Annotated in this window: 108 protein-coding genes, 2 tRNA genes, 1 pseudogene and 1 riboswitch; of the genes and pseudogenes, 36 read left to right on the top strand and 75 right to left on the bottom strand. The window is 70.5% G+C overall.

What is annotated here, in order from left to right; all coding sequences use genetic code 11:
* Positions 1–142: 142 nt before the first annotated feature.
* From IE178_RS00765 to IE178_RS00750, 5 genes and pseudogenes are all read right to left on the bottom strand, one after another.
* The gene (locus IE178_RS00765; protein ID WP_184760423.1) at positions 143–1,000 is read right to left on the bottom strand and encodes a fumarylacetoacetate hydrolase family protein; all 858 of its coding nucleotides are present in this window, start codon (positions 998–1,000) and stop codon (positions 143–145) included.
* A gap of 146 nt (positions 1,001–1,146) precedes the next feature.
* On the bottom strand, positions 1,147–1,860 hold the full coding sequence (locus IE178_RS00760) for a YidC/Oxa1 family membrane protein insertase (RefSeq protein ID WP_193510909.1): 714 nt from the start codon (positions 1,858–1,860) through the stop codon (positions 1,147–1,149).
* Between the two features lie 117 nt (positions 1,861–1,977).
* Positions 1,978–2,310 (bottom strand): DUF6412 domain-containing protein, encoded by a 333-nt coding sequence (locus tag IE178_RS00755; RefSeq protein ID WP_193510908.1) that lies wholly within the window; start codon positions 2,308–2,310, stop codon positions 1,978–1,980.
* 82 nt (positions 2,311–2,392) lie between these two features.
* Positions 2,393–2,593: pseudogene (locus tag IE178_RS35620) on the bottom strand (winged helix-turn-helix transcriptional regulator); the annotation flags it as partial.
* 16 nt (positions 2,594–2,609) lie between these two features.
* Entirely contained in the window at positions 2,610–3,380 is a 771-nt protein-coding gene (locus IE178_RS00750; RefSeq protein ID WP_193510907.1) for a hypothetical protein, read from the bottom strand.
* 190 nt (positions 3,381–3,570) lie between these two features.
* On the opposite strand from IE178_RS00750, the gene IE178_RS00745 reads away from it, so the two are divergent.
* Positions 3,571–4,587 carry an SEC-C domain-containing protein gene (locus IE178_RS00745; RefSeq protein ID WP_193510906.1) on the top strand — a complete coding sequence of 339 codons (1,017 nt, stop codon included), beginning with the start codon at positions 3,571–3,573 and terminating at the stop codon, positions 4,585–4,587.
* A 49-nt stretch (positions 4,588–4,636) separates the two neighbouring features.
* Positions 4,637–5,095 carry a DUF3592 domain-containing protein gene (locus IE178_RS00740; protein WP_193510905.1) on the top strand — a complete coding sequence of 153 codons (459 nt, stop codon included), beginning with the start codon at positions 4,637–4,639 and terminating at the stop codon, positions 5,093–5,095.
* Between the two features lie 65 nt (positions 5,096–5,160).
* On the opposite strand, the gene IE178_RS00735 is transcribed toward IE178_RS00740, so the two are convergent.
* A complete protein-coding gene (locus IE178_RS00735; RefSeq protein ID WP_193510904.1) occupies positions 5,161–5,997 on the bottom strand; it encodes an MBL fold metallo-hydrolase in 837 nt (278 codons plus the stop codon).
* A 576-nt stretch (positions 5,998–6,573) separates the two neighbouring features.
* Here IE178_RS00735 and IE178_RS00730 point away from each other — a divergent pair.
* Positions 6,574–7,923, top strand: coding sequence for a DNA cytosine methyltransferase (locus tag IE178_RS00730; RefSeq protein WP_193510903.1), 1,350 nt, complete (start codon positions 6,574–6,576; stop codon positions 7,921–7,923).
* Here the strand turns inward: IE178_RS00730 and IE178_RS00725 are convergent.
* Genes IE178_RS00725 through IE178_RS00710 form a run of 4 tightly spaced genes read right to left on the bottom strand, consistent with a single transcriptional unit; the run spans position 7,849 to position 12,255 of the window.
* Entirely contained in the window at positions 7,849–8,316 is a 468-nt protein-coding gene (locus IE178_RS00725; RefSeq protein WP_184760413.1) for a very short patch repair endonuclease, read from the bottom strand. The genes IE178_RS00730 and IE178_RS00725 overlap by 75 nt on opposite strands.
* A 35-nt stretch (positions 8,317–8,351) precedes the next feature.
* Positions 8,352–10,169 carry a DEAD/DEAH box helicase gene (locus tag IE178_RS00720; protein WP_193510902.1) on the bottom strand — a complete coding sequence of 606 codons (1,818 nt, stop codon included), beginning with the start codon at positions 10,167–10,169 and terminating at the stop codon, positions 8,352–8,354.
* Positions 10,166–11,587, bottom strand: a complete 1,422-nt coding sequence (locus tag IE178_RS00715) for a ParB N-terminal domain-containing protein (RefSeq protein ID WP_193510901.1) — start codon at positions 11,585–11,587, stop codon at positions 10,166–10,168. Before IE178_RS00715 ends, IE178_RS00720 begins: the two co-directional genes overlap by 4 nt.
* 17 nt (positions 11,588–11,604) lie before the next feature.
* Positions 11,605–12,255 carry a KpnI family restriction enzyme N-terminal domain-containing protein gene (locus tag IE178_RS00710; protein WP_229875854.1) on the bottom strand — a complete coding sequence of 217 codons (651 nt, stop codon included), beginning with the start codon at positions 12,253–12,255 and terminating at the stop codon, positions 11,605–11,607.
* Between the two features lie 362 nt (positions 12,256–12,617).
* On the opposite strand from IE178_RS00710, the gene IE178_RS00705 reads away from it, so the two are divergent.
* The gene (locus tag IE178_RS00705; protein ID WP_193510900.1) at positions 12,618–13,598 is read left to right on the top strand and encodes a hypothetical protein; all 981 of its coding nucleotides are present in this window, start codon (positions 12,618–12,620) and stop codon (positions 13,596–13,598) included.
* Positions 13,599–13,683: 85 nt separating this feature from the next.
* Here the strand turns inward: IE178_RS00705 and IE178_RS00700 are convergent, their stop codons facing one another.
* Positions 13,684–14,313: an ATP-binding protein gene (locus tag IE178_RS00700; RefSeq protein ID WP_193510899.1), complete on the bottom strand. Its 630-nt coding sequence runs from the start codon at positions 14,311–14,313 to the stop codon at positions 13,684–13,686.
* Positions 14,314–14,529: 216 nt separating this feature from the next.
* On the opposite strand from IE178_RS00700, the gene IE178_RS00695 reads away from it, so the two are divergent.
* From IE178_RS00695 to IE178_RS00685, 3 genes are read left to right on the top strand one after another with little or no spacing between them, the layout of a single operon-like run.
* Positions 14,530–15,375, top strand: coding sequence for a helix-turn-helix domain-containing protein (locus IE178_RS00695; protein WP_193510898.1), 846 nt, complete (start codon positions 14,530–14,532; stop codon positions 15,373–15,375).
* On the top strand, positions 15,376–15,594 hold the full coding sequence (locus IE178_RS00690; RefSeq protein ID WP_193510897.1) for a DUF397 domain-containing protein: 219 nt from the start codon (positions 15,376–15,378) through the stop codon (positions 15,592–15,594).
* Between the two features lie 33 nt (positions 15,595–15,627).
* Entirely contained in the window at positions 15,628–16,149 is a 522-nt protein-coding gene (locus tag IE178_RS00685; protein ID WP_193510896.1) for a hypothetical protein, read from the top strand.
* A gap of 10 nt (positions 16,150–16,159) precedes the next feature.
* Here IE178_RS00685 and IE178_RS00680 read toward each other — a convergent pair whose 3' ends face one another.
* The 6 genes from IE178_RS00680 to IE178_RS00655 all read right to left on the bottom strand — a co-directional run bounded on the left by IE178_RS00680 (position 16,160) and on the right by IE178_RS00655 (position 20,553).
* Complete coding sequence (locus IE178_RS00680; RefSeq protein WP_193510895.1) at positions 16,160–17,035, bottom strand: IS5 family transposase; 876 nt, start codon at positions 17,033–17,035, stop codon at positions 16,160–16,162.
* A 13-nt stretch (positions 17,036–17,048) separates the two neighbouring features.
* Positions 17,049–17,504 (bottom strand): hypothetical protein, encoded by a 456-nt coding sequence (locus tag IE178_RS00675; protein ID WP_193510894.1) that lies wholly within the window; start codon positions 17,502–17,504, stop codon positions 17,049–17,051.
* 146 nt (positions 17,505–17,650) lie between these two features.
* Complete coding sequence (gene tgmC / locus IE178_RS00670; protein WP_193511168.1) at positions 17,651–18,817, bottom strand: ATP-grasp peptide maturase system methyltransferase; 1,167 nt, start codon at positions 18,815–18,817, stop codon at positions 17,651–17,653.
* Positions 18,810–19,778: an ATP-grasp ribosomal peptide maturase gene (tgmB, locus tag IE178_RS00665; protein WP_193510893.1), complete on the bottom strand. Its 969-nt coding sequence runs from the start codon at positions 19,776–19,778 to the stop codon at positions 18,810–18,812. Before tgmB ends, tgmC begins: the two co-directional genes overlap by 8 nt.
* A 5-nt stretch (positions 19,779–19,783) precedes the next feature.
* Complete coding sequence (gene tgmA / locus IE178_RS00660) at positions 19,784–20,050, bottom strand: putative ATP-grasp-modified RiPP (RefSeq protein WP_193510892.1); 267 nt, start codon at positions 20,048–20,050, stop codon at positions 19,784–19,786.
* A gap of 170 nt (positions 20,051–20,220) precedes the next feature.
* A complete protein-coding gene (locus tag IE178_RS00655) occupies positions 20,221–20,553 on the bottom strand; it encodes a hypothetical protein (RefSeq protein WP_193510891.1) in 333 nt (110 codons plus the stop codon).
* Between the two features lie 170 nt (positions 20,554–20,723).
* On the opposite strand from IE178_RS00655, the gene IE178_RS00650 reads away from it, so the two are divergent.
* The 6 genes from IE178_RS00650 (at position 20,724) to IE178_RS00625 (ending at position 26,542) form a co-directional block, all read left to right on the top strand.
* Positions 20,724–22,001 (top strand): helix-turn-helix domain-containing protein, encoded by a 1,278-nt coding sequence (locus tag IE178_RS00650; protein ID WP_193510890.1) that lies wholly within the window; start codon positions 20,724–20,726, stop codon positions 21,999–22,001.
* The gene (locus IE178_RS00645; protein ID WP_308433354.1) at positions 21,998–22,549 is read left to right on the top strand and encodes a GNAT family N-acetyltransferase; all 552 of its coding nucleotides are present in this window, start codon (positions 21,998–22,000) and stop codon (positions 22,547–22,549) included. Before IE178_RS00650 ends, IE178_RS00645 begins: the two co-directional genes overlap by 4 nt.
* A 367-nt stretch (positions 22,550–22,916) precedes the next feature.
* Positions 22,917–23,351 (top strand): ester cyclase, encoded by a 435-nt coding sequence (locus IE178_RS00640; RefSeq protein WP_193510889.1) that lies wholly within the window; start codon positions 22,917–22,919, stop codon positions 23,349–23,351.
* Positions 23,352–23,950: 599 nt separating this feature from the next.
* Positions 23,951–24,340: a hypothetical protein gene (locus IE178_RS00635; RefSeq protein WP_184760398.1), complete on the top strand. Its 390-nt coding sequence runs from the start codon at positions 23,951–23,953 to the stop codon at positions 24,338–24,340.
* 11 nt (positions 24,341–24,351) lie between these two features.
* The gene (locus IE178_RS00630; protein ID WP_498370628.1) at positions 24,352–25,590 is read left to right on the top strand and encodes an NsdA family TPR-like regulatory protein; all 1,239 of its coding nucleotides are present in this window, start codon (positions 24,352–24,354) and stop codon (positions 25,588–25,590) included.
* Positions 25,565–26,542 carry a 2-hydroxyacid dehydrogenase gene (locus IE178_RS00625; RefSeq protein ID WP_318279761.1) on the top strand — a complete coding sequence of 326 codons (978 nt, stop codon included), beginning with the start codon at positions 25,565–25,567 and terminating at the stop codon, positions 26,540–26,542. Before IE178_RS00630 ends, IE178_RS00625 begins: the two co-directional genes overlap by 26 nt.
* On the opposite strand, the gene IE178_RS00620 is transcribed toward IE178_RS00625, so the two are convergent.
* A complete protein-coding gene (locus IE178_RS00620) occupies positions 26,543–27,739 on the bottom strand; it encodes an MFS transporter (protein WP_193510886.1) in 1,197 nt (398 codons plus the stop codon).
* 54 nt (positions 27,740–27,793) lie between these two features.
* Between IE178_RS00620 and IE178_RS00615 the strand changes: the two genes are divergently transcribed.
* On the top strand, positions 27,794–28,534 hold the full coding sequence (locus tag IE178_RS00615) for an AraC family transcriptional regulator (RefSeq protein WP_193510885.1): 741 nt from the start codon (positions 27,794–27,796) through the stop codon (positions 28,532–28,534).
* 164 nt (positions 28,535–28,698) lie between these two features.
* Here the strand turns inward: IE178_RS00615 and IE178_RS00610 are convergent, their stop codons facing one another.
* The 7 genes from IE178_RS00610 to IE178_RS00580 all read right to left on the bottom strand — a co-directional run bounded on the left by IE178_RS00610 (position 28,699) and on the right by IE178_RS00580 (position 33,465).
* A complete protein-coding gene (locus IE178_RS00610) occupies positions 28,699–29,127 on the bottom strand; it encodes a VOC family protein (protein ID WP_193510884.1) in 429 nt (142 codons plus the stop codon).
* 45 nt (positions 29,128–29,172) lie between these two features.
* Positions 29,173–29,736 carry a TetR/AcrR family transcriptional regulator gene (locus IE178_RS00605; RefSeq protein WP_193510883.1) on the bottom strand — a complete coding sequence of 188 codons (564 nt, stop codon included), beginning with the start codon at positions 29,734–29,736 and terminating at the stop codon, positions 29,173–29,175.
* Positions 29,737–29,751: 15 nt separating this feature from the next.
* Complete coding sequence (locus tag IE178_RS00600; RefSeq protein WP_193510882.1) at positions 29,752–30,336, bottom strand: sugar O-acetyltransferase; 585 nt, start codon at positions 30,334–30,336, stop codon at positions 29,752–29,754.
* 58 nt (positions 30,337–30,394) lie between these two features.
* Positions 30,395–30,769 carry a VOC family protein gene (locus tag IE178_RS00595; protein ID WP_193510881.1) on the bottom strand — a complete coding sequence of 125 codons (375 nt, stop codon included), beginning with the start codon at positions 30,767–30,769 and terminating at the stop codon, positions 30,395–30,397.
* 183 nt (positions 30,770–30,952) lie between these two features.
* Positions 30,953–31,429 (bottom strand): DUF2267 domain-containing protein, encoded by a 477-nt coding sequence (locus IE178_RS00590; RefSeq protein ID WP_193510880.1) that lies wholly within the window; start codon positions 31,427–31,429, stop codon positions 30,953–30,955.
* A 134-nt stretch (positions 31,430–31,563) separates the two neighbouring features.
* Positions 31,564–31,992 (bottom strand): Hsp20/alpha crystallin family protein, encoded by a 429-nt coding sequence (locus IE178_RS00585; RefSeq protein WP_193511167.1) that lies wholly within the window; start codon positions 31,990–31,992, stop codon positions 31,564–31,566.
* 297 nt (positions 31,993–32,289) lie between these two features.
* Complete coding sequence (locus IE178_RS00580; protein WP_193510879.1) at positions 32,290–33,465, bottom strand: MFS transporter; 1,176 nt, start codon at positions 33,463–33,465, stop codon at positions 32,290–32,292.
* Positions 33,466–33,548: 83 nt separating this feature from the next.
* On the opposite strand from IE178_RS00580, the gene IE178_RS00575 reads away from it, so the two are divergent.
* Both IE178_RS00575 and IE178_RS00570 read left to right on the top strand, forming a co-directional pair.
* The gene (locus IE178_RS00575; RefSeq protein WP_184760387.1) at positions 33,549–34,007 is read left to right on the top strand and encodes a winged helix-turn-helix transcriptional regulator; all 459 of its coding nucleotides are present in this window, start codon (positions 33,549–33,551) and stop codon (positions 34,005–34,007) included.
* 235 nt (positions 34,008–34,242) lie between these two features.
* Complete coding sequence (locus IE178_RS00570; RefSeq protein ID WP_184760386.1) at positions 34,243–34,545, top strand: hypothetical protein; 303 nt, start codon at positions 34,243–34,245, stop codon at positions 34,543–34,545.
* A gap of 64 nt (positions 34,546–34,609) precedes the next feature.
* Here the strand turns inward: IE178_RS00570 and IE178_RS00565 are convergent, their stop codons facing one another.
* Together IE178_RS00565 and IE178_RS00560 are read right to left on the bottom strand one after the other, a co-directional pair.
* A complete protein-coding gene (locus tag IE178_RS00565; RefSeq protein WP_193510878.1) occupies positions 34,610–36,124 on the bottom strand; it encodes an MFS transporter in 1,515 nt (504 codons plus the stop codon).
* A 295-nt stretch (positions 36,125–36,419) separates the two neighbouring features.
* Positions 36,420–37,766, bottom strand: a complete 1,347-nt coding sequence (locus tag IE178_RS00560) for a DUF445 domain-containing protein (RefSeq protein WP_193510877.1) — start codon at positions 37,764–37,766, stop codon at positions 36,420–36,422.
* A 219-nt stretch (positions 37,767–37,985) separates the two neighbouring features.
* Between IE178_RS00560 and IE178_RS00555 the strand changes: the two genes are divergently transcribed.
* Positions 37,986–39,353 (top strand): SGNH/GDSL hydrolase family protein, encoded by a 1,368-nt coding sequence (locus IE178_RS00555; RefSeq protein WP_193510876.1) that lies wholly within the window; start codon positions 37,986–37,988, stop codon positions 39,351–39,353.
* Between the two features lie 140 nt (positions 39,354–39,493).
* Here the strand turns inward: IE178_RS00555 and IE178_RS00550 are convergent, their stop codons facing one another.
* From IE178_RS00550 to IE178_RS00535, 4 genes are all read right to left on the bottom strand, one after another.
* The gene (locus IE178_RS00550; RefSeq protein WP_193510875.1) at positions 39,494–40,309 is read right to left on the bottom strand and encodes a DUF1707 SHOCT-like domain-containing protein; all 816 of its coding nucleotides are present in this window, start codon (positions 40,307–40,309) and stop codon (positions 39,494–39,496) included.
* Positions 40,310–40,553: 244 nt separating this feature from the next.
* Entirely contained in the window at positions 40,554–41,528 is a 975-nt protein-coding gene (locus tag IE178_RS00545) for an ABC transporter ATP-binding protein (RefSeq protein WP_193510874.1), read from the bottom strand.
* Between the two features lie 24 nt (positions 41,529–41,552).
* Positions 41,553–42,374, bottom strand: coding sequence for an ABC transporter permease (locus IE178_RS00540; RefSeq protein ID WP_193510873.1), 822 nt, complete (start codon positions 42,372–42,374; stop codon positions 41,553–41,555).
* Positions 42,367–43,167, bottom strand: coding sequence for an ABC transporter permease (locus IE178_RS00535; RefSeq protein WP_184760379.1), 801 nt, complete (start codon positions 43,165–43,167; stop codon positions 42,367–42,369). Before IE178_RS00535 ends, IE178_RS00540 begins: the two co-directional genes overlap by 8 nt.
* 269 nt (positions 43,168–43,436) lie before the next feature.
* Between IE178_RS00535 and IE178_RS00530 the strand changes: the two genes are divergently transcribed.
* The gene (locus IE178_RS00530) at positions 43,437–45,794 is read left to right on the top strand and encodes a transglycosylase domain-containing protein (RefSeq protein WP_193510872.1); all 2,358 of its coding nucleotides are present in this window, start codon (positions 43,437–43,439) and stop codon (positions 45,792–45,794) included.
* Positions 45,795–45,800: 6 nt separating this feature from the next.
* On the opposite strand, the gene IE178_RS00525 is transcribed toward IE178_RS00530, so the two are convergent.
* The 3 genes from IE178_RS00525 to IE178_RS00515 form a co-directional block, all read right to left on the bottom strand.
* Positions 45,801–46,121 carry a DMT family transporter gene (locus tag IE178_RS00525; protein WP_193510871.1) on the bottom strand — a complete coding sequence of 107 codons (321 nt, stop codon included), beginning with the start codon at positions 46,119–46,121 and terminating at the stop codon, positions 45,801–45,803.
* A gap of 33 nt (positions 46,122–46,154) precedes the next feature.
* A riboswitch (guanidine-III (ykkC-III) riboswitch) is annotated at positions 46,155–46,216 on the bottom strand.
* An 87-nt stretch (positions 46,217–46,303) separates the two neighbouring features.
* A complete protein-coding gene (locus tag IE178_RS00520) occupies positions 46,304–46,660 on the bottom strand; it encodes a GroES family chaperonin (protein WP_184760376.1) in 357 nt (118 codons plus the stop codon).
* 44 nt (positions 46,661–46,704) lie between these two features.
* A complete protein-coding gene (locus IE178_RS00515) occupies positions 46,705–47,034 on the bottom strand; it encodes a DUF3618 domain-containing protein (protein WP_184760375.1) in 330 nt (109 codons plus the stop codon).
* Between the two features lie 140 nt (positions 47,035–47,174).
* On the opposite strand from IE178_RS00515, the gene bcp reads away from it, so the two are divergent.
* From bcp to IE178_RS00500, 3 genes are all read left to right on the top strand, one after another.
* On the top strand, positions 47,175–47,642 hold the full coding sequence (bcp, locus tag IE178_RS00510) for a thioredoxin-dependent thiol peroxidase (RefSeq protein WP_184760374.1): 468 nt from the start codon (positions 47,175–47,177) through the stop codon (positions 47,640–47,642).
* Positions 47,643–47,779: 137 nt separating this feature from the next.
* Positions 47,780–48,793 carry an HNH endonuclease signature motif containing protein gene (locus tag IE178_RS00505; protein WP_193510870.1) on the top strand — a complete coding sequence of 338 codons (1,014 nt, stop codon included), beginning with the start codon at positions 47,780–47,782 and terminating at the stop codon, positions 48,791–48,793.
* A 52-nt stretch (positions 48,794–48,845) separates the two neighbouring features.
* Positions 48,846–48,930, top strand: a tRNA-Leu gene (locus tag IE178_RS00500).
* Positions 48,931–48,992: 62 nt separating this feature from the next.
* Here the strand turns inward: IE178_RS00500 and rdgB are convergent.
* From rdgB to IE178_RS00480, 4 genes are all read right to left on the bottom strand, one after another.
* Positions 48,993–49,595: an RdgB/HAM1 family non-canonical purine NTP pyrophosphatase gene (gene rdgB, locus IE178_RS00495; protein ID WP_193510869.1), complete on the bottom strand. Its 603-nt coding sequence runs from the start codon at positions 49,593–49,595 to the stop codon at positions 48,993–48,995.
* 36 nt (positions 49,596–49,631) lie between these two features.
* Positions 49,632–50,030 (bottom strand): hypothetical protein, encoded by a 399-nt coding sequence (locus IE178_RS00490; protein ID WP_193510868.1) that lies wholly within the window; start codon positions 50,028–50,030, stop codon positions 49,632–49,634.
* 141 nt (positions 50,031–50,171) lie between these two features.
* Entirely contained in the window at positions 50,172–50,909 is a 738-nt protein-coding gene (gene rph / locus IE178_RS00485; RefSeq protein ID WP_184760369.1) for a ribonuclease PH, read from the bottom strand.
* 91 nt (positions 50,910–51,000) lie between these two features.
* Positions 51,001–51,234 carry a PTS sugar transporter subunit IIB gene (locus IE178_RS00480; protein WP_030224752.1) on the bottom strand — a complete coding sequence of 78 codons (234 nt, stop codon included), beginning with the start codon at positions 51,232–51,234 and terminating at the stop codon, positions 51,001–51,003.
* Between the two features lie 223 nt (positions 51,235–51,457).
* Between IE178_RS00480 and IE178_RS00475 the strand changes: the two genes are divergently transcribed.
* Together IE178_RS00475 and IE178_RS00470 are read left to right on the top strand one after the other, a co-directional pair.
* Positions 51,458–52,765 carry a PTS transporter subunit EIIC gene (locus tag IE178_RS00475; RefSeq protein ID WP_184760368.1) on the top strand — a complete coding sequence of 436 codons (1,308 nt, stop codon included), beginning with the start codon at positions 51,458–51,460 and terminating at the stop codon, positions 52,763–52,765.
* Positions 52,766–52,974: 209 nt separating this feature from the next.
* Positions 52,975–54,222, top strand: a complete 1,248-nt coding sequence (locus tag IE178_RS00470; protein ID WP_184760367.1) for a PTS transporter subunit EIIC — start codon at positions 52,975–52,977, stop codon at positions 54,220–54,222.
* 73 nt (positions 54,223–54,295) lie between these two features.
* Here the strand turns inward: IE178_RS00470 and IE178_RS00465 are convergent, their stop codons facing one another.
* Positions 54,296–55,048, bottom strand: a complete 753-nt coding sequence (locus IE178_RS00465) for an MBL fold metallo-hydrolase (RefSeq protein WP_184760366.1) — start codon at positions 55,046–55,048, stop codon at positions 54,296–54,298.
* Between the two features lie 203 nt (positions 55,049–55,251).
* On the opposite strand from IE178_RS00465, the gene IE178_RS36850 reads away from it, so the two are divergent.
* Positions 55,252–55,386, top strand: coding sequence for a hypothetical protein (locus tag IE178_RS36850; protein ID WP_373301119.1), 135 nt, complete (start codon positions 55,252–55,254; stop codon positions 55,384–55,386).
* 76 nt (positions 55,387–55,462) lie between these two features.
* On the opposite strand, the gene IE178_RS00460 is transcribed toward IE178_RS36850, so the two are convergent.
* The 7 genes from IE178_RS00460 to clpS form a co-directional block, all read right to left on the bottom strand.
* On the bottom strand, positions 55,463–56,413 hold the full coding sequence (locus IE178_RS00460) for a PLP-dependent cysteine synthase family protein (RefSeq protein ID WP_193510867.1): 951 nt from the start codon (positions 56,411–56,413) through the stop codon (positions 55,463–55,465).
* A gap of 6 nt (positions 56,414–56,419) precedes the next feature.
* The gene (locus IE178_RS00455) at positions 56,420–56,698 is read right to left on the bottom strand and encodes a MoaD/ThiS family protein (RefSeq protein ID WP_184760364.1); all 279 of its coding nucleotides are present in this window, start codon (positions 56,696–56,698) and stop codon (positions 56,420–56,422) included.
* Positions 56,699–56,800: 102 nt separating this feature from the next.
* Complete coding sequence (locus tag IE178_RS35610; protein ID WP_313662420.1) at positions 56,801–56,896, bottom strand: putative leader peptide; 96 nt, start codon at positions 56,894–56,896, stop codon at positions 56,801–56,803.
* 99 nt (positions 56,897–56,995) lie between these two features.
* The gene (locus tag IE178_RS00450) at positions 56,996–57,418 is read right to left on the bottom strand and encodes a M67 family metallopeptidase (RefSeq protein WP_184760363.1); all 423 of its coding nucleotides are present in this window, start codon (positions 57,416–57,418) and stop codon (positions 56,996–56,998) included.
* A 140-nt stretch (positions 57,419–57,558) separates the two neighbouring features.
* The gene (locus tag IE178_RS00445) at positions 57,559–58,986 is read right to left on the bottom strand and encodes an amino acid permease (RefSeq protein ID WP_184760362.1); all 1,428 of its coding nucleotides are present in this window, start codon (positions 58,984–58,986) and stop codon (positions 57,559–57,561) included.
* Positions 58,987–59,347: 361 nt separating this feature from the next.
* Positions 59,348–59,950 carry a DUF2017 domain-containing protein gene (locus tag IE178_RS00440; protein WP_184760361.1) on the bottom strand — a complete coding sequence of 201 codons (603 nt, stop codon included), beginning with the start codon at positions 59,948–59,950 and terminating at the stop codon, positions 59,348–59,350.
* A gap of 56 nt (positions 59,951–60,006) precedes the next feature.
* A complete protein-coding gene (clpS, locus tag IE178_RS00435; protein ID WP_193510866.1) occupies positions 60,007–60,324 on the bottom strand; it encodes an ATP-dependent Clp protease adapter ClpS in 318 nt (105 codons plus the stop codon).
* Between the two features lie 110 nt (positions 60,325–60,434).
* Here clpS and IE178_RS00430 point away from each other — a divergent pair, with 110 nt between their 5' ends.
* Both IE178_RS00430 and IE178_RS00425 read left to right on the top strand, forming a co-directional pair.
* Entirely contained in the window at positions 60,435–61,781 is a 1,347-nt protein-coding gene (locus IE178_RS00430; protein ID WP_184760360.1) for a nicotinate phosphoribosyltransferase, read from the top strand.
* Between the two features lie 208 nt (positions 61,782–61,989).
* On the top strand, positions 61,990–62,577 hold the full coding sequence (locus IE178_RS00425; protein WP_184760359.1) for a nicotinamidase: 588 nt from the start codon (positions 61,990–61,992) through the stop codon (positions 62,575–62,577).
* A 94-nt stretch (positions 62,578–62,671) separates the two neighbouring features.
* Here the strand turns inward: IE178_RS00425 and IE178_RS00420 are convergent, their stop codons facing one another.
* Both IE178_RS00420 and IE178_RS00415 read right to left on the bottom strand, forming a co-directional pair.
* On the bottom strand, positions 62,672–63,013 hold the full coding sequence (locus IE178_RS00420) for a hypothetical protein (protein WP_184760358.1): 342 nt from the start codon (positions 63,011–63,013) through the stop codon (positions 62,672–62,674).
* A 133-nt stretch (positions 63,014–63,146) separates the two neighbouring features.
* A complete protein-coding gene (locus tag IE178_RS00415; protein ID WP_193510865.1) occupies positions 63,147–65,507 on the bottom strand; it encodes an immune inhibitor A domain-containing protein in 2,361 nt (786 codons plus the stop codon).
* Between the two features lie 390 nt (positions 65,508–65,897).
* Between IE178_RS00415 and IE178_RS00410 the strand changes: the two genes are divergently transcribed.
* Positions 65,898–66,179, top strand: coding sequence for a hypothetical protein (locus IE178_RS00410; protein WP_184760356.1), 282 nt, complete (start codon positions 65,898–65,900; stop codon positions 66,177–66,179).
* 27 nt (positions 66,180–66,206) lie between these two features.
* Here the strand turns inward: IE178_RS00410 and IE178_RS00405 are convergent, their stop codons facing one another.
* The 3 genes from IE178_RS00405 to IE178_RS00395 form a co-directional block, all read right to left on the bottom strand.
* The gene (locus tag IE178_RS00405) at positions 66,207–66,845 is read right to left on the bottom strand and encodes an RDD family protein (protein ID WP_193510864.1); all 639 of its coding nucleotides are present in this window, start codon (positions 66,843–66,845) and stop codon (positions 66,207–66,209) included.
* Positions 66,846–66,942: 97 nt separating this feature from the next.
* On the bottom strand, positions 66,943–68,382 hold the full coding sequence (locus IE178_RS00400; RefSeq protein ID WP_193510863.1) for an RDD family protein: 1,440 nt from the start codon (positions 68,380–68,382) through the stop codon (positions 66,943–66,945).
* 114 nt (positions 68,383–68,496) lie between these two features.
* Entirely contained in the window at positions 68,497–69,912 is a 1,416-nt protein-coding gene (locus IE178_RS00395; protein ID WP_193510862.1) for an FAD-binding oxidoreductase, read from the bottom strand.
* 103 nt (positions 69,913–70,015) lie between these two features.
* Between IE178_RS00395 and IE178_RS00390 the strand changes: the two genes are divergently transcribed.
* Entirely contained in the window at positions 70,016–71,413 is a 1,398-nt protein-coding gene (locus tag IE178_RS00390) for a tetratricopeptide repeat protein (RefSeq protein ID WP_193510861.1), read from the top strand.
* Between the two features lie 198 nt (positions 71,414–71,611).
* Here the strand turns inward: IE178_RS00390 and hppD are convergent, their stop codons facing one another.
* A complete protein-coding gene (hppD, locus tag IE178_RS00385) occupies positions 71,612–72,760 on the bottom strand; it encodes a 4-hydroxyphenylpyruvate dioxygenase (RefSeq protein ID WP_193510860.1) in 1,149 nt (382 codons plus the stop codon).
* Between the two features lie 122 nt (positions 72,761–72,882).
* Here hppD and IE178_RS00380 point away from each other — a divergent pair, with 122 nt between their 5' ends.
* Genes IE178_RS00380 through IE178_RS00360 form a run of 5 tightly spaced genes read left to right on the top strand, consistent with a single transcriptional unit; the run spans position 72,883 to position 77,171 of the window.
* Positions 72,883–73,353, top strand: coding sequence for an Lrp/AsnC family transcriptional regulator (locus tag IE178_RS00380; RefSeq protein WP_184760350.1), 471 nt, complete (start codon positions 72,883–72,885; stop codon positions 73,351–73,353).
* 30 nt (positions 73,354–73,383) lie between these two features.
* On the top strand, positions 73,384–74,031 hold the full coding sequence (locus IE178_RS00375) for an ABC transporter permease (RefSeq protein ID WP_184760349.1): 648 nt from the start codon (positions 73,384–73,386) through the stop codon (positions 74,029–74,031).
* A 34-nt stretch (positions 74,032–74,065) separates the two neighbouring features.
* Positions 74,066–75,340 (top strand): ABC transporter ATP-binding protein, encoded by a 1,275-nt coding sequence (locus IE178_RS00370; protein WP_184760790.1) that lies wholly within the window; start codon positions 74,066–74,068, stop codon positions 75,338–75,340.
* On the top strand, positions 75,337–76,197 hold the full coding sequence (locus IE178_RS00365) for an ABC transporter permease (protein ID WP_193510859.1): 861 nt from the start codon (positions 75,337–75,339) through the stop codon (positions 76,195–76,197). Before IE178_RS00370 ends, IE178_RS00365 begins: the two co-directional genes overlap by 4 nt.
* Entirely contained in the window at positions 76,194–77,171 is a 978-nt protein-coding gene (locus tag IE178_RS00360) for a glycine betaine ABC transporter substrate-binding protein (protein ID WP_193510858.1), read from the top strand. Before IE178_RS00365 ends, IE178_RS00360 begins: the two co-directional genes overlap by 4 nt.
* A 59-nt stretch (positions 77,172–77,230) precedes the next feature.
* Here the strand turns inward: IE178_RS00360 and IE178_RS00355 are convergent, their stop codons facing one another.
* The 5 genes from IE178_RS00355 to IE178_RS00335 all read right to left on the bottom strand — a co-directional run bounded on the left by IE178_RS00355 (position 77,231) and on the right by IE178_RS00335 (position 82,718).
* The gene (locus IE178_RS00355) at positions 77,231–78,022 is read right to left on the bottom strand and encodes a S16 family serine protease (protein ID WP_184760346.1); all 792 of its coding nucleotides are present in this window, start codon (positions 78,020–78,022) and stop codon (positions 77,231–77,233) included.
* A 218-nt stretch (positions 78,023–78,240) separates the two neighbouring features.
* Entirely contained in the window at positions 78,241–78,882 is a 642-nt protein-coding gene (locus tag IE178_RS00350; protein ID WP_184760345.1) for an IclR family transcriptional regulator, read from the bottom strand.
* A gap of 301 nt (positions 78,883–79,183) precedes the next feature.
* Positions 79,184–80,977 carry a DEAD/DEAH box helicase gene (locus tag IE178_RS00345; protein ID WP_193510857.1) on the bottom strand — a complete coding sequence of 598 codons (1,794 nt, stop codon included), beginning with the start codon at positions 80,975–80,977 and terminating at the stop codon, positions 79,184–79,186.
* 116 nt (positions 80,978–81,093) lie between these two features.
* Positions 81,094–81,267, bottom strand: a complete 174-nt coding sequence (locus IE178_RS00340) for a hypothetical protein (protein ID WP_193510856.1) — start codon at positions 81,265–81,267, stop codon at positions 81,094–81,096.
* Positions 81,264–82,718: an MFS transporter gene (locus tag IE178_RS00335; RefSeq protein WP_184760342.1), complete on the bottom strand. Its 1,455-nt coding sequence runs from the start codon at positions 82,716–82,718 to the stop codon at positions 81,264–81,266. The genes IE178_RS00340 and IE178_RS00335 overlap by 4 nt, the downstream gene beginning before the upstream one ends.
* A 229-nt stretch (positions 82,719–82,947) precedes the next feature.
* Between IE178_RS00335 and IE178_RS00330 the strand changes: the two genes are divergently transcribed.
* Together IE178_RS00330 and IE178_RS00325 are read left to right on the top strand one after the other, a co-directional pair.
* A tRNA-Cys gene (locus IE178_RS00330) sits at positions 82,948–83,022 on the top strand.
* Positions 83,023–83,154: 132 nt separating this feature from the next.
* Positions 83,155–83,409, top strand: a complete 255-nt coding sequence (locus tag IE178_RS00325) for a hypothetical protein (protein ID WP_193510855.1) — start codon at positions 83,155–83,157, stop codon at positions 83,407–83,409.
* Here IE178_RS00325 and IE178_RS00320 read toward each other — a convergent pair.
* The 10 genes from IE178_RS00320 to IE178_RS00275 form a co-directional block, all read right to left on the bottom strand.
* A complete protein-coding gene (locus IE178_RS00320) occupies positions 83,364–84,545 on the bottom strand; it encodes an SUKH-4 family immunity protein (RefSeq protein ID WP_193510854.1) in 1,182 nt (393 codons plus the stop codon). The genes IE178_RS00325 and IE178_RS00320 overlap by 46 nt on opposite strands.
* A 354-nt stretch (positions 84,546–84,899) precedes the next feature.
* Positions 84,900–87,215: a xanthine dehydrogenase family protein molybdopterin-binding subunit gene (locus tag IE178_RS00315; protein WP_184760339.1), complete on the bottom strand. Its 2,316-nt coding sequence runs from the start codon at positions 87,213–87,215 to the stop codon at positions 84,900–84,902.
* The gene (locus IE178_RS00310) at positions 87,212–89,581 is read right to left on the bottom strand and encodes a 2Fe-2S iron-sulfur cluster-binding protein (RefSeq protein ID WP_193510853.1); all 2,370 of its coding nucleotides are present in this window, start codon (positions 89,579–89,581) and stop codon (positions 87,212–87,214) included. The genes IE178_RS00315 and IE178_RS00310 overlap by 4 nt, the downstream gene beginning before the upstream one ends.
* Positions 89,578–90,471 (bottom strand): FAD binding domain-containing protein, encoded by an 894-nt coding sequence (locus tag IE178_RS00305; protein WP_184760337.1) that lies wholly within the window; start codon positions 90,469–90,471, stop codon positions 89,578–89,580. Before IE178_RS00305 ends, IE178_RS00310 begins: the two co-directional genes overlap by 4 nt.
* Positions 90,472–90,813: 342 nt before the next feature.
* The gene (locus IE178_RS00300; protein WP_193510852.1) at positions 90,814–92,457 is read right to left on the bottom strand and encodes a beta-N-acetylhexosaminidase; all 1,644 of its coding nucleotides are present in this window, start codon (positions 92,455–92,457) and stop codon (positions 90,814–90,816) included.
* A gap of 1 nt (position 92,458) precedes the next feature.
* The gene (locus IE178_RS00295; protein WP_184760789.1) at positions 92,459–93,304 is read right to left on the bottom strand and encodes a carbohydrate ABC transporter permease; all 846 of its coding nucleotides are present in this window, start codon (positions 93,302–93,304) and stop codon (positions 92,459–92,461) included.
* Positions 93,305–93,333: 29 nt separating this feature from the next.
* Complete coding sequence (locus IE178_RS00290; protein ID WP_193510851.1) at positions 93,334–94,293, bottom strand: carbohydrate ABC transporter permease; 960 nt, start codon at positions 94,291–94,293, stop codon at positions 93,334–93,336.
* Entirely contained in the window at positions 94,290–95,582 is a 1,293-nt protein-coding gene (locus IE178_RS00285) for an extracellular solute-binding protein (RefSeq protein ID WP_193510850.1), read from the bottom strand. The genes IE178_RS00290 and IE178_RS00285 overlap by 4 nt, the downstream gene beginning before the upstream one ends.
* 233 nt (positions 95,583–95,815) lie before the next feature.
* A complete protein-coding gene (locus tag IE178_RS00280) occupies positions 95,816–96,106 on the bottom strand; it encodes a DUF3039 domain-containing protein (RefSeq protein ID WP_184760333.1) in 291 nt (96 codons plus the stop codon).
* Positions 96,107–96,136: 30 nt separating this feature from the next.
* A complete protein-coding gene (locus IE178_RS00275) occupies positions 96,137–96,709 on the bottom strand; it encodes a YqgE/AlgH family protein (protein ID WP_167531811.1) in 573 nt (190 codons plus the stop codon).
* 254 nt (positions 96,710–96,963) lie between these two features.
* On the opposite strand from IE178_RS00275, the gene murA reads away from it, so the two are divergent.
* Entirely contained in the window at positions 96,964–98,310 is a 1,347-nt protein-coding gene (murA, locus tag IE178_RS00270; protein WP_184760331.1) for a UDP-N-acetylglucosamine 1-carboxyvinyltransferase, read from the top strand.
* A gap of 173 nt (positions 98,311–98,483) precedes the next feature.
* On the opposite strand, the gene IE178_RS00265 is transcribed toward murA, so the two are convergent.
* From IE178_RS00265 to IE178_RS00230, 8 genes are all read right to left on the bottom strand, one after another.
* Positions 98,484–98,765, bottom strand: coding sequence for an HU family DNA-binding protein (locus IE178_RS00265; RefSeq protein ID WP_004987462.1), 282 nt, complete (start codon positions 98,763–98,765; stop codon positions 98,484–98,486).
* A gap of 430 nt (positions 98,766–99,195) precedes the next feature.
* Positions 99,196–100,614: an NAD-dependent malic enzyme gene (locus tag IE178_RS00260; RefSeq protein ID WP_184760330.1), complete on the bottom strand. Its 1,419-nt coding sequence runs from the start codon at positions 100,612–100,614 to the stop codon at positions 99,196–99,198.
* A gap of 449 nt (positions 100,615–101,063) precedes the next feature.
* The gene (locus IE178_RS00255; protein WP_184760329.1) at positions 101,064–103,361 is read right to left on the bottom strand and encodes a HelD family protein; all 2,298 of its coding nucleotides are present in this window, start codon (positions 103,359–103,361) and stop codon (positions 101,064–101,066) included.
* A 60-nt stretch (positions 103,362–103,421) separates the two neighbouring features.
* A complete protein-coding gene (locus tag IE178_RS00250; RefSeq protein ID WP_318279758.1) occupies positions 103,422–104,183 on the bottom strand; it encodes an anti-sigma factor family protein in 762 nt (253 codons plus the stop codon).
* 74 nt (positions 104,184–104,257) lie between these two features.
* Positions 104,258–104,842 (bottom strand): sigma-70 family RNA polymerase sigma factor, encoded by a 585-nt coding sequence (locus tag IE178_RS00245; protein ID WP_193510848.1) that lies wholly within the window; start codon positions 104,840–104,842, stop codon positions 104,258–104,260.
* Positions 104,843–105,131: 289 nt separating this feature from the next.
* Complete coding sequence (locus IE178_RS00240) at positions 105,132–105,725, bottom strand: CGNR zinc finger domain-containing protein (protein WP_184760326.1); 594 nt, start codon at positions 105,723–105,725, stop codon at positions 105,132–105,134.
* Positions 105,726–105,839: 114 nt separating this feature from the next.
* Positions 105,840–106,991: a uroporphyrinogen-III synthase gene (locus tag IE178_RS00235; RefSeq protein WP_193510847.1), complete on the bottom strand. Its 1,152-nt coding sequence runs from the start codon at positions 106,989–106,991 to the stop codon at positions 105,840–105,842.
* Between the two features lie 120 nt (positions 106,992–107,111).
* Entirely contained in the window at positions 107,112–108,497 is a 1,386-nt protein-coding gene (locus IE178_RS00230) for a nitrate/nitrite transporter (RefSeq protein ID WP_193510846.1), read from the bottom strand.
* Positions 108,498–108,584: the final 87 nt, after the last annotated feature.

Genomic DNA, 108,584 nt, shown 5'->3' with positions numbered 1-108,584 from the left:
CCCGGGGCCGGGGCGCGCCGCCGACGTCGCCCGCGCGGCCCGTGCACGGCGCGGATCCCGTGGGCGGCGGGGACGCCCGCGCTCTCGCCGGTGCGGCCCGCGGCGGGCCGGGCACCGGGTCTTCCCCCGGTGCCCGGCCCGCTCAGGCGTCCTTCAGCTCCTGCCGCTGCCGGCCGAGCCCTTCGATCTCCAGCTCGACGACATCCCCGGCCCGCAGGTACGGCTTCGGCTCGGGCCGCCCCATCGCCACCCCCGCCGGTGTCCCCGTGTTGATGACGTCACCGGGATACAGCGTCATGAACCGGCTGACGTACCGCACGACCTCACCCACCGGGAAGATCTGCTCGGCGGTCGTCCCGTCCTGCTTCAGCTCCCCGTTCACCCACAGCCGCAGCGACAGCCGCTGCGGGTCGGGGACCTCGTCGGCGGTCACCAGCCACGGCCCCAGCGGGTTGAACGTCTCGCAGTTCTTGCCCTTGTCCCAGGTCCCGCCGCGCTCGATCTGGAACTCCCGCTCGGACACGTCGTGCGCGACGGCGTACCCGGCGACATGCGCGAGCCCCTCCTCCGCCGACTCCAGATACCGCGCCGTGCGCCCGATCACGACCGCCAGCTCGACCTCCCAGTCGGTCTTCACCGACCCGCGCGGCACCAGCACCGTGTCGTGCGGCCCGACGACGGTGTCCGCCGCCTTGAAGAAGATCACCGGCTCGGCGGGCGGCTCGGCCCCCGTCTCACGGGCGTGGTCGTGGTAGTTGAGCCCGATGCAGACGATCTTGCCGATCCGCGCCACCGGCGGCCCGATCCGCAGCCCCGCCTCGTCCAGCGCGAGCAGCTCACCGCTGTCGGCGGCGGCCCGGATCCGGCCGAGCGCCGCCTCGTCGGCGAGCAGCGCGCCGTCGATGTCCGCGACGAGACCCGACAGGTCCCGCAGGGTGCCTTCGGCGTCGAGCAGCGCGGGCCGCTCCTGTCCCGCCGTACCGACTCGCAGCAGCTTCATGGTCACGTCTCCCTCGATCGCGGGCCCGACCGACGCGTGCGACCCGGATGCGGCGGGCGCAGCCATCGGAGGACTGGTCGATCCTCCAAGGCGACGGTCCACTCCGCAATACCCCGTTCACGTACTGGACCGCACCGGCCGGCCCCTCACCGGTACAGCACGGCCCGCTCCACCACGCTCCACGTCGTACTGGTCACGATGTACAGCGCGGCGGCCAGCGGCATCACGGCGACGGTGACGAGCGTGAAGAAGGACATGAACGGCATCACCTTGGTCACCGCGCCCAGTCCCGGAACCTGTTCGCCCTCGGCGGCGGGCAGCGCGGGGTTGGCGGCCATCATCCGCCGGGACAGCCGGTACCCGAACCAGGCGACCACGGCGACGACCGCGAACAGCCCGACGTAGACGAGCCCGGGCCCGCCGAACACTCCGCCGTGCCCGAGCGCGTCCGTCCACCGTCCGCCGAGCGGCGCGGCGAACAGCCGGTGCCCGAGCAGCTCGTTGGCCCGTCCGCCGATCGTCTCGCTGGAGAACAGGTGGTACAGCAGGAAGAACGCGGGCAGTTGGAGCAGGCTCGGCAGGCATCCGGACAGCGGCGACACCTTCTCCCGGGCGTGCAGTTCCAGCACGGCCCGCTGCAGCTTCTCGGGATCACGGCCGTGCCTGCGACGCAGCTCGGCGATGCGGGGCTGGAGCGCGGCGCGGGCCTTCTGGCCGCGCGCGGCGGCCCGGGACAGGGGGTGGACGAGCAGCCGTACGAGCGCGGTGAACAGGACGATCGCGGCCGCTGCCGCCGAGACGCCGAACAGCGGCTGGAGCAGGTCGGCCAGGCGCTCGACCAGGCTGGCGAAGACGGACATGGGTGAGCCCTCCGGGGGTCTCGTCGTGCCGGACGTCCCGGGCGCGCCGGGACGGGGGGAAGGAATGACGGCATGACGACCCACGCGGGGCGTGGTGGACGGACGGGAACGGTCGCCCTACGCGGTGGTCGCCGGGAGGGCGTGCCCCGGTGCCCGGGGCCGGGTGCGCCCCTTGGCGTCGGGGTCGCGCTGGGGCAGGAAGGCCGTACGCCGGTCACGGTCGCGGATGGCCGTACGCACCCGGGTGGGCGGCACGGCGGGCGCGCAGCGCGCGGCGGCGAGGGCGCAGACGGCGAGCGCGGCACCGGCGGCGGCGGTCGCGGCGAGCGCGACGTTGACCACGTGGACCAGGGAGAGGCCGCCGGCGGCCGGCAGCAGAAGCAGGACGATCTGGAGCAGCGGGAAGAGCACGGCGAGGACAGGACGCGCGTACGCCCGGCTGCGGATCACCCGCCACCCCTCCCCCGTCTGGCTCGTCGCCCCGATGGACGGCGTCCCTGCGTCGAACGCGTCCCTCTGAGCCTCGTCCCCGTTATACCGGATCGATCGCGACGGGCTCCAGGAGCCGCTTGGGCTCGAGCAGCGCCCGACTGACCGGATCCGCGGGGTCCGGATCGAGTCCGGGCCCCGGCGACACCTCAACGTCCGGCACGGGCACGACGGTTCCGCGGGCCGGGCATTCGCCGTACGGGCCGAGCTCGGTACCGCAGTGGGCGGGCCGGAAGAAGCGGAGCCGCACAAACGACCGTTCAGCAAGCCGCCGCCGCCACCGGAGCGGCCGTGACCGGCCGTACCACGCCACCGTCGAGACCGACGATCCGGGTGAGGCGGTAGCACTGTCCGACCACCACCGGCTCGTCGTCGCCCCGCGTCCCGTACCGGTCCACGTCCCGGGCGAGAACGAGGGCGACCACCGTGCGCCCCGCCCGCTCGACGCTCCGTACGTCGAACCGGCTCTCGTCGCGCGGCAGGCCGCCGGGATCGAGGACGCGCTGCAGACCGGCCCGCGTCAGCGAGTCCACATCCATGTCCCCCATCCGCACCCGCGCGAACCGCACCGCGTCACCGATCGACCCGCTCGCCCGGCAGGCTTCGAGGCCCCGCTCGGTGATCTTCGAGGTCCACTCCGCGCCGGAACGGCGTACGTAGGTGTAGGTGAAGCAGCGCTTGACCATCACCGGACCGCCGACAAGCAGTATGGACTCCCGCTCGACCACCACCGACCGGTCGGCGACGGCGGTGAACGCGCGCCGCTCCTCGTCGTAGGAGACGACGGGACTCCCGGTGTGCTCCCAGATCACGCCCATCAACGCGTCGGTCCCGGTGTCACGGCTACGGGTCAGCGCGTCGGCGGTCCGGTCCGCCGCCTCATGGGCCCGGCGGAGGAGCGAGTCGAACGCGGCCTGCTCGCGCCGCTCGTTCTCGCGCCCCACGTCCCAGACCGTGAACCAGAAGTAGGCCATCAGCACGACGGGAATCATCAGCAGCACCAGACACCCGATGGACACCCCCCTGCGCACGCCCCCACCCTCCGGTCACCCGCACGGTCACGTGGCTCCCCACATCCGCTCCCGGAAGCGTAGGCCCGCCCAGGCCGATCCGATCCCCTCGTGCAGGCCCCATACCCGCGGACACCCCTCCCTCCCGCGAGGCGGCCCGCGCCCTGCCGCCGTCTCACCTTTGTCACCCGCCGGCAGTACGGTGTCACCCATGCGCCCCGACACGCCTGCCGAAAACGTCGACCACGCCGCCGAAGCCGCCCGCCTGGAGCGGATCGTCGGCCTGTACCCCGAGGACGCCGAGGCCCTGCTGCTGCGGGCCGCCGCCCACCGGGAGCTCTCCGGCGACCGCCCCGCCGCGACCGCCCTCTACGACCGCCTGCTGGCCTCGGGCACGGACCTGGACAGCCCGTTCCTGATCCGCGCCCTGAAGGCCTCGAACCTCTGGGAGTACGGCCATGAGGCGGAGGCCCGCGCGATCATCGACGGCATCCGCACGGCGGCCCCGCGCGACCCCGCCGCGTGGGTGATCGTCGCGGAGTCCCTGGAGTCGCACGACGAGCTGGAGCAGGCGCACGAGACGTTCACGCAGGCGGTACGCCTCCTCCTGACCGACGTCCAGGAGCCCCCGTACGCCACGCACCCCCTCCTCTTCGGCCGCCACCGCGTCCGCAGGATGCTCGGCGCGACCCACGACGAGTGGGACGCCCTCGCGGACACCGTCCACACCCTGCCGATCACCCTGGACGAACTCCACGACCCGAAGCGGGTGTGGTCCCTGGGCTCGGAGAACCCGGCGGAACTGGAGGCGGAGATCTCGCGCCTGCGCGCGGAAGTGGGCGCGTACCGGGAGGCGTTGTCCCGCCCCTTCCCGGTGGCCGTCCTCCACTGGCCGGCGAACGAACTGACGGAACTGACGGAGGCGTATCCGACCCTGGCGGGCGAATACCCGTCCTACGACACCCACCTCGCGACGATAGAGACGGCCCTGCGCGAACTGGCCGCCTCGGGCACGCCGAACCTGGGCATCGTCACGGGCACGGTCCCGTCGTACGAGGCCTTCGCGGCCTCGGAGGGATCCTCCCCGGCCGACGCGACGCTGCTCCCGCAGTACGCGACGACGCTGGCGGCGCGGGGGCGGGCGACGGCGTGGCCGCCGGAGCGGTCGGCGGCGTGCTGGTGCGGATCGGGCCGGACGTACGGGGAGTGCCACGGAACCGACGCGTGACGGCTCCCGTCTCCCCGGGTAGTTGACGCCGGCTCCGGGGGGAGGCCACGTGGACCAGCCGTGGCTCACGATCACGCTCGTCATGGCCGCCGGTGCGACGGCCCTGGGCATCTGGATCCTGCGCGGCGCCCTGGGCCAGCGCCGTGCCCTCGGCCGCCTCGGCGTCCGGGGCGTCCGCACCCGGGGCGAGGTGGCCCGGGGCGCCCGCCGCGAGGGCTCCACGATCCACCCGCCCCAGGTCCGCTACAAGGCCCCGCCCGTCGACCGCCCCCACGCCCCACCCACCCAGACCTACCGCCGCACCCCCCTCAACCACGAGTCCCACCCCCTGCACGCCGGCATCCCCGTCGTCCTGCGCTACGACCCGGGGGACCCGCGCCGGGTGGTGGTCGTCCACACGAAGGACGGGCGACCGGGGAAGGTGTCGTACTCGGCGACGGCCACCATGACCTGGGGGATCTTCTTCGTGCTGTTCGGGGTGGCCATGGGAGTGGGGGCGTTCCTGTAGTGGCCGCGACCCCCTTGCCGACAGCTACGGCCTCCCGCCGCAGGACCGCGCCGAGTCGCCCGGCGTCAGGCTGTCGCCTGGGCTCCGACGGTCACCCGCCGGCCCGGGTCGCACCGCACCAGGCGCGCGTCGTGGCCGCGGCGCCCCGCCTCCGCGAGGAAGTCCTCCAGCGGGGAACGGAAGACCGTGTAGTCGCTGTGGTGCACGGGCAGCGCGCGGCGCGGGCGCAGCAGGTCGAGCAGGTCGGCCCCCTGCCCGGCGTCCATGGTGACCATCAGGCCCCCGGGCAGGGTCGTACCGCCGAGGTGCAGGACCGCCAGGTGGATGTCCGGGTGGCGCACGGCGATCTCGCGCAGTCCGTCGTACATCAGGGTGTCGCCGGAGAGGTAGAGGACCAGCCGGGTCTCCCCCGCGCGGTCGCCGAACTCCAGCAGGCTGCCCATCACGGGCGGCAGCAGCGCCCGCAGCGGGCCGGGCGCGTGGCGGCCGGGCAGCGAGGTGACGCGCACGGAGGAGTCCCCGTGCCGCAGGGTGCGGCTCTGCCAGGTGCGCAGGCCGGTGGCGCGCCGGAAGCCGTGCAGGCCCTTCAGCAGGCGGGCGGCGTGCGGGTTGGTGACGAACGGCAGGCCCCGGTCCAGCCCGCGCCGGGCCACCCGGTCGAAGTGGTCGCCGTGCAGATGCGAGAGCACGACGGCGTCCAGGTCCTCGTGGGGCAGGTCCGCCACGTCCAGGGCGGGCTCGGTCAGCCGGCGCGAGACCAGCCCGTAGCCGAGGTGGGCGAACTGCCCGCGGTGCAGGAAGTTCGGATCGGTCAGCAGCGTCAGCTCCCCGTAGCGGATCAGCAGGGTGGCGTTGCCGATGAAGAGGATCTCCGCAGTGCCCTCGGGCGGATTCTGCCGCACGGCCGACTCCCTCCGACGTTCGCGATCCCCGTGGGGGCCGGGTGAGCGGCGGCGGCGGATCTACACCCTCGTCGTGAGGGAAACCTCCGAGTCCGGTGCGGCGGGTCCTCGGCTGGCCGCCCCACCGGAGTCGGACGCCGGCCCCCTCGCGTTCGGGGCGCGCGCCAGCATGCCTCGTCGGCGCTCGGGAGGCCACGGAACCAGCCCTGGCTCACGATCGCGCTCGTCATGGCGCCGGTGCGACGCCCTGTGCACCTCGGCCCTGCAGCGCCTGCCGCGAGTGCCCGACCGTCCACCCCACCCAGACCTACCGCCGCGCCCCCTTAACCAGGAGTCCCGCCCCTACACACCGGCATCCCGGTCGTCCTCCGCTGCCTTCAGCAAGCAGCTTGACAGCCGCACAAAGCATCTGTCCGTGCGCGTAGCGAAACGCTGGCACCCAGTCAGCCCCCGGGGGGCAGTCTGGGTGCCATAGGGATGCAAGCGGCCAGGCGCAGAGTGCGAGACTCTTGGTACCGAGGAACAGGTCTTGATCACTGTTCCTCCCTTGACGATGATCACCTCAGGAGGAGCGGCATGCCCCGCAGCGGCCAGAAGCGACCGCGGTTCGCCTCGCCATTGACCTCGATCGAGATTTGCGCGGGCGCCGGGGGGCAAGCAGTCGGACTGCACAACGCCGGTTTTGATCACCGCGCTCTGGTTGAGTGGGACCCGCACGCCGTGGCCACACTGCGGGCCAACGTCGGCGGCTGGCCCGGCTGGGATCAAGAGAAGGCTGATGGCATCCGGCCGATGGATGTCAAGGACTTCCTGGATTCTGATGTAAGGAAAAGCCTCAACCTAGAACCAGGAGAGCTTGATCTGCTCGCCGGTGGAGTTCCGTGCCCGCCATTCTCCCTGGCCGGACACAGGCTTGGTCCTGACGACGAGCGAGATCTCTTTCCCGCCGCACTCGATATCATCGAAGCCCTCAGGCCGAAAGCGGTGATGATCGAAAATGTCCGGGGGATCCTCGAACCTCCAGAAGTCTTCATCGATTACAGGAACTCAATCCTTGACACCTTGCGAGACCTCGGGTACCTAGTTCCCGAGGTCGATCGAACCCTGTCTGCCAGCACCCAAGACGTGACCATGCGGAAAGTCTGGCGGCGACTTGACGCACGAGACTTCGGAGTTCCACAGCTTCGCCCCCGCGCCATCCTGGTTGCCATTCACGAGAATGCAGTCAGCCCGGGCAGCCCAGGATTCCAATGGCCCACGGGAATCCTGGGAGGTGAGGTCACAGTATTCGAAAAACTCGAAAGCAGTATGCTCGCACGCTGCAAAGAATTCTGGGACAAGAACCGGCATGGCGAACCGGCCGGTCCCGGAGAAGCAACCGGCAAGACGGTTTTCGAGGAGTGGAAGAAGCAGATCACCAAGGCCTCAGCAGCGGGCAGGACCGTGGCTCCCACCCTTGTGGGCGGCTCAAGGAAGCACGGTGGTGCCGACCTGGGACCCACTAGAGCCAAGCGCGCTTGGGGGGAGCTGGGCGTTGACGGCATGGGCATCGCCAACGACCCGGAAAGCTGCGACCCCGAACGCGACCTGTTCCGGCCGGCCGGTCCCATGCTCACTGTCGCTCAGGCAGCAGCCATCCAGGGATTCCCAGAAGACTGGAAATTCCAAGGACGGAAGACAGCTCGTTACCGTCAGGTCGGAAACGCGTTCCCGCCTCCGGTAGCAGAGGCCGTCGGACGGGCCATTGCCGCAGTCCTACTTCCGCAATACCGCGAGATACTCACAGACGGTTACGAAATGGAGCCAGTGGGGGCGGTTTCCTTGGAGGACATTCCGCAGCAGCTGGAAATTTCAGTCCCCCCGAGCCAGGCGGGCTTCACGCCTAGCCAGCACCGCCAAGGCGATTTTGTCAGCACAGGCGTCTGACGGCTCGTGCTCCCAAAAGCGGAGCACCAGCCAGCCAGCTTCCCTCAGCTTCTCGTCGGTTTCACGGTCTCGCCTGACATTGCCGATGACTTTCTCCGACCAGTACCCGGAGTTCGTTTTCGGCGGCACATAGTGTTCCGGGCATCCGTGCCAATAACAACCGTCTATGAACACCGCAACCTTCGCCGGGCGGAAGACCATGTCAGCCGTCCGGCGAAGGTCTGGCAGAGGGCGGGCCGCCACCCGATACCGCAGCCCTGCGGCATGCACGAGACGCCGGATCGTAATCTCCGGCTTCGTGTCACGGCTGCGGATCGCCTGCATGTTGCGGCGGCGGGCTGCGGACGAAGCCCAGGAACCTTCCGGGGCTTCCCATTCGGCATCATGGGACACACCGCAGAGGGTAGTCCCGCGGCACGCAGCCGGTCCTAATGGCCTCTCATGTGAGTCAGCAGTGCCTCGATGTCGCTTGGTGCCAGGCCGGCGGCGACGGACGGCTCCTCCTCAAGGTCGGCGAGCTGCTGCACGGTGGGATCATCGAGGATGCGCCCCATGAACTCCAGCTTCTGTTCCAGGCGTGCGGCCACCACCTCGTCGATGGAGTTCCGCACCGCCAAGACCGTCACCCTGGTCTGCGTGTCGGGAGCGAGCCCGAGCCGGTGAATCCGGTCCAGGCTCTGCAGGAACCGGCCCGCCATGAAATCACGATCCACGTAGACCGCGTCGTGGCAGATGTGGTGCAGGCTGATTCCCTCACCCAGAGTGGCCGGGTTCGAGAGGAGCACCATGCACCCCGGGTCCTCGCGGAACCGGCGCAGTTGTTCATCCCGGTCAGGAGTACCGCCGTAGACAACCGCAGGGCTGTACTTCTCTAGCATGCGCTCCAGCGTGGTCAGGCTCCTGACGAACGTCGTCCAGACCAGCGTCTTACGGCCCTGGGCGGCGTTCTCCGCGATGATGGCTACGGCTTCCTTGTACTTGGGCGACAGCTCGTAGTCAGGGAGGTTCTGCATGAGGGAGTACAGCGAACTTCCCTCAGGGGGGTCGATCGGCGGAAGCTGGTACGCGAGCGGCTCGTACCGGCTAGCCCCTTCTAGAAGCAGGGCCGGGCTCGTAGCAGCCATGAGAAGCCGGAGGGCCGTCTTCCCGAGGGAACTTAGATCTCCACGAGCTGCCCCGCTGTTCTCGCCGCCCACGAGGGATGCGTAGATCTCATCGTGCAGCGGCGGCATGTCAACGAAGCGCAACCCCAGCTGCACGGGAGGCAAACCGAGTTCCTGTTTCGTAGTCCGGGTGAATAGCGGCCGCAGGACAGAGCTGGCGTGCGCGAGATTCCCCCCGGCCACCGCCTGGACCACCGTCCGCTGGCCGTGGCCCGGCCAGACGAAACCCAGCAGGTTCTCCAGGTCTCTTGATCCGTTGGGGGCCGGCGTACCGGTCAGGATCAGCCGACGCGCGGCCAGCGGACCCAGCGCCATGCAGGCCGCCCCGTACGTACCCCGCGCGCCCAGCTTCATCCGGTGCGCCTCATCCAGGATGATCATGGAGGGGCCTGCCTTGAGCCAACTGGCCAGCATGGACAGCGACCGGTCGAGGCGCTCGTAGTTCACCACGAGCACCTCCGCCCACTTATCCAGCGACCCATCCAGGACGTTGATGCGCAGTGGATGGATGAGGCACTCGGCTGTCTCGTAACGCCACGACTCATAAGCCGACTTAGGGCACACGACCAGTAGCCGGCTAACTCGGCCTGCCGCCTTCTGGGCCGCGTACACAGCGAGCGCGACCCGGGTCTTGCCGGCACCGGGCACGCTGAAGTTGGCGCCGTGCTGAAGCGACAGAAGCTTTGCGATGTCCCGGCGCTGGAACTCGCTGAGTTCGCCCTTCCAGGTACCGCCGAGAAGCGCGGGCACGTCGTCCGGCGCGACCTCGCCGGCCGTCCCCCGTCCCGCAAGCCGCTGCTGCACGGTGTGAGCGTCCTGAACCACGCCGGACACCAGATCCCGCAGGTCGCCCGCCCACTCCACGCCGGCGGGATCAGACCACGTGCCGAGAAGGCCGAGATCCGCTAGCAGCTCGTCCAGGGATACCGAGGCGCTCAGGGGGCCGAGCTGGCCGCCGGTACGGAACCGGGCGGCCAGCTGTACCAGTTCCTGCTGGAACGATTCCGTGGTCCGCAGGACGACACGGGTCCGGGTTTCGTCGAACCCGAGGCGCAGCGACTTCTCACTGACGGTGCTGCTCACCGGAAGCCCTCCGCCGAGACCGCTTCCAGCAGCCAGGCCACGCCGTCTCCGGGCTGAGGCAGCCCACGGCCGGCCTGCTGCGCGAGCTTCAGCAGGCTGCCCCGCAGCTTGACCACCGCGTCGTCGAACGCCTCCTCGTCCAGGCTGCGGGAGGTGCGCGCCTGGACCAGGTCGCTCACGCACTGGTCGATGCTCGCGCAGGCCTCAGCCAGCCGGGCCGGGGCAAGCTGCTTGCGCTTGCGCAGCCGGGTGTTGCGGCCGGCCGCTTCGATGGCTCCGTCAAACGCCGCCTTGGCGCTGTCGAGAACATCCTGCGCGGCGGCCTTGCCCTCGTCTCCGATTGCCGGTGTCTCACTGCTCACCACGGCGGCGGCCCGCAGGATTTCGTCGTTCATCGCACGCGCTTCGGCGACAGCCGAGGAGGCCGCGGGCACCTCCAGACCAAGTCCGGGAATGGAGACCGACTGCGGCTGGGCCGCACTGGCACCACCCGTGATCAACCGCTGCTCGAGCCCGTCCTTCAGAAAATCCTCGTTGATGTGACGGACGTCCGTCTTGGAGAAGTTGAGCAGGATCGCGGCCAGACGCAGTTCTTTAAGGACCTCCGCCTGGTCACGGTCGACTGTCTCCAGCTTGACGTACAGCCGCTGGAGTTCCTTGAGCCGCTCCTGCGCGCCCTCCCAGTCGACCAGGCGCAGCCCGTTGCCGCCGCCGGTGCGGCTGCGCTCGATCAGCTCGCGGATCGTGCTGAGGATCCACCGCTCCTGATGGTAGGTACGGACTTGGATCCGGAAGTCCTTGGCGATCTGCTCTGGTGTACGCCCCAGCGCCGCCTGTTCCTCCATGGCGATGAGACGGTTGATGTAGGAGTAGTCCCGCCGGTGGTCCTTGCGCAGCTGCAGGGACAGTTCGACAGCGTTGATGTCGGCCCAGGTAAACGACGCCGGCAGCACCCCGACCCGCATCGACTGCTCTCCGAGTTCGCGCAGCGCGGCGGCCCTGGTGTTGCCGTTGACCAGCACTCCATGCCGGGTCACCAGCCCGGGGTCGTTCTGCCCAAACTGCTGGAGGCTCTCCTTGAGGGTGTCGAACTCCTTGTCCCGAAGGTTCGGGTCCGCAGGGGACGCCTTGAGCAGGAACTGCAGGTAGTCCTGGCTCTCGGCGCTCCACGGGTCCTTCTCCAGCGCCGCGTCCCGCTCAGGGTCGTGGCTGCGCTGAGCCCGGATCCGGTGGGTGCTGGGGTTATAGAAGAGGCTGCTGAGCTGCAGATCGATCACTTCGACATGGGCTTGCTGCCCGTTCCAGTCGACGGTCACGGTCTCCCGGGTGCCGCCGGCCACCTTGACCTCATCGACCTTCTTGCTGACCAGCTCACTGAACTCGGCCGCCCGCGGCGGGGCCGGAAACTCTCGCATCATCGTCGTCCCGTCCTGTCTCAGTCGTCCGTACCGTCAAGAGCGTCGGCCACAGCCTCACGGGAGTCCTCCGGCAGGGTCCGGTACAGGCCCCACAGCACCTCAAGCGAGCTGTAGGTGCGCTGGTCGTTCTTCACCCAGCCGCTCAGCACGCTGCGCTCAAGGGGCGCCAGCGAATCGATCCGGGAGAGCAGCTCCGGCAACTGCACGGACCGGTCCACGGTGCCCCGTCCGCACCGCTGGCACTCGGTGACCAGCTGGTGCGTGACACTGCCGTCCTCCAGGGTTACCTGCCGTCGGGCGACGTTGAGCACCGCCTGCGCAACGCCGTCCTCATACGCCTCGCCGGCTGCGATGCCACATGTGCGGCACAGGTAGCCGTCGGCCTGGAACACCTTCGCCCGCTGGGCGTTGGTAATGCTGGACTTGTGACTCGGGCTCTTTGCCTGGCCCGGCACCCACACGTCCTTGCCGCGCGTCACGAACCGGCGTTCCTGCGGCAGCAGCTCCGGGTCCTCGCGCGCCGTCGAGATTTCCCACCCGTAGTCCCGGAGACCACGCATGCGCCGGTCGATCTGCGCGACGTCCGGGAAAGCCTCGCGCAGTTTGGCCACAGTGAAGATCTTCCCCTCCCCGACCACCTGGATCAGCCAGAGCGCGGCACGGGCCATGCTCCCCAGCTTGTGGTTTCCGACACTGGTCTCCTGCCAAGACGGCATCGTCATGATGGGTTCCCCTCCCATAAAGCCCGCAGTTAATCAGACGGTCTGTCGCGTATCGGGCGAAATGGCATGACTGCACCATTCACGCAGACGCAACTCGCGCTACCCCCCGCACCACTGGCGGCTGACACCTAAAGCGTGGCACATCGGAACCACCTTGAACCGTCTCGATGTAACTTGCGCACCAACTAGCAAGAGGAGAAGCAAAAATCGCCAGGTGATGACCCGTCACCCTCCGGCACAATGACGAACAACGTCGCCGACTGACGGCACTTATGGCCGGTTCGGCTCGGAATACGGAGGTATGCCCCATGGCAGCGCGCAGCAGCAGTCGCCGCCCGTTCGCGTGGACGGAAAAAAACCTCCACGAGGATGTGCTGCCAGACAAGCGGCGGCTGGCCATGACACTGCAAGAGATCTGTCGTCACCTGGTCATCAAGTCTGCGGACGGCGTGACGCTTACCCATCCGACGCAGGCCCAAGCCGCGGAGCACCTGAAGATCAGCGAGACCTCACTGACGAGGTACCTCAAGGGTCAGTACGTCCCGGCCGCACAGGTGACCGCCTCGCTCTTCGACACCGCCCGCCGGGACGCCGGAGACGGGCGCAGCCTTGGCATCACCAGGGAAAAGCTGCTGGAACTGCGTGCGCAAGCCGAGCAGGAACGATGCGGCAACTGTGCGCGGCACAGAGAGGCAGTGCGCGTTGCCGGGCAGAAACTCAAGGCCGCACGGGAAACCCAGGAGAGACTTGAGCAGACGGCGGAAGAAAGGGACGCGCAACTGCGCGCACTGCGGCAACACGCCTCCGTGCTGAAGAAGGAGGCGCAGCGGGCTAGATCCATTCAGCCGGGTGCCGAAGCCGGCCTTCAAAAGGGTCGACGGGCGGCACAGTCCGCAACTCTGTTGCCGGTCCCCCGCCGACGGGGGGACCGGCAACAGAGCGGAAACGAGGTGGCGGCTGCACAGAGGATCACCCGCCGGGCGGAGGAGTTGCTCCGCGGCGGCCGGCCGGACAGCATCCTTGCCCTGCTCCGGCACACGGTGGAGGCCTACACCTCCGTCGAAATAGCCCTGCTGGTATCCCTGTTGCGGACAAGCGGACAACACCAGCTAGTTGGCAACTTGGTGCACATCTACGGGCGGGACCGGAGCGACCGGGATGTCGTGCGCGCGGCACTGATACTGCACGAACAGGATGCCGTCGCGGACGCGGAGGCGCTTCTGCGTTCGGCAGCAGCGCGTCCAGGATCGACACCTCCCCACTCGGACCAGCCAAGACCGCTGAAATGACTTCAGTCGGTCTTCCCTGCGAGCGAGACGAGAATGCCGTGCCACCATGCTGGCCACCGGAAGACGATGTCTCTCAGGGAAGTACTCAGGCGGCGATGTCCGCCTCGGCCTCATAGTGCATCTGCGCCCGGTCCAGCACATCATCCGGGTCCAGGCCGCGTGCGGACGTCCAGTGCAGCAGGTCGGCAATCAGCTCGACCGCTGACTCTTCCAGAACTGCTTCGCACCGCCCGTGCAGGACAGCCCCGCCGCGCTCCCGGTAATTCTCCAGCGCGTCAACGGCCCGCTCCATGCGCAGGCACACGGCGTCCGAGCCCAGCTCGATCTCACACCACACCGCTTTGCCCAGCGCCGTGACGACGGTCCCCCAGTCCGCGGCCATGGCGGCGAGCATGTGCAGGCCGCGGCCGCACTCCGCCTCGCAGCCGGCGGTGCCCAGTGCGGGCAGCGAGCTGCTCTTGTCGTGCATCTCGACGCGCAGACGCTCGCGCTTCCACTCCAGGATCAGGGTCGCCGGCGAGCCTTCACCTACGTGCTTGATGACGTTCGTCGCCAGCTCCGTCACCACGAGCTGCGTCGCGTCGCCGGCGGTCGGCACGCCCCACTGACCGAGCTGTGTGGCGGCGGCTCGCCGCAGCAGACGCACCTCCGTCGGCAGCGCCTCGAAAGGCAGGACACAACGGCGCTGACGGTCCTCGATGTCGATCCTGGGCATAAGCGGTTCTCCCTCCCGTGCCACGCGCATGCTGCGCCTGCCGTGTCCGAACGGCTGCATTGCGTAGCTCTCCGTCACCGAGAATGACACAGAGAAGTCTCTTCATGTAACTTCTCACGAGCCTCGATCGAGTGAATCGCTTAGTGGGTCGACTGCCGCGCTGCCTAGCCTGTTCACACCCCGAGCGCCTGCCCGGGTGAGCGCTTGAGGAGTTCCATGTCCGTACGGACCACCACACGCCGTCGCCAACTCGGCGCGATGCTGCGCAAGTTGCGTGCCCGCAAAGGGATGACCCTGGAGGAGGCCGGCGGGCTGGTCGGCGTATCGAAGGCCACGGTCAGCCGGTATGAGACGCAGGCGGGACCGGTGAAGTGGATCGTCGTGGACGCGCTGTGCCGTGAGTACGGCGCCACGGACGCCGAGCGCGAGGCCGTGGTGCGCCTGGCGAAAGAAGCCAAGCAGCAGGGATGGTGGAGCTCCTTCGCCGACGCCATCCCGGAGAGCATGAACCTCTTGCTCACCCTTGAGGACGAGGCCGTACGCGAGGACCACTTCTCCTGCGTCTACGTCCCTGGCCTTCTCCAGACGCGCGCCTACAGCACCGCTCTGCAGAAGGCCAACGAGATCCCCCTGGAAGCAGCCGAGATCGAGCGGCTGGTGGACATTCGCATGAAGCGACAGGAGATCCTCACCCGGCCGCAGCCGTTCCGGCTGTGGGCCATCCTCGACGAGTCCGTGATCCGCCGGGTCGTGGGCTCGCCGGAGACCATGAAGGAGCAACTCGGGCGACTCCTCGAAGTCAACGAGTCACCACACATCACACTCCAAGTGCTGCCGTTCTCGAACGGAGCCCATGGTGCTGCTCTCGGCAGCTTTGTGATCATCGGTGGTACGGGGTCAGCCCTTGACGTGGTCTACGTGGATTTCCACACCGGCTCCCTCTTTCTGGAGAAGGACGAGGAGCTGGAGCGATACAGACTTGCGTTCGAGTACCTTCGCGCACAAGCGTTGGACATGGAGGCTTCCTCCGCCCTGATCCACCGCGCACGCAAGGAGCTGTAGATGCCTGCCTGTCCTCCCGCCCCTCATGAGCTCAGCTGGTTCAAGTCGTCTTACAGCGGCGCGAACACAACCGAGTGTGTGGAGTGCGCCCATGTCACACACGGCGTACTCATACGCGATTCCAAGGACGTGGACGGCTCAGTCGTTTCTGTCGAAGCCGGTGTATGGCGTTCCTTCGTGGAGGGGTTGAGACGGGAGCAACCGGCCGTGCCCGCCTAGGGCGTGTGTCGGAAGTGCTCTATGTTGGCTGACGTGAGTACGCGGGGGCGGAGTTACCGATACGTCGGACCGGGCGAGCTAAAGGCTGCGGTCCGGCCTGACAGCGGCGGGTGCCCGATCGGCTCGGCGGCTGACTTCGACAGCTGGATCGCTGAGCTATCGGCAGCAGAACTGACCGAACCGTTCACCTTCGTGGTCGGCGTGGACGGTGTGCTTCGGCTGGCGCCGCGACGGAGCGAGCACGTGGCCTGTGCCGGCGGAGCCATGGTCTTGAGTGCCGGCGAGATTGGTTTCGTGCGCGAGCGGGACCGGTGGGCTGTGAGCACGGTCAGCAACCAGTCCACCGGATACTGCCCCGACATCGGCTCCTGGTCGGCAGTCGCTCGTGCTCTGGACGACGTAGGGATCGAACGGCCCTCCAGCTTCACCCACAAGGTGGTGTTCCGCCGGTGTCCTGACTGCCAGGAGCACAACATCGTGCGCGAGGACGACTTCGTCTGCGTCTTCTGCGGCAGCGATCTGCCGGAGACGTGGAACGTGGATCCCATCGTGTGATGGCCGAGGGTCACAGCCACTCGTTGATGGCCGCTACGAGGACGGTCGCCTCGTAGCGGACCGCGAGTTTGTCGTATCGCGTGGTGACAGCTCGGTGCCTCTTGAGGCGGTTGATCCCGCACTCCACCGCGTGACGCTCGCGGTAGTCGACCGGATCGAAGTGCGGTGGCCGGCCGCCGCGGGAACCGAGCTTCCGGCGGTTGCGGGCCTGGTCAGCCTTGTCGGGGATGGTGCAGCGGATACCGCGGCGGCGCAGGTAGGCACGGTTCTTGCGGGAGGCGTACGCCTTGTCCGCGCGGACCCGGTTGGGGCGGACGCGTGGCTGGCCCGGCCCGAGGCGGGGCACGCGGACCCTTGCCAGGACGGGTTCGAACTGCGGCGAGTCCCCGCGCTGCCCGGCGGTCACCACGATCGCCATGGGCTTCTGGCCCTGCTCGACGGCCAGGTGCAGCTTGGTGGTGAACCCTCCGCGCGACCGTCCCAGTCCGTGATCTCCGGGCTCTTCATGGACACCGCCTGGTGGTTCCTTCTGCAGGTCACCCTGCCTTCGGGCCCCGGCCGCATGCTGGTGGGCACGGCAGACTGTGGAATCGACGTTCAGGTCCCACACGATCATTCCCTTCACGTCGGCCAGGGACTGGAGGCGGGTGATGATGCGGTGCCAGGTGCCGTTCCGCTGCCATCGGCGGAACAGGTCGTAGACCCGGCCCCACGGCCCGTACTCGACGGGCACGTCCCGCCACGGCACACCGGTCCGGACCCGGAACCGTATGCCATCGATCAACTGCCGCCGAGGCCAGACGGGCGGCCGTCCCGCCTTCGCCCCCCTCGGCAACAACGGCTCCAACACTGCCCACTGCTCGTCCGTGAGATCTCCCCGACCCATGAACCGTGATCATTCACAGCCCAAGATCCACTTTCGATACACGGCCTAACACTCCCGGACCGCTCGAATGCCGCGCCGCCTCGGTGTCGGAGTCGGCGCGGTCCACGACTTCGGCGAAGTAGGGCCAGCCGTCCACTTCGAGATCCCGGACCGATGGCGAGATCTCCAGAACAGGCGCCGCGGCGTCGAGCAGACGCCGGGCCGTTCCCGGCTCGTAGAGGTTGAGCCAGGCACGGTCGGGGAGGCGCACGACCGTGCCCGCCTCGAAGTACGAGTTCGAGATGACCCTGCCCGGGCCCGGGGCGAAGACCAAGGACAGCCGACGTCGCACGCCGTGCGCCGGCGCCTCCGGGGAAAAGGAAAGGGTCACCCGGCAGTCACGGTAGTCAGGTCTCGATCGCTGCCGGACCGTCCAGTGCCAGACAGTCCCGTCCACCACCAGGCGGCGGAAGCGTCGCTCGTTCCCCATTTGCCCACTGTAGAGGGCTGGCCTGATCGGGCGTCCAGGAATATCCGCGCGGGGAACCGCGGCGACCAGCTCGACTCGTCGGTTCGCGTACTACAAAGCCGCACAGGAATCAGAACCGCCGTAGCCGTTCGCGCAAGCCCGTACCCTCAGGTGAGGCGCTGGCCCCAGTGCAGCGCTGCCTCCCCGTCGACCGAGTACGCGTGGCTGCGATCGGTTACGCGCAGTCGCACCGAGCTGATGTCCGGATGTCCGGCGGCCTGCCACGCCGTAAGTGTCCGCTCAACGCTGTCCCACAGGGCCACCGGCCCGCCCTGCCGAACCGTCCAGCCCGAAGGGCCCTCGGTGAAGACCGCGAAGGACTCCCGTTCGTCGTCGAACAGGTACAGCCGACGCGCGCCCTCGCTGTCCCGGGCGCGGACGTACTGCGCGCGTGGCAGCGAGAGCTGGGTGAGGAAGGCCGGCATCCACTCGTCCAGGAGGGTCGGCGGCAGCTTGGTGGGGCGTTCGGTGTCGGCGTAGGCCGTGCGGGCCGACAGGTCGCCGTGCGGTGGGGTCAGGGCCTGTGAGCGGGCCTGCATGAACGAGGAGCGGCCGATGATCCTGCCTTCGGCGGTGCCGTCCTCGTTGACGGTGACCTTCGCCAGACCCGTGCCGTACGGCCAGGAACCGACCGTCGTGAGGATGATCCCTCCGGGCTTGGTCTGCCGGATCCAGGTGTAGGGAATGCGGCGTACCGCGCACGTGGCGATCACCCGGTCGTAGGGCGCGCGGGCCGGGTGGCCCACCAGGCCGTCGCCGACCAGTGTCCACGTGGAGAATCCTGCCGCCTCCAGGGCCGCGTCCGCCCGGGCGGCGACCTCGGGGTCCACCTCGATCGTGGTGACGTTGTCCTCGCCGAGACGGTGACACAGCAGGGCGGTGGAGTAGCCGGTGCCGGTGCCGATCTCCAGCACCGTGTGGCCGGCCGTCACCTCCGCGTCCTCGATCATGGCGACGACGGTGACGGGCGTGGTCGAGGAGGACGTGGGCACACCGGTCACCGGCTCGGCGATCCGGTCGGCCGTCAGATGGCCGTCCAGTTGCGTGGCGAGCGACTGGTCGGCGTAGACGATGTCCAACCAGTCCTTCGGTGTGGAGCCGAGGGCGGTCACCGGGCGCCAGAGTCCGCCTTCGGCGGGGAGGAACACGCCCGGGTCGAGGAACAGTTCACGTGGGACGGCTTCGACGGCCGCACGCAGTGCGGGGCTCGTCAGCACCCCGGCTTCCTTCAGCCGTTCGGCCAATGCGAGCCGGTGCGGGGCGCTTTCAGGCATCAGCATCGGGTTCTCCTCCGGCGAGCAGATCGGCGAAAGCGGCGGACATCTCCAGACCGGTCTTCTCCTCCAGCCATCCCCACTGGCCGTTGGGGTTCAGCTCCAGCCAGTGGGGTTCGCCGTCACGGTCCAGGGCGAGATCGAAGGATCCCGAGACCAGGCCGAGGTGGTCGAGGTAGGCGAGCAGAGCGTTCTCCAGGCGGTCCGGCAGGTCGACCACGCTGTACGTGAGTGCACCGTAGTCCTTGCGCCAGTCGAGGAGGTCGGAGTCGATACGTACGGCGAACACGCGTCGTCCGACCACCAGCACCCTGAGGTCGGCCGCCTTGTCCACCCGGGCCTGGAACAGGTGCGGCACCACGCGCACCGTGTCGTCCAGATCCTCGGCATCGACCGGTTCCGCCCATGAGGTCAGGGAGAGTCCGTCCCGCTCGTACGGGGTCCAGCGCAGCGTTTTGTGGATCACCTGCTTGTGTTCGCGGATGAACCGTCGTGCCTCTTCCGGGTCGTTCGTCACGAGCGTCGGTGGCACCGTCAGGCCCATGTGCCGGGCCAGCGCGAGTTGGGCCGGCTTGTAGTCCGCGGCGGCGTTCCTCAGCGGGTGGTTGACCCACACGCAGGTACGCAGGGAGTAGAGGATGCCGCCCAGGCCGTATCGCACCTGCGCGGCGGCGTATTGCGCGTCGACGCCGGGCAGGGAATCGAAGGCGGGCCAGACGGGGCGGCGCCAGTACACCGATCGGATGCGGTCCAGGCGTACGGTCCTGGACGAGGTGCGGAGCTGCCCGGCCTCCAGGGCCGGGCAGGTGCCGAAGCGGGCCGAGACGGTCAGGCTTGCGCCGATGTCCGCGGGATTGAAGCGAGCCACCCGTACGCCCAGCCGGTTGAGGTGGGTGATCACCATGTCGGCGGTGGTGTCGTTGGCCTCGGTGGCAACGAGCACGGTGTTCCTCTCGGCCACGGCGGTCAGTCCCCCTGGCTGTCCTGGTCGTGGCCCTGGTCGGGCTGCGAGTCGAGGTTCGTCGCGGTGGACGTCTCTGTGCCGCAGCTGGTGCCGTGCTTGCCCATCTCGACCACGTGGCCGAGATGGTCTCGGAAGACACCGGTCTGGGAAGCGGGGTCGAGGCCGACCGTGGTGAACGGCAGCTTCACGGTGGTGGGGTACGGGCGCAGGCGGCCGAGTCCCCAGGGGCGTGCGGGTGTGAGGCGGTCGTGGGTGCTGTTCGTGGTCATCGGTACTCCTTCTGCGTCAGGTCGGACGGGTTCCTGTGACCGGGGCATGCAGCGGGGGGTGGACTCGTGCAGTGCGACGCGGGTCAGAAGGTCGCCCAGGTCGCCCCGGCCGGTTCGGATCTGTGTCGCCCGCTCCTCGCGGTAGTCCTCGCAGTCCGGGCAGTCGGCTCTCACCTGGTACGCCGTTCGACGTCGAGGAAGGCCTCCGTGCACCGGGCGAGGTTCACGAGGTGCTGCCAGGCGGTGAAGGGGGTGACCTCACCGTGGGGCGGCTCGTCGAGAAGCCGGTTGCCGAGACGGCGCATCACGCGCACCGCCTCCCGCTCATCTCCTCGCGTCTCGTCGAGCAGGGCGCGGAGCATGCCGGACACGGTGTTCGTGTGCTGCACGGTGTCGGACAGCGTGGGGACTTCCAGACGGAGCTGCGTGATCGTGCGCACCTCGGTCAGGATCTGTGTGCGGTCGAGCGTCGGTGCGTCGGTCGGTTCGGTTGTGGTCTCCACGACGGACTCCGGGTTTCCGTGGTCGTTCGGTGACATTCAGTGAACGACGGAGGTCCGGGTGATCGTCAGGAAAAACAACCCGTGCATCGTCCGCACTCAACCGGAAAAACTGACTCGCTCTTTGCTCGCGGCGGGAACCCAGGAATGATCCGCCATTACGGTGATGTGGTGTGGCAGAGGTGAATGAGGAGCTCACGGCGCGAATGCGCGACCTTGGCCTTACACAGGAGGAGTTGGCGGAGGCCTTGAACACGGTGATCGAGCAGATCACCGGAAGGTTCGGGACCGTATCCGTACGCACCATCCACAACTTCACCAGCGGAAGAACCCGGTGGCCGCAGGCCAGACAACGCCTCGCGCTGGAGGCGATATTCGGGTGTGCCGCAACCGAGCTGGGGTTCGTCCCGCACGCCCGGTCCACGAGCGACCACCCGATACCCGCACACGCGCAGCACCACGAGGAGGAGCCTGTGCTCCGCCGTAAGTTCCTCGCCGCAACCTCCGCGGCGGTGCTCTCCCCCCTGGCCTCAGGAGCGCCCGCCACCGCTTCGGGGAGCGGTCGCCTCGGCCAGTCCGACGTGAACCGGCTCTCCGCCCAGTTCGCGTTGATCATCGCCAGTGACAACAGGACTGGCGGAACCCACCAGGTCGAGCAGGCTGCGCTGGGCTGGGCTCAGCACGCACTGCACCTTCAGCGGACGAGGCCCGCATCCCAACGGGTGCGGGGTCAGCTGTACGGCCTCGCCGCCGGCTTCATGGGCTCCGCCCTGTGGGCCGCCATCGACGGCGGACGTCTCGGCCCGGCCCGGCAACATCTGCACGAGGCCGTATCCCTGGCCGGCCTTTCGGGCGACTCCTCGATGCAGTTTCGTATCTGGGGGCATGCGGGGGCCCTGTATCGGAACCTCGGCCAATGCACCAGCGCCCTCGCAGCCGACGAGGCGGCGAAGCGGACCCGCGTCGCACGCGATCCCCTGTATGCCTCCCTCGTGCACGCACGAACCGCCGTGCACCACGCGGACCTGCACGATCGGCAAGCCGCGTTGCGCTGCCTGGGGCTGGCGGAATCAGCGCTGAGCCGGGCGGACGGAGACGCCCTTCGACCGTCGTGGCTGCTGTTCTACGACTCGGCCGAGTTCCACCTCCTGGCGCTCACGGCCACCACCTCGCTCGGCTTGTGGGACCAGGCCGAGGCACACGCCCATCACACGCTTGCGAAACTGCGCCCCGACCTCAAACGCAATAGGGCGCTCACGCAGGCGTATCTGGCTCATGCCCAGCTGGGTCAGCACGAGCCCGGACTCGCCGTGGCGACGGCACATCGAATTCCGGCCCAGGCGCGACACGGTCGTACGGCCCATCTGTTGAACAACTTCGGGCACCGACTGCATGCACTGGCCCCAAACGCCCCCGCCACCCGCGCATGGTTCGAGAAGGAGCTCCTGTGAGCCTTGAGTTGTGCCACTGCACCGACGTCGAGCCCGTGCGGCAGACGATCGTGGACATTCACGTCGAGGTCCGACAACGCGATCTCGGGCTCACCGGTCCCTTCTATTCCGCTGAACGCTTCAACGAACGGCTCACAGGGCACAGTTCTGTCCCCGGGTGGGAGGCTGTCGTGGCGTTCGACGGGTCCGAGCCGGCCGGGTTCGCCTACGCCACGCCACTCGTCCCGGGTACGCGCTGGTGGGCAGCGATGACGACGCCGCTCCCCGACGGGTACACGACGGAGACGGGCTCGCGCACGCTCGCGCTGAATGAAATCGTGGTCCGGCGTCCGTGGCGTGGCACTGGTCTCGCGCGGCGCATCCATGAGGAACTGCTGGCAAGCAGGGGCGAGGAACGGGTGACCCTCCTCGTGAATCCGAAAGCCGGCAACGGCAAGGTCCAGGCGATCTACCAGCGGTGGGGGTACGAGAAGATCGGCGAACAGCGGCCTTTCGCAGACTCACCGGTGTTCGCGGCCATGATGCGGGATCCGTTGCGGTGCGTGTGATTCCCCGTGACTCCTTCCGGCGCGCGTCCGGTCCCAGCATCAGGTCGGCGTGGACGCTGCGAGACATCGACCCCGGGTCCGCGGTGCCTGTGTGACCGAGCGGTCCACGACGACGTGGGAAGCCCCGGCCGTGACGGCGGCACCTGGCGTGTCGGGCCGGGCGTGCTCGCAGGGGTCTCACCCGCCAAGGTCACGCCCGGAGTGCTGTCACCGGAGCCGACGCCATGACCCCCCTTGCCTGAAGCGCGGTGACCACATCGGCTCGTGCACGACTGAACGTCGTCGTCCGCGCGTCGTGTCACATTCCCGGCGGCCGTGTCGTCGTACTGCTGAGACACCGTCCTGCACGGAGCAGAGGAGAGACCGCATGTCGGCAGCCGGGGCACCGGGCAACACAGCCACGCTCCACCGTTTCCACTCCGCCGTGAACAGCGGGGACCCGGAGATCATCTCTGAGGCCGTTGACGAGCTCGTCGCGCCGGATCTGGTCTTCCACGCGCCGGTGCCGATGGGCCTGACAGGTGCGGAGGCCTTGAAGCGGGTGTGGGAGGTGCTTCTGCGGGCGTTCCCCGACCTCCACGTCGCCGTCGAGGAGACGATCGCGGAGGGCGACAAGGTCGTCGCCAGGAACGCGGTGACCGGGACCCATCGGGGCGAGTACCAGGGCCTGCCGCCCACCGGGAAGACCGTCGCCTACAGCGAGATCTTCATCTTCCGCTTCGCCGACGGGCGGATCGCCGAGATCCGGGGTGTCGTCGACGTCCTCTCCCTGCTACGTCAGCTCGGCGCCCTGCCGTCCTGACGGCACGCGTGGGCCGCGGCCAACGCCGTCGGCGGTTCCGGGAGCGCCGGATCGAACGGCTGGACCGGCATCTCGGCGGGCTGCGCCGCCTTCATCCGCTCCGGTGGGGGCATCCACGTATGCGTGAAGCAACGGCCAGTACACCGGACGGGCGGCGTCGGGGCCCGTCACGCACGGAGGTTTCACGGGGAGCCGGAGCGGTGGGAGGAACTCCACACCCTGCTCAACGGGTTCGGGTGGAACGTGGGGATGTCGTGCTACGAACCCCGGGGCGGAGACGTCGTACGGGAATTCCCGCCTCCGAGCGGAACCGACGGCTGACACCGAGCGGGCCCCGCCGTACACCCCTTCAGTGAAGTGATGATCGGACGGACGCCGCCCGAGGCACGATGTCCACATACCCGGCCGTACGACATCCTGCGTAGATGCTGGTACGCAATTCCTCACACGGCTTTGCACGGATTACCCTTACGTCACAGAAAAGCCGGCCCCTCCGTAGGCGTACCTCTTCCGGAGGAACAGTCCGAAACAGGCCCTTCTCAGCAAAGGACCCCTCTGCCAAACTGGCTCGACCGGGCAACAGGACAAGAGGGGACGCCATGGAACCACTGGCTTGGACCATTGCCGTCCTGCTCGCCAAGGGCGCGGTCGAGCACACCGGTGCCCTCGCCGGTGGAGCGATCTACAACTTGGCCGGCAGGCTGATAGCGCTGGTGGGGAAGCGGTTCACCGGTGACCCCGATGCCTCCCAGGCACTGGATTCGGCACGCCGGCATCCCGAGGATTCACGCGAGGTGACCACGTTGGCCTCGCACCTGGAACGCTATCTGCGGTCGGACGGCGAATTCGCCAAGGCTTTGCAGGACGTAGTGGACGACGCCTCGAAAGACGATCCGGAGACCCAGCGAGTCGTGATGACGGTCCAGGACAACGCCTCCATCGGTAAAGTGGGCAACTTCCGCACAGTCAACGGCGATGTGAGTTTCTGAGACGAGCACAGATGAGGAAGGCCGAACCACCGGCTGAACCTCCCCAGGCGCAGAACGTGGCCGTGAGCGGGGAGGCGAGCATTGAGAAAATCACGGTCATTGGTTCGGTATACGGCTCCGTAACTCTTGAAGAAGGCCTCGGACGTACGCACGACCGACGCGATGCCCTGGCTTTCGGAGACGTCAAGGACACGATGGAGCGACGGTCATTTCTACGAGCCATCGGCGCGGGTGTGGGGATCCCGCTCACCGACAGCACGATCGAGGCAGTCGAATTCACCCGTGGCCGCACGGAACAGTACTTGCTGGCCGGCGGCCCGGCCCGGGGAGTCCTCGACGCGTGGGAGGAGACGCTTCAGGGTCACGCCCTGAGGTACGCCACCGCTCCACCGCTCGCCTACCTGCGAGAGCTGCTGTCGGACATCATCGACCTGCAGGATCTGCTGGAGGCCTGCCGTCTGCCCCACGCCCAGAAGAGGGCGCTCCGGCTCATGGGGAGACTGAGCGGAATGGTGGCGGTGGTCGTGGACGACCTCGGGCGTCCGGCCGAGTCCAGGAAGTGGATGCAACTCGCCCGGCGGCTGTCCCTGGAGATCCGGGACCGGGAACTGCGGGCATGGACCTTCGCGCGTGCGGGCTTCATCGCCCTGCACTATTCGGCCTCCCTCCGCGAGGCCACCCGCCTGGCCCAGGCAGCCGTCGACACCGCTCCCCGGAAGTCGCCGGCGGCGACCGTCATGGGTCACACGGTGATGTCCCGCGCACAAGCCGTCCTCGGCGACCAGCGAGGCGTGCTGCGGTCACTGGACCTGGCGGACCAGGCTCACGGCGCCTCTCCCCCGCACGAGCATCTCGGCCTGTTCGACTGGACCGTCCAGCAGGCCGCACTCAGCCGTGGCGTCGCTCTGAGCACCCTCGGACTGACCGGTCCGGCCCTGTCCGCGCACGCCGCGGCGCTCGAATTGTTCGACGCGTCCGAGTGGCTCGATCCCCAGCTGGTGCGCCTCAACCAGGCCGCCCTCCTCGTGCGCCGCGTCGATGTCGAGGAAGGCTGTCGCCTGGCCGGCTCCGTCCTGGCGGAGATCCCGGCTGAGCACCGCAGTCACCTGCTCGCATCGTGGGCGGACGACGTGATCCGTGACATCCCCCCGTCGATGATCGCGACCTCGGAAGCACAGTACCTACTGGAGGTCCGACGCCACTTCACCCCCACTGGAGACCCGAGTGACAAGGATCGTGCTGCTGGATGACTGCGATCTCAGTGACGCCCAGATCGCCAGGCTGCGGAAATGGGGCGAGGTCGAGGCACATGCGACTCCCCCTGCCGATGCGGAGGACATCAAGCGCCGCCTGAAAAGCGCCGATGTCGCCGTTCTCGGCTGGACCGTCCTGGACGACACGCTCCTGCGGCAGCTTCCGGACCTGCGCATGATCTCGGTCTGGGCAACGGGTTACGACTACGTGGACGTGCGCGCCGCCGACCGGCTCGGCATCACCGTGACGAATGTCCCCGCCTATGCCGGGTCAGCGGTGTCCGAGCTCGCCCTCGGCCTGATGCTCGCGCTCTGCCGGAACATCGCCCGCGGCAATCGGCGCGTGCGCGCAGGCACTCTCTCCTGGCAGGGCCTGCACGGTACAGAGCTTTCCGGCCGCACGTTGGGGATCATCGGTATCGGCGACATCGGTAGCCGTCTCGCCGCGATCGGTGCCGCTCTGGGGATGCGCGTGCTCGCCTATTCCAGGAACATGTCGGCGGAACGGGCGAAAAACATGGGAGTCGAGTTCCGCCCGATGGCCGAAGTGCTGCGCGAGGGTGATTTCATTTCCCTTCATCTGCCCCTCACCCCGGACACAGAGGGAATCATGGGTGAGAAAGAGATCGCCCTGATGAAGCCGGGCGCATTCCTCGTCAACACCGCCCGCGCCGCCCTCGTGGATCAGGATGCTCTCTACGAGGCGTTGACGAACGGCCGGCTGGCGGGCGCGGGCCTCGATGACCTGGACCCGGATCGCCACGACATCATGGCTCTGGACAATGTCGTGGCCACTCCCCATATCGGTTTCTGCACGGACACCGCGCTGGCCCGAAAAGGAGACATCTGCGTCGGCAACGTCGAAGCGTTCCTGAACGGACGGGCGGAGAACGTGGTGGCAGGCCCTCGACACCCCGGTCCGGGTCCTTCCGTCGGATACGGGGACTGATCAGCGCCGCTGCTCGGGTTCGGCATCGGCGTCTTCTCCCTTCGGCGCCTTGCTGCCGGTGGGCGGCACGGCGGGTTCGGGCAGGGTGTGGAACAGGAGCCAGGCGAGGAGGGGCATCAGGACGAGCGGGGCCAGAGCGGTCTGCAGCGACGTCCGGTCGGCGAGGATTCCGATGACCGGGCTGATCAGACCGCCGATACTCACGGTGAGACCGAGGGTGATACCGCTGGCGGTGCCGACCCGGGAGGGCAGGTAATCCTGCCCGAGGGTGACCTGGAGCGAGAACGGGATGTACAGACCGGCGGAGGTCAGGATGACGAACAGGTAGAGAGCCGGGCCCGGGACGAGAACCAGACCGGCGATCGATCCGGCCGTCAGCAGGTACGACCAGCGCGAGACCCGAACCCGGTCCCAGCGGTCCGCCAGCGCACCGCCCAGCACGCTGCCCACCGCGCCGCCCAGGTACAAGAGGAACAGTGCGGCCGTGCCGGCGGCCTCGCTGCCGTCCATGCGCTCGGTGGCGTACAGGGAGACGAACGTGCTCAGGCCGATGAAGGCGATGGATCGGCACACCACGGCCAGCGAGAGCCGTACGAAGGACGCCCTGTCGTCCTTCGCCGTCACGGGCGCCGCGGCCGCGTCGGACAGCCGGGTCTCCAGCAGGCGCAGCACGGGAAGACACAGCGCGGCGCCGACCACGGCCGGCAGCACGAGCAGCGGAGTGAGGCCCAGCCCCCCGAGAGCCACTACGGCGGCGACCGCGACCGGGGCCAGCGCGAAGCCGAGGTTGCCGCCCAGCGAGAACCATCCCATCGCGCTGTGGCTGCCGTCGCCGGCGGACCTGGCCACCCGTGCGGACTCCGGGTGGTACGCGGCCACACCGATCCCGGAGACCGCGACGACCGCCAACGTCACCGCGTAGGAGTCGCTCACCCCGCTCAGCGCGATGCCCACCCCGGCGAGCAGGGTGCTGACCGGCAGCAGCCAGGGCATCGCCCGGCGGTCGGTCAGCACGCCGAAGACCGGCTGGGCCACCGATGACAGCAGCGAGGCCGCGAGCACGATGCCCGAGACGGCGGCATAGCTGTATGCGCGCTCGGCGACGAAGAAGGGCACGAGAGAGGCGACGGCACCCTGGTAGACGTCGACGCAGCCGTGCCCGACGGATAAGAGCGTGATCGAGAGTTTTCTTCGCACCTCGTCATCGTGGACGGATCGCGTCGTGTCGCGCTTCCGATAAGCTGCCAGACAATGACGAAAGTCCGCCACACGCCCGTCGCCCCCACCCGCACGCAGCGGCTGGCGTCCGGAGCGGAGATCGACGCGCACCGGCACGACGACCACCAGATCGTCTACGCGGGCCGGGGCGTGCTGTCCGTGACCACGAGCGCCGGTTCCTGGGTCGCTCCGGCAACCCGCGCCATCTGGGTTCCCGCCGACACCGTCCACGCCCACCAGGCACACGGCGATCTCGAACTGCACCTCGTGGGGCTCCCCGCGCGGGAGAATCCCCTGCGTCTGGATGCCCCCACCGTGCTCTCCGTAAGTCCGCTGCTGCGGGAGCTGATCATCGCCTACACGCGCACGGAGGACGATGACAGCCCGGAGCGGATGCGGCTGCGCGCGGTACTGCTCGACCAACTGCGGATCTCGGTGCAGCAACCCCTGCACCTGCCCACACCGGGCGCTCCCCTGCTGCGGACGGTATGCGACCTCCTGAGGGCCGACCCGTCGGACAGCCGCACACTCGCCGAGCTGGGGCGGGAGGTGGGAGCGAGCGACCGCACGCTCTCCCGGCTGTTCAACAAGGACCTCGGCATGACGTTCCCCCAGTGGCGCACCCAGCTGCGGCTCCACCGCGCACTGGTTCTGCTGGCCGAGCAGGCACCGGTGACCGCGGTCGCGAACCAGTGCGGGTGGTCGTCCACCAGCGCCTTCATCGATGTGTTCCGCCGGGCGTTCGGTCATACGCCGGGGACGCACTCCCGATGACCGGTCCGGCTCGGCCGGCAGTCCGCGGCACTCCAGCGCGGGGGCGCGCGCCGCGCGGCTCCGTATCCCTTGCCGCTCCATGACGCTCCAGGCGTCCGGGTGAGCCGGGTGAGCCGGGTGTGGCGGGTGGCACCGCCTCCCCGCCTCACCGGCTCGGAGGACGCTCAGTCAAGACAGAACTCGTTGCCCTCGATGTCCTGCATCGGGATGCACGCGTCATTGCCGTCGTACAGCGTGCGCACGTGGACCGCGCCGAGCGGGACCAGGCGTGAGCACTCGGCCTCGAGTGCGGCGAGGCGCTCCTCGCCCACGAGTCCGGTGGCGACCCGCACGTCGAGATGCAGCCGGTTCTTGGCGGCCTTCCCTTCGGGAACGCGCTGGAAGTACAGTCGCGGGCCCACGCCTGAGGGATCGACACAGGCAAACCACGCGTCCTGCTGCTCGGGCGGCAGCGAGCGCTTGTGATCGTCCCAAGTGGCGAACCCCTCCGGTGGCGGCGGTACGACGTACCCCAGCACCTCGCACCAGAAGCGCGCGAGACGCTCGGGTTCCGCGCAGTCGAAGGTGACCTGGAATTGCTTGATCGACGACATCGGCGCACCCTACCAAGGGGGCTCGGCCACCCCTCGTGCCGAAGATCAGTTACGGGACGTGCTCGGTGAGGCCCGGGTGATGCGCGCCACCGCCTCGCGGGTCAGTGCGCGGTCGGGCGGGTTGTCGTCCATGGCCCGGTGCAGGGTGAGGCCCTCGATCAGGGCGTCCAGTTGGCGGGCCGTGGGTGGCGGGAAGTGCTGCTCCAGGAGGTCGCGGCTGCGGCGCATCCACGTTCGGCACAGGACGCGGTACGGCTCGTGGCGGGCGGCCAGGGTGTAGAGCTCCTGGGTGAGGATCAGGTCCCGGCCGGGGCCCTCGGAGAGGGTGTGGATGAGGTCGGTGACCGCTTCCCGGGCCTGGTCGGGAGTGGTGGCCCTGCCGAGGTGGTGCTCGAAGACGGTCACGTAGTGGTCGGCGTGGCCGGTGAAGGCCTCACGCAGCAGGTCGTCCATGCCGGTGAAGTGGTACGTCATCGAGCCCAGGGGGACCTGGGCCCGCGCGGCGATCTTGCGGTGGGAGACGCCGGCCACACCCTCCTCGACGATCAGGTCGAGCGTGGCGGCGAGGATGCGTTCGCGGCGGTGCGGGTCCGTGTGTCCGGTGGCCATGGCGGGGTCCGGGGGTCAGAGCGTGCGGACGGGGCGGGCCGGGTTGCCGACGGCCACCACGTTGGCGGGAACGTCCTTGGTGACCACCGCGCCGGCGCCGATGACGGAGTTGTCGCCGATGGTCACTCCGGGACAGATGATCGCGCCGCCGCCGAGCCAGACGTTGTCGCCGATGGTGATGGGGAGCGCGGCCTCGAGCTTGTCGCGGCGGGGCTGCGGTTCCACGGGGTGGGTGGGAGTGAGGAGCTGGACGTTGGGTCCGATCTGGCAGTCCTCGCCGATGCTGATCCGGGCGACGTCCAGTGCGGTCAGGTTGTAGTTGACGAAGGTGCGGGCGCCGATGGTGATGTTGCTGCCGTAGTCGACGTGGAGCGGCGGGCGGACCTCGACGTCCTCGCCCACGGAGCCGAGGAGCTCGGCCAGGATCGTCCTCGCTTCGGCGGGGTTCTCGGGGTACGCCGCCAGGTAGCGGGCCGCGAGCCGCATCGCGCGCTGCTGCCGGCGGGCGATCTCCGGGTCGTCGGCGACGTACAGGTCGCCCGCGAGCATGCGCTCCAGGTTCGTGCGCGGATCGTTCACGAAGTAGTCGTCCGTCGGCATGCGTACGATCGTACACTTCAGGGCGCACGACGTGCCCTTCGATCACCGCGCGTTCGGATCAGTCCAGTTCGCCCCGCTCTATGCAGAATTCGTTGCCTTCGGGGTCGGCCATGGTGACCCAGCCTCCGCCGTCGGGGCGCGTGTGGTCGGCCACCTCGCGGGCGCCGAGTTCGATGGCGCGGGCGACCTCCTGCGCGCGGGTGCGGCCGGTCGGCTCGAGGTCGAAGTGGAGGCGGTTCTTGGCGGTCTTGCCTTCCGTCACGCGCACGAAGAGCAGGCCGGGCCCGCCGGCCGGGTCCGCGATCAGGGCCTCCGGGTCGCCGGGCTTGTCGTCGTCGGCGAGCGGGTTGCCCAGCATCGCGCTCCAGAAAGTTGCGAGGTCGTAGGGGTCACCGGTGCAGTCGAAGGTGATGTGGCGGATGGTGGGGTTCAACGGTCCTCCGGGGACGGTCGGTCGACGTGGCTTCCGGCTCGAAGGATGTCGCGCGGGGAGGGGCGTCGTCGAACCATGTGGCGGGCCGTGACGCGGCCCGGACGCGGCCTGGCCCCGGACACGGGTCCGGGGCCAGGTGGCGCGGGGGCGGGTTTCACGGGTGAGGGGGCCGCGGCCCGGTCGTCACGCCGGGGACAGCTCCGCCCGGCCGAAGAGCAGGGCGTAGCCCGGCGGCAGTTGGGCCAGGATGCGGGTCACCAGGGCGTCGCCGACCAGCTCGGGCAGGACGGCGAGGACCGAGCTGACGTCCCAGCGGGCCGTGGCCGGGGTCGCGCCCTCGATGCGGGCGGCCACCGAGTCGACGAACTCCGCGGCGGTCAGCCCGCGGGTCACCGGGATCTGCGAGGCGACCACTCTCGCCGCCTCCTCGGGCAGGGCGCGGGCCAGGTCGACGCGTTCGTCGCCGACGATGTGACCACCGAGGGCACAGAGGACGACACGGGTGACGCTCTCCGCCTCCGACCGCGTCGGGTACTGGCCCGACTCCCGTACGGCGTCTATCAGTTGCTGCCAGCTGCCGTTCCGGGGCGTGGCCGCCGGGGCCGGGATGTCTCCGGCCGGCTGCGGGGTCGCGGGCTTCTGCGGTGTCAGCGTGGTCATCCGGTACCTCTCTCCTTCTCCGGTTCTCCAGTGCCCCGGTTCTTCCCGGGCATGTGCGGCCCTCCGGCCGGACGGGCACGGGGGCGCGTCCCGCGGACCGCCCGGGTCCGCGGGACGCGTGGGGTGCGCGAGGGTCAGCCGCCGAGCTGCTTGCGGCTGTCACCGCCGCTGATCCGGATGCGGCGCGGCTTGGCCTGTTCGGCGACGGGGATGCGCAGGGTCAGGACGCCGGCCTCGTACGACGCGTCGATGCGTTCCGTGTCCAGGGTCTCGCCGAGGAACAACTGGCGGGTGAAGGTGCCGGTGGGGCGCTCGGCGAGCACGGTCTCCGCGCCCTCGGGTGCCGGGGAGCGGCGCTCGGCGCGCACGTTGAGGACGTTGCGTTCGACGTCGAGCTCGATCGTCTCGGGGTCGATGCCGGGGAGGTCGAAGTGGACGATGAAGTCGTCCCCTGCCCGGTAGGCGTCCATCGGCATCGCCGTGGGGCGGCCGGTGGGAGAGGTGCCGAAGACCTGCTGCGCGAGTCGGTCGAATTCGCGGAACGGGTCGGTACGCATGAGCATCACGGGTCACTCCTTCCGTGGATGTCATCGGTGCGATGCCCTTACGGTCTTGCCTTCTTATATAACTCGGAGGAGGAAAGTTGACAAGCCTGGACTCATGTTGTGTCGCGCGTCCGGCTCCGGGCCTGGGCGTCGGGGCTGTCCCGCGGAGCGCCGGCCGCAGGAGGTCAGGACGTTGCTGACGCTCCTGTCGTGGTCGTGACGCTGACGGTCGTCCGTCGGCGGCGCTGTGGGGCCGGTGGTAGCTGTAGTGAGTGGGGACATGGCGGGGGCAGGGCGCTCGTGCTTCCACGGCGATCAAGCAGGTCGGTGTGGAGCGGCCGCTTGTCGGCGGCTGGATGCCCAGACCAGGAGGGCACAGATGGCGAAGGCGGCGCCGACGATGCTGGAGCCGGTCCACCCCGCGGTGGCGAACGCCGTGGTCGTGGCAGTTGCTCCGAGGGCCGATCCGAGGGAGTAGAAGATCATGTAGCCGCCGATGACGCTGCTGGTGCGGTACGGGTATGCCGTGGTGAGGATGTGCTGGTTACTCACGTGCACGGCCTGCACAGCGAAGTCGAGCACGAGCACGCCGACGCCGACCAGCCACAGCGACCACGATGCCTGACTCACAGCCAGCCATGAGGCGGCGAGGAGCACGAGCGCCCCGCCCGTCACGACACCGACGAATCCGGCATCGGCCCAACGCCCAGCCCGGGCGGCGCCGAGGGCGCCGGCGAGGCCCGCGATGGCGAACAGGCCGATCTGCGCCGTACTCAGGTGCCATGGGGCTGATCCGAGCGGCAGCGCCAGACCGCTCCACAGCGTGCCGAAGGAGGCGAAGAGGAAGAACGCGATCAGCCCGCGCGAGACAAACAGGCGTTCGCGGAAGAGCCGCCCCAGCGACGTCAGCACCTGTCGGTACGCGGCACGGCCGGCGCGCGGGTCGGGTGGCAGGAGTCTCATGACGAGGTGCGCCAGCACGATCAGCAGCACAGCGAGCGCAGCGTAGACACTGCGCCAGCCCCACACCGCGGCAAGGGCGCCTGCCACCACGCGTCCGCCGAGGATGCCGACGACCACCCCGGAGGTCACCATGCCGAGGGTACGGCCGCGCTCGTCGGGGGTGGACAGGGCGGCGGCGTAGGCGACCGTCGTTTGGACGACGACCGAGAACAGACCGGCGATGGCCAGCCCGGCCAGCAGGAGCCACGTGCGGGCCGCCGCCGCGGCCAGCACCGTACCGACCGCGGCCAGCACGAGGTGCCCGGCGATGAGTCCGCGCCGGTCGACCATGTCGCCCAACGGGACGAGGAGGGCCAGCCCCACCAGGTAGCCGAGCTGCCCGGCGGTGACGATCCACCCCAGATCGGCGTCCGGCACGCCCAGGTCGTCACCGACCTGGGCGAGAACGGGCTGCGCCGCGTAGAGAGTCGCGACGGCGACCGCGCAGACGACGGCGAACAGCACTTCACGGCCACGGGTCGGACCCATCCGCACCCCTCAATCAGTAGCAGATTGCAACCGTTTCACGGTACGGCAAAATGGTTTCAATCAGCAACTCCCAGGGAGGCGTGATGACCCAGCCGGAGATCCGTGCCGACGGCGTGAGCTGGACCGACCCGGCCTGCCCGGTCGCTCGCACTCTGGACCTGGTCGGCGATCGATGGAGTCTGCTCATCGTTCGCGACGCCATGGACGGCGCACGAGCCTTCACCGACTTCCAGCAGCGCACCGGCATCGCACGCAACATCCTCACCGACCGGCTGCGCCGGCTGACCGAGCGCGGCATCCTCGACCGACGGACGGCACCCTCCGGAAAACGGCAGGTCTACTCACTCACCCCGGCCGGGCGCGACCTCTTCACCGTTGTCGTGGCCCTGCGCCAGTGGGGTGAGCGTCACGCGTTCACCGCCGGTGAGGCTCATTCGGTTCTCCTCGACCACCGCGGACACCAGCTGCCCGAGCTGCGGCCCACGAACTCATGCGGCGCTTTGATGGACCCGGACACGACATCCGTGCGGAGGGAACCCTGACCGCACAAAACCATCCGGGTCACCCCAGCCGGCTGCAGCGCCGCACTCCCGCTTCGGGCCGGATGATGCCGGCCGTCACCCCGAGAGCGGGCACGTCCCGGCCCACCCGTACCCGTGTCGATCAGCCGGCTACTCGAATGGCGGGCTGTCAACAACGTCACGACCCGCAACAGCTAGCCTCGGAGTCCTCAGACCCCGGCCCGGTGGGCCGGCGCAGTGGCAGGAGGCGACAGGCATGGCGAAGGTTCCCAGTTCGGTGGTGGCCGCGAGTGGACTCGTCGGGGGGTACGGCGTGGCCCGTTGGACGCGGAAGCGGCAACTGGGCGGGGTCGTGCTCGCCGCCGCCGGCGCCGCTGCCGCGCGGCAGTGGCGGGAGCGGGCCGGGGGCAAGGCCGCGGGGGCGCTGTCGGTGGCGTATGTCGCGGCGTTCGCCGGGTCGCATCCGCTGGCGAAGAAGGTGGGCGCCTGGCCCGCCGTGTTCGGGGTGGCGGGGGCCGTGGCGCTCGCTTCGTGGGCGGTGGCGGACCGGCGGGGCTGAGGTCGCGGACCGGCGGGGCCGAGGTGTCGCGCCCGGCGGCGGCCGAGGTGGCGCGACGCCCGGCTTACGGCGTCACCGGCTGCGCACCCGGGTCCGGGTCCGGGCTGGTGCCGGCCTTCGCCTTGGACGCCGCCGCCGTGAGCGGCGTGGCGATGTCCTCCAGGGAGCGGCGTTCCGCCTTCACCGCGAGGAACGCGGCCACCAGGCCCGCCGCGCACATCAGGCCGGCGCCGATCTGGAAGGCGAGGACCGTGTCGCCGACCTTGCCCGTGCCGGTGAGGTCGGCGAAGAGCAGAGGGCCGCTGATGCCGCCTGCGGCGGTGCCGAGGGCGTAGAAGAAGGCGATGGACATCGCGCGGGTCTCCATGGGGAAGACCTCGGAGACCGTCAGGTAGGCGCTGCTCGCCCCGGCCGAGGCGAAGAACAGGACGGCGCACCAGCAGGCGGTGAGGGTCGTCGCGCCGAGTGAACCCTGGTCGAAGAGCCAGGCCGTGCCGAACAGCAGGATGCCCGAGAGCAGGTACGTGCCGGAGATCATCACCCGGCGGCCGACCGTGTCGAAGAGCTTGCCGAGCAGCAGCGGGCCCAGGAAGTTGCCGACCGCGATCACGGCGAAGTAGTAGCCGGTGTTGCCTGACGGCACGTCGAAGAACGTGGTCAGGATGGCGCCGAAGCCGAAGGTGATGGCGTTGTAGAGGAACGCCTGGCCGATGAAGAGGGAGAAGCCGAGGACGGAGCGCCTGCGGTACTTGGCGAAGACGGTGCGGGCGATCTCGGTGAACGTGACGTTCTTGCGCTGGTGGATGGTCAGTTCGCCCTCCGGGCGGGGCAGCGGATCGTTCCGCTCGGCCTCGACCCGTCGTTCGATGTCGCCGACGATGCGTTCCGCTTCCTCGTCACGGCCGTGGATCAGCAGCCAGCGGGGGCTTTCCGGGACGTGACGGCGTACGAGGAGGATGACCAGGGCGAGTACGGCGCCGAGGGCGAAGGTCAGGCGCCAGCCGACGTTCGCCGGGAAGATCGACGTGTCCAGCGCGAGGATCGACAGCAGGGAGCCGCCGACCGCGCCCAGCCAGAAGCTGCCGTTGATCAGCAGGTCGACGCGGCCCCGGTACTGAGCCGGGATCAGCTCGTCGATCGCGGAGTTGATGGCCGCGTACTCGCCGCCGATGCCGAAGCCGGTGAGGAAGCGGAAGAGGAAGAACCACCAGGTGTCGAAGGCGATCGCGGTGAGGGCGGTGGCGCCGAGGTAGACCGCCAAGGTGATCATGAAGAGCTTCTTGCGGCCCCAGATGTCGGTCAGGCGGCCCCAGAACAGGGCGCCCGCGCAGGCGCCGGCCACATAGAGGGCGGCGGCGATGCCGGTGACCTCGCCGGAGGTGATGGGCAGTCCGCTGCCCGGTTCGGACAGGCGGCCGGCGATGTTGCCGACGACCGTGACCTCCAGGCCGTCGAGGATCCACACGGTGCCGAGACCGATGACGATGGTCCAGTGCCAGCGGGACCACGGGAGGCGGTCCAGGCGGGCGGGGATGCTGGTGGTGATGGTGCGTCCGGTCTCGGACTGCGCGGTGGTCATGGGCTCCCTCCCTGGCGAAGCGACCTTCGTCGGGTGCCCCCGGGCAGGCGTTTTCACGCCCGCCCGCCTTTTCACGCCGGGCGTGCGGTGGGCTCCGGCGGGTCTCCAGGTTTGCGGTGCGTGGTGCTCTGGCGGGTGTGTTGGGGCTGGGCGGGCAGTTCCCCGCGCCCCTGGGGAGTTGTGGTCGCCGCCGGCCGGCGATTGCCGGGGCCGCGGGAACCCACGGCCGGGCAGCGCCCTGGGGGCGCGGGGAACTGCCCGCCCAGCCGCGAGCTGTCCGCGGGAGTACGACGCCCTACGCCCCCAGGGCCCGTGACACCGTGTAGATCAGGAGACCGGCGAGCGAGCCGACCACCGTGCCGTTGATGCGGATGAACTGCAGGTCGCGGCCGATGTTCGCCTCGATCTTCTTCGTGGTGTGCTCGGCGTCCCAGCTCGCCACCGTGTCCGTGATCAGGGACGTGATCTCCTTGCGGTAGGTGGTGACGACGTACACCGCGGCGCCTTCCACCCAGCCGTCGACCTTGCCCTGCACCTTGGGGTCGGCCGCCATGCGGGCGCCCAGCGAGAGCAGCGAGGCCCGCACGCGCAGGCGCAGTTCGCTGCGCTCGTCCTCCGCCGCGGAGACGATCATGGAGCGTACGGCGGTCCAGGCGGAGGCGATCAGGTCCTGCACCTCGTCGCGGCCGAGGATGTCGCCCTTGAGGCGTTCGATCCGGGCGCGGGTGTCGGTGTCGGACTGGAGGTCGGAGGCGAAGTCGGAGAGGAAGCGGTCGAGGGCGCCGCGCGCGGGGTGGGCGGGCATGTCGCGCATCTCGGTGATGAAGCGCAGCAGTTCCCGGTAGACACGCTCGCCGACCTTGCGGTCCACGAATCTGGGGGTCCAGCCGGGCGCACCGCCCTGCACGGCGTCCATCACGGAGTCGCCGTGCAGTACCAGCCAGTCGTGCGCGCGGGTGACGACGAGGTCGACGGCGCGTCTGTGGCCACCGTCGGCGACGATCTTCTCCAGCATCTTGCCCATGCCGGGCGCGATCTCCTGGGCGTCGGCGCGGCGGGTGATGGCCTCGCCGACCACCGCCTGGACGTCGGAGTCCCGCAGCACGGTCAGCGCGCCGCGCAGGGCCGCCGACAGCTCGGCGGTGACCCGGTCGGCGTGTTCGGGCACGGCGAGCCAGGCCCCGAGCCGGCTGCCGATGCCGACGGCGCGCAGCCGCAGCCGCACGACGTCCTCGGAGAGGAAGTTCTCGCCGACGAACTCGCCGAGGGAGACGCCGAGCTGGTCCTTCTTGGTGGGGATGATCGCGGTGTGCGGGATGCGCAGGCCGAGGGGGTGCCGGAAGAGGGCGGTGACGGCGAACCAGTCGGCGAGCGCGCCGACCATGCCGGCCTCGGCCGCGGCGGCGACATAGCCCGCCCAGGCGCCCGCACCCGCGTGGGAGGCCCACTTGGCGAGGACGTACACCACGGCGACGAACAGCAGCAGTCCGGTGGCGGTGAGCTTCATCCGGCGCACTCCGCGCTGCTTCTCCTCGTCCGCGGGGCTGAAGGTCGCCATGGCGCGGTTCGAGAACGCGCCGGTGGGGGCATGCTGCCCTTCGGCGTCCCGGTCTCCGGTTTCTGCCGTTTTGGTCTGTTCCATCCGCTCCACCCGCTCGGTGATCCCTCACACATTGTCCCTTCCTGACCGACTCCCGGAACGGGACAGGAGTTCCCGGCGTCTGTCCGGAGGGGGATTGTCCAGGGGGATCACCTAGGGGATCACCAGGGGTCCCGTCGGTCTCCCCACCACCCATGACACATCATGGGGTCATCGGATCGGAGTCTTGAGGCTCCCATCTCCCGAGGAGAACAGAACAGCATGACCCGGGGTCGTGACGGGGGCGCGGGGGCGCCTCCGGCCAGGCAGCGCGCCCTGCTCACCGCGATCGTCGCCGCGATCGTGGCGGTGTCCGCCGCCATCTACGTCGGTGTGGCGGCCGACGACGGTACGACGCACCACAACACCCTCGCCGGTGGCCGCGGCGAGCGGAACAACCCGGCCGCACCCGCCTCCACCGGCACCTGGGTCGCCTCCTGGGCCACCTCCCCGGTCGGGGGCGAGCCCGGCACGGAGATGACGGGACTCGCGGGCCGCTCGGTGCGCAACGTCGTCCACACCAGCGCCGGCGGTACGAGTGCCCGCGTCACGCTGTCCAACCTCTACGGCCAGTCCCCGCTCACCATCACCCACGCCTCGATCGCCGTCTCCGCGGGCTCCGGCACGGCCGCGGCGCTCGCCGAGACCATGCGGCACCTCACCTTCACCGGCAGCCCGACGGTCGTCATCCCGGCCGGCGGACAGGTGATCAGCGACATCGTGCGCATCGCCGTCCCGCACGACGGGGACGTCCTGGTCACCACGTACTCCCCCACCCCGTCCGGCCCGGTCACCTACCACCCGCACGCGCGCCAGATCTCGTACGTCGCCGAGGGCGAGCACACCCGGGACGCGACCGGGGCGGCGTACACCGAGCAGAGCACCTTCTGGCGGTATGTGACCGCGCTGGACGTGCTGAGCAACGAGTCGGACGGCACCGTCGTCGTCCTCGGCGACTCGCTGACCGACGGGATCACCTCCACCACCGGTGCCAACAACCGCTGGCCGGACGTGCTGTCCGACCGGCTGCGCGACGCGCTCGCCTCCGGGCGGGACGTGCCGCGCTACAGCGTCGTCAACGAGGGCATCAGCGGCAACCGGGTCCTCACCGACGGCCTCGGCCGCCCCGCCGAGAACCCCAGCGGTGTGAACCGCTTCGGCCGCGACGTCCTGGGCCGCACGAACGTCAAGGTCGTCGTCATCGTCCTCGGCATCAACGACATCCTGCGCCACCCCGGCACCGCCGACCCGGACCGGATCGTGGCGGGCCTCGACACCCTGGTCGAGCGGGCGCACGCCCGAGGGCTGAAGGTCGTCGGCGCGACCCTGATGCCGTTCGGCGGCCACCGCGGCCACACCGACGCACGCGAGGCGGTACGGCAGCGGATCAACGAGGAGATCCGCGCGGGGCACGTGTTCGACGCGGTCGCCGACTTCGACAAGGCGCTCCGCGACCCGTACGACCCCCGCCGCTTCCGCTCGGACTACGACTCCGGCGACCACCTCCACCCGAGCGACAAGGGCTACACGAGGATGGCGGAGACCTTCGACCTGGACACGCTGAAGGGCGGGGCACCGGCGGAGCTGTAGGGGCTCGCGGGGCGGCCCACTGTTGGCGGGAGGACAGGACCGCCGGCGGCCGGCCGCGACCGGTACGCCCGTGTGCCGGGAGGTGCGGGCGCGTGCCGGGAGGTGCGGGCGCGTGCCGGGCTTGGTGGAGCGGGAGCCGCTCAGCGGTCCCCGTCCCGCCGGTGGTCCCCCCTTTCCTCCGGCTGCCGGTCGGGCCGGCCGTGGAGGTCCAGGCCCAGCGGGTCGTGAAGGCCGTGGGGGTCGCGGCGGGAGCCTTCCAGTTCCCGGCGGCCGTTCTCCTTGCGTTCCAGTTTCTGGCGGCGGCGTTCCTCGCGCAGCCGCTGCTTCTCCGAGCGGGGGAGCTTGCGCTGGACGCCGACGCCACCCCAGAAGGCCAGGCCCGTCACGATCACCCGGGGCGCGCCCGGCTCGCCCGGTACGCCTTCCTCGCGGTGGTCGAAGCCGCCCATGATGCCGATGCCGCGCACCACCACCTCGACCCCGGGCGGGACGACGACGTCCACCCCGCCCATGATCGCGACGGCGTTGATCACGATCTCGCGGTCCGCGAAGTACGCCTCCCGCAGATCGATCTCCCCGCCACCCCAGAAGGCGAAGCAGTTGAACCGCCGCGGCGCCGTCCAGTGGCCCTTGCGCTGGAAGCCCGACATCACGGCCACGGCCCACGTCGACGTGCCCTCGTCACCGCCGACGATCCGGTCCCCCCAGTCACCGCCCCGCTCCGGGTCCTTCATCAGGGAGACGGCGGGCACCGCCGCCGTGCCGTGGCCCGGCAGATCGCGCGTGATCGGCGCCAGTTCCCCGTACGTCCGCGCCTTGTACGTCGCGTCCAGCCGCTCCTCGAACTCCTCCATGTCGAGGCGGCCCTCCGTGAGGGCGTCCCGCAGGATCTCGGCGACCCGTTCACGGTCGGCGTCGGAGGCGCGAAGGTCCCGGGCGGCTGCGTCGTCGGTCATACCCAGCAGCCTACGAGTTGCCTCCACCACACGGCTACGACGACCACGACGCCTACGACGCCCGGCCACGACGGCCACGACAGCTACCAGCGGCTACAACGGCTGCAACGGCTGCAACGGCTGCAACGGCTACAGAGGGCCACGACGCCTACGACGCCCGGCCACGACGGCCACGACAGCTACCAGCGGCTACAGCGGCTACAACGGCTGCATCGGCTACAGAGGGCCACGACGACCTCGGCGGCTACGAGACCGCCCGGTCGGCCCGCTCCGCGTACATCTTCGCGATGACCGCCTCGATGTCGGGCTCCCGCACCGACAGGTCGACCAGTGGATACTCCGCCGCGATCCGCGCCACCAGCCCCGCCGCCGACGCCGACGCCGGGAACGCCAGCCACTGCCGCGGCCCCTCCACCCGGACCACCCGCGCCGGCGGCGGCGCCTCGATCGGCGGGAGTTCCCGCTCCAGGTCCACCACCAGGGTCCGCTCGCTCTCCCCCGCCTCGTGCAACCCGGCGAGCGCACCGTCGTACACCAGCCGGCCGTGGTCGATGACCATCACCCGCGAGCACAACTGCTCGATGTCCTGCAGATCGTGCGTGGTCAGCAGCACCGTCGTGGCGCGCTCGGCGTTCAACTGCCGCAGGAAGTCCCGCACCTTCGTCTTGGAGATGACGTCCAGACCGATGGTCGGCTCGTCGAGGTACAGCACCTCCGGGTCGTGCAGCAGCGCCGCCGCGATGTCCCCGCGCATCCGCTGCCCCAGCGACAGCTGACGCACCGGCACGGCCAACAGCTCGCCCAAATCCAGGAGTTCGACCATCCGGTCCAGGTTCTCGCGGTACCGCGCGTCCGGGATGCGGTACATGCGGTGCATCAGCTTGTACGAGTCGATCAGCGGCAGGTCCCACCACAGCGTCGTACGCTGCCCGAACACCACCCCCATCCGGTGCGCCAGCCGCTTCCGCTCACGGGAGGGATCGATCCCGGCGACCCGCAGCCGGCCGCCGCTCGGCGTGAGAATCCCGGTCAGCATCTTGATCGTCGTCGACTTCCCGGCGCCGTTCGGGCCGATGTAGCCGACCATCTCACCGCGCGCCACCGTGAAGGAGATCGAGTCGACGGCCCGCACCCGATGCCGCTCCCGCTTCAGGAAGCCGGTCTTCCGGCGCACGTCGAAAACCTTCTCGACACCGTCCAGTTCGATGAAAGGGTCCATCGTGAAAGGGTCCATGTCCGCTCGCTAACTCCCCGTACTCCGGTACGACCTGAGCCCCGTCCGCCACGCCAGACCCGCCAGCGCACAACACACCACCGCCACCAGCGGCGACACGAACGCCGCCCACGACGGCAGACCGATCGGGTACGGCCGCCCCAGGAGGTAGGCCGCGGGCACCCAGTTGACGAAGGCGAGCGGCAGCACGAACGTCGCCCCGCGCACCAGATCCTTCCCGAACACGCTCGGCGGATACTGCAGCAGCGTGGTCCCGCCGTACGTGAACGCGTTCTGCACCTCGGCGGCATCCTGCGCGAAGATCTGGAAGGCCGCCCCCGCCACGAACACCGCCGAGAAGATCGCCGCACCGCTGAGCACCATCACCGGCACCAGCAGCACCTTCGGCACACTCCAGTCGACGTCCACCGACGCCAGCGCCCACCCCAGCACCACCGTGCCCTGAACGACCCGGCCCAGACGGCGCACCGCGAAACGGTCCGCGCCGACCTGCGCGAGCACCGGCGCGGGACGCACCAGCAGCGTGTCGAACGAACCGTCCCGCATCCGGGCACCCAGCACGTCCATCGAGCCCAGCACCAGATCGGCGATCCCGAACGACGTCACCGACAGCCCGTACAGCAGGGCGACCTCGGGCAGCGACCAGCCGCCCAACGAGTCGACCTGCGAGAACATCAGCAAAATCCCCACGAAGTCCATGCCGGTCATCACCAGGTTGCCGACCATCGTGGCGACGAAGGAGGCGCGGTAGGTCATGCCCGCCCGCACCCACATCCCCGCGATCAGCCAGTAGGCCCGCAACCCCTCGGCGACAACGCTCCGCTCACCCACCCTGCACCACCACCCGACGCGTCGCCGCCGACTGCACCAGCCGCCCCAACGCCAACAGCGCCACCGCCCACGCCGCCTGGAACGCGAACGCCCCCAACGGCTCGGCCTCCCCCATCAGCACATCCGCCGGCATCTGGATCTGCGCCGCCCACGGCAGCACCCGCACGACATCGCCGTACACCCCCGGAAAGGCGTTCAGCGGCAGCACCATGCCCGAGAAGAACACCCCCGTGATCATCAGCACCTGGCCGACGCCCATACCGTCCATCAGCCAGAACACGCTCAGGGCCGCCAGATAGCGGATCGCGAAACTCACCACCGTCGCCAGCAGCAACGTGACCGCGAACGCCGCCCACACGGTCACCTCCGTCGGCAGCGCCATCGGGAAGAACAGCCAGCCGAACACGAACGGGACCACCCCCCGCCCCAGCATCTGGAACAGCGCCCGCCCCACATCACCCGCCAGCCACCACACCTGCAGATCGACCGGCCGGTACAGGTCGACCGCGATCTCACCGGTGCGGATGCGCTCCATCAGGTCCTTCTCCGCACCGCCCCCCTGAATGGCCAGCGTCGCGTACAGGCACTGCCCCAGCCACACATACGTCACCGCCTGCGCCTGGTCGTACCCCCCGAGCCCCGGCTTCTCCTCCCACAGCGCCAGATACGTGTACACGAGGATCAGCCCGAACACGGTGTTGGTGAACACCCCGGCAGCGGTGGCCGCCCGATACGACGCGTACCGCCGGAAACCCCCCACCGCCACGGCCAGATACAGCCGCCCCGAGCCCACGCCCACCACCCTCCTCCGCACCGGCACCGAAGCGCAGGAGCCTAGTGCGCGCGCCCGGCCCGCCGCCACGCATTTCCCGCCCCGCCCCCCACCCGCGAGCACCCCCACAGGGCCATGCGTGTGAGAAGCCGGACGGGTGCGCGACGCGCGCCGTCACCGGGGAACGCGTCACCGGATGGGACAGTCTTGAATAAGAGGAACGCATCACCCGTACAGCGACGAACGCCACGAACAACGCGAACGAGGCGAAACAGGAGTCCGTGCACGACATGAGCGACGAGCCGCAGCCGCAGCAGCCCGACCGGGGCTGGGCACCGAGACGGCCCCAGGCGTCCGCCCCCCGCCGGGGCAGGGCGGGAGGCACCCCCCAGCGCACCGGATGGCGCCGGCTGATCCCCACCTGGCGGACGACGCTCGGCAGCCTCCTCATCGCCGCCCTGCTCGTCGTCGGCGGCTTCTTCCTCGGCTACCACCTCGTGCAGATCCCCGCCGCCAACGCCCTCGCCACCCAACAGGCCAACGTCTACCTCTACGCCGACGGCTCCGTCATCGCCCGCGACGGCGAGGTCAACCGGGAGAACGTCACCCTCGCCCAGATCTCCAAGGACGCCCAGCACGCCGTCCTGGCCGCCGAGGACCGCGACTTCTACACCGAGTCCGCCGTCGACCCCCAGGCCATGATCCGCGCCGCCTGGAACACCGCCACCGGCAAGGGCAAACAGTCCGGCTCCACCATCACCCAGCAGTACGTGAAGAACTACTACCTCCGCCAGGAGCAGACCGTCACCCGCAAGGTGAAGGAGTTCTTCATCTCCATCAAACTCGACCGCGAACAGACCAAGGACCAGATCCTCGAGGGCTACCTCAACACCAGCTTCTTCGGCCGGGGCGCCTACGGCATCCAAGCCGCCGCCCACGCCTACTACGGCATCGACGCCTCCCGACTCGACGCCGGCCGCGCCGCCTACCTCGCCGCCCTCGTCAACGCCCCCAGCCAGTACGACGTCATCACCCACCCGCACAACCGCGAAGCCGTCGAAGACCGCTGGAACTACGTCCTGGACGGCATGGTCGACGAAGGCTGGCTCAGCCCCTCCGAACGCGACGGCATGCGGTTCCCCACACCCAAGGCGACCACCCTCCCCACCGGCCTGTCCGGCCAGCGCGGCTACATCGTCACCATCGCCAAGAACCACCTCATCGAGAACGACATCGTCGACGAAGCCTCCCTCGACGCCGGCGGCTACCGCATCACCACCACCCTCAGCAAAGACAAACAGGACGCCTTCGTCGACGCCGTCAACGACAACCTGATGGACCGGCTCGACCCGAAGAATCGCAAGGTCGACACCCACGTCCGCGCGGGCGGCGCCTCCGTCGACCCCAGAACCGGCAAGGTCGTCGCCCTGTACAACGGCGTCGACTACGTCAAGCAGTACACCCCCAACGCCACCCGCCGGGACTTCCAGGTCGGCTCCTCCTTCAAGCCGTTCGTCTTCACCTCCGCGGTCGAGAACGACTCCCGCACCCAGGACGGCCGCCCCATCACCCCCAACACCGTCTACGACGGCACCAGCGAACGCCCCGTCCAGGGCTGGAGCGGACGCTACGCACCCGAGAACGAGGACCACCGCGACTACGGCAGGATCACCGTCCGCGAGGCCACCGACAAATCCGTCAACGCCGTCTACGCACAGATGGCCGTCGACGTCGGCCCCGACAAGGTCCGGCAGACCGCGATCGACCTGGGCCTGTCCAAGAACACCCCCAGCCTCGACGACGCCGGCCCGTCCATCGCCCTCGGCGTCGCCACCGCCAGCGTCCTCGACATGGCCAAGGCCTACGCGACCCTCGCCAACCACGGCAGGCACAGCGCCTACACGATGATCGAAAAGGTCACCAGGGGCCCCGACACCGTCCCACTGCCCGAACGCCGCCCCCGCCAGGCCGTCAGCCGCCAAGCCGCCGACACCACCACCTCCGTCCTGCGCGGCGTCGTCGAGAAGGGCACCGCCACCGCCGCCCAGACAGCCGGCCGCCCCGCCGCCGGCAAGACCGGCACCGCCGAGGAGGACACCGCCGCCTGGTTCGCCGGCTACACCCCCGACCTCGCCACCGTCGTCGCCGTCATGGGCCAGGACCCCGTCACCGCCGGCCACACACCCCTCTACGGCGCCATGGGCCTGCCCCGCGTCAACGGCGGCGGCGCCCCCGCGGAAATCTGGGGCCAGTACACCCGCGACGCCCTCAAGGGCCAGCCCGTCAAGGCCTTCGACCTCCGCCTCCAGCCCGGCGCCTGGCGGACCCAGCCACCCGACGACGACACCAGCATGCGCCCGCGCTCCCCCGGCGACCCGACCGACAACTTCGACAGCGGGACACCGGACGCCACCGGCACCGGCAGCCGCACCCCGGACGACACCGCGGAACAGCCGGACGACTGGACGACCGGCGGCGCCACCACGGGCGCAGACGGCGGGAACACCGGCGGGACGACCGACGGCGGCACCACGGGAGACACCGGCGACGGCGACACCGACGACGGCGACGCCAACGGGGACGGCCTCACCGGCCAGGACGGCCTGACCGGCGCCCTCACCCAGAACAACCGCGGAGACTGGTGGTGAACCCGGTCAGTGCCCGGAGGTCGCCTTCAACCCCACTACCGCGACCAGCAACAGGCAGACGAAGAAGACCCGCGCGAGGGTCACCGGCTCACCCAGCACCACCATCCCCAGCACCGCCGCCCCGGCCGCACCGATCCCCACCCACACGCCGTACGCCGTACCGATGGGCAGCGTACGAGCGGCATACGACAGCAACAGCATGCTGCCCACGATGCCCGCACCGGTGAGAACACTGGGCACGAGCCGGGTGAAACCATCGGTGTACTTCATACCGACCGCCCAGCCCACCTCCAGCAGACCGGCGACGACAAGCAGAACCCAGGCCATGACAGGCACCTCCGGGACACGAACGGAAACGGGGGTGCGTCGTCTTTGCCTTCACCCCGGTACGGCGCGTCTCGTCGGGACCCCGAAGGGTCCTCCCACCCTAGGGCCTGTCCGACAGGCCCTGGCCCGAAAACCGAGAAGGGGCTGGTGACCACGGTCACCAGCCCCTTCTCCCCATCGATCTACAGGTACAAGCCGGTCGAATCCTCAGAACCCTCGAACCGGTCCGCGGCCACCGCGTGCAGATCACGCTCCCGCATCAGCACATACCCGGTGCCCCGCACCTCGACCTCCGCCCGGTCCTCCGGATCGAACAGCACCCGGTCACCCGGCTCCACGGTCCGTACGTTCTGCCCCACCGCGACCACCTCGGCCCAGGCCAGCCGACGACCCACCGCCGCCGTCGCCGGAATCAGAATGCCGCCACCCGAACGCCGCTCGCCCTCACTCGTGTCCTGCCGCACGAGGACCCGATCGTGCAGCATCCGGATGGGCAGCTTGTCGTCCTGGGAACCGTGCTCGTGTCTCTTCGCGCTCACGCCTGAAACCTACCTGCCTTCACCGCGAACCGAGGCGGGCGGGGTCAACGCCTGCGCCGACGGGACCCCAGGGCCACCAGCCCCACGACCCCCACCACCAGCACCGCCACCGGCACGACCCGCTCCAGCCGCGGCGCACCGCCCTCGTCCACGAACTGCGCCTTGACGTCACTCACCACACCGTTGACGCGGACGTACGCCCGCCCGAGCGTGTGATCGACATGCGACACCACCCGGGCCCTGGCATCCCCCACGATCGTCTTCGGGTGCACCCGCACACCGATCTCGTCCAGGGTCTCGGCCAGCACCGCACGACGGCGCCTGATGTCCGCCTCGATCTCCGCCGGGGTTCTGGTGTCCGCCGTGTCCGCCACCGTGCCGCCTCCGAAATCCGCTGATACCTGTGCCGGACAGTCTGTCAGCTTCACACCGCCGCGCACGGTCAGGACCCCCGGTTACCCTCGATCCCGGCACCCGATCCACCCAGCGCGTACGTACGAGGAGACCAGAGACGATGAGCGAACGCCTCAAGACCGGGGACGAGGCCCCCGCCTTCACCCTGCCCGACGCCGACGGCAACGAGGTGTCCCTGGCCGACCACAGGGGCCGCAAGGTCATCGTCTACTTCTACCCGGCCGCCCTCACCCCCGGCTGCACCAAGCAGGCCTGCGACTTCACGGACAACCTGGAGCTGCTGGCGGGCGCCGGCTACGACGTCATCGGCATCAGCCCCGACAAGCCCGAGAAACTCGCCAAGTTCCGCGAGGCCGAGTCCCTCGAGGTCACCCTCCTCGCCGACCCGGACAAGAAGGTCCTCGACGCCTACGGCGCCTTCGGCGAGAAGAAGAACTACGGCAAGACCTACATGGGCGTCATCCGCTCCACGATCGTCGTCGACGAGGAGGGCAAGGTCGAACGCGCCCTCTACAACGTCCGGGCGACGGGCCACGTGGCCAAGATCATCAAGGATCTGGGCATCTGACCCCACCACGCCGACGGAACGGCCCCTACCGGATTCCCGGCAGGGGCCGTTCCGCTTTTCGCACGTGACCGTCCGATATCCGTTTCGTTACTCCGTACGAGACCACGAACGGGTGGTCGAGGAAGCGGAGGGGACGCATGGCCACGCGGCGCGTAACGGATCCGTACGGCAAGGAGCAACTCGCCTCGGTCATCCCCCAGGCCCGTAATTGGGCCGACCTGATGCGGCGACTCGGTCTCAACCCCAGTGGGGGACAGCGGCGCACACTGCAGGAGAAGGTGGCCGCCCATGGACTGGACACAAGCCACTTCGCCCAACGCGGCCCCTGGCGCAAGTACCCGGACGCAGCCATCGCCGCGGCCGCCGCATCGTCGTCATCGCTTCGCGAAGTGGCCCTCCAGCTCGGTGCCACTCCTGCCACCGGGGCCCTTTCCCACATCCGGCGTCGCATTCTCGCGGCGGGCATCGACATCAGTCATTTTCCCGGTATCGATCGCGGCGAGCCGGATCTGCCGTTCACCACCGAGGAACTGAGAAAAGCGGCGGCGTCAGCGACCAGTATGCGCGGAATGGCCCGCGCCCTCGGCGTACCGGACGACAGCCGGTCACGCGCGATGCTGAGTCGCATGCTGCGCGCTCGAGGAATCGACGTAGGGCACTTCGCTTACCGGCGTATCGCGCTCCCCGAGGACAGGCTCCGCGAACTGGTGCGGACCTCAACGAGTTACGCCGACGTGATACGTGGTCTCGGGCTGGACGTGACCGACACCAATCATCGGCGCGTCCGACGTGCGGCAGCCCGCCTCTGCCTCGACACGAGCCATTTCACGAGACGAAGCTGGGGGCGGCCCGAGCGGCCCGCACCCACACCCGTCGCCCACCGAGTGCTGGTCGTCCTCCCCGACCACGCGGGGCGCACCAACAGGGCTCAGCTCCACCGGGCCCTGGCCGAACTCGGAGTGCCCTACGCCTGCGAGAGGTGCGGCAACACCGGAGAGTGGCTGGGGCGGCCCATCACCCTGCAGATCGACCACGTCAACGGAGACTGGCGCGACAACCGTCGGGAGAACCTGCGGTACCTGTGTCCCAACTGCCACGCCCTGACGGAGACGTGGTGTCGCCGGAAGGCAAGGGCGGGCCTCGCAGGGTGACCGGTTCCCCCGTACACTAAGGTCGCCGGTCAGGCGTCATGACCGATTTTGAGCGGCCGTGATGGAATTTGGCAGTCATGCTGGGTTTAGGTCCCAGTGGGTTAACACCCGTGTGGGTTCGAGTCCCACCGGCCGCACGGCATGAAGGGGCCGCCCGACCGACTCTGTCGATTCATGTCGGGCGGCCCCTCGCTGTTACTCAGCCCAACAGCTCCCGCACCACCGGCACCAACGCGCGGAACGCCTTCCCCCTGTGGCTGATCGCGTTCTTCTCGGCGGCCGTCAGTTCCGCGCACGTCCTCGTCTCGCCCTCCGGCTGGAGGATCGGGTCGTAGCCGAAGCCGCCCGTGCCTGCGGGGGTGTGGCGGAGGGTGCCCTTCAGGTGGCCCTCGACCACGCGCTCCGTGCCGTCGGGGAGCGCCAGCGCCGCCGCGCAGGCGAAGTGGGCTCCCCGGTGCTCGTCGGCGATGTCACCGAGCTGGGCCAGCAGCAGGTCCAGGTTGGCCTTGTCGTCGCCGTGGCGGCCCGCCCAGCGGGCGGAGAAGATGCCGGGGGCGCCGCCCAGGACGTCGACGCAGAGGCCGGAGTCGTCAGCGACGGCGGGGAGGCCGGTGGCCTGGGCGAGGGCGTGGGCCTTGAGCAGCGCGTTCTCGGCGAAGGTGACGCCGGTTTCCTTGACGTCGGGGATGTCGGGGTAGGCGTCGGCGCCGACGAGTTCGTGGGGGAGTCCCGCGTCGGCGAGGATCGACCGCAGTTCGGTGATCTTTCCGGCGTTGCGGGTGGCGAGGATCAGGCGGGTCATGGGCCCAGTATCCCTGGGCCCATGGTGACTCGTTCGCTACGGGGTGCAGACCTTGGTCAGTTCGCCGGCGGCGTCGGTGACGGGGCTGACGTCGGGGGTCTTGTCGCCGTTCTCGATGGAGGTGCGGACGTTCTCGACGGCCTTTCCGAGGTTGTCGACGGCCGCGCCGACGTCGGCGTTGTCGGTCTTGTCGCCGAGGTCGCCGAGGTTCTTGTCGATGTTGTCGAGGGATTCCTCGAGCTGGGTGACGTCGTTGGAGGCGTTCTCGACGGCCTGCTGCATGTCCGTGACGCTGTCGGCGATGGCGTCGGCGGTCTGGACGCAGTCCAGTGCCTTGTCGACGGCGGCGCAGCCGGTGGTGAGTCCGGCGGTCAGCGCGACGGCTGCCAGGGTGGCGGCGACGGCTGTGGTGCGGCGTCGGCGGCTCGCGGCCATGGAACGGTCCCTCCCTCGTCGGGCCGGTCGGCCCGGTTCGTTGGCCGGGCGCCCGGGGTTGAGCCGTGCGCCCGTACCTGTTCAGACGCGGGGGTGGCCGGCGCGGTTGCTCCGCGTCGGCCACCTGTCTTGGTGCGTCCTTTACCTTTCGAGGACGGTATCAAGTGCCGCGCGCTGTGCGGCGGCGAGTTCGGTGCAGCCGGTGACGGCGAGGTCGAGGAGGGCGTTGAGTTCGTCGCGGGCGAAGGGTTCGGCTTCCGCGGTGCCCTGGACCTCGACGAAGCGGCCGTCGCCGGTGCAGACGACGTTCATGTCGGTGTCGGCCTTGACGTCTTCCTCGTAGCAGAGGTCGAGGAGGGGGATTCCGCCGACGATGCCGACGGATACGGCGCTGACGGTGCCGGTGAGGGGCCGGCGGCCGGCGCGGATCAGCTTCTTCGACTGGGCCCAGGTGATGGCGTCGGCGAGGGCGACGTAGGAGCCGGTGATGGCGGCGGTGCGGGTGCCGCCGTCGGCCTGGAGGACGTCGCAGTCGAGGACCACGGTGTTCTCGCCGAGGGCCTTGTAGTCGATGACGGCGCGCAGGGAGCGGCCGATGAGTCGGCTGATCTCGTGGGTGCGGCCGCCGATGCGGCCGCGGACGGACTCGCGGTCGCCGCGGGTGTTGGTGGCGCGGGGGAGCATCGCGTATTCGGCGGTGACCCAGCCCTCGCCGCTGCCTTTGCGCCAGCGGGGGACGCCTTCGGTGACGGAGGCGGTGCAGAGGACTTTGGTGTCGCCGAAGGAGACGAGGACGGAGCCTTCGGCGTGCTTGCTCCAGCCGCGTTCGATGGTGACCGGGCGGAGTTGTTCGGGGGTGCGGCCGTCGATTCGAGACATGGCGTCGAGCCTAGCCGTAGCGGTGTTCGGGGCCCCTTCCGCGGTGGGAGGGGGCCCCGAAGGTGTGGCCGTGGCTCACTGGCTCACTGGCTCACATCATGTCTTCGATTTCGGCCGCGACGGGGTCGGCGTCGGTGCCGATGACGACCTGGATGGCGCTGCCCATCTTGACGACGCCGTGGGCGCCGGCGGCCTTGAGGGCGGCTTCGTCGACCTTGGCGGGGTCCACGACTTCGGTGCGGAGGCGGGTGATGCAGCCTTCGACCTCTTCGATGTTGTCGATGCCGCCGAGCCCGGCAACGATCTTCTCAGCCTTCGTGGCCATGTTCGCTCTCCCTGATCCGAACCGCTTTGTCGCAGTAACCCACAGTTGGCCCATCTTTGCGAGCGGTCATGTCGTGGGTGCCGAATGATGACGTCACGACAGCGGGACCGTCCTGCCTCACTGGTCTACACCACCGGGGTGGGCTGTCGCAAAACCGCTGACGCGTGCCCGCGTGTGCGCCCGTGCGCCCGCCGCCCGACCGCCTCTGAGGGAAGGGGACCGGATGAGTACCGAGAGTCCGGCCGGCGCCGGGAGCGCGGCGGGTCCCGCGCGGGAACGCTGGAACCGGTTGTTCCAGGGGTTGCAGAAGATGGGGCGCAGTCTGCAGCTGCCGATCGCGGTGCTGCCGGCGGCGGGCATCCTGAACCGGCTGGGGCAGCCGGATGTGTTCGGGGACGACGGTCTGGGCTGGACGGACGTCTCCAAGGTGATGGTGGGCGCGGGTGGGGCGCTGCTGGACGGTTCGCTGGGGTTGCCGCTGCTGTTCTGTGTGGGTGTGGCCATCGGGATGGCGAAGAAGGCGGACGGTTCGACGGCGCTGGCGGCGGTGGTGGGGTTCCTCGTCTACTACAACGTGCTGCGTCAGTTCCCGCAGGACTGTCCGGAGGGGTCGAAGGCGGTGCCGATGGTGGGCTGCCAGGTGACCGACGGGACGGTGACCGCGTTCACTTATCAGAATCCGGGGGTGTTCGGGGGCATCGTCATCGGGCTGATGGCGGCGTATTCCTGGCAGCGGTTCCACCGTACGAAGCTGGTGGACTGGCTCGGCTTCTTCAACGGCCGCCGTCTCGTCCCGATCATCATGGCGTTCGCGGCGATCGTGTTCGCGGCGTTGTGCCTGTGGGTGTGGCCGCCGGTCGGTGACGCGCTGGAGGGTTTCAGCGACTGGATGAGCGGTCTGGGCGCGTGGGGCGCGGGTGTGTTCGGGATCGCGAACCGGGCGTTGCTGGTGGTGGGGTTGCACCAGTTCCTGAACGTGCCCATCTGGTTCCAGTTCGGCAGCTACACCAAGCCGGACGGTTCGGTGGTGCACGGTGACATCAACATGTTCCTGGCGGGCGACCCGGGGGCGGGGCAGTTCCTGTCGGGTTTCTTCCCGATCATGATGTTCGCGCTGCCGGCGGCGGCGTTGGCGATCACGCACTGTGCGCGGCCGGCCCGGCGCAAGGAGGTCGGCGGGCTGATGCTGTCGGTGGCGCTGACGTCGTTCGTCACGGGGATCACGGAGCCGATCGAGTACTCGTTCCTGTTCGTCGCGCCGTTGTTGTACGTGGTGCACGCGGTGCTGACGGGTGTGTCGATGGCGGTGACGTGGGGGCTGGGGGTGCACGACGGGTTCAGCTTCTCGGCGGGGCTGATCGACTACGTCATCAACTGGAATCTGGCGACCCGGCCGTGGGCGGTCATTCCGATCGGGTTGTGCTTCGCGGTGGTGTACTACGTGATCTTCCGGTTCGCGATCACGCGGTTCGATCTGAGGACTCCGGGGCGGGAGCCGGAGGAGGAGGTCGAGGACACGACGAAGGCGTGATCTCTTAAGGTGGGGGTGGCTGTTCAAGCCCTCGGACCCTGTGGTCCGGGGGCTTTTCGATGTGCCCCGGGGCGGTTCCGGTCCGCGGTTTCGGGCAGGCACGGTGCGTAGCCCGGCGGTTGCGGATCCGCGGGTTCCTTACGTGGCCTTCATCGTGCTAGAACAGGTCTACACCAGTAGTGGTGTAGACCACCACCGATGGAGGAAGTATGAGCACCGCCACTGCCTCGGCGGCCCCCGCGAAGAAGCGGGGATCCGGCCTGTTCCAGGGCCTGCAGAAGGTCGGCCGCAGCCTTCAGCTCCCGATCGCCGTCCTGCCGGCGGCGGGCATCCTGCTCCGGCTCGGCCAGGCGGACGTCCAGGACAAGCTGAACCTGCCCGACAAGGTCACCGCGGTGTTCGCCACGGCGGGCGGCGCGATCTTCGACAACCTCCCGATGCTGTTCTGCATCGGCGTCGCGATCGGCTTCGCCAAGAAGGCCGACGGCTCCACGGCCCTCGCCGCCCTCGTCGGCTTCCTGGTCTACAGCAACGTCCTGAAGGCGTTCCCGGTCACCGAGGCGAAGGTGCAGGACGGCGCGGACATAGCCGCGACCTACAACAACCCCGGTGTCCTCGGCGGCATCCTGATGGGTCTGCTGGCCGCGGTCCTGTGGCAGCGCTACCACCGCAAGAAGCTGGTGGACTGGCTGGGCTTCTTCAACGGCCGCCGGCTCGTCCCGATCATCATGGCCTTCGTCGGCACCGCCATGGGCGTCTTCTTCGGTCTGGTGTGGGAGCCGATCGGCGAGGTCATCTCCGACGCCGGTGAGTGGATCACCGGTCTGGGCGCCGCGGGCGCCGGTCTGTTCGGTCTGATCAACCGCGCGCTGATCCCGATCGGCATGCACCAGTTCGTCAACACCGTCTCCTGGTTCCAGATCGGCGACTTCACCAACGCCGCGGGCGAGCTCGTGCACGGCGACCTGAACCGGTTCTTCGCCGGTGACCCCGACGCCGGTCAGTTCATGTCGGGCTTCTTCCCGATCATGATGTTCGGCCTCCCGGCCGCCGCCATCGCCATCGCGCACGCCGCCCGTCCGGAGCGCCGCAAGGCCGTGATGGGCATGATGGTCTCGCTCGCGCTGACGTCCTTCGTGACCGGTGTGACCGAGCCGATCGAGTTCTCGTTCATGTTCATCGCCCCGGTGCTGTACGCGATCCACGCGGTGCTCACCGCGCTGTCCATGGCGATCACCTGGGCGCTCGGGGTACACGCGGGCTTCACGTTCTCCGCGGGCGCCATCGACTACGGGCTCAACTGGAGCCTGGCGACCAAGCCCTGGCTGATCATCCCGATCGGTCTGGTCTTCGCGGCGGTCTACTACGGGCTCTTCCGCTTCGCGATCACCAAGTTCAACCTGCCGACCCCGGGCCGCGAGCCCGAGGAGGAGGTCGAGGACACCACGAAGGCGTGAGCCGTCCTCGTACGACATGACACCGGGGTCCCCGCGAGCCGTGACGGTTCGCGGGGACCCCGGTGGTTTCGCGTCAGATCTCGTACGTCGCCCGGGGCGCCGCCAGCCCCACCGGGCCGTGGTACACCGCGCGGGCGTCGGTGAGGTTGACCTGCGGGTCGGTCCACGGCGGGATGTGGGTGAGGATCAGGCGGCGGGCGTGGGCGCGGGCCGCGGTCTCACCCGCCTGGCGGCCGTTGAGGTGCAGGTCGGGGATGTTCTCCTTGCCGTGCGTGAAGGCGGCCTCGCACAGGAAGAGGTCGGCGTCGCGGGCGAGGTCGTCGAGCGCGGGGCTGACGCCCGTGTCGCCGGAGTACGTGAGCGTCCTCCCGCCGTGTTCGATGCGGATGCCGTAGGCCTCGACCGGGTGGGCGACGCGCTCGGTGTGCACGAGGAACGGGCCGATCTCGAAGGTGGACGGCTTGACCGTGTGGAAGTCGAAGACCTCGCTCATGGAGGAGGCCGAGGGGGTGTCGCCGTAGGCGGTGGTCAGCCGGTGCTCGGTGCCCTCGGGTCCGTAGACCGGCAGGGGGGCGCAGCGGCCGCCGTCGTGCCGGTAGTAGCGCGCCACGAAGTAGGCGCACATGTCGATGCAGTGGTCGGCGTGCAGGTGGCTGAGGAAGATCGCGTCGAGGTCGTAGAGACCGCAGTGGCGCTGCAGCTCGCCCAGGGCACCGTTGCCCATGTCGAGGAGCAGCCGGAAGCCGTCGGCCTCGACGAGGTAGCTCGAGCAGGCCGAATCCGCGGACGGGAACGACCCCGAGCAGCCGACGACGGTGAGCTTCATGAAGCAGAAACCTCCGCTGGCGGGTGTGGAGAGACGGGGGTCGTGCGGTTTGTCGAGCGTAAGGCGCAAAACCTGTGGTCGCTCCTCCACCCGTGGCCGTTGTGGGCGAACTCACCTGTGCTGTCACCGGTTCGGCTGGAAGGGGCGCGTGCCGGGGACGGAAGGGGGCGCGCGGGGGTGGCTCGCGCCGGTACCGTCGGGGCATGACCCCGTCCTGGTGGCTCGCCCTCGTCGCGGTGATACTGCTCGCGCTGGTTGCCACGCTCGTCGACGGGTGGGGCCGGAGGCACCGGGACCGGGGACGGCGGAGGTCCGGGCGGGACGACGGGCGGGAGTGATCCCGCGGCGGGCGGCGGCACCGGGGACACGAAAGGGGCCGGAGACGTGCTCCGGCCCCGTTTTCCGCGTGGGGTGCTACGCCCAGAGCTGGCCCTGGAGCGTCTCGATGGCCTCTTCCGTCGTCGCGGCGGTGTAGACGCCGGTCGACAGGTACTTCCAGCCGCCGTCGGCGACGACGAAGACGACGTCGGCGGACTCCCCGGCCTTCTGTGCCTTCTTCGCGACGCCGATCGCCGCGTGGAGGGCGGCGCCGGTGGAGACGCCGGCGAAGATGCCCTCCTGCTCCAGGAGTTCGCGGGTGCGGGTGACGGCGTCCGCGGAGCCGACGGAGAACCGGGTCGTCAGCACGGAGGCGTCGTACAGCTCGGGGACGAAGCCCTCGTCGAGGTTGCGCAGGCCGTAGACCAGGTCGTCGTAGCGTGGTTCGGCGGCGACGATCTTCACGTCGGGCTTGTGTTCGCGCAGGTAGCGGCCGACGCCCATCAGCGTGCCCGTGGTGCCGAGGCCGGCCACGAAGTGGGTGATGGAGGGGAGGTCGGTGAGGATCTCGGGGCCGGTGCCGGCGTAGTGCGCGCCGGCGTTGTCGGGGTTGCCGTACTGGTACAGCATCACCCAGTCCGGGTGTTCGGCGGAGAGTTCCTTGGCGACGCGGACGGCGGTGTTGGAGCCGCCCGCGGCCGGGGAGGAGATGATCTGCGCGCCCCACATGCCGAGCAGGTCGCGGCGTTCCTGGGAGGTGTTCTCGGGCATCACGCAGACCATGCGGTAGCCCTTGAGCTTGGCGGCCATGGCGAGGGAGATGCCGGTGTTGCCGGAGGTCGGCTCCAGGATCGTGCAGCCGGGGGTGAGGCGGCCGTCCTTCTCCGCCTGCTCGATCATGAACAGGGCCGGGCGGTCCTTGATCGAGCCCGTGGGGTTGCGGTCCTCCAGCTTGGCCCAGATGCGGACGTCGGCGGACGGCGAGAGCCGCGGCAGACGCACCAGGGGGGTGTTGCCCACCGCGGCCAGCGGGGAGTCGTAACGCATCGGTGATCAGGCCATACCGCCGGCCACGGCCGGCAGGATCGTGATGCTGTCGCCGTCGGACAGCTTGGTGTCGATGCCGTCGAGGAAGCGGACGTCCTCGTCGTTGAGGTAGACGTTGACGAAGCGGCGCAGCTGCTCGCCGTCCACGATGCGGGCGTGGATGCCCGAGTGCCGGGTCTCGAGGTCGGCGAAGAGCTCGGCGAGGGTGTTCCCGGTGCCCTCCACCGCCTTCTGACCGTCGGTGTACTGGCGGAGGATGGTGGGGATGCGGACCTCGATGGCCATGGCTGAGGGCTCCTGTCGGAAGAGTCTGTCGTGGGTTCGTCAGGGCGCGCGTCGGCACGCGGCAGTGCACCGCGGCTCACGGCCTGCGGCGGCAGCGGAAGATCAACAGATGGCGCTGTTCAGCCTGCACAGGTCGACGTGGAGCCGCGCCACGAGCAGCGTGCCCGGCGCCTGTTCGCTCACGTCGAGAAGAACCATGGGGTCATCGTATCGATTCCCGGACCGCCCTTCGGAATGTGATCTCACCTTGCGGACACCTTCCTTCCGCGATACGAGATGACCTGCCGAATCGCGGGGTCAGTACGCCTCGACGACCTCGACCTCCTCCTCGGTGACCTCGCCGTCCAGGATGCGGAACGAGCGGAACTGGAACTCGCCGGCGCCGTCGGTGTCGGCGGTGGAGACCAGGACGTAGTGGGCGCCGGGTTCGTTGGCGTAGGAGATGTCGGTGCGGGACGGGTAGGCCTCGGTCGCCGTGTGGGAGTGGTAGATGACCACCGGCTCCTCGTCGTTGTCGTCCATCTCCCGGTACAGCTTCAGCAGGTCCTGGGAGTCGAACTCGTAGAAGGTGGGCGAGCGGGCCGCGTTCAGCATGGGGATGAAGCGCTCGGGGCGGCCGGCTCCCACCGGCCCCGCCACCACGCCGCACGCCTCGTCGGGGTGGTCCTCGCGCGCGTGGGCGACGATCTGGTCGTACAGGGCCTGGGTGATGGTCAGCATGGGGCTCAGGATAAGCAGACGGGCTGTTCCGTACCGAGGAGTGGTACGGAACAGCCCGTATGCCGGACGCCTTGAGCGGTGGCCGCGGGGTGCGCCACGAGTGCTCCCCCGCGACGCGGCGTCCGCGGTGAGGTCGGGCCCTAGCCGCCGACCTTCTCGAACTCGGCGTCGCCGCGCCGGGTGACGTCCGGGTTGCGGTTCTTGAGGACCGCCCAGCCGATGCCGAGGGCGACGGCCCAGCCGGCCATCACGTAGAGGCAGATCCTGGAGTCCGCGTCGTAGGCGATCAGGCCGGTGACGAAGAGCAGGAACGCGATGGCGATGTAGGAGCAGACCGAGCCGCCCGGCGCCGGGAAGGACGAGGCGGGCAGCCGGCCCGCGACGACCTGGCGGCGGTAGAGGACGTGGCTGATCAGGATCATCAGCCAGGTCCAGATGCCGGCCGCGGTGGCGACGGAGGTGACGTAGCCGAAGGCCTTCTCCGGGACGGTGTAGTTCAGGACGACGCCGATGCCCATGAAGACCACGGAGGTGGCGATGCCGAGCGCCGGGGTCTTGGTGGACGACAGCCGCTTGAAGACCCGCGGGGCCTCGCCGTTGTCGGCGAGGTTGCGCAGCATGCGGCCGGTGGAGTACATGCCGGAGTTGCAGGACGACAGGGCCGCGGTCAGCACGACGAAGTTGACGATGCCGGCGCCGGCCGGGATGCCGATGACCGCGAACGCCTTCACGAAGGGGCTGACCCCTTCGGAGAACTCGGTCCACTTCACCACGCACAGGATGACGGTGAGCGCGCCGACGTAGAACAGGGCGATGCGCCAGGGCAGGGTGTTGATCGCCTTGGGGAGGGTCTTCTCCGGGTTCTCCGACTCACCGGCCGTGACACCGACCAGTTCGACGGCGAGGTAGGCGAACATGACGCCCTGCAGAGTCATCAGGGACGAGCCGATGCCCTTGGGGAAGAAGCCGTCGAAGGCCCAGAGGTTGGAGACGGCGGCGGTGTCACCGGCCTGGCTGAAGCCGAGGGTGAGGACGCCGAGGCCGATCACGATCATGCCGATGATGGCGGTGACCTTGACCATGGAGAACCAGAACTCGATCTCGCCGAACAGCTTCACCGAGATCAGGTTGGCGCCGAACAGGATGATCAGGAAGACCAGCGCCGACGTCCATTGCGGGATGGCCGGGAACCAGTAGTTGATGTAGATCGCGGCGGCGGTCAGCTCGGCCATGCCGGTGACCACCCACATCAGCCAGTACGTCCAGCCGGTGAAGTAGCCGAAGAAGGGGCCGAGGAACTCGCGCGAGTACTCGGCGAAGGAACCCGAGACGGGACGGTAGAGCAGGAGCTCACCGAGCGCTCGCATGATGAAGAAGATGATCACGCCGGCGAGGGCGTACATGACGATCAGGCTGGGGCCCGCCTTGGCGATGTTCGCCCCGGCTCCCAGGAAGAGTCCGACGCCGATGGCGCCGCCGATCGCGATCATCTGGACCTGACGGCTGTTGAGCCCGCGCTCGTACCCCTCCTCGGGTACGGACTCCGTGTCGACCTGCGCTGAGGCCATGTGTGGTGCGCCTTTCTCCATGCCGACCCGGGCCGCTGTCGGCTCCGGATCGGGTCTCGATCCCCCCGGACTGATGGAGCTGAGCGGACTCGCGGAGCCCGCTCGTGCCTGGCCGGCGGTCACCGGCTCGGTGGCGCACCCGGCGGAACATACGGGTGGTGTACGCCGGGCGGTCGTGAAGATTTATCACGGCCGCCATCCTGATCACCCGGACGGTTTGTGGCGCGCTTCACAGAAAGAAGCAGACAAAAGGCACCTGAAGAGCCCATAGGCGGCAGGCTCTTTGACGCGATCGTTATCCGGATTTGAGGGCCCTCTGAGCGAACACGTCAGTGGACTTTTCCGGACATCAGGCCCGGATTCACGGCATGAGGGTCGAGACGAGCGTCTCCTGGAGTCCGCCGAGCCACAGGTAGGCCATCACCATCGGCTTGCGCGGGTCCTCGTCGGGGAGGTGGAAGAGGAGGTCGCTGTCTTCCTCGTCGCTGATCTCCAGACGGGAGCCGATCGCCAGCCGCAGGTCGTTGAGGGCGCCGAGCCACCGGCGGGACTCGTCCGGGGACAGCTTGAGCACCGCCCCGCCCTCACCGGCCGAGGTGAGCGCGTCCAGGGAGCGGATCACGGCGAGGGCGTTGTCGCGCTTGCCGGCCCGCAGGTCGTTCTCGGTGTAGCGGCGGAACTCGGCGGAGTGGGCACGCTGCTCCTCGGCCTCCTTGGCCTGCGGGGCGGCCCCCGGGTCGCCGTAGGCGTCCGGGAAGAGGCGGCGCAGCACGGGGTCGGAGGGCGGTTCGCTCGGGCCCTCGGCGAAGAGTTCGGCGAGCGGGTCGCCGGAGGTGTCCTCGGCGGGGCCGGGGCCGATGAGCTCCAGCAACTGCACGGCCAGGGACCGGATGATGGAGATCTCGACGTCGTCGAGGGCGACGGCCGCGCCGCCGCCGGGGAGCGGTTCGAAGTGTCCTGGCATGGAGGCGATTCGCTACTTCCGGTCCTGCGGGCGGGGTCGGGTCATGTCCGGCTCGGTCACTTCCGGTCCTGCTGGAGGGTGGCCCACAGTCCGTAGCCGTGCATGGCCTGGACGTCGCGTTCCATCTCCTCGCGGCTGCCGCTGGAGACGACCGCCCGGCCCTTGTGGTGGACGTCGAGCATGAGCTTGGTGGCCTTGTCCTTGGAGTAGCCGAAGTACGTCTGGAAGACGTACGTCACATAGCTCATGAGGTTGACCGGGTCGTTGTGGACGATCGTGACCCACGGGACGTCCGGCTCGGGTACGGCGAAGACCTCCTCCACCGACTCGGTGCGTTCGATCTCCAGGGGTGCGGGTGACGTCACAGAGCCCATGCTGCCACCGCAGGGGGGTGTTGGCACAAACCGGCCCGCTGGGACGGCCCGCCGTCCGGCACGCGGATCCCATTTCGTCAGAGTGACGAAATGGGGGTACCATCCCTGCCATGAACACAGCGGACCTTGGGCTGCCGGTGGACGTTCCCTCGACGGCACTCTTCACGGACCAGTACGAGCTGACGATGCTGCGCGCCGCGCTGAAGGCCGGTACGGCCGGGCGGCGCAGCGTGTTCGAGGTCTTCACCCGGCGGCTGCCCGACGGCCGCCGCTACGGCGTGGTGGCCGGCACCGGGCGGGTGCTGGACGCGGTGGAGAACTTCCGCTTCGACCCGGGCGTCCTCGGGTTCCTGCGGGAGAAGAACATCGTGGACGGTCGGACGCTGGACTGGCTGGCCGGTTACCGCTTCTCCGGTGACATCTGGGGCTATCCCGAGGGCGAGGTGTACTTCCCGGGCTCGCCGATCATGCGGGTCGAGGGCACCTTCGCGGAGTGCGTGCTGCTGGAGACGGTGATCCTGTCGATCCTCAACCACGACTCGGCGATCGCCGCCGCGGCCTCCCGGATGTCGTCCGCCGCCGGTGACCGGCCGCTGATCGAGATGGGCGCCCGGCGCACCCACGAGCTGGCCGCGGTGGCCGCCTCGCGGGCCGCCTACGTCGGCGGCTTCGCCTCCACCTCCGACCTGGCGGCCGGCTTCCGCTACAACATCCCGACCGTGGGCACCTCCGCCCACGCCTTCACCCTGCTCCACGACAGCGAGCGGGACGCCTTCCGGGCCCAGGTGGACTCCCTCGGCGGCGGTACGACGTTGCTCGTGGACACCTATGACGTGGCCGAGGCGGTCCGTACGGCCGTCGAGGTCGCCGGGCCGGAACTGGGCGCCGTGCGGATCGACTCCGGCGACCTGCTGCTGGTGGCGCACCGGGTGCGGCAGCAGCTGGACGAGCTGGGCGCCACCGGCACGAAGATCATCGTGACCTCGGACCTGGACGAGTACGCGATCGCCTCGCTGGCCGCGGCGCCCGTGGACGCGTACGGGGTGGGGACCCAGCTGGTGACCGGCTCCGGGCACCCGACGGCCTCCATGGTCTACAAGCTGGTCGCCCGTGCCGCGTCCGCCGACCCGAAGGCCCCGCTGGTGCCGGTGGCGAAGAAGTCCACCGGCGGCAAGACCTCCGTCGGCGGCCGCAAGTGGGCGGCGCGGCGGCTGGACGAGTACGGCGTCGCCGAGGCCGAGGTGGTCGGCACCGGACAGGTGCCCGCCGAGCTGGCCGACCGGCAGCTGCTGGTGCCGCTGGTCAAGGGCGGCGAGGTGATCGCCCGCGAGCCGCTGGACACGGTCCGCGACCGGCACGCGGCGGCCCGCGCGGGCCTGCCGTTGTCGGCTACGCAGCTCTCCCGTGGGGAACCCGTCCTTCCGACGGAGTACGCGCACGGGCCGTCGGGTAGCTGAAGCAGCGTGCCGCCCGTCGGGCGTGCCCCCGTGTACGCCGGACGGGGCTCCCCGTACGCCCGGGCGGGCTCCCCCGTACGCGGGCCGGGGCTTCCGCCCGCCCTGCCGTGCCCCTGTCCGCGCTGTCCCCGATTCAATAGGCTCGGAGGTTCACCGGCCGGGCCCGCCCCCATCCCGACCCCGACCCCTTAGTCGAAGGACACCGACCATGCGCCGCGCACTGATCGTCGTTGACGTGCAGAACGACTTCTGCGAGGGGGGCAGCCTCGCCGTGGCCGGCGGTGCCGACGTGGCCGCCGCCATCACCGAGCTGATCGGCCAGGCCCCGGCCGGCTACCGCCATGTGGTGGCCACCCGGGACCACCACATCGCCCCCGGCGGGCACTTCGCCGACAACCCCGACTACGTCCGCTCGTGGCCCGCGCACTGCGTCGCCGGGACCGAGGGCGTCGGCTTCCACCCGAACTTCGCCCCCGCGGTCACCTCCGGCGCGATCGACGCCGTCTTCGACAAGGGGGCGTACGCGGCGGCGTACAGCGGGTTCGAGGGGAGCGACGAGAACGGCACGCCCCTGGCCGAGTGGCTGCGGGCCCGGGAGATCGACGAGGTGGACGTGGTGGGCATCGCCACCGACCACTGTGTGCGGGCCACCGCGCTGGACGCCGCCCGTGAGGGCTTCCGCACCCAGGTGCTGCTCGACCTCACCGCCGGGGTGGCCCGGGAGACCACCGAGAGGGCGCTCGAGGAGCTGCGGGAAGCGGGGGTGGAGCTGTCGGGCAAGCCGCTCGTGCAGTGACCCGTGCCGCGGGGCGGCGGGGCCCGGTGCCGGCTCGCGGCGCCGTGCCGGTGCCGTCCCGAGGGGGCACGACTGCCCGCGACCGCCTCGCGCCCTAGGTTCGCGTGGGGGGTCGCAGCAGGGCTCTGATCGGGTGCCAGAGTTCCACCGTCAGGTCGGAGCCGGTCAGGACGCCGTGGTCGGGTGCCGTGCGCCATATGAGGCCGTCGGGGTGGTGCAGTACCGCGGTGATCTCGTCGGGGGTCGGCGGGGCGGCGTTGCCCCGCAGGTAGACCGACCGCAGCCCCAGATTGCGCAGCCTGGTCAGGGCGCGCGCCCGGTTCTGGGCGTGGACGAGGAAGCGGACGCCGGCCGGTGCGTCGGCGGCGGGACTGGGCAGGTTCAGTGCCACCACCACCGTGCCGTTCGGCAGCTTGCAGAAACCTCCTGCGGCCATGCGGTCATACCCCCGTGTCAGCCGGTGTCGTAACAGGTGTCAATAAGAGAGCCACAGGGGCACCTAAACACGGATCGGCGGTGACCCGCCAGGGGGTCACCGCCGATCATGTGTTGACCTGCGAAGATGCTATTTACCTGCCTGCGGGGCCGACCTCGAGCTCGATCGTCGAGCCGTCCTTGGCCTCCTTGAGGATCTTGATCTTCGTGTTGGTGTCAGTGATCTTGACACCGCCGGTCGGGTTCGACGCGTCGTAGTAGGTGCTGGTGCGGTCGTTGAAGACCGACACGCCCTTCGACGACGGGATCCACGTCGCCGCGTCCGCCTTGTGCAGCGTCATGCCGTCGGTGCGGTACAGGCTGAACGGCGAGTCGTAGGCCTGGACGCGGTTGCGCATCAGCGTGCCGTCGGACCACTTCAGCGCGGTCGGGTGGGAGTCGACCGGCAGGACCAGACCGGTGCCCGGGTGCTGGCTGGTGTTGTTGTCCGCCTGGGAGGTGTCCCACTTCCAGATCAGCAGACCGTTCTGGTAGGCGTAGTGCTCCACCCAGTCCGGACGGCTGTTCGCGAAACCGAAGTTGTACGGGCCCGTCTTCAGCGTCTTGTCGTACGACACGTACTGCCGGTTCTCGGCGATGTAGTACTGCGCGTAGTCCTTGGTGAAGGACGCGCCGACGCGGGAGAAGCCGGTGGCCGTCCAGGCGGCGTCGGCGCTCTCGGCGTTGTCGGAGAAGAGCGGCGCGCCGTCCGCCGTCACCGTGATCCCGTCGGCCGTGAAGCCCTTGAGGGCCACGCCGCCGTCGGTCTGGTAGCGGAAGCGGAGGTCGACCTTCTGGCCGGCGTAGGCGTCGAGGGAGTACGCGAACTTCTCGTACCCGTCGATCGTGCCGTGCAGGGCCGGCTTGTCGGCGGCGTCGCGGGGGATCGGCTGCCCGTCCACCGTGCCGTCGACGGCGGTCCAGTTGGCGCCGCCATCGGTCGACACCTCGGTGTAGAGGTAGTCGTAGTCGGCCTCGATGTCGTACCAGCCGTCGAAGGTCAGCTCGGCCTTCGCCTTGCCGGTGAGGTCCACCGAACGGGTCAGCGTGTTCTTGAGGTTGTCACCGCTGCCGCTCCACCACTGGGTGCTGCCCTCGGCCGGCGGGACGATCTCGGTGGTGACGGCCTTCTTCGGCAGCGTCACGACCAGCGCCTGCTTGTGCTTGGTGTTGTACTCGGCGACGCCCAGCTTGTGCCAGGAGTCGACGCCCGCCTTGGCCGTGTCGTAATTGAGCCAGCCGAGCTGGAGCTTGTCCCAGGCGGTCATGTCGCCGGGCAGGTCACCGATCTCGTTCCTGCCGGTGCCGAGCCAGGAACCGGAGGACATCAGCGTCCAGAAGCCGGTGGAGTTCTCGCCGCCGGCGGTGTCGTAGTGGTCCGGCAGACCGAGGTCGTGGCCGTACTCGTGGGCGAAGACGCCGAGTCCGCCGTTCTCCGGCTGGACGGTGTAGTCGCCGACCCAGATGCCGGTGGAGCCGATCTGCGTACCACCGAGCTTGTTCTGCTCGGGGCCGGTGGCGCCGGCGTCGGTGCCGAAGGCGTACCAGCGGTGGGCCCAGATCGCGTCCTCGCCCTGGGCGCCGCCGCCCGCGGACTCGTCCTCGCCGGCGTGCACGATCTGGAAGTGGTCGATGTAGCCGTCGGGCTCGTTGAAGTCGCCGTCGCCGTCGAAGTCGTAGCGGTCCCACTCGTCGAACCGGGCCGCGTCCGCCTTGATCTGGGCGTCGGTCCTCCCCGCTGCCTTCTGTTGGGAGACCCACGCGTTCAGGCCGTCGCTGACCACGTTCCACACGCTGGGGCAGTTGGTGGCGCCGCAGGCGTTGTTGCCGTAACGGGCCTCGTTGTAGGGGACCTTGACCCAGTCGGAGACCTCGCCCTCGACCGAGTAGCGGCCGGAGGACTGCTTCTCGTAGTACGTCTTGACCGAGTCGGCGCCCTTGCCGGAGCCGAAGTACAGGTCCTCGAAGTGCTGCTGGTCGTAGTCCTCCTGCCAGGCCGTGGAATTGTCCTTCTCACGGTCCGGCTCGGCTATCTGGTTGTGCAGCGGGCCGGGGGTGCCGCCGTAACGGCTGTCGATCTGGTCCCCGAACTCGACCAGGATCGTGAAAATCTTGTCGGTCTTCTCGCGGCCGAGCTCGACGTACTTGCTGTCGCCCTTCTTGCTCTTGAGCTGGACGACCTTCGAACCGTCGCGGTTCTTGACCGAGGTCTTACCGGAGATGACCTGGTTGAGGGCTTCCTCGCGCTGGGCCTCCTGCGTCTTGGTGAGCGGGCCCTCGAGGTCGTGATCGACGTGGTGGTGGTCCGCCGGGTCGTGCCGGTCCACGGCGCCGGGACGATCGGCCTTGTCAGCCGTGTCGGCCTGGGCCACGGTGAACGCAGAGCAGGTGGCGGTGACCGCCGCGAAGGCCACGCCTATCGCGGCCGCTCTGAACGTCCAGGGTCTACTGGTCACTTGAGATCCCCTCCCGCGTGCGTACGCGCGGACAAGGGAGGTTCCGGTAATGGAAGGATCCCGCGCGTACCTGATCAACGCGTGTAGTCAAGTGACGACATTTGACTAGAGGTTCGCCAGAAAAAACAGCCCTTGACTTGGACTGTTCAACTGCACTATGCGGAGTCGGCGTTCGCTTACCGGACACATCCGTGCGAACCCGGGCGGGCGCGTACAACCGTCCACGTGGTGGACGCCATGACTCCGTGCGCCCCCTGTGCACCGGCCCTGTCGGTTAGGTCACGCTTACCGTCCGTTCCGCTCGGGCACGCTCGCGATTAGAGTCGCTTGGTGGAACGCCCTTGAGCCGGTGGAAAGCCAGGCCGACAGCCCCCGACTTCCGAGGACACGATGGCCATGCCCCGTCCGACTGTCGCTCAGCTCGTTTACGGTTCGTGCACCGTGATCTTGTCGACTCTCGCCATGCTGCTGCTGTCCGGCACAAGTTCGGGCGTCGGTGTCACGGTCGTCGCCCTCGCGGCGCTCGCCCTGGGACTGCTGGTGGCCATGGCGGTCCCGGTCACCGGGTCCAGGCGGCCCGTCGCGGTGGAACGGCCCACGCCCCCGGAGCCCGTACGAGCCACCCTTCCCGCCCCGGCCCGCGAGCCGGTGCGGGAGCGGGCGGCGTCCTGACACCCGGCCGGTCCCCCCGGTTCCGCGTCACCTGGTGCTGACCACCACGGTCTTGGCCGCCTTGTCGTGCAGGCCCTGCTTGTAGGGCCGGTCGAAGAAGCTCCAGCCACCCGCGATCGCGGTCCACACGCAGGCGCAGCAGAACGCGAAGGGCAGCCACAGCACGGCGGCGCGGATCAGCGCGGTCTGCATGGCGGGGTTCGCGCCGTTGCCGAGGTTGGCCACCCGCATGCCCAGCCACTTCTTGCCCAGGGTCTGGCCGGAGCGGACGGTCATCAAGGTGTCGTAGGCGATGTAGAGCACGGCGGCGATGACGGACTGCCCGAAGGAGTTGCCGACGTTGATCCGGTCGCCGTCGACGTCGTACTCGCTGACCCCGAACGGCCAGGTGAGCAGCCAGACGACGATGCCGACGAGGATCATGTCGATGATGCGGGCGAGCGTGCGCCGGCCGCTGTCGGCGAGCGGGGGCATGCCGGCGCGGGGATCGGTGGGGCCGGGGGTGCCTCCGTAGGGACCGCCGCCGCCGGCGCCGTAGGGGCCGCCGGGGGTGTCGTACGGAGAGCCGGACCCCGGTGCTCCGGGGCCGCCCTGCGGCGGGTGCTTCTTGAACGGGTCGTCGTCCGGCGGCTGCTGACCGGAGCCGGGGGGCGGGTCGGTGGTCATGTCCCCGAGTCGATCGCGAACCCTCCGGCCCCGCATCCGGCGAGCGGCCGTCCGGAGTACCGGTCGTACGGGTGGTACGTACGGGTGCTGCTCCGGGTCAGCCGGCGGCGACGAAGGTGTGCGCCGCCTTGTCGTGCCAGCACTGGCGCCAGGGCTTGTCGAACAGGCACCACAGGACGCCGACGACCCCGACGACGAGCAGCCCGGGGATGCTGTAGACCAGCCAGCGGCGCAGGGCCGGGCCGAACTCCGGCGCCTCGTGGCCCTCGATGTCCCGCACCTCCAGGCCCAGCAGCTTCTTGCCCAGGGTGCGGCCCCACTTGACGGTGGGCAGCACCTCGTAGAGGACGCCGGCGAGGAGGAGGACGGCGAGGACGATGCCGAGGTGGACCGAGGTGGTGCCGTCGAGCAGCCAGACCGTGACGGTCTCCCCGGACAGCTTGGCCGCGTCGATCTTCGCCTCGATGTGGTCCATCGCCTTGATGCCCAGCGGTACACCCGCCACGGCGGTGACGGCGCCCAGGACGACGGTGTCCAGCAGCCGGGCGGCCAGCCGCTTCCCGAGCGCGGCGGGGCGGGCCTCGGCCTGTCGCCGGGCGGCGGCCTGGAACACGTCCTCGACCGGCGGCTTCCACGGCACGACCGGCGGCTCGCCACCGTCGGCGAGCCGGTGCACCTGCTGCGCCCAGGAGGACTGGCCACCGCCGGGACCGCTCGTCAGGGGCGCGGCGGGGGGAACCACGGGAGCGGCAGCGGCGGGTCGGGCCGGGCCGGTCGTCTGCGGGGGCACGGCCGGGGCGGCCTGCTGCGGCCCGGACGGCGCCGTGGCCGCTGCGGCGGCACGATCGGCGGCGGCCTTCCCCGCCCCGAACCCGGGCCGGCCGGAGGCGGAGTCCTGGCCCGCGCCCTGCTCCCGGCTGCGCGGGGTGACGGCGCGGAAGGTCATGGTGCCCTCGTCGGCGGGGGCTCCGCCGGAGGCGTCGGGCGCGTGCCGGGGCTCGGTCGTCGGCCGGCGGAACATGAAGGTGTCGCCCGCATCGGCCGCGGCCGGGGCGTCCGTACCCGCGGACCCGGTCTCCGGTGCGGACGGCGCGGACCGCGCCGACGCGTGCGGCACCCTCGGGTCGGCCCCCCAGGAGACCTTGCGGTCCTGTTCTCCGCCGAAGCCGGACTGGCGGGAGCGGTCGGCGCCCCAGGCCGAGGCCGGTTCGGGCCGGCTGCCGTGCTGCGACTCGGCCGACGACGGGGCCGCGGAGGCCGACGGGGACGACGGGGACGACGGGGACGACGGGGCCGGGGAGGGTGCGTCGGCCGGGTCCTCGTCGAAGAAGTGCGGGCCGGTCTCCTCCACGGACGGCCGGGCCGGGCCCACGCCGGGCGGCGGCGCGAGCGACTCGCCCTCCTTGGGCGCCGGACGGCTCGTGCCCGGTACCCAGGAGGCACCGTTCCAGTACCGGACATATCCAGGAATGGACGGGTCCGGGTAATACCCTTCGCGGGGCGTGTCGTCGCCGGGGGCCGGGGTTGGGGCGCTCATGTCCGTCGTCCCGTATCTGCTCGAGGGGTGGGTCGGGGGGCTCCACATCTATCAGACGAGCGGGGACCTGACCGCCCGTCCGACCGGACCCCACTCCTTTCGGGCACCTTATGTTCAGAAGAGCTTGCCCGGGTTCAGAAGGTCCAGCGGATCGAAGGCCTGTTTGACGGCGCGCTGCATCTCCAGCCCCACCGGGCCGAGCTCGCGCGCCAGCCACTCCTTCTTCAGCACGCCCACGCCGTGCTCACCGGTGATGGTGCCGCCGAGCTCCAGGCCGAGCGCCATGATCTCGTCGAAGGACTCGCGGGCCCGCCGGGACTCCTCGGGGTCCTGCGCGTCGAAGCAGACCGTCGGGTGGGTGTTGCCGTCGCCCGCGTGGGCGACGACGCCGATGGTGAGCCGGTACTTCTCGGAGATCCGCTCGACGCCGTCGATGAGCTCGCCGAGCCGGGAGCGGGGCACGCACACGTCGTCGATCATCGTGGTGCCCTTGACCGCTTCGAGCGCGACCAGGGCCATCCGTCGTGCCTGGAGCAGCAGTTCGGACTCGGCGGCGTCCTCGGCCGGCACGACCCGGGTGGCGCCGGCGGCCTCGCACAGCGCGCCGACGGCGGCGAGGTCGGCGGCGGGGTCGGTGGTGTCGAAGGCGGCGAGCAGCAGCGCCTCGGTGGACTCCGGCAGGCCCATGCGGGCCATGTCGTTGACGGCCTTGACCGTCGTACGGTCCATGAGTTCCAGGAGGGAGGGGACGTGGCCGCCGGCCATGACGCGGCAGACGGCGTCGCAGGCGGCGGCGCCGGAGGCGAACTCCGCGGCCAGCACCAGCTGCTCGGGCGGCTTGGGCCTGAGGGCGAGGACGGCGCGGACGACGATGCCGAGGGAGCCCTCGGAGCCGACGAACAGCCGGGTCAGGTCGTATCCGGCGACGCCCTTGGCGGTGCGGCGGCCGGTGGACATCAGGCGGCCGTCGGCGAGGACGACGTCCAGTCCGAGGACGTACTCGGCCGTCACCCCGTACTTCACGCAGCACAGCCCGCCCGACGCGGTGCCGATGTTGCCGCCGATGGTGCACATCTCCCAGCTGGAGGGGTCGGGCGGGTAGGAGAGGCCGTGTTCGCCGACGGCTCGGGAGAGGGTGGCGTTGATGACGCCGGGTTCGACGACGGCGATCCGGTCGACCGGGCTGATCTCCAGGATGCGGTCCATCTTGGTCAGGGAGAGCACGATGCAGCCGTCGGTGGCGTTCGCGGCACCGGACAGGCCGGTGCGGGCGCCCTGGGGGACGACGGGGACACGGAGCTCGGTGGCGGTGCGCATGACGTGCTGGACCTGTTCGACCGTGCGCGGCAGGACGACCACCGCGGGGCGGCCGGCCGGGCAGAAGCTCGCCATGTCGTTGGCGTAGGAGGCCGTGATGTCGGGGTCGGTCAGGACCGCCTCGGCGGGCAGGCCACCGAGCAGCCGGTCGACGAGAGGGCCGGCCGCCACCGTGTCTTCATCGCGTCGCGCTTCGATACGGCTCATGATCACAGAGTGGCACCCGGGGCCATCGGTGTGAACCCCACGTAGGCAGCCGCCTCACCCCGGAGTGTGATCATCGTACGGACGTGGGGTGTGACGCACAGTGTGCGCCATGGACGACAAGCCATGTGGGCCCCGGAAGCGGGTGAGGCACCGGACGCTGCTCGCCTCGGTCGCCGGATGCGCGGTGCTGGGCGGGGTGCTGGTGCTGCTGCCCTGGGGGCAGGAGGAGCCGCCCGCGCCGGATCCGGCGGCGCGGGCGCTGGCGGCCGTCACCAGCGGGGTGCCGGCCGCGCTGCCCGATCTGGAGGCGCTGGTCGAGGAGCGCGAGCGGCATCTGACGAAGCACCCGAGGGACGCCCGGGCCTGGGCGGTGCTCGGCTCGGCCCGGGTGGAGCAGGGGCTGCGGCTGGCGGACCCGGCGTACTGGTCGCGGGCGGAGAAGGCGCTGCGCACCTCGCTGAAGGTGCGGCCCGAGGGCAACGCCCCGGCGCTGCGGGGGCTGGCGGTGCTGGCGAACGCCCGCCGGGACTTCGCCGAGGCCCGCACCTGGGGCGAGGCGGCGCGGAAGCTGGAACCGAAGCGGTGGACGACGTATCCGCCGCTGATCGAGGCGGCCACGGGGCTCGGTGACCACGAGGAGACGGCGAAGCTGCTGGAACGGCTGACCGGGCTGCGTGACGGGCCGGCCGTGATGGCGCGGGCGGCGGCCGTGTACCGGGACCGGGGCTGGCGGGAGGACGCGGCGGCCAAGCTGGCCGACGCGGTGTCCGCCACCGGGGAGCCGGCCGAGCGGGCGGCGTATCTGGAGCGGGCCGGGCAGCTCGCCTGGGAGCGCGGCGACCGCGAGGACGCGCTGCGGCACTTCGAGGAGGCGGTGCGGATCGACCCCGACCAGCGGGCGGCGCAGGCCGGTCAGGGCAGGGCGCTGGCGGCGCTGGGCCGGATGACGGAGGCGCTGGGCGTGTACCGGGTGGCGCTGGCCAAGCAGCCCCGGCCCGAGTACGCGCTGGAGCTGGGCGAGCTGTACGAGTCGCTGGGGCTGCGGCAGGCCGCCGGGGTGCAGTACGGCCTGCTGCGGGATCGGGTACGGCTGGCCGCCGCGCACGGGGCCGACGAGGAGCTGGTGCTCGGCCGCTTCGAGGCGGACCACGGGGACGCGCGGGCGGCGGTGCGGCGGCTGCGGGCGGAGTGGAAGCGGCAGCCGTCGACGGGGGTGGCGGACGCGTTGGGGTGGGCGTTGCACCGGGTGGGGCGGTCGGAGGAGGCGCTGCGGTTCGCGGTACGGGCGACGGAGGGGACGCGGGGCGGTGGGGTGCGGAGCGCGCTGTACGTGTTCCACCGGGGGATGATCGAGAAGGAGGTGGAGCGGTACGGGGCGGCGCGGCGGCATCTGCGGGAGGCGTTGCAGATCAATCCGTACTTCTGTCCGCTGCGGGTGCCGCGGGCGAAGGCGGCGCTGGCCCGCCTGGGGGAACCGTCCGTCCAGGCGGGGCCGGGGTCTTCCTGAGGCTCGGCGCGTGTCCGGGGTGTCCCGCGTGTGACGCCGGGGGGTCTGTTACGCGGCCCGACGCCCGCGGGGTGCCGTCGCGCCCGCCCGTGCCGCGCCGGCGGCACGACGGCCCGCCGTGACGGTGGCGCGGCTGCCCCCGGTGGGCGCGGCACGGCTGTCGTCGCGGGCGCGGCACGGCTGTCGCGGTCGCGGGTGTTACAGGTTGCCGCGCTTGGCCTGTTCGCGCTCGATGGCCTCGAAGAGCGCCTTGAAGTTGCCCTTGCCGAAGCCCATCGAGCCGTGACGTTCGATGAGCTCGAAGAAGACGGTCGGGCGGTCCTGGACCGGCTTGGTGAAGATCTGCAGCAGATAGCCGTCCTCGTCGCGGTCGACGAGGATCTTCAGCTCGCGCAGCGTCTCGACCGGCACCCGGGTCTCACCGGCCCACTCGCCGAGCGTGTCGTAGTACGAGTCGGGGGTGTCCAGGAACTGCACACCGGACGCGCGCATCTGGCGGACCGTCTGCACGATGTCGTTGGTGTTGAGCGCGATGTGCTGGACGCCGGCGCCGCCGTAGAACTCCAGGTACTCGTCGATCTGGGACTTCTTCTTGGCGATGGCGGGCTCGTTGATCGGGAACTTGACCTTCAGCGTCCCGTCCGCCACCACCTTCGACATCAGCGCGCTGTACTCGGTGGCGATGTCGTCGCCCACGAACTCCTTCATGTTCGTGAAGCCCATGACCTTGTTGTAGAACGCGACCCACTCGTTCATCCGGCCGAGCTCGACGTTGCCGACGCAGTGGTCGACGGCCTGGAAGGTGCGCTGGGCCGGCGGTTCGACGATCGGGTCGGCGGCCACGTAGCCGGGCAGGTAGGGACCGTCGTAGCCGGTGCGCTCGACCAGGGTGTGACGGGTCTTGCCGTAGGTGGCGATCGCGGCCAGGACGACGGTGCCGTGCTCGTCCTTCAGCTCGTACGGCTCGGCGACCGAGCGGGCACCGTGCTCGATGGCGTAGGCGTACGCGGCACGCGCGTCCGGGACCTCGATGGCGAGGTCGACGACGCCGTCGCCGTGCGCGGCCACGTGCTCGGTGAGGAAGGTGCCCCACGCGGTGGCCGGCTTGATCACCGAGGTGAAGACGAAACGGGCGGAGCCGTTCTCCAGGACGTAGCTCGCGGTCTCGCGGCTGCCGTTCTCCGGTCCGGAGTAGGCGACCAGCTTCATGCCGAAGGCGGTGGAGTAGTAGTGCGCCGCCTGCTTGGCGTTGCCCACGGCGAAGACGACCGCGTCCATTCCCTTGACCGGGAAGGGGTCGGCCTGCCGGGCGGTCGATGCGGGAGTGTGGTGTGTGGTCTGCGTCATAGTTGCAGGGTGGGCCAGCCCTGCAAGGTGCGCAATAGTTCGCCTGATCACTGGGCAACATGTGCAGGCGTACGCCCGTACAGGCGGGCTTTGTGTACAGGATGACCATCGGGGAGGCCGACATGGCGATCGATCATCTGGACGGGCGGATCATCCTGCTGCTCGCGCGGGAGCCGAGGATCGGGGTGCTGGAGATGTCCCGGCGGCTCGGGGTGGCGCGCGGCACCGCGCAGGCCCGGCTGGACCGGCTTCAGTCGAACGGAGTCATCCGCGGATTCGGTCCCCAGGTGGATCCGGCGGCCCTCGGCTACCCGGTCACGGCGTTCGCCACGCTGCAGATCCGGCAGGGTCAAGGAGCCGACGTACGGGCCCACTTGGCGACCGTGCCGGAGGTACTGGAGCTGCACACCACCACCGGCACCGGGGACATGCTGTGCCGGCTGGTGGCGCGCTCCAACGCCGATCTCCAGCGGGTGATCGACCGCGTCGTCGGTTTTGATGGCATCGTCCGGGCCTCCACGGCGATCGTCATGGAGAACCCCGTTCCGCTGCGGATCATCCCGCTGGTGGAGCAGGCGTCGCTCGGCGAGTGACCCGACCTGGCCGAGCTGGGGTGAGCTGATGTGAACTTCTGGGAGTACCTGGGCAACCGCCATCAGCAGCTGCTCACCGACGCGTTCCAGCACGCCAGCGTCGTCTTCCAGTGCATGGTGGTGGCGACCGTGCTGGGCGTGCTGATCGGGGTGGCCACCTACCGCAGCGAGTGGGCGGGCAACCTCGCCACCCTCACCACCGCGACCCTGCTGACCATTCCGGCGCTGGCCATGATCGGTCTGCTGATCCCGATCGTGGGCCTCGGGGTGCCGCCGACGGTGATCGCGCTGACGCTGTACGGGCTGCTGCCGATCGTACGGAACGCGATCGTGGGGCTGCGCGGGGTCGATCCGTCGCTGGTGGACGCGGCCAAGGGGATCGGCATGTCGCCCGTGGCCCGGCTGGCACGGGTGGAGCTGCCGCTCGCCTGGCCGCCGATCCTGACCGGCATCCGGGTCTCCACGCAGATGCTGATGGGCATCGCCGCCATCGCCGCCTTCGCCTCCGGCCCCGGCCTCGGCAACCTGATCTTCCGTGGGATCGCCTCGCTGGGCAGCAAGAACGCGCTCAACCAGGTCCTCGCGGGCACCCTCGGGATCATCGTCCTGGCCCTGTTGTTCGACGCCGCGTACGTCCTGATCGGGCGGCTGACCATTCCCAGGGGGATTCGTGGCTGACACACCGGGGAGCCCGCAGACACCACAGACACCACTGACGCCGCAGACCTCCGAGACGACGTCCCGGTCGGTCGGGGCGGCCATCGAGCTGGAGGGCCTGACCAAGCGGTATCCGGGCGGTGCGCTGCCGGCCGTCGACAACGTCAGCATGGACATCCGGGCGGGCGAGACGGTGATCCTCGTCGGCCCGTCGGGCTGCGGTAAGTCCACCACGCTGAAGATGATCAACCGGCTGATCGAGCCGACGGGCGGCCGGATCCGCATCGGCGGCGAGGACGTCACCCACATGGACCCGGTGCGGCTGCGCCGCACGATCGGCTACGCGATCCAGGCCAGCGGACTGTTCCCGCACATGACCGTGGCGCAGAACATCGCGCTGGTGCCGAAGATGCTGCGCTGGCCGGCGGCCCGTGTGCGGGCCCGGGTGGAGGAGATGCTGGACCTGGTCGGACTGGATCCCGGCGAGTTCCACGGCCGCTATCCGCGTCAGCTGTCCGGTGGCCAGCAGCAGCGGGTGGGCGTGGCGCGGGCGCTCGCGGCGGATCCGCCGGTGCTGTTGATGGACGAGCCGTTCGGCGCGGTCGACCCGATCACCCGGGACCACCTCCAGGACGAGCTGATCCGTCTCCAGCGCGAGCTGCACAAGACGATCGTCTTCGTCACCCACGACTTCGACGAGGCGATCAAGATCGGCGACCGGATCGCGGTGCTGCGCGAGCGCTCCCACATCGCCCAGTTCGACACCCCGGAGGCGATCCTCACCAACCCCGCCGACGACTTCGTGTCGGGCTTCGTGGGCGCCGGGGCGGCACTGAAGCGGCTCAACCTCACCCGGGTGCGGGACGTGGAGATCACCGACTACCCGACGGTGACCGTCGACGACCCGCTCCAGCACATCTTCAACCGGCTCCGTTCCAGCGGCACCAACGAGATCCTGCTCCTCGACAAGCAGGGCCGCCCCTACAAGTGGCTGCGGCGCGGCGACATGATGCGCGCCAAGGGCTCGCTGGCCCGCGCGGGCACGCTGGTCCACGACACGGTGACCCGGGACGCGACACTGCGGGACGCGCTGGAGGCGGTGCTCACCGACAACACGGGCCGGGTCGCGGTCACCGGGCGGCGCGGCGCGTACGAGGGCGTCGTCGACGTGGAGACGCTGATGAACTCCGTGCACGAACTGCTGGAGGCCGACCGGCTGGAGGCGCGGGAGGCCCAGCACGGGCTGGAGGAGCAGCGGGCCGCGCAGACGCACGCCGAGCAGGAGGGCTTCGGAGGCGCCGGAGGCCTCGGAGGGGAGGCGAAGGCGTGAGGACCTCTTCCGGCCGGCGGCCCGACGGCGAGCACGAGGTGAAGGGGCACGCGTTCCGGGACGAGGGCGCGGACCCCGACGGGAGGGACGCCGCTCCCCCGCCGCCGCCGTCGGGGCCGCCCCGGGTGACCTGGCAGAAGCTGACGTTCCTGCCGACGGTGCTGATCGCCGTACTGCTCGCGACCTGGCTGTGGTTCGAGCAGGCCGACCTGGACGCGCTGACCCGGAACGCCCTGTCGGACGGCCAGGTGTCCAAGGCGCTGTGGCAGCACATCCAGCTCACCGCCATCTCGACGTTCTTCGTGCTGATCATCGCGATCCCGCTGGGCATCCTGCTGACCCGGGGCATGTTCCGCAGGGCCATGCCGGCCGCGATGGTGTTCGCCAACATGGGGCAGGCCACCCCGGCGATCGGTCTGCTGGCGCTGCTGGTGATCTGGCTGGGCATCGGCCGCAGGGCCGCCCTGATCGGCATCATCGCCTACGCCGTCCTGCCGGTGCTGGCCAACACCATCGCCGGCCTGAAGGCCAACGACCCGATGCTGCTGGAGGCGGCGCGCGGCATCGGCATGTCCCCGCTGGGCGTGCTGACCCGGGTGGAGCTGCCGCTGGCCGTCCCGCTCATCCTCGCCGGTGTGCGCACCGCGCTCGTGCTGAACGTCGGCACGGCGACCCTGGCGACCTTCGGCGGTGGCGGCGGGCTCGGCGTCCTGATCACCACCGGGATCACCAGCCAGCGCATGCCGGTGCTGGTGGTGGGCTCCATCCTGACCGTCGCCCTCGCGCTGCTGGTGGACTGGCTGGCCTCGCTGGCGGAACTGCTGATGCGGCCGCGCGGCCTGGAGGCGGGCCCATGAGACGTCCGGGACGGCGTATGTGTCCGCTCCTCGCCGCGGCCCTGCTGGTGGCGGCCTCCGGCTGCGGACTGACCAGCGGCTCCCCCATGGTCGACGACGTGGAGCCGGGCTCGATCGGCAAGGGCAAGCCCCTGGAGGGCGCGAAGCTCACCGTCACGTCCAAGGAGTTCACCGAGCAGCTCATCCTCGGCGCGATCATGGGCATCGCCTTCGAGGCGGCCGGCGCGGACGTCGTCGACCGGACCGGCATCCAGGGGTCCGTCGGCTCCCGGGAGGCGGTCGTCAAGGGCGAGGCGGACGCCGGGTTCGAGTACACGGGCACGGCCTGGATCACGTACCAGGGCAACAGCGAGCCGATCACCGATCCGCGCGAGCAGTGGGAGGCGGTGCGCGAGGCGGACGCGAAGAACGGGGTGATCTGGCTGGAGCCGTCGGCCCTGAACAACACCTACGCCCTCGCCATGAACCAGGCGAACTACGAGAAGTACCGCACGCGGACCCTCTCCGACGTGGCGGCGCTGGCGAAGTCCGACCCGGGTGCGGTGACGCTGTGCGTGGAGGGCGAGTTCGCCAACCGCGCGGACGGACTGCCGGGCATGGAGAAGGCGTACGGCATGAACCTCCCGGCGCGCAACGTCACGCAGATGGACACCGGCATCATCTACACCCAGGCGGCGAAGGGCGCCTGCACCTACGGCGAGGTCTTCACCACCGACGGGCGCATCAAGTCCATGAACCTGGTGGTGATGGAGGACGACAGGAAGTTCTTCCCCAACTACAACGCGGCGCCCACGGTCAACGCCGACACCTTCGAGGAGTGGCCGGCCATCGCCGACGTCCTCGACCCGGTCACGGCGAAGCTGAACAACGAGGTGGCGCAGGACCTCAACGCCAGGGTGGACGTCGACGGGGAGGACCCGCACGAGGTGGCACTGGACTGGATGGTGGAGGAAGGGTTCGTCAAGGAGCGGTAGCCGCCGGGGCCTGTCCGACCGTTCCCGCCGTCGCACGCGGACGACGATGGCCGGACAGCTCAGCAGCTGGGAACCTTGCCGGTGCCCTTCTCCAGGGACACCAGCGCGTCGACGGCGCCCTCGAGGGTGGTGACCGGGATCAGCCGCAGTCCCTCGGGGAGTTCCACCCGGGCGTCGGAGCACTCGGCCTCGGGGACGAGGAAGACGGTGGCGCCGTCCCGCTCGGCCGCCTGCGTCTTCAGGGGGACGCCGCCGACCGCTCCGACGGTGCCGTCCGCGGCGATCGTGCCCGTACCGGCGACGACCCGGCCGCCGGTGAGGTCGCCGCCGTCGCCGTCGCCGTCCAGTTTGTCGACGATGCCGAGGGAGAACAGCAGTCCGGCGCTGGGGCCGCCGACGTCGGCGAGCTCCAGATCGACCTCGATGTCCTCGTCCTCGCGCTTCAGATATCCGAGCGCGGCCCGGGTCGCCTCGTCCTGGGACTCCTTCATCTGCTTCCGGTTGTACCGCTCGATCTCCCGGACGGTGTCGCCGCTGGGGTAGACCGATTCGCGGGGCATGACCGCCTGGTCGGTGCGGAACCAGCTGTCGATCACGTCCGCGAGACCGACGCGGGTGTCCGGGGAGGTCGCCTCGATGGTGGTCATCCGCAGCTGCCCGCTGGTCTCCCGCACGGGAGCCCCGGAGATCGTGATGACCTGCGCCCCCTTGTTCTCCCCGAGCACATCGGCCGTCAACCCGGGCTGCGCCACGGAAAACGGCAGCGGCGCGAACACGGCCGTGGCCAGCAGGGCGACGGCGGGAGCGGCGCAGACGGCGAGGACTTGGGGACGCGTGAGGCGAGAGAGCACGGGGTCAATCTAACGCGACTCGGCTGCGGGCAGCCGTGCCGCAGGGGCCCACCGACGCGCCCGCGGGCGGTCGTGCCTCCCGCAGGGGTTGAAACGGCCCGCACCCCTGGGGCGGCACGGGTGGGCGGTGGGGGTACGACCTCCGCCCGAGCGGAGACGAGAGCGGGGAGGCACCCGGCGAACGCCGGCGGCGGAACCCGCCCCCGGCCCACCGCGGCTCAGCGCAACGCCTCCGCGACCTCCCGCGCCGCGTCCAGCACCCTCGTACCGACCCGCTCCGGGACGACGTCCGCCAGCATGACGACACCCACGCTGCCCTCCACCCCCGTGACCCCCAGCAGCGGCGCGGCCGCCCCGCACGCCCCGGCCTCCAGCTCCCCGTGCGTCAGCGTGTACCCGGGATCATCCGCGGCCTGCTGCCGAGCGGCGAGAATCGCCTTCCCCGCGGCCCCCCGGTCCAGCGGATGCCGGAACCCCGCCCGGTACGCGACGTGATAGTCCGTCCACGACGGCTCCACCACGGCCACGGCCAGCGCCTCCGCCCCGTCCACCAACGTCAGATGCGCGGTGGCACCGATGTCCTCCGCCAGCGACCGCAACGCCGGCATCGCCGCCTCGCGTACCAGCGGATGCACCTGTCGGCCCAGCCTCAGCACGCCGAGCCCGACCCGGGCCCGTCCGCCCAGATCACGGCGTACCAGGGCGTGCTGCTCCAGTGTGGCGAGCAACCGGTATACGACGGTCCGGTTCACGCCCAGTTTGTGGGAAAGCTCGGTGACGGTCAGCCCATGGTCCGTGTCGGCCAGCAGCTTGAGGACACGCAGTCCCCTGTCGAGCGTCTGAGAGGTCTCCGCGGTCACGACGCCCACTCCTTAGTGGTGAGGTCGGCGGCCCCCTCGCGGCAGATGCGTCACCGAGTCCCGTCGGTCACGCGCTTCAGAGGCCGCCGATCGGCCGGCGGCCCGGCGGTGTCCCGGGCACAGTCGCTTCACGGCTGCGCTCCGCGGCGGCGCTGCCACGGGGCGTGTGCGTAGCGGGGACAGTAGCGAGCCGGTTCGGTGAGCGGAAGGCTCCGTCCAGAATCCGGGCACCGTGTCGGCAAAGTGGTTCCGTTTGCCCCGGTACGTACTCGACCCCCTGGCGCAGCGGACGCCACCCGGGTCAGCGCATGCGCGTGGCCCACTCCTGCACCTTGGCGATCCGCTGGCGCAGCTGCCCCGCCGTGGCCTCGGCCGCGGGCGGGCCACCGCAGACCCGGCGCAGCTCGGTGTGGATCACGCCGTGCGGCTTGCCGCTCTGATGGACGTACGCGCCGACCATGGTGTTGAGCCGCTTGCGCAGCTCCATCATCTCCTTGTGGGAGACCACCGGCCGCCGTTCGGCGGGCAGTTCGAGGAGGTCGGCCTCCTCGTCCGGCTTCTTGCGGCTGTGCGCGATCTGCCGGGCCTGCCGCTTCTGCAGCAGCAGTTGCACCTGGTCGGGTTCGAGGAGGCCCGGGATGCCGAGGTAGTCCTGCTCCTCCGCGCTGCCGGGGTGGGCCTGCATGCCGAACTCGGCGCCGTTGTACATCACCCGGTCGAAGACGGCGTCGGACTCCAGCGCCTCGAAGGGCAGCATGTCCTGCTCGCCGGTGTCCTCGTCCTGCTCCCGGTTCGCCTCCTCCATCTCCTTCTCGGACTCGGCGTACGGGTCCTCCTCGCCGCCCTTCTTGGGCTTGTCGAGGACGTGGTCGCGCTCGCGCTCCATCTCGTTGGCGAAGGAGAGCAGGTCCGGGACGGTCGGCAGGAACACGGACGCGGTCTCGCCGCGCCGCCGGGACCGTACGAAACGGCCGACGGCCTGGGCGAAGAACAGCGGGGTGGAGATGGTGGTGGCGTACACGCCGACCGCGAGGCGCGGTACGTCGACGCCCTCGGACACCATGCGGACGGCGACCATCCAGCGGTCGTCGCTCCCGCTGAAGTCGTCGATCCGCTGGGACGCGCCGGTGTCGTCGGACAGCACGAGGGTGGCCTTGTGGCCGGTGATGTCGCGGATGAGCTTGGCGTAGGCGCGGGCGGACTCCTGGTCGGAGGCGATGACCAGGGCGCCGGCGTCCGGGATGGCCTTGCGGACCTCGGTGAGCCGCTGGTCGGCGGCGCGCAGCACGGACGGCATCCACTCGCCGCGCGGATCGAGGGCGGTGCGCCAGGCCTGGCTGATCGCGTCCTTGGTCATGGGCTCGCCGAGGCGGGCCTCGATCTCGTCGCCGGCCTTGGTGCGCCAGCGCATGTTGCCGCTGTACGACATGAAGATGACCGGACGGACGACGTTGTCGGCGAGCGCGGAGCCGTACCCGTAGGTGTAGTCGGCCGCCGACCGCCGGATCCCGTCGTCGCCCTCCTCGTAGGTGACGAAGGGGATGGGGTTGGTGTCGGACCGGAACGGCGTACCGGTGAGCGCGAGCCTGCGGGTGGCCGGCTCGAACGCCTCCAGACAGGCCTCGCCCCAGGACTTGGAGTCACCGGCGTGGTGGATCTCGTCGAGGATGACGAGGGTCTTGCGCTGCTCGACACGGTTGCGGTGCAGCATGGGACGGACCCCGACACCGGCGTACGTCACGGCGACGCCGTCGTACTCCTTGCCGAGCGGGCCCGCGCTGTACTCGGGGTCGAGCTTGATGCCTATCCGCGCGGCGGCCTCCGCCCACTGCTTCTTCAGATGCTCGGTGGGCGCGACGACGGTCACCTGCTGCACGACATGGTGGTGCAGCAGCCATGAGGCCAGCGTCAGCGCGAAGGTCGTCTTGCCGGCGCCGGGCGTGGCGACCGCCAGGAAGTCACGGGGCTGCGCCTGGATGTATTTCTCCATCGCCCCCTGCTGCCAGGCGCGCAGCTTGCCGGCGGTACCCCAGGGGGCACGCCCGGGAAAGGCCGGGGACAGGTGGTGCGAGGCGGAGCTGGCGGTGGTAGTCACGGTCTCCGTGGGGGGGTCGAGCGGCTCGGCCGCATAGGACAACCGGGCCACCCTACCGATGGCCGGGTGGTGCCCATGCCCCTACGCGGCCGCGCCACCCGGGGGTGGGACCCACATCACAACCGCCTCAGCCGCTTGGCGATCCCCCTCACGTCCCTCCCCCTCCCGGAGGCCAGGTCGACGACCAGCGTGTACGCCGTCTCCTGGTCGACGCCGCCGGGGCCGACGCCGTTCACCGCGGGGAAGGTGGGGTGGCCGGCCGGGCGGTGCGCGACACGTTCACCGCTCATTGTCGCCGTACCCGCGTCGCCACCCACGCCCCCGCCAGGGCCACCGCCGCCATCGGCAGGAACACCGCGGCGAAGGCGGCCGGGTGGGAGCCGGTGGCGTGCGTGGCGGTATGGCTCACCGTGCCGCCGCCGAGGGCCGCGAAGGCGGCGCCTCCGGCGGCCAGGAGGATGACGTTGGACAGGCCGTCGGAGATCTGGAGGGCGGCGGAGTTGGTGCCGGCCTCCTCGGGGGCGGAGAGCTGGAGCAGCAGCACGCTGGTGGAGGAGATCACCAGGCCCATGCCGAGGCAGCCGAAGCCCCAGGCAACCGCGACGGTCCAGACGGGCACCGTGTCGATCAGCACGCTGGGAGCCACCGCGATGGACGCCGCGACCAGCAGCATCCCGAGGGTCATCAGCCGCTCCCGGTACGGTTCCAGCCGGGGCCGCGACTGCACCCAGGAGCCCAGTGCCCAGGTCCCGCCGCCCGCCGCGAGCGAGAACCCGGCGAGGGTCGGGCTGAGCCCCCGCTGGGTGACCAGCATCAGCGGGACGAAGGACTCCGCCGCGATGAAGGAGCCCGCGGCGACCCCGCGCAGCAGCACCACCGCGGGCAGTCCGCGCGCCGCCCGGTAGGTGCCGTGCGGGAGCAGTCCCAGCACGGCGGGGACGAGCAGCGCCACGCCGGCCGCGCCCGGCAGCAGGGACAGCCAGCGCAGGTCCTGGGCGGCGTACTGGATCAGCCCCGCGCCGAAGGAGATCGCCAGGGCGAGCCGGATGCGGCGGCCGTCGAAGGAGGCGGGAGCGTCCCCGCCGTCGCGCACCGGGCCGGACGCCAGCCGCCGAATCCGCGGCAGCGCGAGCGCCAGCGGGAACACCACCAGCGCCGGTATCCCGAGGAACACCCAGCGCCAGCCGATGTGCTCCGTGACCGCGCCGGAGGCGAGCGGGCCGACGATCGACGGGATCACCCAGCTCGCGGCGAACGCCGCCATGATCGCGGGCCGCAGCCGCTCCGGGTAGGCCCGGCCGACGATGACGTAGAGCGCGACGATCACCAGCCCGCCGCCGAGCCCCTGCACGGCCCGCCCCAGGATGAACAGCCACATCGCGCCCGCCGTCCCGGCGAGCAGCAGCCCGGCGGCGAAGGAGGCGATGCCCCAGGCCAGCGGCCCGAGCGGGCCGTGCCGGTCCGCCCACTGGCCGGAGAGCACCATGCCGAACAGGCTGGTCGTGAAGTACCCGGAGAACGCGAACGCGTACAGCGACACCCCGTCCAGCTCCCGCGCGGCCACGGGCATCGCCGTACCGACCGCGGTCGCCTCGAAGGCGATCAGCAGCACCACGGAGACGACCCCGATGCTCAGTGCCCGGTAGGGGCGGCTCAGCACGGTCTCGTCGGGGGCGGCGGCCGGGGAAGCGACGTCGGCGGTCTCGGCGACACCGGTGTCGCGCGGGTTCGGGGCGGTCATGCTCGCCAGCGTAAGGGCCACGGCGCGGTGTGACCCCTGTCGGGGGGCGGGGAGGGCCCCGGACCTTGGTCGTAGGACCGGGGCCCGCCGCCGCCCGCCGTTCGTGAACGGCGTATGGCAGTCGCGTTGCGGCACCCGGCATGTCCTTGAGTGCCGTCTCCCCGGCGGCTTACGGTCGGTGCACCGGTTCACAACGGCGAGGCGCCGCACGGCACTTCGCTTCCGACACGGCCGTGTGCCCGAGTGGCCCAGGGACTCGCCTGCAAAGCGAGGTACGCGGGTTCGAATCCCGCCACGGCCTCCAGTGCCCCGATGACGCGGAGCGAGAGGGCGGCACCCCTTGGGGGCGTCCGCCCTCATCGGTCGCCCGCGGTCGGGGGACGGCCGGTCGCCGGCCCGCGGAGCGGGGCCGTCGGTCGGGCAGAACATCACCCGGGTGACGTTGCAGCCGGTCCGGGCGGTCACCGGGTTCGGCGCCGGGCCGTCGTCGATGCGGGACCCGCGGTCGGGTGTGGCGGTGACGGTGACCGTCGTGGCGACCTCGGGGCTCGCGGTGCGGGTGCCGGTCGGGGCCGGCCGCGGTTCCCCGGTTCCGTACGGGTCCCACGCCGACTGGTGGCGGTCGGTCCCGGCGGGCCGGCTGGTTCAGAGCACCCCGCCCGCCTCGTCCTGGAAGAGTTCCGTCCAGTAGTGCCAGTCCGCGTCGGCGGTGGTGCCCGTCGGGTCGATGGACGACAGGACCTGAATCATCGTCAGGGCCAACTGGTCGTAGGTGTCGGAGGTCAGCGCGTGGCCCGACTCCTCGTCGATGGTGTGCTCGCGGTGAAGCAGCCAGAGGGTGAAGGCGAGGGTGGAGACGTCCGTGTTGAGGGGGTGCAGGACGCGGTCCGCCTCGCTCCAGCTGAGGACCGCGCCCGTGGTGCCGTCGACGACCAGGGCGGTGTCCTCGACCAGGGACCCGAGGCGTATCAAGTGCTCCGCCCGGACGGGGAGGCGGCCGGCGGGGGGCTCGCCCTCGTGTTCGCCGGCGTAGTACTCCGCGAGGGTGCGCAGCGGCAGGTCGGTGTCCAGGTGGAACAGGAAGCCGTCCTCCGGCAGGCCCGTCTCGCGCAGGAAGCGGCGGGTCGGCTCGTGCGTGAGCGTCGCGGGGAAGTCGACCTCCTCGAAGCGGACCACGCCGCCCCGGCCGAACTCCTGGTCCAGCAGGCGGACGGGAAGGTCCAGGGCCAGCCCCGAGGCCGTGCCGGGGCCCGCCACCAGGGCCAGGGGGCGGATCAGCGCGGCCATCTTCCAGAACGGCGCCGGCTCGCCGTCCGCGCCGTCCTCGAACACCGCGAGCAGCTGCCGGGACGCCTGCGCGACGGCCTTGGTGCCGTAGCGGCCCGCGTAGTCGGCGAACTGGCCGCGCAGGCCCGCCAGTTCGTCCGTCGCGGCGGCGAACCGCACCAGGGTCGGCAGGGACGGGGCCAGCGGCCGGCAGTCCATCAGGTCAGGGCGGTCGTGGAAGAAGTACGTCGTCGAGACCTCGCCGGTCGCCCCGTCGAGCAGCACCGACTCCGTGTCCAGACCGGCCGGGCCCAGCAGCCCGCCGATGACCAGCTGGTCCCGCAGCTCCGCGGAGAGCCGGTCGCCGGGGTCGCCCGTCGCGTCGGCCACGGTGCGCGTGCCGCCCGGCCGCGCCAGCTCCCCGAAGCCGAACAGGACGCTGCCGGACGGCAGTCCGGGGCCGGCCAGCCAGCGGCGCGTGGACGCGTGCGTGATGCGGAGATCGAGGTCGACGTCGGTGAGTGTGATCGCCGCTGCGGCAACGGTGTCGGTCGTGCTCATGATTCCCCCGCGATACGTGTGCTCTGTCCCGGGCCCGCGAACGCCCCGCCCCGGGCAGGACGGCCCATGCCCCTCGGGCCCGGCAGCCGTCCCCCACCACTCGCAACACTACGCGCCACCACTGACAACGCCCCCGGACCGAGGGCGGCGACGACGGAGCCGGCGCCCCTGCCACGGAAGACGCTCGAGCACCCCCGTACGTTGCCTTCCCACGAGGATCGTCCGCGACAAATTACGGCCACCGGTCACCGCCGGGGCGACCGTTCACCACCGCGGCTCCTGTGTACCGCCGGGGCGACTGTTCACCGTCGCGGCAGCTGTTCACCGCCGCGGCCACCGATCGCCGCCGCGGCCTCAGCCGCCGGTCACCACCGCGGCCTGCGGACGGATCGGCAGACGGTTGACCGGGCGGCCCGTGGCGGCCCGCACGGCGGAGGCGACGGCCGCCGGTGAGGTCACCACCGGCACCGCGCTGACCGCCTTCGCGCCGAACGGAGCGACCACGTCCCGCTCCTCGACCAGCTTCACGATGTGGATGTCCGGCGCGTCCAGCGCGGTCGGCAGGGCGTATCCGGTCAGGTCGGGGTGGCGGACCAGACCGCGCGGCGTGCGCAGGTTCTCGGTGAGCGCGGCGCCCACCCCCTGGGTGACGCCCGCCTCGATCCGGGCCGCGAGCTGCGCCGGGTTCAGCACCCGGCCCACGTCCTGGGCGACCGCCAGCTCCACGACCCGTACCGAGCCGAGCTCGATGTCGACGTCGACCACCGCGCGGATCGCGCAGAAGGACATGCCGACGAAGGCGTCGCCCTGGCCGGACTCGTCCAGCGGCTCCGTCGGATGCGGGCGGCACTGGGCGGTGGCCCACAGTTCCTTGCCGTCCAGCGCCTCCGTGACGGTCGTGGACAGCACACCGTCGTACGAGGTGATCCTGCCGTCGGTGATCTGGAGCAGCTCGGTGGACATCCCGAACTGGTGGGCCAGGGGCTGGAGAAGCTGGGTGCGGACCATCTTCGCCGCGCGCTCCACCGCGCCGCCCGACACCCAGGTGTGCCGGCCCCGGCAGCCCGCCCCGGCCGGGGGCTGGTCGGTGTCCACGGGCACCACGTGGACCTCGTCGATGCCGAGGATCTCCTGCACGATCTGCCGGGCCAGGGTGGAGAAGCCCTGGCCGGTCTCCACGGCCGCGCACAGCACCGTCGCCACACCGCCCTGGACCCGCACGGTGGCCGTGGACACCTCGTCCGCGCCCTCCGCGCCGAGCATGTGGACCATGCCCAGGCCGTAGCCCACGCCCCGGCGCACCGCGCCCGGTTCACCCGCGCCCTCGAGGCCACCGGGCAGCAGCCACTCGTCCTCGGGGGTGTCCTTGGGCAGCGGCGGCAGCGGGAAGTCCCGTACCGCCTCGAGGAGTTCGGCGACCGGGGCCGGGCAGGTCACGGTCTGGCCGGTGGGCAGCACGTCGCCGGTGGCCATGACGTTGCGCAGGCGCAGCTCCGCCGGGTCGACGCCGAGCTTCTTGGCCAGCTTGTCCATCTGCGCCTCGTAGGCGGCGCACACCTGCATGGCGCCCTCGCCCCGGACATGACCGGAGGGCGGGTTGTTGGTGCGGACGGCCCAGCCCTCGATGAAGGCGTTCGGGACGACGTACGGGCCGCAGGCGAAGGCGACGGCGGCGGCCAGGGCGTCGGAGGAGGTGTCGGCGTAGGCACCCGCGTCGAGCAGGATCTGCGCCTCGACCTTGACCAGCTTGCCCTCGGCGTCCGCGTGGTGGCGGTAGCGCAGCAGGGTGGGGTGCCGGTGGGCGTGGCCGAGGAAGGACTCCTCGCGCGTGGCGGTGAGTTTGACCGGGCAGCCGGTCTTCAGCGCCAGCAGGCCGAGGGGGAGCTGGAAGCTCTGGTCCTCGCGGTCGGCGGTGGCACCGGGGACCCCGGTGACGACGACCTTCACCCGTTCGGGTTCCAGGCCGAAGGCCGCCGCGGCGGTGTCGCGGTCGCCGTGCGGGTCGGTGGACGCCAGGTACAGCTCGACGCCGCCGTCGGGGCGGGGCACGGCGAGACCGGCCTCGGCGCCGATGGGGGCGGGGTCCTGGCGGCCGATGCGGTACAGGCCCTCGACGACGACGTCGCCGGCCGCCTCGGGGTCGCCGTGGCGCAGCGGGATGTGCCGGATCAGGTTGCCGTCGGGGTGCAGTGGTTCGGCCTCGAAGGCCTGCTCGGGGTCGGTCACCGGGTCGAGCACCTCGTACTCGACGATGACGGCGGCGGCGGCCATCCGCGCGGTGTCCGGGTGGTCGGCGGCGACGGCGGCGATGGGCTCGCCGTGATGGCGTACGACCTCGGACGCGAAGACCGGGCGGTCGGCGTTGCCGCGGCCGTGCACGGGGGCGCCGGGGACGTCCTCGTGCGTGACGACCGCGCGGACGCCGGGCATCTCACGCGCGTGGGTGGTGTCGATGGACACCACGCGCGCGTGCGCGTGCGGTGAACGCAGCACGGCCGCCCACAGCAGGCCCTCGGCCCACAGGTCGGCGGCGTACGGGAAGGTGCCCTCGGTCTTGGCGCGGGCGTCGGCGGCCGGCAGGGAGACGCCGAGTCCGCGCGGGACCGGTTCCGGCTCGGGGGCGGCCTCCACGGCCTGTGCGGCCTGCGCGGTGGCTGCTTCGTTGCTCACGCCTGGCCTCCGTCCTGGCCGTAGGACTGGTCGTCGGGGTGGTCATGGGGCTGGTCGACGGGCTGGTTGCGGGGTCCGGGGGTACCGAACGCCGAGGGGTTGACGCCGCCGGCGCCGGGGCCCGCCTGATGCGGGATGCGGGGCGTGTCCGCCTCGCCGTCCGGGCCGGGCTCCGGGGACTCGGAACGGGCCTCGCGCTCGGCGACGACCTCCTTGACGGCGTTCACCACGCCCCGGTAGCCGGAGCAGCGGCACAGGTTGCCGCACAGGGCCTGGCGCGTCTCCAGCTCGGTCGGGGCGGGGTTGCCCTCCAGCAGGTCGTGCACGGTCATCGCCATGCCGGGTACGCAGAAACCGCACTGCACGGCGCCGCACCGCGCGAGCGCCCGCTGCACGTCCGAGGGGCGGCCGTCCTGGGCCAGGCCCTCGACGGTGCGGACCTCACTGCCGGCCGCGGTGACGGCGGGGACCAGGCAGGACGCCACGAGCCGGCCGTCGACCTGCACGTTGCAGGCGCCGCACTCGCCCTGGGAGCAGCCGTCCTTGGCTCCGGCCAGCCCGAGCCGCTCACGCAGCACGTAGAGCAGCGACTCGCCGATCCAGGCGTCGGTGACGGGCCGGTCGGCGCCGTTGACGCGGAGCACGAAGGTGGCCAGGGGGTGGTCGTCGTGGGGGGCGCCGAGGGGTGGGGCGTCCGCCGCGGGGGCCGGGGGCCGGTCGGAATCATCAGGAGCTTCCGAGGCGTCCGGGGCGTCCGGGACATCCGCACCGCCCGGCGCCTCCGCATCACCCGAGACCTCCGCATCACCCGACACCTCCGGTTCGCCGGAAGTGTCGTGCGGCGTCCCGTCGTTCGGGGCGCCGGCCCCGCTCGGGGACTCGGCGCCGGCCGCGGGCACGCCGCCGTCGGCGAGGTCTGCCGCCTCCGCTTCCGCGACCGGACCGGTTCCGCCGGGGGCCGCGGAGGGCTCTGCCGGGGTCTCGACGGCCTCAGGAGCCCCGTCGGCACCCTCGGGAACCTCAAAGACCCCGGAGGCGCCATCGGCCCCGGAAACGGGCACCGAGGCGTCCTGACCGTCGGGGTGCGGGTGCTCCCGAAGCCCGGGCGGGGCACCGTCGGCGGCCTCCGCGTCGGACGGCCACCGGGGTTCCGCGTACCCCTCCGTGCCGAACGGCTGAGGCACGCCGGACGACCGGAACCCGTCGTGCGCGGGCTGCTCGGGGGCGTGACCGGGCAGGCCGGAGGGCTCCGGCGCGGAACCGGCCGCGGGCCGCCCCTGCGCATCGCCCGCTCCGGGCTGCCCCGGGGCGTGTCCTGCGTCACCGGGCCGCTCGGCGTCGCGTTCGCCGGTCGACTCCCCGGGCGCGGACGCGTGGGGGGCGGGCTGCCCGCCGTACACGTCCTGACCGGACGGCTGCGGGAACGCGGAGCCGTCATCCCCGGCGGGCTCCCCGGGGGGACCGCCGTGGGGCTGCGCCCCCAGGGCGTCCGCGGGCTGCTCCGGCGCGTGTCCGGGCACGCCGGAGGGCTCCGGCGCGGAACCGGCCCCCGGCACGTGTCCCGCCCCGCCGGGCCGCTCGGGCGCGTATTCGTCCGTCGACGGCCCGGCCGCGGGGGCGTGGGGGGCGAACTGCCCGCCGTACACGTCCGGACCGGACGGCTGCGGGAAGGCGGGGCCCTCACCACGGCCGGGATCACCATGGAACCGTTCGGCCTCGTGCTGCTCCCGCGCGGGGCCGTACCCACCGTCCGGCTGCCCGTGCTCGTGCTCCTGCGGGACTCCCGGTACGCCGGGACCCCACGGCTGGCCGATGGCCTGGGTGGCCCACGGGGCCGGGGCGCCGCCCGGGAGGGTGGCCGGAGGGGTGCCGCCCCACTGTTCGACCAGAGCGGACGTGGTGAACTCGCCCGACTCGTCCGGCAGGTCGCCGCCGGCGACGGGGATCGACCACTGGCCGGTGACGTCGTGCCCGGGCGCGGGGTGCTCCGGGCCGGTCTCCTCGTAGGCCCACTGCCCCGTGGGGCCCGGGTCGTACGTGAACCGGTCGCCGGGCGCCGCGTCCCCCTCGGCGGCCTGCGGATCGTGCCACTGGGCGCCGTCGACGGGCGCGCCGGGGACCGCCCAGGTGCCGGTGGCGGCCGGGTCGGTGCCCGCGGTGGTCGTGGGGGTGACCGTTATCTGCGGCGGCACATAGCCGTGGCCGGGCGCGGCGAGCGGGCTCTCCATGGAGTCCAGCAGGGCGTCGATGCCGCCCTCGGGGAAGTTCACGAAGGCCGTGGCGCCGTCGTCGTACTCGCCCTGCGGCAGCGGGTCCCAGCGTCCGCCGCCCGGGGGCGTGCCCTGTCCTTGCTGGTCGTCGGTCACGACAGCGCCCTCCCCAGTGCTCGTCGGGCCAGCGCGGCGACGGTGCGCCGCAGGTGCAGTACCGCGGGCGGAAGCGGTGGGACGGTGCCGTCCTCGCCGGGGGCGGCGTCGGGGATGCAGGCCGCGGCGACGTACTCCCCGAACGCGTTCAGTGCGTCGGGCACGATCGCGCGGTTGTTGTCCCAGTCGATGAGCTGCGCGACCCACTGCTCGGCCTCCAGGGGCCGCAGCGGCATCGGCGCTATGGCACCCACCGCGCAGCGGACGCCGCGGCGGGCGGGGTCGAGCACCAGGGCGACGGACGCGACCGCGCGGCCGGGGCCGGTGCGGCCGGTCGCCTTCAGGAAGACCTGGGGGGCGTGCAGCAGCGGTACGCGCACGTAGCCGATGAGTTCGCCCGGGCGCAGCAGGTCCATTCCGGCCAGCAGGTGCGACACCGGGAGCTCGCGGCGGGCTCCGCCCGGTCCCGCGATGATCAGCGTCGCCTCCAGGGCGGCCAGTACGGGCAGCGCGTCCCCGGTGGGGGCGGCGGAGGCGATGTTGCCGCCCAGGGTGCCGGCGTTGCGGATGTGCGGTGGTCCGGCGGCCCGCGCGGAGGCGGCGAGCGCCGGGATGAGGGCGGCGAAGTCGGGGCGGCCCATACGCGCGTGGGTGAGACCGGCGCCGAGCAGCGCGTGCCCGTCCAGGTACTGCCAGCCGCGGATCTCGCTGATCTTGCCGAGACCGACCAGGGCGGCGGGCCTGAGCTGCCCGGAGTTGACGGCGGCCATCAGGTCGGTGCCGCCCGCGACGGGCACGGCGGCGGGCACGGCCGTGAGGGCCGCCACGGCCTCGTCCAGGGTCGTGGGCAGCGTCACGGCCTGCGCCGCCTGCGGTGCGTGCGTGCTCAAAACCGGCTGCCCCTTCCCGCTGCCCCACCTGGTCCCACCTGTGCTGTCGTACGGTACGTGCTGACAGGGCGGACGTGGCAACTCTGGCACATCTTGGCAGGCGCCGAAGACGGGGGTCCGCTAGGAGGCATTCACCCACCTCACCTCGGACATGGCCGGTTTCGCCCGACTTCGCCGGGGTGTTTTGTATTGACGCTCTTCGTTGACCCTTGTGCCCGTATCGCATGACCTCTTCGATGCCGGACAACGGGTGCGCAGGGCCTGTTGGGGGTCCCGGGCGGGCGGCGGGCCGCCCGCCCGGGGACCGCTGGGCATGCGGGCCGGGGGTGTGCCCGACAGGCTCTAGCGGTTCGGGGGCGGGCCGTCGATCGGGCGTCCCAGGACGCCCGGACGCCGCTGCCACGGCAGGGGCCCGGTGGGCGGCCGGTAGGCGACCCCGAGGGCGTCCAGGCGCCGGTAGTGGGCCGTCATGCGCCGTTCGAAGTCGGCGAAGTCCCGTGCGGCGGGGGCGGGCAGGGCGCTCCAGGCGACCTCGGCGAGGGCGGCGAGCCGGGGGAACGTCTGGTAGTCCACGCGATCCTGGTTCTCCATCACCTCGGTCCACACGTTGGCCTGGGTGCCCAGGACCCGCGCGGTCTCCTCGGGCGTCAGCTCCGACGGCACGGGCTCGAACCGGTAGACGTCCTCCAGGGTGCGCACGTACCCGATCGGCACCGGCTCGTCGGGGCCCGCGTCCTGACGGTGGTCCAGGTACACCTGCTGCTCGGGGCACATCACCACGTCGTGTCCCGCGCGGGCGGCGGCCACCCCGCCCGCGTAACCGCGCCAGGAGGACACCGCGGCGCCCGGTGCGAGACCGCCCTCCAGGATCTCGTCCCAGCCGATCAGCCGGCGCCCCCGCGCGGCGAGCCAGGTGTTGAAATGCCCGATGAACCAGCCCTGGAGGGCCTCCTCGTCCGCCAGTCCGAGGTTGGAGATCTGCTTCTGCGCGGTGTCCGACGCGCGCCACTGGTCCTTGAGGCATTCGTCGCCGCCGATGTGCACGAACGGCGAGAACGGGGCGGCGTCCGCGGGGAACAGTTCCAGGACTTCCTCGAGCACCCCTTCGTAGAAGCGCACGGTGTCGTCGGTGGGGGCGAGTACGTTCGGATTGATCCCCCAGGTGTCCCAGACGGTCAGGGAGGCGGTGTCGACGACATCGGAGTTGCCGAGTTCCGGATACGCGGCGATGGCGGCCTGCGAGTGGCCGGGTACGTCGATTTCCGGGACCACGCTGATATGCCGTTCGGCGGCGTAGGCGACGATCTCGCGGATGTCGTCCTGGGTGTAGTGACCGCCGTGCGGCGTGTCGTCCCACAGCGGTGAGGCGCGGTGGCCGATTTTCGTCCGCGCGCGCCAGGAGCCGACCTCGGTGAGCTTCGGATACCGCTGGATCTCGATGCGCCAGCCCTGGTCGTCCGTCAGATGGAAGTGGAGGACGTTGAGTTTGTGCGCCGCCATCAGATCGAGATAGCGCAGCACGCCTTCCTTGGGCAGGAAGTGCCGGGCGACGTCGAGCATGAGTCCGCGCCAGCGGAAGCGGGGCCCGTCCTCGACCGTGACGTGCGGCACCGTCCAGACCCGGTCGCGGCGCAGCGGGGCCCTGCGGAACGCGTCGGGGCCGAGCAGTTGCCGCAGCGTCTGGGCGCCCAGGAAGACGCCGGCCGCGCTGCCGCCCTCGACCAGGACGCCGCCCCGGTCGCTGACGAGGCGGTACGCCTCGAGGCCCAGGCCCGGGTCGAGCCGCAGCCCGATGCCGTCGGGCTCGGTGGCGTCGAGTTCCCGCCCCTCGCGCAGCGGCAGGCCGGTCGCCTGCCGCAGGACGGTGCGCAGCCAGTGCCCCACACCCTCCGTCCCGGTGCCGGCGTGGATCCGGGAGTGCGCCGTCAGCCGCACCTCGCCGGAACCGGCGACGACGCTGCGGGGCGCTGGAATCAGTTCGGTCATATCAGTCCTTTACCGCGCCGCCCAGTCCGGAGACCAGACGCCGCTGTACGAGTACGAAGAAGACCAGTACCGGAATCGTCATCACCGTGGACGCCGCCATGACCCCGCCCCAGTCCGGCTCGTCGGGTTTGTAGAAGACCAGCAGCGCCATCGGCAGGGTCGACTGCGAGATGTCGCTGATGATGAAGGACTTGGCGAACAGAAAGTCGTTCCAGGTGGAGATGAAGGAAAACACGCTCGTGGCCACCAGGCCCGGCAGGACGAGCGGGAAAAGGATCTGCCACAGAAAACGCGCGCGGCTCGCCCCGTCGATGTACGCGGCCTCCTCCAGCGCCTCCGGAACGGCCTTCACGAACCCTCTGAGCATCCAGATCGCGAACGGCAGGGAGAACGCGATGTGGGGCAGGATCAGCGACCACAGCGTGTTCAGCTGACCGAAGTCCCGCATGAGGAAGAACAAGGGGATCGTCAGCGCTTCCACGGGCACCATCTGGGCCACCAGAAACATGATCAGCAGGGTGGTCCGCATACGGAACCGGAATCGCGTCACGGCCGTCGCGGCGAGAAAGGCGATCAGCGCGGAGGCGACCACCACGGCGACCGCGACGACGAGGCTGTTGAGGAAGTACCGGCCGAATTCCTGCTGTCCGAACACCCGCCGGAAGGAGTCCAGCGTGGGCGCCAGCGTCCACGGGCGCGGCGCGGACGACTCGATCTCCCCGGCCGGTTTGAAGGCGCTCAGCACCATCCAGTACAGCGGGAAGGCCACCACGGCGGCGATCAGCAGCGCCGCCGTCTCGGCCGCCAGCCGTCCCGGCCGCCGGACGAACCGGCGCACAAGATTCACCCGGGGTTTCCGGTCCTGGCCCACGAGCGTCACAGTTCCTCCCCCTGGCGGCGCAGCAGCCGCAGATACACCAGCGTCACGCCGAGCAGGATCAGCAGCATCACCACGCCGATCGCCGCGCCGAGGCTGTACTGCGAGGACGCGAACGCCTGCTGGTAGGCGTAGACGTTCAGGACCAGGTTCTGGCCCGCGATGCCGCCGCCGCCCGTCATGACGTAGATCTGGGTGAAGACCTTGAAGTCCCAGATGACCGACTGGATGGTGACCACCACGAGGATCGGCCGGAGCATCGGGGCGAGCACCGAACGCCAGATCCGCCACTGTGAGGCGCCGTCCAGCGCGGCGGCCTCCAGCACCTCGGACGGCACGGCGCGGATACCGGCGTACACCGTCACCATCACGAACGGGAAGGAGCACCAGACCACTTCGAGCAGCACCAGGAAGAAGGCGCTGAACCGCCCGTACGTCCACGAGTGGTCGCCGAGCCCCAGCACCCGGTTGACCGGGCCGAAGTCGGCGTCGAAGAGGAACAGCCAGACCGTGGAACCGGTGATCGCCGGGGTCGCCCAGGCGCCGAGCGCGGCCAGCATCAGCGCGAGCCGCGGCACGGCGCGTACGCGCGTGAGGAGCACGGCGAGCGCGCAGCCCACGGCCAGGGTGCAGACCACGCAGGCCGCCGCGAACAGCACGGTGGCCAGCAGCACCTGCCAGAACTGTTCGTCGGCGAAGAGCTCGGCATAGTTCCCGAACCCCTCGAAGGTGGTCGGCTCCCCACCACTGACCTGCGCCTGGGTGTAGTGGAAGAGCGAGATCAGCCCGAGCTGATAGATGGGGTAGGCGAGCAGCCCGCCGAGAACGACGAGCGCGGGCGCGAGATAGAGCCAGGGGGTACCGGAACTCCCCCGGGAAGGCGGGGAACTGCGCGACACGCCACGGATCACCGGCAGCCGCGCACGATCCACGGGCCGCGACTTGGTGGGCGCCGTCATCCGGCGGACCCGAACGCCTCGTTCATCTTCTTCGCGGCGTCCTGCGAGGCGGTGGCCACGTCCTTCTTACCGCTGACGATCTCCTGGAACATCGTCGGCAGCACCAGCGAGGAGTCGATCTGCGCCCACGCCGGCGAGGCCGGCACGAACTTGGTGTCCGCGGCGAGCGTCTCGACGAACGGCTTCACGAAGGGCTCCTTCGCGGCCACCTGCTGCCGTACGTCCGAGAAGGTCGGCAGGAAGCCCATCCCGTCGAACAGCTCGCCCTGGGCCTTCTTGGACGCGAGCCGCTTCATCAGGTCGACGGCGAGGGTGCGGTGCGAGGTGGACTTCAGCACGCCGAGGTTGTTCCCGCCCGCGAACGCGGGGGCGATGGAGCCGGGCTCGACACCCGGCAGCGGCACCACCGCGTACGCGCCCTTCACCTTCCCGGCGTCCACGGCCGCGTGGCTGAAGTCGCCGCCGATCGCCATCGCCGCCTTGCCCGAGGCGAAGGCGGTCACCGTGTCGTTGCCGCCCATTCCGGCGCACTTGGCCGCCGGACAGTTGTCGTCGCCGAAGAGCGAGGTGTACGCCTCGATGCCCTCGCGCGCGTCCGCGCTGTCGATGGCGGAGGCGTACGAGCCCGCCTTGCCGGTGGCGAGTTCACCGCCGTGGGCCCAGATGAACGGCATGGCGCCGTAGGTGTAGGCGCCGCCGACCGCGATGCCGTACATCCCGGGCTTGGCGGCGCGGATCTCCTTGGCGGTGGAGATCAGTTCGGCCTGGGTCCTGGGGACGTCGAGGCCGAGTTCGTCGAAGACGTCGGTGCGGTAGTACAGCGCGCGGACGCCGACGAAGTACGGGGCGCCGTAGACCTTGCCGTCGACGGTGACCGACTGTCTGGCGGTCGGATCGGTGTCCTTGGCCTCGTCCCAGGCCGCGAACTCCTCGGTGACGTCGGCGAGTCCGCCGTCCTTCACATAGCCCGCGGTGTCGGTGTTGCCGTACTCGATGAGGTCGGGTGCGGACTCCGGGTCGTTGAAGGCGGCCTTGATGCGCTGGGCGCGGGTCTCGACGGGTATGTACTCGACGGTGACCTCGGTGTCCTCGTGCGCCTTCTCGAAGGCGGCGAGGACGGAGTCGACGGCCTGTTCCTTGGGCTTGTTGTTGACTTCCTGGAAGAGCCACACGCGCAGGGTGCCGGTCTTCTCGTCCTTGTCGGAGGAGGAGGTGCCGGAGGTCTGGGGCGCGCAGGCGGCGGTGGCGAGGACGGCCGCGACGGCGACCAGGCGGGCGGACAGCTTCATGGAGTTGCTCCTCCGATGGCACGTTGCAACATATGCAATGGCGGTTTCGCTGTGCACAACACACCGGAGGCTAGGGACTGGGTGAACCGCGCCACAAGAGGTCTCAACCACTCTGTGACCGGCGGACGCACCCTGCGCAACGCGCGGACAGCACAAAGGCCCCCAGGGCGCGCAAAACGCACCCCGGAGGCCTTCGAACGGTCCGACGGTCCGACGGACGCGGCAAGTGAGGGCTACTTGTCGCCCTTACCGCCCTTGCCGTCCTTGTCGTCACCGGCGCCCATGGACTCGTAGATCTCCTTGCACATGGGGCACACCGGGTACTTCTTCGGGTCACGGCCGGGCACCCAGACCTTGCCGCACAGCGCCACGACGGGGGTGCCGTCGAGGGCGCTCGCCATGATCTTGTCCTTCTGGACGTAGTGGGCGAAGCGCTCGTGGTCACCGTCGCCATGGGAGGTCTGCGGCGTCGGCTCGACGAGGGTCCCCGTACCAGTCCCGCGCTCGGGCTCAAGAGTGCTCATAACAGCCAAGGGTACTGAAGCTCCCCGCCATCAGTTGAGCGAAGGGTCGTCCGGATACGTGGCGACCATCGCCAGCTCGTTGCGCTGGCGGCGCAGCACCTCGCGCCAGAGCCGCTCCGGAGACGGGGAGGAGACGTCACCGGGCTCCGACTCCACGACGTACCAGGCGCCGTCCACCAGCTCGTCCTCCAGCTGACCGGGGCCCCAGCCGGCGTATCCGGCGAAGATGCGCAGGGAACCGAGGACGGAGGCGAGCAGCTCCGGCGGGGCCTCCAGGTCGACCAGTCCGATCGCGCCGTGCACCCGCCGCCAGCCCAGGGGCGCGGTCTCCCCGGCCGCCCCGCCGGGGACGACGGCGACACCGAGGGCCGAGTCCAGCGACACGGGACCGCCCTGGAAGACGACGCCCGGTTCGCCGGTCAGATCCGCCCAGCCCTCCAGGATGTCGCCCACGTCCACCGGGGTGGGACGGTTGAGGACGACACCCAGGGAGCCCTCCTCGTCGTGGTCGAGGAGGAGCACCACCGCGCGGTCGAAGTTCGGGTCCGCCAGGGCGGGAGTGGCCACGAGCAGCCGCCCTGTGAGCGAGGACACCTCGGTCATGCCAGACATGATCCCGCATCTCGGTCCCGCGTGGGGAGGCAATGGCGGTACGGGAGTGAAGGCAGCTCAGGGCGGACGAGAGCATGCCCGGCGCACAGGGGTCGCGATGACCCGGTGTGACCGCCGGGGAACGGTTCGTGTTGTGACAGACCCATGACCGTCCCGGGCCCTCCACAGGCTTACGGAAGGGGGGTGCGGGGCGATTACCCTTTCCCTTCTGGCCCCTTGCCCCACTCCCACGGAACGCGAGATTCATGACCGTCAACGGCGCTGAAGACGTACTGCTTGTCCATGGCGGAACCCCGCTGGAGGGCGAGATCCGTGTCCGCGGTGCGAAGAACCTCGTACCGAAGGCCATGGTCGCCGCGCTGCTGGGCAGCGCACCGAGCCGTCTGCGCAACGTTCCGGACATCCGCGACGTCCGGGTCGTACGGGGTCTGCTGCAACTGCACGGGGTGACGGTCCGTCCGGGTGAGGAACCCGGCGAACTGGTCCTCGACCCCACGTACGTGGAGAGCGCCAACGTCGCCGACATCGATGCCCACGCGGGTTCCTCGCGGATTCCGATCCTGTTCTGCGGCCCGCTGCTGCACCGGCTCGGGCACGCCTTCATCCCGGGTCTGGGCGGCTGCGACATCGGCGGGCGGCCCATCGACTTCCACTTCGACGTGCTGCGGCAGTTCGGCGCGACGATCGAGAAGCGGGCGGACGGCCAGTACCTGGAGGCGCCGCAGCGGCTGCGCGGCACCAAGATCCAGCTGCCCTACCCGTCCGTCGGCGCGACCGAGCAGGTGCTGCTGACGGCGGTGCTCGCGGAGGGCGTCACCGAGCTGTCCAACGCGGCGGTGGAGCCGGAGATCGAGGACCTGATCTGCGTCCTGCAGAAGATGGGCGCGATCATCGCGATGGACACCGACCGGACGATCCGCATCACCGGTGTGGACAAGCTCGGCGGCTACACCCACCGTGCCCTGCCCGACCGTCTCGAGGCCGCCTCCTGGGCGTCGGCGGCGCTGGCGACCGAGGGCAACATCTACGTCCACGGCGCCCAGCAGCGGTCGATGATGACGTTCCTGAACACCTACCGCAAGGTCGGCGGTGCCTTCGAGATCGACGACGAGGGCATCCGTTTCTGGCACCCCGGCGGGCAGTTGAAGTCCATCGCGCTGGAGACGGACGTCCACCCGGGCTTCCAGACGGACTGGCAGCAGCCGCTGGTGGTCGCGTTGACGCAGGCGACGGGCCTGTCCATCATCCACGAGACGGTGTACGAGTCCCGGCTCGGCTTCACTTCCGCGCTCAACCAGATGGGTGCGCACATCCAGCTGTACCGCGAGTGCCTGGGCGGCTCCGACTGCCGCTTCGGCCAGCGCAACTTCCTCCACTCGGCGGTCGTCTCCGGCCCGACCCGGCTCCAGGGCGCCGACCTGGTCATCCCCGACCTGCGCGGCGGCTTCTCCTACCTCATCGCCGCCCTCGCCGCCCAGGGCACGTCCCACGTGCACGGCATCGACCTGATCAACCGCGGCTACGAGAACTTCATGGAGAAGCTCATGGCGCTGGGAGCGAAGGTCGAGCTCCCGGGCAAGGCCCTCGGCTGACCCTTCGCACGAACGCCGACGGGGCGGTCACCCAGAACCGGGTGACCGCCCCATCGGCATCAGTACAGCACCTCAAGGGGCGCGGGGGCCGCGTGCCTGTGCGGCTTCGCCGCGCGGGCGCGACCAGCCACAACGGGCCCGCGGTCGCCCACGGCGCTCTCCGAAAGGCGAGGCTACTTGCCCTTGGCGGCTTCCTTGAGCTTGGAGCCCGCGGACACCTTCACGCTGTAGCCGGCCGGGATCTGGATCGGCTCACCGGTCTGCGGGTTGCGCGCGGTGCGAGCGGCACGGTGGGTGCGCTCGAAGGTCAGGAAGCCGGGGACGGTGACCTTCTCGTCGCCCTTGGAGACGATGTCGCCGACGACCTCGGCGAACGCGGCCAGCACGGCGTCGGCGTCCTTGCGGGTCACCTCGGCGCGGTCGGCCAGCGCGGCCACCAGCTCACTGCGGTTCATGTTGTTACTCCCGTGTTCTTCTTGCCGTTGAGGCGTGCCACGCGGCGGAGCCGCATGTCGGGCACGGCGAAGCCGATGCTGCCAGGTTCCTCGGTGAGTCCCCGGACCCGGGTCCGTCGTCAGACCCTCGCGCCCAGGGACGCATCCTGCCTCTACCTGCGGCGGTAAAGCCAATCCGGCACCCGCAGGAGTCGTGAGAACACCCGAGGGAGTCACACGAAGAGCGCCACGGCCTCTATACGGTGACGCTCCGTCCGCCTCCGGCAGCGGACAGCAGGGGCCGGAGCCCGGGTCTGGCCGCCACCCTAGAGGGCTGCCAGTTCCTACGGGTTCCACGACGCGCCGGTTCAAACCGGCGCGTGGTGATCCTCACAGGCCCGGACGTCCGGGCCTGTGAGGGAGGCCGAGGCCCCCGTGACGTCCGGTGCGGCTACGAGGCCGACGCCCCCGCCGCCTTCGCCGCGTCCCGCACCGCGCCGGCGACCGCGCCCGCGACCTTGTCGTTGAACACGCTCGGGATGATGTAGTTCGGGTTGAGCTCGTCCTCGGTCACCACGTCGGCCAGGGCCTGCGCGGCGGCCAGCATCATCTCGGTGTTGACGGTGCGGGACTGCGCGTCGAGCAGACCGCGGAAGACGCCCGGGAACACCAGCACGTTGTTGATCTGGTTGGGGAAGTCGGAGCGGCCGGTGGCCACGACGGCCGCCGTCTGGCGGGCGATCGCCGGGTCCACCTCGGGGTCGGGGTTCGCGAGCGCGAACACGATCGCGCCGTCGGCCATCGCGGCCACGTCGTCGCCGTCGAGGACGTTCGGGGCGGAGACGCCGATGAAGACGTCCGCGTCGCGCACGGCCTCCTTCAGCGTGCCGGTCAGGCCCTCGGGGTTGGTGTTGTCGGCGATCCAGCGCAGGGCCGAGCCGGGGACGGCGTCGACCAGGTCCTCGCGGCCCGCGTGCACCACGCCGTGGATGTCGGCCACCACGGCGTTCTTCAGGCCCGCGGCGAGCAGCAGCTTCAGGATGGCGGTACCCGCCGCGCCGGCGCCGGACATGACCACGCGGATGTCCTCGATCGCCTTGCCGGCGACGCGCAGGGCGTTGGTGAGGGCCGCCAGGACGACGATCGCGGTGCCGTGCTGGTCGTCGTGGAAGACGGGGATGTCGAGGGCCTCGCGCAGCCGGGCCTCGATCTCGAAGCAGCGCGGCGCGGAGATGTCCTCCAGGTTGATGCCGGCGAAGCCCGGGGCGATGGCCTTGACGATCTCGACGATCGCGTCGGTGTCCTGGGTGTCGAGGCAGATCGGCCAGGCGTCGATGCCGGCGAACCGCTTGAACAGGGCCGCCTTGCCCTCCATGACCGGCAGCGCGGCCTTGGGACCGATGTTGCCCAGGCCCAGCACGGCGGAACCGTCCGTCACGACCGCGACGGAGTTGCGCTTGATGGTGAGGCGGCGGGCGTCCTCGGGGTTCTCGGCGATCGCCATGCAGACCCGGGCCACACCCGGCGTGTAGACCATGGAGAGGTCGTCACGGTTGCGGATGGGGTGCTTGGACTGCATCTCGATCTTGCCGCCGAGGTGCATCAGGAACGTACGGTCGGAGACCTTGCCCAGGGTGACGCCCTCGATGCCGCGCAGCTGCTCGACGATCTCGTCGGCGTGGGCGGTGGAGGTGGCCGCGATGGTGACGTCGATCCGGAGCTTCTCGTGGCCGGACGCCGTGACGTCGAGGCCGGTCACCGAGCCTCCGTGGGACTCGACAGCCCCGGTGAGCTGGGAGACCGCGGTTCCGCTGGCGGGCACCTCCAGCCGGATGGTCATCGAGTAGGAGACGCTGGGCGCCGTTGCCATGGCCGACTTCCTCTGCTTTCACCGTGTCGCTGCGCCGCTGTGTGTCACAGCGTTGTGCCGTCCGATCGTCGCACCTACCACTGAGTACGCGGTAGCCGCCCCGGATTGAGAACGTTTTGTTCGCGTCAGGGGCGGGTAACCGCAAGTCCGGCGGCGCCTTTCGGAATTTGGTTTCCACCATACGAGAGATCGTCGGGGCCGGGAAAGGACGGGAAGGTCCACCGGCAGCGAAAGAGGCCCACGTCACTTTTCGTGACGTGGGCCTCTCACACGCTTGATGACACCGACCCGCCATGCTCGCCTCGCGGCAAGTGGTCGCTCGTAGCGACGAAGGTTGGGCCCGGGGGCTTGGATCGGGCCGGTGCCACACCCAGGCTAACAAACGGATCCCGTAAGGCCATTCCCGTGACGCAAGCGCTTTTTCCCGCCGGTCCTGTCCCGCGCCGGATTCAGTCCCTCAGCAGATCCGGCACCCCGGCCGCGTCCGGCTCGTCGCGCTCCTGCGACACCACCGTCAGCTGCTGCGTCGCCCGGGTCAGGGCGACGTACAGGACCCGCAGGCCGGCCGGTGACTCGTCGGCGATCTCGGCCGGGGAGACGACGATCGTCGCGTCGTACTCCAGGCCCTTGGCCTCCAGACTGCCGAGGGCCACCACACGGTCGCCGAGCCCGTCGAGCCAGCGCCGGGCCTCCTCGCGGCGCTGCATGGCGACGACCACGCCGACGGTGCCGTCCACGCGGTCCAGCAGCCGGGCCGCCTCCGCGCGCACGGTCGCGCCCAGCGAGTCCGCCACCACCGAGAACCGTGGCTCCACGCCGGTGGAGCGCACCGCCCTCGGCGAGACCGAGCCGGGCATGGCGAGGGCGAGCACCTTGGACGCCAGATCGGCGATCTCCGCCGGGTTGCGGTAGTTCACCGTGAGCTCGAAGCGGCGGCGCGGGCGGGTGCCGAGGGCCTCGTCACGGGCCTGGGCGGCCTCCTCGGGGTCGGACCAGGAGGACTGGGCCGGGTCGCCGACGACCGTCCAGGTGGCGTGGCGTCCACGGCGGCCGACCATGCGCCACTGCATCGGCGTGAGGTCCTGCGCCTCGTCGACGATGACGTGGGCGTACTCGACGCGCTCCTGGGCGAGCCGCTCCGCCCGCTCGCGCTGGCTCTCCTCGCGCACCGGCATCAGCTCCTCCAGGCCGGTGAGCTGGTCCAGCGGGTCCAGCTCGCGCTGCCTGCGGGGGCGGGCGGGGGTGCCCAGGAGGGACTGGAGCTCGTCGAGGAGCGCGATGTCGTGCACGGAGCGCCCGTCCCGCTTCAGCGAGCGGGCGACCTTGCGGACCTCGCCCGGGTTGAGGATGCGGCGGGCCCAGCGGCCGAGGCGCCTCTCGTCGGCCATGGCGTCCAGGACGGCGGCCGGGGTCAGCTCGGGCCACCAGGCGTCGAGGAAGGCGATGAAGTCGTCCTCGGAGGTGATGTCCTCGTCGAAGGAGGAGCGCAGCTCGGCCGCCAGTTCCGGGTCGGTGTGCCGGTTGCCGGCGCCGGAGCGCTCCCACAGGGCGTCGAGGAGCAGCTTGCGGGCGCGGGGGCGCAGCAGGTTGACCGGGGCGGTGCCGCCGAGGGCGGTGCGGCGGACGGCGGCCAGGTCCTCGGCCTCCAGTTCCAGGCGCCGGCCGAAGGCGACGACCCGCAGCCGGTCCGGTGCGTCGTTCCGTTCCAGCGCGCCGCGGGCGGCCTTCCGCACCACCTTGAGCATGCGGTACGAGCCCTTGGCGCGGGCCACCGACGGGGAGTCGTACAGCGTGGCCTCGGCGCCCTCGACCAGCGAGCCGATGGCCCGGATGGCGACCTGGCCCTCCTCGCCGAGGGAGGGCAGCACGCCCTCGGTGTAGGCGACGAGGAGCGGGGTGGGCGAGACGATCAGGATGCCGCCCGCGTACCGGCGCCGGTCCTGGTAGAGCAGGTAGGCCGCGCGGTGCAGGGCGACGGCGGTCTTGCCGGTGCCGGGGCCTCCCTCGACGTAGGTGACCGAGGCGGCGGGGGCGCGGATCACCAGGTCCTGCTCGGCCTGGATGGAGGCGACGATGTCGCGCATGGTGTGCGTGCGGGCCTGTCCGAGCGCGGCCATCAGGGCGCCGTCGCCGATGACCGCCAGTTCGTGTCCGTCGAGGGACGCCGTGAGCTCGGGCCGCATCAGGTCGTCCTCGACGCCGAGGACCCGGCGGCCCTTGGAGCGGATGACTCGGCGCCGCACGACCCGGCCGGGATCGACCGGCGTGGACCGGTAGAAGGGGGCGGCCGCCGGGGCCCGCCAGTCGATGACCAGCGGGGTGTAATCCTCGTCGAGGACGCCGATACGGCCGATGTGCAGGGTCTCGGCGATGTCGGCGGTGTTGTCGGCGCGTACGGCGCCCTCGGCGGGCTCGACGGCGGTGTAGGCGCCGTCGGGGCCCTTCTTGCCGTCCTTGCCGAGCAGCAGGTCGATACGGCCGAAGAGGAAGTCCTCGTACTCGTTGTGCAGCCGGTTGAGGTGGATGCCGGCCCGGAAGACCTGGGCGTCCCGTTCGGCGAGGGCGCCGGGCGTGCCGACCTGGCCGCGCCGGGCGGCGTCACGCATGAGGAACTCCGCCTCGTGGATCTTCTCCTCGAGGCGGCGGTACACCCGGTCCAGGTGTTCCTGTTCCAGGCTGATCTCCCGGTCGCGAACGGAGTCGTGAACCGGATCGACCGCGGTTTGCTGTTGAGCCTGAGCGGCCACCGGGCCCCCTTCTGACGTGCTGGGCAGCCGTCAACCGTACGCGAAGGGGACCCCGTGAGGCTACGCGTCGACCTCTACGAGCAGCTTGCCGTCGAAGGTCATGACCTGGAAGTGGTCGATCTCGTTCGGCTCGAACGCGGCGCCGCCCTGGATGTACAGCGGCTGCCTGGCCTTGTCCGTCTTGGCGTCCGGCATGCCGTAGCCCCAGTCCGGGACGGACCACGACGTGACGGTCTCCCGCTCGCCGTTCTTGCCGACGGCGACCAGGGAGCACTTCTGCGGACCCGTGACGTTCTTCAGTTCGAGGACCGTCCCGGTGCCCCAGGTCTTCTCCTCCAGCGCCACGGTCGCGGAGACCCTGGTGCCGGGATCGGTGGCCGAGATCCTGTCGGAGGCCTTGTCGAAGGCGTCCTTGGCCGGGTTCGCGGCGAGCGTCTGCCCGGTGCCGCTCCTGGGCCCGCTTTCGTCGCCCCCGCCGCTCGCCGCCACGGCGACGAACGGGCCGCTGACGATCAGCGCGCCCGCGGCGGCCACCATGTAGAAGTTGCGGCGGCGCTTGCGCGCGCGGCGCTCGGCGACCTCGTCGACCAGCTTCTCCACCACGCGCGCGGAGGGCTTGGCGGACAGCGACTCGCCCAGCGCGGGCGTGCCGGTACCGGGCAGGTCCGCGAGCGCGGCCAGCATCGGTTCCATGCCGGCGAGTTCGTCGAGCTGCTGGGCGCACCACTCGCAGGTCGCCAAGTGCGCCTCGAAAGCGGTTGCTTCGGCGTCGTCGAGAATCCCGAGGGCATAGGCACCGACGGTCTCGTGTTCGTTCGGCACCGGTGATCCCTCCATGGCACCAGACATACCCGTACCGCCCGTGCCGAATCCCTGGTTTCCCCCGTACACACCCATCACGCCGTCACCCCCCGCTCCTCCAGAGCCAGCTTCATCGACCGCAGGGCGTAGAACACCCGGGAGCGGACGGTGCCGCTGGGTATGCCGAGCGTCTGTGCCGCCTCATTGACGGTACGCCCTTTGAAGTACGTCTCGACGAGGACCTCCCGGTGGGCCGGGGTCAGGTCGTCGAGCGCGTCCGACAGCGTCATCAGCCACAGCGCCTTGTCGATCTCGTCCTCCGCGGGGATGACCTCCAGCGGCGACGGATCGACCTCCTGCGGCCGGGCCTGCCGGCTGCGGTGGCCGTCGATGACGATGCGCCGGGCGACCGTCACCAGCCAGGGGCGTACCGAACCGGTCGCCCGATTGAGCTGACCGGCGTTCTTCCAGGCACGGATGAGCGTCTCCTGCACGACGTCCTCGGCGCGCTGGCGGTCTCCGGCGACCAGCCGCAGGACGTAGGCCAGCAGAGGTCCGGCGTGCTCGTGGTACAGCGCCCGCATCAGCTCCTCATCGGGTCCCGAGGGCTGTGAGGACATGCGATGTCGGGCCCTCGATCCACGGTCATTGGCCACGGCCGCATCCTTGCGCACGCCCACCTCCGGTGTCCGGGGGATCCCCCAGTCGGTCGCTCGACAACCGGTACGGACGGTGGGGGGCGGGTGTTCAAAGCGCGGGGACGGTTTTCTGTGGGGTGGCGTGACGACCGGGACATGAGGTCACATTCCCCCCGCTTCTTCTTCACCTTTCCGACACGACGGCGAGGCCGGTCGGGCCGGCCGTGGACCCGGGGCGCCGAACGGTGTGTAACCGACGTCACTTCGGCGTCCCGCCGCGACCGGCGCGCGGAAGCCGCATACCGGAGGGGGGAGTTGAGCGGGTGTCGTCTCAGGCCCGCGCGAGGGCCGCGCGGCGGCGGTGGCGGGCCACCCGTTCGCGGTTGCCGCAGACCTCGCTGGAGCACCAGCGCCGCCGGCGCCCCCGGGAGGTGTCGACGTACACGATCGGGCAGTTGTCGCCCTCGCACTGCCGCAGGCTCGCCCGGGCGGCGGGGTCGGTGAGGAGGTCCACCGCGTCCCGCGCGATCACCGCGAGCAGCGCGGCGCGGCCGGGCGGGCCGTCCAGTCTCCGCACCAGCGCGCCGTCCTCGCCGGGGACCGCGCGGGGCGCCGGGGGCGCGGCGCGGGCGAGTTCGTTGACCCGGGCGAGTGCGAGGTCGTGCGAGGGGACGCCGGGCGCCGGCCGCCCGCGCACCAAGGGGGCGAGCTGCCCGCGCAGTTCACGGAACGCCGCCGGCCACGACGTGTCGGCGTGGGCCAGCGAGGTGTCCCCCGGCACGAGCCCGGAGCCGGTGATCCAGGCGCGCAGCGCCGCCACGGAGTCGAGCCGTTCCTCGGGATGGGTGGTCGCGAGCAGATCCAGGCAGATCCGCCCGGTGTCGAACCTCGGCTCGTAGGGCGCCGTGACCGTACCCAGTGCCATGTTCCTGCCACCGCCTAGGTTGGCCCCGCGCGGGGGGCCGGTGAGCGATCCGGGAAACCGTTCCCCTCCCACAGTGCCCGCCCGCTCCGGTCCCTGGAACCCCTCGCGCCGCGCTCACCCGTCCGCGTACTTCGACTCCGCCACCGGGTCCAGGGCGAGGCGGTAGCCGCGCTTGACGACCGTCTGGATCAGTTTCGGGGCGCCGAGGGCGGAGCGCAGGCGGGCCATGGCGGTCTCCACCGCGTGCTCGTCGCGGCCCGCCCCCGGCAGGGCGCGCAGCAGCTCCGCGCGGGCGACGACCCAGCCCGGCCGCCGGGACAGCGCCCGCAGCAGGGACATCCCGGCCGGCGGTACGGGCCTGAGCCCGCCGTCCACCAGGACCGCGTGCCCCCGGATCTCCAGCCGGTGTCCGGCGACGGGCAACGCGCGGGCGCGGGCGGGCAGTTCCTGGCAGAGCAGCTGGACGAGCGGGCCGAGCCGGAAGCGCTCCGGCTGGAACGTGTCGATGCCGCGCGCCTGCAACGGCAGCGCGGTGACCGGGCCGACGCAGGCGGGCAGCACGTCGTGGCCGAGGGCGGCGAGCACGTCGTCGGCCAGGCCCCGTTCCTCGGCGCGCGACAGCAGGGACGCGGCGGCGGGCGCGCTGGTGAAGGTGACCGCGTCCAGCGTCCGGGCGACGGTCGCGTCGAGGAGGCGGTCGACGGGGCCGATGTCCTCCGGCGGCAGCCACCGGTAGACCGGCACCCCCACCACCTCCGCTCCCCCGGCCCTGAGCGACTCGACGAACCCGGGCAGCGGCTCACCGTGCAGCTGTACGGCGATGCGCAGCCCGTCGACGCCCTCCTCCAGGAGCAGGTCGAGCACCTCGGCCAGCGACTCCGACGCCGGCGACCAGTCCTCCGTCAGTCCGGCGGCCCGGATCGCGCCCTTCACCTTGGGCCCGCGCGCCAGGATCCGCACCCCGCGCAGCCTCTCCAGCAGGTCCTCGCCCAGTCCCCAGCCGTCGGCGGCCTCCACCCAGCCCCGGAAGCCGATGGCGGTGGTGGCGACCGCGATGTCCGGGGCCTGCCCGATGATGTCCTTGGTGGCGGCCAGCAGTTCGCTGTCGTCGGCGAGCGGCACGATCCGCAGGGCCGGGGCGTGCAGCACGACGGCTCCGCGCCGCTCCAGCAGCGCGCCCAGTTCGTCGGCACGGCGCGCCGCGGTCACCCCCACGGTGAAACCCGCGAGTGGCCCGTGATCGGGTGGCTGTCGTTCGTCGTCCATGGCTCTCGTCCCGCACTCGAGTCGGCGTCCTGCATGAAGGTGCGGCTCCACCTCCATGCCGATCGAGCCTGTCAACGATCCATGACAGGCTCGGTTCGGCTTCGTGTCACCAGTGTTACGTCACACCCTGGCGTAGCTGAGCTGCGGCTTCTCCTCCGGGGCGGTGCTCGTGTCACCCGCGCGGTCCGCCGGGCGGCGAAGGTATACCGCCCAGGTGACCGCGAAACAGACCGCGTAGCAGGCGAGGAAGGCCACGAACGCCCCGGTGCCGGAGCCGTAGGAGAGGAAGGACTGGCGGAAGGCCAGGTTGATACCGACCCCGCCGAGCGCGCCCACCGCGCCGATCAGCCCCATGGAGGCCCCGGACAGCCGCCGCCCGTACGCGGCCGCCTCCTCGCCCCGGAGCCCCTTGGCCAGCGCCTTCGCCTGGAAGATGCCGGGGATCATCTTGTACGTCGAACCGTTGCCGAGGCCGGTCAGCACGAACAGCACCACGAAGGCGACGGTGAACAGCACCAGCGACTCCTGCATCGAGGCGACGATCAGCACCGCGGTCGCCGCGCCCATGCCGACGAAGTTCCACAGCGTGATCCGAGCGCCGCCGTACCGGTCGGCGAGCGAGCCGCCCACCGGGCGGATCAGCGAGCCGAGCAGCGGACCGATGAAGGTGACGTAGGCGGCTTCGAGCGGCGTACGGTCGAACTGGTTCTGGAGCACCTGCCCGAAGGCGAAGCTGTAGCCGATGAACGAGCCGAAGGTGCCGATGTAGAGGAAGGACATGATCCAGGTGTGCGCGTCCCGGGCGGCGTCCTTGGCGGCACCGGTGTCGTTCTTCACCGAGGCCAGGTTGTCCATGTAGAGCGCGGAGAGCACGGCGGCGACGACGATCAGCGGGATGTAGATGCCGAGCAGCACCCGCGGTCCGCCGCTCGCGCCGATGATCGCGAGGGCGGCGAGCTGGATCACCGGGACGCCGATGTTGCCGCCGCCGGCGTTCAGACCGAGCGCCCAGCCCTTCTTCCGCAGCGGGAAGTAGGCGTTGATGTTGGTCATGGAGGAGGCGAAGTTGCCGCCGCCGATGCCGGCCAGCAGGCCGACCAGCAGGAATGTGGAGAAGGACGTCCCCGGCTCCATCACGGCGAACGCGGCGACGGTGGGGACGAGCAGCAGTCCGGCGGAGACGATCGTCCAGTTCCGCCCGCCGAAGACCGCGACCGCGAAGGTGTACGGCACCCGGACCACCGCGCCGACCAGCGTGACCATCGACGTCAGCAGGAACTTGTCGGCGGGCGTCAGCCCGTACTCGGGGCCCATGAAGAGCACCAGCACGGACCACATCGTCCAGATGGAGAACCCGATGTGCTCGGACAGCACGGAGAAGAGGAGATTGCGGCGGGCGATCTTCTCGCCGGTCTCGTTCCAGAAGGTCTCGTCCTCCGGATCCCAGTGCTGGATCCATCGGCCGCCCCGGCTCTGGGGCGCGGGGGGCGGGCTAGCGGCTGTCATGACGCCTCCACTGTTCTCCGGGGTGCGGACGGTGCCGCGAGGGGCTGATCCCGAAGGTAGGGAGGGAGCGTTTCCGGTCTGTGGCGC

It is taken from the genome of Streptomyces griseoloalbus (genome assembly GCA_014650015.1).
Classification (GTDB): domain Bacteria; phylum Actinomycetota; class Actinomycetes; order Streptomycetales; family Streptomycetaceae; genus Streptomyces; species Streptomyces griseoloalbus.
This window is presented reverse-complemented; position numbering and strand designations above follow the sequence as displayed.

Excerpts from the sequence above, each read along its gene's own strand:
- IE178_RS00765 (WP_184760423.1), bottom strand. The coding sequence starts at position 1,000 with ATGAAGCTGCTGCGAGTCGGTACGGCGGGACAGGAGCGGCCCGCGCTG.
- IE178_RS00760 (WP_193510909.1), bottom strand. The coding sequence starts at position 1,860 with ATGTCCGTCTTCGCCAGCCTGGTCGAGCGCCTGGCCGACCTGCTCCAG.
- IE178_RS00745 (WP_193510906.1), top strand. The coding sequence starts at position 3,571 with ATGCGCCCCGACACGCCTGCCGAAAACGTCGACCACGCCGCCGAAGCC.
- IE178_RS00730 (WP_193510903.1), top strand. The coding sequence starts at position 6,574 with ATGCCCCGCAGCGGCCAGAAGCGACCGCGGTTCGCCTCGCCATTGACC.
- IE178_RS00715 (WP_193510901.1), bottom strand. The coding sequence starts at position 11,587 with ATGATGCGAGAGTTTCCGGCCCCGCCGCGGGCGGCCGAGTTCAGTGAG.
- IE178_RS00710 (WP_229875854.1), bottom strand. The coding sequence starts at position 12,255 with ATGGCCCGTGCCGCGCTCTGGCTGATCCAGGTGGTCGGGGAGGGGAAG.
- IE178_RS00705 (WP_193510900.1), top strand. The coding sequence starts at position 12,618 with ATGGCAGCGCGCAGCAGCAGTCGCCGCCCGTTCGCGTGGACGGAAAAA.
- IE178_RS00700 (WP_193510899.1), bottom strand. The coding sequence starts at position 14,313 with ATGCCCAGGATCGACATCGAGGACCGTCAGCGCCGTTGTGTCCTGCCT.
- IE178_RS00695 (WP_193510898.1), top strand. The coding sequence starts at position 14,530 with ATGTCCGTACGGACCACCACACGCCGTCGCCAACTCGGCGCGATGCTG.
- IE178_RS00690 (WP_193510897.1), top strand. The coding sequence starts at position 15,376 with ATGCCTGCCTGTCCTCCCGCCCCTCATGAGCTCAGCTGGTTCAAGTCG.
- IE178_RS00680 (WP_193510895.1), bottom strand. The coding sequence starts at position 17,035 with ATGGGTCGGGGAGATCTCACGGACGAGCAGTGGGCAGTGTTGGAGCCG.
- IE178_RS00675 (WP_193510894.1), bottom strand. The coding sequence starts at position 17,504 with ATGGGGAACGAGCGACGCTTCCGCCGCCTGGTGGTGGACGGGACTGTC.
- tgmC (WP_193511168.1), bottom strand. The coding sequence starts at position 18,817 with ATGCCTGAAAGCGCCCCGCACCGGCTCGCATTGGCCGAACGGCTGAAG.
- tgmA (WP_193510892.1), bottom strand. The coding sequence starts at position 20,050 with ATGACCACGAACAGCACCCACGACCGCCTCACACCCGCACGCCCCTGG.
- IE178_RS00640 (WP_193510889.1), top strand. The coding sequence starts at position 22,917 with ATGTCGGCAGCCGGGGCACCGGGCAACACAGCCACGCTCCACCGTTTC.
- IE178_RS00635 (WP_184760398.1), top strand. The coding sequence starts at position 23,951 with ATGGAACCACTGGCTTGGACCATTGCCGTCCTGCTCGCCAAGGGCGCG.
- IE178_RS00630 (WP_498370628.1), top strand. The coding sequence starts at position 24,352 with ATGAGGAAGGCCGAACCACCGGCTGAACCTCCCCAGGCGCAGAACGTG.
- IE178_RS00615 (WP_193510885.1), top strand. The coding sequence starts at position 27,794 with ATGACGAAAGTCCGCCACACGCCCGTCGCCCCCACCCGCACGCAGCGG.
- IE178_RS00610 (WP_193510884.1), bottom strand. The coding sequence starts at position 29,127 with ATGTCGTCGATCAAGCAATTCCAGGTCACCTTCGACTGCGCGGAACCC.
- IE178_RS00605 (WP_193510883.1), bottom strand. The coding sequence starts at position 29,736 with ATGGCCACCGGACACACGGACCCGCACCGCCGCGAACGCATCCTCGCC.
- IE178_RS00600 (WP_193510882.1), bottom strand. The coding sequence starts at position 30,336 with ATGCCGACGGACGACTACTTCGTGAACGATCCGCGCACGAACCTGGAG.
- IE178_RS00590 (WP_193510880.1), bottom strand. The coding sequence starts at position 31,429 with ATGACCACGCTGACACCGCAGAAGCCCGCGACCCCGCAGCCGGCCGGA.
- IE178_RS00585 (WP_193511167.1), bottom strand. The coding sequence starts at position 31,992 with ATGCTCATGCGTACCGACCCGTTCCGCGAATTCGACCGACTCGCGCAG.
- IE178_RS00580 (WP_193510879.1), bottom strand. The coding sequence starts at position 33,465 with ATGGGTCCGACCCGTGGCCGTGAAGTGCTGTTCGCCGTCGTCTGCGCG.
- IE178_RS00575 (WP_184760387.1), top strand. The coding sequence starts at position 33,549 with ATGACCCAGCCGGAGATCCGTGCCGACGGCGTGAGCTGGACCGACCCG.
- IE178_RS00570 (WP_184760386.1), top strand. The coding sequence starts at position 34,243 with ATGGCGAAGGTTCCCAGTTCGGTGGTGGCCGCGAGTGGACTCGTCGGG.
- IE178_RS00565 (WP_193510878.1), bottom strand. The coding sequence starts at position 36,124 with ATGACCACCGCGCAGTCCGAGACCGGACGCACCATCACCACCAGCATC.
- IE178_RS00560 (WP_193510877.1), bottom strand. The coding sequence starts at position 37,766 with ATGGAACAGACCAAAACGGCAGAAACCGGAGACCGGGACGCCGAAGGG.
- IE178_RS00555 (WP_193510876.1), top strand. The coding sequence starts at position 37,986 with ATGACCCGGGGTCGTGACGGGGGCGCGGGGGCGCCTCCGGCCAGGCAG.
- IE178_RS00550 (WP_193510875.1), bottom strand. The coding sequence starts at position 40,309 with ATGACCGACGACGCAGCCGCCCGGGACCTTCGCGCCTCCGACGCCGAC.
- IE178_RS00545 (WP_193510874.1), bottom strand. The coding sequence starts at position 41,528 with ATGGACCCTTTCATCGAACTGGACGGTGTCGAGAAGGTTTTCGACGTG.
- IE178_RS00530 (WP_193510872.1), top strand. The coding sequence starts at position 43,437 with ATGAGCGACGAGCCGCAGCCGCAGCAGCCCGACCGGGGCTGGGCACCG.
- IE178_RS00525 (WP_193510871.1), bottom strand. The coding sequence starts at position 46,121 with ATGGCCTGGGTTCTGCTTGTCGTCGCCGGTCTGCTGGAGGTGGGCTGG.
- bcp (WP_184760374.1), top strand. The coding sequence starts at position 47,175 with ATGAGCGAACGCCTCAAGACCGGGGACGAGGCCCCCGCCTTCACCCTG.
- IE178_RS00505 (WP_193510870.1), top strand. The coding sequence starts at position 47,780 with ATGGCCACGCGGCGCGTAACGGATCCGTACGGCAAGGAGCAACTCGCC.
- rdgB (WP_193510869.1), bottom strand. The coding sequence starts at position 49,595 with ATGACCCGCCTGATCCTCGCCACCCGCAACGCCGGAAAGATCACCGAA.
- IE178_RS00490 (WP_193510868.1), bottom strand. The coding sequence starts at position 50,030 with ATGGCCGCGAGCCGCCGACGCCGCACCACAGCCGTCGCCGCCACCCTG.
- rph (WP_184760369.1), bottom strand. The coding sequence starts at position 50,909 with ATGTCTCGAATCGACGGCCGCACCCCCGAACAACTCCGCCCGGTCACC.
- IE178_RS00480 (WP_030224752.1), bottom strand. The coding sequence starts at position 51,234 with ATGGCCACGAAGGCTGAGAAGATCGTTGCCGGGCTCGGCGGCATCGAC.
- IE178_RS00475 (WP_184760368.1), top strand. The coding sequence starts at position 51,458 with ATGAGTACCGAGAGTCCGGCCGGCGCCGGGAGCGCGGCGGGTCCCGCG.
- IE178_RS00470 (WP_184760367.1), top strand. The coding sequence starts at position 52,975 with ATGAGCACCGCCACTGCCTCGGCGGCCCCCGCGAAGAAGCGGGGATCC.
- IE178_RS00465 (WP_184760366.1), bottom strand. The coding sequence starts at position 55,048 with ATGAAGCTCACCGTCGTCGGCTGCTCGGGGTCGTTCCCGTCCGCGGAT.
- IE178_RS36850 (WP_373301119.1), top strand. The coding sequence starts at position 55,252 with ATGACCCCGTCCTGGTGGCTCGCCCTCGTCGCGGTGATACTGCTCGCG.
- IE178_RS00460 (WP_193510867.1), bottom strand. The coding sequence starts at position 56,413 with ATGCGTTACGACTCCCCGCTGGCCGCGGTGGGCAACACCCCCCTGGTG.
- IE178_RS00455 (WP_184760364.1), bottom strand. The coding sequence starts at position 56,698 with ATGGCCATCGAGGTCCGCATCCCCACCATCCTCCGCCAGTACACCGAC.
- IE178_RS35610 (WP_313662420.1), bottom strand. The coding sequence starts at position 56,896 with ATGGTTCTTCTCGACGTGAGCGAACAGGCGCCGGGCACGCTGCTCGTG.
- IE178_RS00450 (WP_184760363.1), bottom strand. The coding sequence starts at position 57,418 with ATGCTGACCATCACCCAGGCCCTGTACGACCAGATCGTCGCCCACGCG.
- IE178_RS00445 (WP_184760362.1), bottom strand. The coding sequence starts at position 58,986 with ATGGCCTCAGCGCAGGTCGACACGGAGTCCGTACCCGAGGAGGGGTAC.
- IE178_RS00440 (WP_184760361.1), bottom strand. The coding sequence starts at position 59,950 with ATGCCAGGACACTTCGAACCGCTCCCCGGCGGCGGCGCGGCCGTCGCC.
- clpS (WP_193510866.1), bottom strand. The coding sequence starts at position 60,324 with ATGGGCTCTGTGACGTCACCCGCACCCCTGGAGATCGAACGCACCGAG.
- IE178_RS00430 (WP_184760360.1), top strand. The coding sequence starts at position 60,435 with ATGAACACAGCGGACCTTGGGCTGCCGGTGGACGTTCCCTCGACGGCA.
- IE178_RS00425 (WP_184760359.1), top strand. The coding sequence starts at position 61,990 with ATGCGCCGCGCACTGATCGTCGTTGACGTGCAGAACGACTTCTGCGAG.
- IE178_RS00420 (WP_184760358.1), bottom strand. The coding sequence starts at position 63,013 with ATGGCCGCAGGAGGTTTCTGCAAGCTGCCGAACGGCACGGTGGTGGTG.
- IE178_RS00410 (WP_184760356.1), top strand. The coding sequence starts at position 65,898 with ATGGCCATGCCCCGTCCGACTGTCGCTCAGCTCGTTTACGGTTCGTGC.
- IE178_RS00405 (WP_193510864.1), bottom strand. The coding sequence starts at position 66,845 with ATGACCACCGACCCGCCCCCCGGCTCCGGTCAGCAGCCGCCGGACGAC.
- IE178_RS00400 (WP_193510863.1), bottom strand. The coding sequence starts at position 68,382 with ATGAGCGCCCCAACCCCGGCCCCCGGCGACGACACGCCCCGCGAAGGG.
- IE178_RS00390 (WP_193510861.1), top strand. The coding sequence starts at position 70,016 with ATGGACGACAAGCCATGTGGGCCCCGGAAGCGGGTGAGGCACCGGACG.
- hppD (WP_193510860.1), bottom strand. The coding sequence starts at position 72,760 with ATGACGCAGACCACACACCACACTCCCGCATCGACCGCCCGGCAGGCC.
- IE178_RS00380 (WP_184760350.1), top strand. The coding sequence starts at position 72,883 with ATGGCGATCGATCATCTGGACGGGCGGATCATCCTGCTGCTCGCGCGG.
- IE178_RS00360 (WP_193510858.1), top strand. The coding sequence starts at position 76,194 with ATGAGACGTCCGGGACGGCGTATGTGTCCGCTCCTCGCCGCGGCCCTG.
- IE178_RS00340 (WP_193510856.1), bottom strand. The coding sequence starts at position 81,267 with ATGAGCGGTGAACGTGTCGCGCACCGCCCGGCCGGCCACCCCACCTTC.
- IE178_RS00335 (WP_184760342.1), bottom strand. The coding sequence starts at position 82,718 with ATGACCGCCCCGAACCCGCGCGACACCGGTGTCGCCGAGACCGCCGAC.
- IE178_RS00320 (WP_193510854.1), bottom strand. The coding sequence starts at position 84,545 with ATGAGCACGACCGACACCGTTGCCGCAGCGGCGATCACACTCACCGAC.
- IE178_RS00300 (WP_193510852.1), bottom strand. The coding sequence starts at position 92,457 with ATGACCGAACTGATTCCAGCGCCCCGCAGCGTCGTCGCCGGTTCCGGC.
- IE178_RS00290 (WP_193510851.1), bottom strand. The coding sequence starts at position 94,293 with ATGACGGCGCCCACCAAGTCGCGGCCCGTGGATCGTGCGCGGCTGCCG.
- IE178_RS00285 (WP_193510850.1), bottom strand. The coding sequence starts at position 95,582 with ATGAAGCTGTCCGCCCGCCTGGTCGCCGTCGCGGCCGTCCTCGCCACC.
- IE178_RS00280 (WP_184760333.1), bottom strand. The coding sequence starts at position 96,106 with ATGAGCACTCTTGAGCCCGAGCGCGGGACTGGTACGGGGACCCTCGTC.
- IE178_RS00275 (WP_167531811.1), bottom strand. The coding sequence starts at position 96,709 with ATGACCGAGGTGTCCTCGCTCACAGGGCGGCTGCTCGTGGCCACTCCC.
- murA (WP_184760331.1), top strand. The coding sequence starts at position 96,964 with ATGACCGTCAACGGCGCTGAAGACGTACTGCTTGTCCATGGCGGAACC.
- IE178_RS00265 (WP_004987462.1), bottom strand. The coding sequence starts at position 98,765 with ATGAACCGCAGTGAGCTGGTGGCCGCGCTGGCCGACCGCGCCGAGGTG.
- IE178_RS00260 (WP_184760330.1), bottom strand. The coding sequence starts at position 100,614 with ATGGCAACGGCGCCCAGCGTCTCCTACTCGATGACCATCCGGCTGGAG.
- IE178_RS00240 (WP_184760326.1), bottom strand. The coding sequence starts at position 105,725 with ATGGCACTGGGTACGGTCACGGCGCCCTACGAGCCGAGGTTCGACACC.
- IE178_RS00235 (WP_193510847.1), bottom strand. The coding sequence starts at position 106,991 with ATGGACGACGAACGACAGCCACCCGATCACGGGCCACTCGCGGGTTTC.
- IE178_RS00230 (WP_193510846.1), bottom strand. The coding sequence starts at position 108,497 with ATGACAGCCGCTAGCCCGCCCCCCGCGCCCCAGAGCCGGGGCGGCCGA.